Source organism: Streptomyces shenzhenensis, assembly GCF_003688995.1.
In the GTDB taxonomy this organism is placed as follows: domain Bacteria; phylum Actinomycetota; class Actinomycetes; order Streptomycetales; family Streptomycetaceae; genus Streptomyces; species Streptomyces shenzhenensis_A.
Window position 1 is genome coordinate 113,577 of sequence record NZ_PENI01000007.1, and the last position, 113,068, is coordinate 226,644.

The 113,068-nt window shown below is 73.4% G+C and carries 98 protein-coding genes and 4 pseudogenes (2 of these 102 only partly in view); 53 read left to right on the forward strand and 49 right to left on the reverse strand.

All coding sequences use genetic code 11. The features are described 5' to 3' along the window. Together CTZ28_RS14025 and CTZ28_RS14030 are read left to right on the forward strand one after the other, a co-directional pair. Positions 1-1,003: the 3' portion of a dipeptidase gene (locus CTZ28_RS14025; protein WP_183154394.1), read on the forward strand. 38 nt of this gene lie to the left of the window's left edge; 1,003 of the gene's 1,041 nt are visible here — the last part of the coding sequence; the start codon falls outside the window, past its left edge; the stop codon is at positions 1,001-1,003. Beyond that, on the forward strand, positions 1,000-2,964 hold the full coding sequence (locus tag CTZ28_RS14030; RefSeq protein ID WP_183154395.1) for an FAD/NAD(P)-binding protein: 1,965 nt from the start codon (positions 1,000-1,002) through the stop codon (positions 2,962-2,964). Before CTZ28_RS14025 ends, CTZ28_RS14030 begins: the two co-directional genes overlap by 4 nt. Positions 2,965-3,064: 100 nt before the next feature. Here the strand turns inward: CTZ28_RS14030 and htpG are convergent, their stop codons facing one another. From htpG to CTZ28_RS14050, 4 genes are all read right to left on the reverse strand, one after another. Then, on the reverse strand, positions 3,065-4,963 hold the full coding sequence (htpG, locus tag CTZ28_RS14035) for a molecular chaperone HtpG (RefSeq protein ID WP_121889690.1): 1,899 nt from the start codon (positions 4,961-4,963) through the stop codon (positions 3,065-3,067). Between the two features lie 366 nt (positions 4,964-5,329). Further along, complete coding sequence (locus CTZ28_RS14040; protein ID WP_121889691.1) at positions 5,330-6,463, reverse strand: PP2C family protein-serine/threonine phosphatase; 1,134 nt, start codon at positions 6,461-6,463, stop codon at positions 5,330-5,332. Positions 6,464-6,603: 140 nt separating this feature from the next. Further along, entirely contained in the window at positions 6,604-7,941 is a 1,338-nt protein-coding gene (gene lysA / locus CTZ28_RS14045) for a diaminopimelate decarboxylase (protein ID WP_121889692.1), read from the reverse strand. 14 nt (positions 7,942-7,955) lie between these two features. Beyond that, a complete protein-coding gene (locus CTZ28_RS14050; protein ID WP_121889693.1) occupies positions 7,956-8,297 on the reverse strand; it encodes an SAV_915 family protein in 342 nt (113 codons plus the stop codon). A 273-nt stretch (positions 8,298-8,570) separates the two neighbouring features. Between CTZ28_RS14050 and CTZ28_RS14055 the strand changes: the two genes are divergently transcribed. Both CTZ28_RS14055 and CTZ28_RS14060 read left to right on the forward strand, forming a co-directional pair. Further along, positions 8,571-8,993 carry a hypothetical protein gene (locus tag CTZ28_RS14055; RefSeq protein WP_121889694.1) on the forward strand — a complete coding sequence of 141 codons (423 nt, stop codon included), beginning with the start codon at positions 8,571-8,573 and terminating at the stop codon, positions 8,991-8,993. A gap of 150 nt (positions 8,994-9,143) precedes the next feature. Next, a complete protein-coding gene (locus CTZ28_RS14060; RefSeq protein ID WP_183154396.1) occupies positions 9,144-9,791 on the forward strand; it encodes a DUF3105 domain-containing protein in 648 nt (215 codons plus the stop codon). A gap of 84 nt (positions 9,792-9,875) precedes the next feature. Here CTZ28_RS14060 and CTZ28_RS14065 read toward each other — a convergent pair whose 3' ends face one another. After that, on the reverse strand, positions 9,876-10,892 hold the full coding sequence (locus tag CTZ28_RS14065; protein WP_121889695.1) for a cation diffusion facilitator family transporter: 1,017 nt from the start codon (positions 10,890-10,892) through the stop codon (positions 9,876-9,878). A gap of 284 nt (positions 10,893-11,176) precedes the next feature. On the opposite strand from CTZ28_RS14065, the gene CTZ28_RS14070 reads away from it, so the two are divergent. Continuing rightward, positions 11,177-11,680, forward strand: coding sequence for a DUF6174 domain-containing protein (locus tag CTZ28_RS14070; protein ID WP_121889696.1), 504 nt, complete (start codon positions 11,177-11,179; stop codon positions 11,678-11,680). A gap of 27 nt (positions 11,681-11,707) precedes the next feature. On the opposite strand, the gene CTZ28_RS14075 is transcribed toward CTZ28_RS14070, so the two are convergent. After that, on the reverse strand, positions 11,708-12,214 hold the full coding sequence (locus CTZ28_RS14075; RefSeq protein WP_121889697.1) for a hypothetical protein: 507 nt from the start codon (positions 12,212-12,214) through the stop codon (positions 11,708-11,710). A gap of 292 nt (positions 12,215-12,506) precedes the next feature. On the opposite strand from CTZ28_RS14075, the gene CTZ28_RS14080 reads away from it, so the two are divergent. The 3 genes from CTZ28_RS14080 (at position 12,507) to CTZ28_RS14090 (ending at position 15,484) form a co-directional block, all read left to right on the forward strand. Beyond that, positions 12,507-12,905: a hypothetical protein gene (locus tag CTZ28_RS14080; protein WP_147481149.1), complete on the forward strand. Its 399-nt coding sequence runs from the start codon at positions 12,507-12,509 to the stop codon at positions 12,903-12,905. Positions 12,906-13,040: 135 nt separating this feature from the next. Beyond that, positions 13,041-14,231 (forward strand): PLP-dependent cysteine synthase family protein, encoded by a 1,191-nt coding sequence (locus tag CTZ28_RS14085; RefSeq protein ID WP_121889699.1) that lies wholly within the window; start codon positions 13,041-13,043, stop codon positions 14,229-14,231. Next, positions 14,228-15,484: an MFS transporter gene (locus tag CTZ28_RS14090; protein WP_121889700.1), complete on the forward strand. Its 1,257-nt coding sequence runs from the start codon at positions 14,228-14,230 to the stop codon at positions 15,482-15,484. The genes CTZ28_RS14085 and CTZ28_RS14090 overlap by 4 nt, the downstream gene beginning before the upstream one ends. A gap of 190 nt (positions 15,485-15,674) precedes the next feature. Here CTZ28_RS14090 and CTZ28_RS14095 read toward each other — a convergent pair whose 3' ends face one another. The 7 genes from CTZ28_RS14095 to CTZ28_RS14125 form a co-directional block, all read right to left on the reverse strand. Beyond that, positions 15,675-16,907, reverse strand: a complete 1,233-nt coding sequence (locus CTZ28_RS14095; protein ID WP_121889701.1) for an FAD-dependent oxidoreductase — start codon at positions 16,905-16,907, stop codon at positions 15,675-15,677. 139 nt (positions 16,908-17,046) lie between these two features. After that, positions 17,047-17,712 (reverse strand): TetR/AcrR family transcriptional regulator, encoded by a 666-nt coding sequence (locus CTZ28_RS14100; RefSeq protein WP_259471603.1) that lies wholly within the window; start codon positions 17,710-17,712, stop codon positions 17,047-17,049. Beyond that, on the reverse strand, positions 17,709-19,715 hold the full coding sequence (locus tag CTZ28_RS14105) for a CocE/NonD family hydrolase (protein WP_121889702.1): 2,007 nt from the start codon (positions 19,713-19,715) through the stop codon (positions 17,709-17,711). Before CTZ28_RS14105 ends, CTZ28_RS14100 begins: the two co-directional genes overlap by 4 nt. Beyond that, positions 19,712-21,523: a dipeptide ABC transporter ATP-binding protein gene (locus CTZ28_RS14110; protein WP_259471604.1), complete on the reverse strand. Its 1,812-nt coding sequence runs from the start codon at positions 21,521-21,523 to the stop codon at positions 19,712-19,714. Before CTZ28_RS14110 ends, CTZ28_RS14105 begins: the two co-directional genes overlap by 4 nt. After that, positions 21,520-22,416, reverse strand: a complete 897-nt coding sequence (locus CTZ28_RS14115; RefSeq protein WP_121889704.1) for an ABC transporter permease — start codon at positions 22,414-22,416, stop codon at positions 21,520-21,522. Before CTZ28_RS14115 ends, CTZ28_RS14110 begins: the two co-directional genes overlap by 4 nt. Then, entirely contained in the window at positions 22,413-23,369 is a 957-nt protein-coding gene (locus CTZ28_RS14120; RefSeq protein ID WP_121889705.1) for an ABC transporter permease, read from the reverse strand. Before CTZ28_RS14120 ends, CTZ28_RS14115 begins: the two co-directional genes overlap by 4 nt. Before the next feature lie 2 nt (positions 23,370-23,371). Next, positions 23,372-24,943 carry an ABC transporter substrate-binding protein gene (locus CTZ28_RS14125; protein WP_121889706.1) on the reverse strand — a complete coding sequence of 524 codons (1,572 nt, stop codon included), beginning with the start codon at positions 24,941-24,943 and terminating at the stop codon, positions 23,372-23,374. Between the two features lie 885 nt (positions 24,944-25,828). On the opposite strand from CTZ28_RS14125, the gene CTZ28_RS14130 reads away from it, so the two are divergent. Then, entirely contained in the window at positions 25,829-26,476 is a 648-nt protein-coding gene (locus tag CTZ28_RS14130; protein WP_398655906.1) for a GntR family transcriptional regulator, read from the forward strand. A 719-nt stretch (positions 26,477-27,195) separates the two neighbouring features. On the opposite strand, the gene CTZ28_RS14145 is transcribed toward CTZ28_RS14130, so the two are convergent. Further along, positions 27,196-27,987, reverse strand: coding sequence for a carbon-nitrogen hydrolase family protein (locus CTZ28_RS14145; RefSeq protein WP_121889707.1), 792 nt, complete (start codon positions 27,985-27,987; stop codon positions 27,196-27,198). Positions 27,988-28,040: 53 nt separating this feature from the next. Further along, positions 28,041-29,393 carry an MFS transporter gene (locus CTZ28_RS14150; RefSeq protein WP_121889708.1) on the reverse strand — a complete coding sequence of 451 codons (1,353 nt, stop codon included), beginning with the start codon at positions 29,391-29,393 and terminating at the stop codon, positions 28,041-28,043. A gap of 141 nt (positions 29,394-29,534) precedes the next feature. On the opposite strand from CTZ28_RS14150, the gene CTZ28_RS14155 reads away from it, so the two are divergent. Beyond that, on the forward strand, positions 29,535-30,221 hold the full coding sequence (locus CTZ28_RS14155) for a DUF2848 domain-containing protein (protein WP_121889709.1): 687 nt from the start codon (positions 29,535-29,537) through the stop codon (positions 30,219-30,221). Between the two features lie 284 nt (positions 30,222-30,505). On the opposite strand, the gene CTZ28_RS14160 is transcribed toward CTZ28_RS14155, so the two are convergent. Genes CTZ28_RS14160 through CTZ28_RS14170 form a run of 3 tightly spaced genes read right to left on the reverse strand, consistent with a single transcriptional unit; the run spans position 30,506 to position 33,515 of the window. After that, positions 30,506-31,168 carry a DAK2 domain-containing protein gene (locus CTZ28_RS14160; RefSeq protein WP_121889710.1) on the reverse strand — a complete coding sequence of 221 codons (663 nt, stop codon included), beginning with the start codon at positions 31,166-31,168 and terminating at the stop codon, positions 30,506-30,508. Beyond that, positions 31,165-32,172: a dihydroxyacetone kinase subunit DhaK gene (locus CTZ28_RS14165; protein WP_121889711.1), complete on the reverse strand. Its 1,008-nt coding sequence runs from the start codon at positions 32,170-32,172 to the stop codon at positions 31,165-31,167. Before CTZ28_RS14165 ends, CTZ28_RS14160 begins: the two co-directional genes overlap by 4 nt. Continuing rightward, positions 32,169-33,515 carry an MFS transporter gene (locus CTZ28_RS14170; protein ID WP_121889712.1) on the reverse strand — a complete coding sequence of 449 codons (1,347 nt, stop codon included), beginning with the start codon at positions 33,513-33,515 and terminating at the stop codon, positions 32,169-32,171. Before CTZ28_RS14170 ends, CTZ28_RS14165 begins: the two co-directional genes overlap by 4 nt. Before the next feature lie 176 nt (positions 33,516-33,691). Here CTZ28_RS14170 and CTZ28_RS14175 point away from each other — a divergent pair, with 176 nt between their 5' ends. The 3 genes from CTZ28_RS14175 to CTZ28_RS14185 all read left to right on the forward strand — a co-directional run bounded on the left by CTZ28_RS14175 (position 33,692) and on the right by CTZ28_RS14185 (position 36,813). Further along, positions 33,692-34,579 carry a dihydrodipicolinate synthase family protein gene (locus CTZ28_RS14175; RefSeq protein ID WP_121889713.1) on the forward strand — a complete coding sequence of 296 codons (888 nt, stop codon included), beginning with the start codon at positions 33,692-33,694 and terminating at the stop codon, positions 34,577-34,579. A 74-nt stretch (positions 34,580-34,653) separates the two neighbouring features. Continuing rightward, complete coding sequence (locus tag CTZ28_RS14180; protein WP_259471605.1) at positions 34,654-35,352, forward strand: GntR family transcriptional regulator; 699 nt, start codon at positions 34,654-34,656, stop codon at positions 35,350-35,352. An 18-nt stretch (positions 35,353-35,370) separates the two neighbouring features. Continuing rightward, positions 35,371-36,813, forward strand: a complete 1,443-nt coding sequence (locus CTZ28_RS14185; RefSeq protein ID WP_121889714.1) for an aldehyde dehydrogenase (NADP(+)) — start codon at positions 35,371-35,373, stop codon at positions 36,811-36,813. Positions 36,814-36,945: 132 nt separating this feature from the next. Here CTZ28_RS14185 and CTZ28_RS14190 read toward each other — a convergent pair whose 3' ends face one another. Continuing rightward, positions 36,946-37,746 carry an aminoglycoside adenylyltransferase domain-containing protein gene (locus tag CTZ28_RS14190; protein ID WP_121889715.1) on the reverse strand — a complete coding sequence of 267 codons (801 nt, stop codon included), beginning with the start codon at positions 37,744-37,746 and terminating at the stop codon, positions 36,946-36,948. A gap of 117 nt (positions 37,747-37,863) precedes the next feature. Between CTZ28_RS14190 and CTZ28_RS48230 the strand changes: the two genes are divergently transcribed. The 15 genes from CTZ28_RS48230 (at position 37,864) to CTZ28_RS14265 (ending at position 55,876) form a co-directional block, all read left to right on the forward strand. Further along, positions 37,864-38,439, forward strand: coding sequence for a hypothetical protein (locus tag CTZ28_RS48230; RefSeq protein WP_259471606.1), 576 nt, complete (start codon positions 37,864-37,866; stop codon positions 38,437-38,439). A 26-nt stretch (positions 38,440-38,465) separates the two neighbouring features. Then, a complete protein-coding gene (locus CTZ28_RS14200) occupies positions 38,466-42,755 on the forward strand; it encodes a cation-translocating P-type ATPase (protein WP_121889716.1) in 4,290 nt (1,429 codons plus the stop codon). Between the two features lie 441 nt (positions 42,756-43,196). After that, a complete protein-coding gene (locus CTZ28_RS14210) occupies positions 43,197-44,147 on the forward strand; it encodes a phosphate/phosphite/phosphonate ABC transporter substrate-binding protein (protein WP_121889718.1) in 951 nt (316 codons plus the stop codon). Beyond that, complete coding sequence (gene phnC / locus CTZ28_RS14215) at positions 44,129-45,004, forward strand: phosphonate ABC transporter ATP-binding protein (protein WP_259471607.1); 876 nt, start codon at positions 44,129-44,131, stop codon at positions 45,002-45,004. Before CTZ28_RS14210 ends, phnC begins: the two co-directional genes overlap by 19 nt. A gap of 2 nt (positions 45,005-45,006) precedes the next feature. Beyond that, a complete protein-coding gene (gene phnE, locus CTZ28_RS14220; RefSeq protein WP_121889719.1) occupies positions 45,007-46,800 on the forward strand; it encodes a phosphonate ABC transporter, permease protein PhnE in 1,794 nt (597 codons plus the stop codon). 253 nt (positions 46,801-47,053) lie between these two features. Beyond that, a complete protein-coding gene (locus tag CTZ28_RS14225; RefSeq protein WP_220795331.1) occupies positions 47,054-47,776 on the forward strand; it encodes a GntR family transcriptional regulator in 723 nt (240 codons plus the stop codon). Positions 47,777-47,823: 47 nt separating this feature from the next. Further along, positions 47,824-48,264: a phosphonate C-P lyase system protein PhnG gene (phnG, locus tag CTZ28_RS14230; protein WP_121889860.1), complete on the forward strand. Its 441-nt coding sequence runs from the start codon at positions 47,824-47,826 to the stop codon at positions 48,262-48,264. Next, positions 48,261-48,932 (forward strand): phosphonate C-P lyase system protein PhnH, encoded by a 672-nt coding sequence (gene phnH, locus CTZ28_RS14235; protein ID WP_121889721.1) that lies wholly within the window; start codon positions 48,261-48,263, stop codon positions 48,930-48,932. Before phnG ends, phnH begins: the two co-directional genes overlap by 4 nt. 1 nt (position 48,933) lies before the next feature. Beyond that, on the forward strand, positions 48,934-50,013 hold the full coding sequence (locus CTZ28_RS14240) for a carbon-phosphorus lyase complex subunit PhnI (protein ID WP_121889722.1): 1,080 nt from the start codon (positions 48,934-48,936) through the stop codon (positions 50,011-50,013). Next, positions 50,010-51,206 carry a carbon-phosphorus lyase complex subunit PhnI gene (locus CTZ28_RS14245; protein ID WP_121889723.1) on the forward strand — a complete coding sequence of 399 codons (1,197 nt, stop codon included), beginning with the start codon at positions 50,010-50,012 and terminating at the stop codon, positions 51,204-51,206. Before CTZ28_RS14240 ends, CTZ28_RS14245 begins: the two co-directional genes overlap by 4 nt. Further along, the gene (locus CTZ28_RS47685) at positions 51,203-52,105 is read left to right on the forward strand and encodes an alpha-D-ribose 1-methylphosphonate 5-phosphate C-P-lyase PhnJ (protein WP_220795332.1); all 903 of its coding nucleotides are present in this window, start codon (positions 51,203-51,205) and stop codon (positions 52,103-52,105) included. The genes CTZ28_RS14245 and CTZ28_RS47685 overlap by 4 nt, the downstream gene beginning before the upstream one ends. After that, a complete protein-coding gene (locus CTZ28_RS47690; protein ID WP_220795333.1) occupies positions 52,102-52,962 on the forward strand; it encodes an ATP-binding cassette domain-containing protein in 861 nt (286 codons plus the stop codon). Before CTZ28_RS47685 ends, CTZ28_RS47690 begins: the two co-directional genes overlap by 4 nt. Before the next feature lie 5 nt (positions 52,963-52,967). Continuing rightward, positions 52,968-53,768: an ATP-binding cassette domain-containing protein gene (locus CTZ28_RS14255; protein WP_121889724.1), complete on the forward strand. Its 801-nt coding sequence runs from the start codon at positions 52,968-52,970 to the stop codon at positions 53,766-53,768. Then, complete coding sequence (locus tag CTZ28_RS14260) at positions 53,765-54,985, forward strand: alpha-D-ribose 1-methylphosphonate 5-triphosphate diphosphatase (protein ID WP_121889725.1); 1,221 nt, start codon at positions 53,765-53,767, stop codon at positions 54,983-54,985. The genes CTZ28_RS14255 and CTZ28_RS14260 overlap by 4 nt, the downstream gene beginning before the upstream one ends. A 66-nt stretch (positions 54,986-55,051) precedes the next feature. Further along, on the forward strand, positions 55,052-55,876 hold the full coding sequence (locus CTZ28_RS14265; RefSeq protein ID WP_121889726.1) for an inositol monophosphatase family protein: 825 nt from the start codon (positions 55,052-55,054) through the stop codon (positions 55,874-55,876). A 94-nt stretch (positions 55,877-55,970) separates the two neighbouring features. Here CTZ28_RS14265 and CTZ28_RS14270 read toward each other — a convergent pair whose 3' ends face one another. The 7 genes from CTZ28_RS14270 to CTZ28_RS14300 all read right to left on the reverse strand — a co-directional run bounded on the left by CTZ28_RS14270 (position 55,971) and on the right by CTZ28_RS14300 (position 63,615). Then, positions 55,971-56,387, reverse strand: coding sequence for an SRPBCC family protein (locus CTZ28_RS14270; RefSeq protein ID WP_121889727.1), 417 nt, complete (start codon positions 56,385-56,387; stop codon positions 55,971-55,973). Between the two features lie 96 nt (positions 56,388-56,483). Next, positions 56,484-57,701, reverse strand: coding sequence for an MFS transporter (locus CTZ28_RS14275; RefSeq protein ID WP_121889728.1), 1,218 nt, complete (start codon positions 57,699-57,701; stop codon positions 56,484-56,486). After that, the gene (locus CTZ28_RS14280; protein ID WP_121889729.1) at positions 57,701-58,231 is read right to left on the reverse strand and encodes a GNAT family N-acetyltransferase; all 531 of its coding nucleotides are present in this window, start codon (positions 58,229-58,231) and stop codon (positions 57,701-57,703) included. Before CTZ28_RS14280 ends, CTZ28_RS14275 begins: the two co-directional genes overlap by 1 nt. Continuing rightward, positions 58,231-59,439 (reverse strand): alanine racemase, encoded by a 1,209-nt coding sequence (locus CTZ28_RS14285; protein WP_121889730.1) that lies wholly within the window; start codon positions 59,437-59,439, stop codon positions 58,231-58,233. Before CTZ28_RS14285 ends, CTZ28_RS14280 begins: the two co-directional genes overlap by 1 nt. Next, entirely contained in the window at positions 59,436-60,767 is a 1,332-nt protein-coding gene (locus CTZ28_RS14290; RefSeq protein ID WP_121889731.1) for a DUF6271 family protein, read from the reverse strand. The genes CTZ28_RS14285 and CTZ28_RS14290 overlap by 4 nt, the downstream gene beginning before the upstream one ends. Then, positions 60,764-61,795, reverse strand: coding sequence for a phytanoyl-CoA dioxygenase family protein (locus CTZ28_RS14295; RefSeq protein WP_121889732.1), 1,032 nt, complete (start codon positions 61,793-61,795; stop codon positions 60,764-60,766). Before CTZ28_RS14295 ends, CTZ28_RS14290 begins: the two co-directional genes overlap by 4 nt. A 329-nt stretch (positions 61,796-62,124) precedes the next feature. Next, entirely contained in the window at positions 62,125-63,615 is a 1,491-nt protein-coding gene (locus CTZ28_RS14300) for a glycoside hydrolase family 3 protein (RefSeq protein ID WP_121889733.1), read from the reverse strand. A 442-nt stretch (positions 63,616-64,057) separates the two neighbouring features. Here CTZ28_RS14300 and CTZ28_RS14305 point away from each other — a divergent pair, with 442 nt between their 5' ends. Together CTZ28_RS14305 and CTZ28_RS14310 are read left to right on the forward strand one after the other, a co-directional pair. Then, on the forward strand, positions 64,058-64,822 hold the full coding sequence (locus CTZ28_RS14305; protein ID WP_121889734.1) for a GntR family transcriptional regulator: 765 nt from the start codon (positions 64,058-64,060) through the stop codon (positions 64,820-64,822). A 266-nt stretch (positions 64,823-65,088) separates the two neighbouring features. Next, positions 65,089-66,453, forward strand: a complete 1,365-nt coding sequence (locus CTZ28_RS14310) for an AAA family ATPase (RefSeq protein ID WP_121889735.1) — start codon at positions 65,089-65,091, stop codon at positions 66,451-66,453. Positions 66,454-66,464: 11 nt separating this feature from the next. Here CTZ28_RS14310 and CTZ28_RS14315 read toward each other — a convergent pair whose 3' ends face one another. After that, positions 66,465-67,229 (reverse strand): class I SAM-dependent DNA methyltransferase, encoded by a 765-nt coding sequence (locus CTZ28_RS14315; protein ID WP_121889736.1) that lies wholly within the window; start codon positions 67,227-67,229, stop codon positions 66,465-66,467. A gap of 94 nt (positions 67,230-67,323) precedes the next feature. Here CTZ28_RS14315 and CTZ28_RS14320 point away from each other — a divergent pair, with 94 nt between their 5' ends. The 3 genes from CTZ28_RS14320 (at position 67,324) to CTZ28_RS14330 (ending at position 70,108) form a co-directional block, all read left to right on the forward strand. Beyond that, the gene (locus tag CTZ28_RS14320; protein ID WP_121889861.1) at positions 67,324-68,280 is read left to right on the forward strand and encodes a GlxA family transcriptional regulator; all 957 of its coding nucleotides are present in this window, start codon (positions 67,324-67,326) and stop codon (positions 68,278-68,280) included. Between the two features lie 129 nt (positions 68,281-68,409). Continuing rightward, positions 68,410-69,408: a type I glyceraldehyde-3-phosphate dehydrogenase gene (gene gap / locus CTZ28_RS14325; RefSeq protein WP_121889737.1), complete on the forward strand. Its 999-nt coding sequence runs from the start codon at positions 68,410-68,412 to the stop codon at positions 69,406-69,408. A 130-nt stretch (positions 69,409-69,538) separates the two neighbouring features. Continuing rightward, entirely contained in the window at positions 69,539-70,108 is a 570-nt protein-coding gene (locus tag CTZ28_RS14330; protein ID WP_121889738.1) for a histidine phosphatase family protein, read from the forward strand. Positions 70,109-70,740: 632 nt separating this feature from the next. On the opposite strand, the gene CTZ28_RS14335 is transcribed toward CTZ28_RS14330, so the two are convergent. Next, positions 70,741-71,307: a TetR/AcrR family transcriptional regulator gene (locus tag CTZ28_RS14335; protein WP_121889739.1), complete on the reverse strand. Its 567-nt coding sequence runs from the start codon at positions 71,305-71,307 to the stop codon at positions 70,741-70,743. 104 nt (positions 71,308-71,411) lie between these two features. Between CTZ28_RS14335 and CTZ28_RS14340 the strand changes: the two genes are divergently transcribed. Next, the gene (locus tag CTZ28_RS14340) at positions 71,412-72,329 is read left to right on the forward strand and encodes an NmrA family NAD(P)-binding protein (protein ID WP_121889740.1); all 918 of its coding nucleotides are present in this window, start codon (positions 71,412-71,414) and stop codon (positions 72,327-72,329) included. A gap of 108 nt (positions 72,330-72,437) precedes the next feature. Here CTZ28_RS14340 and CTZ28_RS14345 read toward each other — a convergent pair whose 3' ends face one another. The 3 genes from CTZ28_RS14345 to CTZ28_RS14355 all read right to left on the reverse strand — a co-directional run bounded on the left by CTZ28_RS14345 (position 72,438) and on the right by CTZ28_RS14355 (position 74,789). After that, positions 72,438-73,190, reverse strand: coding sequence for a CbtA family protein (locus CTZ28_RS14345; RefSeq protein ID WP_121889741.1), 753 nt, complete (start codon positions 73,188-73,190; stop codon positions 72,438-72,440). Between the two features lie 21 nt (positions 73,191-73,211). Then, positions 73,212-73,433: a CbtB domain-containing protein gene (locus CTZ28_RS14350; protein ID WP_121889742.1), complete on the reverse strand. Its 222-nt coding sequence runs from the start codon at positions 73,431-73,433 to the stop codon at positions 73,212-73,214. 282 nt (positions 73,434-73,715) lie between these two features. Continuing rightward, complete coding sequence (locus tag CTZ28_RS14355; RefSeq protein WP_121889743.1) at positions 73,716-74,789, reverse strand: enoyl-CoA hydratase/isomerase family protein; 1,074 nt, start codon at positions 74,787-74,789, stop codon at positions 73,716-73,718. 676 nt (positions 74,790-75,465) lie between these two features. Here CTZ28_RS14355 and CTZ28_RS14360 point away from each other — a divergent pair. Next, complete coding sequence (locus CTZ28_RS14360; RefSeq protein ID WP_121889744.1) at positions 75,466-76,941, forward strand: dihydrolipoyl dehydrogenase family protein; 1,476 nt, start codon at positions 75,466-75,468, stop codon at positions 76,939-76,941. Between the two features lie 39 nt (positions 76,942-76,980). Here CTZ28_RS14360 and CTZ28_RS48235 read toward each other — a convergent pair. The 3 genes and pseudogenes from CTZ28_RS48235 to CTZ28_RS14370 all read right to left on the reverse strand — a co-directional run. Beyond that, positions 76,981-77,383: pseudogene (locus CTZ28_RS48235) on the reverse strand (nucleoside/nucleotide kinase family protein); the annotation flags it as partial. Positions 77,384-77,457: 74 nt separating this feature from the next. Further along, positions 77,458-77,622 (reverse strand): annotated as a pseudogene (locus tag CTZ28_RS47010) (VOC family protein); the annotation flags it as partial. Between the two features lie 169 nt (positions 77,623-77,791). After that, on the reverse strand, positions 77,792-78,172 hold the full coding sequence (locus CTZ28_RS14370) for a winged helix-turn-helix transcriptional regulator (RefSeq protein WP_121889745.1): 381 nt from the start codon (positions 78,170-78,172) through the stop codon (positions 77,792-77,794). A 101-nt stretch (positions 78,173-78,273) separates the two neighbouring features. Between CTZ28_RS14370 and CTZ28_RS14375 the strand changes: the two genes are divergently transcribed. Further along, entirely contained in the window at positions 78,274-78,681 is a 408-nt protein-coding gene (locus CTZ28_RS14375) for a RidA family protein (RefSeq protein ID WP_121889746.1), read from the forward strand. Positions 78,682-78,691: 10 nt separating this feature from the next. On the opposite strand, the gene CTZ28_RS14380 is transcribed toward CTZ28_RS14375, so the two are convergent. From CTZ28_RS14380 to CTZ28_RS14395, 4 genes are all read right to left on the reverse strand, one after another. After that, positions 78,692-79,549 carry a dioxygenase family protein gene (locus CTZ28_RS14380; RefSeq protein WP_121889747.1) on the reverse strand — a complete coding sequence of 286 codons (858 nt, stop codon included), beginning with the start codon at positions 79,547-79,549 and terminating at the stop codon, positions 78,692-78,694. An 86-nt stretch (positions 79,550-79,635) separates the two neighbouring features. Beyond that, a complete protein-coding gene (locus CTZ28_RS14385; protein ID WP_121889748.1) occupies positions 79,636-80,478 on the reverse strand; it encodes a citryl-CoA lyase in 843 nt (280 codons plus the stop codon). Then, the gene (locus CTZ28_RS14390) at positions 80,471-81,697 is read right to left on the reverse strand and encodes a CaiB/BaiF CoA transferase family protein (RefSeq protein ID WP_121889749.1); all 1,227 of its coding nucleotides are present in this window, start codon (positions 81,695-81,697) and stop codon (positions 80,471-80,473) included. The genes CTZ28_RS14385 and CTZ28_RS14390 overlap by 8 nt, the downstream gene beginning before the upstream one ends. A gap of 72 nt (positions 81,698-81,769) precedes the next feature. Next, positions 81,770-82,591 carry an IclR family transcriptional regulator domain-containing protein gene (locus CTZ28_RS14395; RefSeq protein WP_121889750.1) on the reverse strand — a complete coding sequence of 274 codons (822 nt, stop codon included), beginning with the start codon at positions 82,589-82,591 and terminating at the stop codon, positions 81,770-81,772. Positions 82,592-82,887: 296 nt separating this feature from the next. Between CTZ28_RS14395 and CTZ28_RS14400 the strand changes: the two genes are divergently transcribed. Next, positions 82,888-84,336 carry an amidohydrolase family protein gene (locus CTZ28_RS14400; RefSeq protein WP_121889751.1) on the forward strand — a complete coding sequence of 483 codons (1,449 nt, stop codon included), beginning with the start codon at positions 82,888-82,890 and terminating at the stop codon, positions 84,334-84,336. Positions 84,337-84,364: 28 nt separating this feature from the next. Next, complete coding sequence (locus tag CTZ28_RS14405) at positions 84,365-84,880, forward strand: DoxX family protein (RefSeq protein WP_121889752.1); 516 nt, start codon at positions 84,365-84,367, stop codon at positions 84,878-84,880. A 192-nt stretch (positions 84,881-85,072) separates the two neighbouring features. Here the strand turns inward: CTZ28_RS14405 and CTZ28_RS14410 are convergent, their stop codons facing one another. Then, positions 85,073-85,987, reverse strand: coding sequence for a LysR family transcriptional regulator (locus tag CTZ28_RS14410; RefSeq protein WP_220795334.1), 915 nt, complete (start codon positions 85,985-85,987; stop codon positions 85,073-85,075). Between the two features lie 91 nt (positions 85,988-86,078). Here CTZ28_RS14410 and CTZ28_RS14415 point away from each other — a divergent pair, with 91 nt between their 5' ends. From CTZ28_RS14415 to CTZ28_RS14435, 5 genes are all read left to right on the forward strand, one after another. Beyond that, positions 86,079-87,896, forward strand: coding sequence for a gamma-glutamyltransferase family protein (locus CTZ28_RS14415; RefSeq protein ID WP_121889753.1), 1,818 nt, complete (start codon positions 86,079-86,081; stop codon positions 87,894-87,896). 194 nt (positions 87,897-88,090) lie between these two features. After that, a complete protein-coding gene (locus CTZ28_RS14420; protein ID WP_121889754.1) occupies positions 88,091-89,713 on the forward strand; it encodes an ABC transporter substrate-binding protein in 1,623 nt (540 codons plus the stop codon). A 3-nt stretch (positions 89,714-89,716) separates the two neighbouring features. Next, on the forward strand, positions 89,717-90,673 hold the full coding sequence (locus tag CTZ28_RS14425) for an ABC transporter permease (RefSeq protein ID WP_121889755.1): 957 nt from the start codon (positions 89,717-89,719) through the stop codon (positions 90,671-90,673). Continuing rightward, a complete protein-coding gene (locus CTZ28_RS14430; RefSeq protein ID WP_121889756.1) occupies positions 90,670-91,578 on the forward strand; it encodes an ABC transporter permease in 909 nt (302 codons plus the stop codon). Before CTZ28_RS14425 ends, CTZ28_RS14430 begins: the two co-directional genes overlap by 4 nt. Continuing rightward, positions 91,575-93,230: a dipeptide ABC transporter ATP-binding protein gene (locus tag CTZ28_RS14435; RefSeq protein WP_121889757.1), complete on the forward strand. Its 1,656-nt coding sequence runs from the start codon at positions 91,575-91,577 to the stop codon at positions 93,228-93,230. The genes CTZ28_RS14430 and CTZ28_RS14435 overlap by 4 nt, the downstream gene beginning before the upstream one ends. A gap of 101 nt (positions 93,231-93,331) precedes the next feature. Here the strand turns inward: CTZ28_RS14435 and CTZ28_RS14440 are convergent, their stop codons facing one another. From CTZ28_RS14440 to CTZ28_RS14450, 3 genes are read right to left on the reverse strand one after another with little or no spacing between them, the layout of a single operon-like run. Further along, positions 93,332-95,419, reverse strand: a complete 2,088-nt coding sequence (locus CTZ28_RS14440) for an iron ABC transporter permease (protein WP_121889758.1) — start codon at positions 95,417-95,419, stop codon at positions 93,332-93,334. 4 nt (positions 95,420-95,423) lie between these two features. Then, the gene (locus CTZ28_RS14445; protein WP_121889759.1) at positions 95,424-96,392 is read right to left on the reverse strand and encodes an iron-siderophore ABC transporter substrate-binding protein; all 969 of its coding nucleotides are present in this window, start codon (positions 96,390-96,392) and stop codon (positions 95,424-95,426) included. Continuing rightward, a complete protein-coding gene (locus tag CTZ28_RS14450) occupies positions 96,389-97,261 on the reverse strand; it encodes an ABC transporter ATP-binding protein (protein ID WP_121889760.1) in 873 nt (290 codons plus the stop codon). The genes CTZ28_RS14445 and CTZ28_RS14450 overlap by 4 nt, the downstream gene beginning before the upstream one ends. Positions 97,262-97,334: 73 nt before the next feature. Between CTZ28_RS14450 and CTZ28_RS14455 the strand changes: the two genes are divergently transcribed. After that, positions 97,335-98,153 (forward strand): siderophore-interacting protein, encoded by an 819-nt coding sequence (locus tag CTZ28_RS14455; RefSeq protein ID WP_183154398.1) that lies wholly within the window; start codon positions 97,335-97,337, stop codon positions 98,151-98,153. Between the two features lie 150 nt (positions 98,154-98,303). Here CTZ28_RS14455 and CTZ28_RS14460 read toward each other — a convergent pair whose 3' ends face one another. Both CTZ28_RS14460 and CTZ28_RS14465 read right to left on the reverse strand, forming a co-directional pair. Beyond that, positions 98,304-99,089 carry an SAM-dependent methyltransferase gene (locus CTZ28_RS14460; protein ID WP_121889761.1) on the reverse strand — a complete coding sequence of 262 codons (786 nt, stop codon included), beginning with the start codon at positions 99,087-99,089 and terminating at the stop codon, positions 98,304-98,306. Positions 99,090-99,386: 297 nt separating this feature from the next. Next, positions 99,387-99,872 (reverse strand): ATP-binding protein, encoded by a 486-nt coding sequence (locus tag CTZ28_RS14465; RefSeq protein ID WP_259471608.1) that lies wholly within the window; start codon positions 99,870-99,872, stop codon positions 99,387-99,389. 165 nt (positions 99,873-100,037) lie between these two features. Here CTZ28_RS14465 and CTZ28_RS14470 point away from each other — a divergent pair, with 165 nt between their 5' ends. Both CTZ28_RS14470 and CTZ28_RS14475 read left to right on the forward strand, forming a co-directional pair. Then, the gene (locus CTZ28_RS14470; RefSeq protein WP_121889762.1) at positions 100,038-100,913 is read left to right on the forward strand and encodes a helix-turn-helix domain-containing protein; all 876 of its coding nucleotides are present in this window, start codon (positions 100,038-100,040) and stop codon (positions 100,911-100,913) included. 66 nt (positions 100,914-100,979) lie between these two features. Next, positions 100,980-101,794: pseudogene (locus tag CTZ28_RS14475) on the forward strand (SAM-dependent methyltransferase). A 41-nt stretch (positions 101,795-101,835) separates the two neighbouring features. Here CTZ28_RS14475 and CTZ28_RS14480 read toward each other — a convergent pair. Next, on the reverse strand, positions 101,836-102,489 hold the full coding sequence (locus CTZ28_RS14480; RefSeq protein ID WP_121889763.1) for a TetR/AcrR family transcriptional regulator: 654 nt from the start codon (positions 102,487-102,489) through the stop codon (positions 101,836-101,838). Between the two features lie 332 nt (positions 102,490-102,821). Here CTZ28_RS14480 and CTZ28_RS14485 point away from each other — a divergent pair, with 332 nt between their 5' ends. Then, the gene (locus CTZ28_RS14485) at positions 102,822-103,730 is read left to right on the forward strand and encodes an endonuclease/exonuclease/phosphatase family protein (protein ID WP_121889764.1); all 909 of its coding nucleotides are present in this window, start codon (positions 102,822-102,824) and stop codon (positions 103,728-103,730) included. Between the two features lie 147 nt (positions 103,731-103,877). On the opposite strand, the gene CTZ28_RS14490 is transcribed toward CTZ28_RS14485, so the two are convergent. Together CTZ28_RS14490 and CTZ28_RS14495 are read right to left on the reverse strand one after the other, a co-directional pair. Continuing rightward, on the reverse strand, positions 103,878-104,321 hold the full coding sequence (locus tag CTZ28_RS14490; protein ID WP_259471609.1) for a resolvase: 444 nt from the start codon (positions 104,319-104,321) through the stop codon (positions 103,878-103,880). A 190-nt stretch (positions 104,322-104,511) separates the two neighbouring features. Then, positions 104,512-105,147 (reverse strand): TetR/AcrR family transcriptional regulator, encoded by a 636-nt coding sequence (locus CTZ28_RS14495; RefSeq protein WP_121889765.1) that lies wholly within the window; start codon positions 105,145-105,147, stop codon positions 104,512-104,514. A gap of 147 nt (positions 105,148-105,294) precedes the next feature. Here CTZ28_RS14495 and CTZ28_RS14500 point away from each other — a divergent pair, with 147 nt between their 5' ends. Further along, a complete protein-coding gene (locus tag CTZ28_RS14500; RefSeq protein ID WP_121889766.1) occupies positions 105,295-106,053 on the forward strand; it encodes an SDR family NAD(P)-dependent oxidoreductase in 759 nt (252 codons plus the stop codon). Positions 106,054-106,113: 60 nt separating this feature from the next. Here the strand turns inward: CTZ28_RS14500 and CTZ28_RS49525 are convergent. Beyond that, positions 106,114-106,497: pseudogene (locus tag CTZ28_RS49525) on the reverse strand (Tn3 family transposase); the annotation flags it as partial. Positions 106,498-106,790: 293 nt separating this feature from the next. Beyond that, positions 106,791-107,135, reverse strand: a complete 345-nt coding sequence (locus CTZ28_RS14510; RefSeq protein WP_121889767.1) for a VOC family protein — start codon at positions 107,133-107,135, stop codon at positions 106,791-106,793. 219 nt (positions 107,136-107,354) lie between these two features. On the opposite strand from CTZ28_RS14510, the gene CTZ28_RS14515 reads away from it, so the two are divergent. The 5 genes from CTZ28_RS14515 to CTZ28_RS14535 form a co-directional block, all read left to right on the forward strand. Further along, positions 107,355-108,641 carry an ABC transporter substrate-binding protein gene (locus CTZ28_RS14515; RefSeq protein WP_121889768.1) on the forward strand — a complete coding sequence of 429 codons (1,287 nt, stop codon included), beginning with the start codon at positions 107,355-107,357 and terminating at the stop codon, positions 108,639-108,641. Positions 108,642-108,693: 52 nt separating this feature from the next. Then, positions 108,694-109,632 (forward strand): carbohydrate ABC transporter permease, encoded by a 939-nt coding sequence (locus tag CTZ28_RS14520; RefSeq protein WP_121889769.1) that lies wholly within the window; start codon positions 108,694-108,696, stop codon positions 109,630-109,632. A 13-nt stretch (positions 109,633-109,645) separates the two neighbouring features. Further along, entirely contained in the window at positions 109,646-110,473 is an 828-nt protein-coding gene (locus tag CTZ28_RS14525) for a carbohydrate ABC transporter permease (protein WP_121889770.1), read from the forward strand. Further along, positions 110,470-111,519, forward strand: a complete 1,050-nt coding sequence (locus tag CTZ28_RS14530; protein WP_121889771.1) for a LacI family DNA-binding transcriptional regulator — start codon at positions 110,470-110,472, stop codon at positions 111,517-111,519. The genes CTZ28_RS14525 and CTZ28_RS14530 overlap by 4 nt, the downstream gene beginning before the upstream one ends. 74 nt (positions 111,520-111,593) lie before the next feature. Further along, on the forward strand, positions 111,594-113,068 hold the 5' portion of the coding sequence (locus CTZ28_RS14535) for a glycoside hydrolase 5 family protein (protein ID WP_121889772.1). Its footprint extends 460 nt past the window's final position; the window shows 1,475 of its 1,935 coding nt (coding positions 1-1,475); the start codon lies at positions 111,594-111,596; its stop codon lies beyond the right edge, outside the window.

Sequence of the window (113,068 nt, forward strand, 5' to 3'; positions counted from 1 at the left end):
GCTGCACCGCGAGAGCATCGTCTTCAACGCCCTCGACTGCACCCCGCTGTCGTGGGCGGACGAGACGTATCTCGGCAAGCTGGCCGCCTCCGGGGTGACCGCGTTCAACCACGCCACGATCGTCTCCCAGGGCTACGACGCCGCCGTCGCCTCGATCGTCGGCTGGCAGCGCCGGCTGACGGAGACGGACGGGCGGATCTTCCAGGGCCGCGGGCTCGCCGACGTACGCCGGGCCAAGGAGGAGGGTTCGGTCGCCTGGTTCGTGGGCTTCGAGGACAGCAAGCCGATAGGCGACGAGCTGTGGCGGCTGGAGGCGCTGCACCAGCTCGGGCTGCGTTTCCTCGGGCTGACGTACCAGAACCGCAACTTCGCGGGGGACGGCAGCGGTGAGACGGCCAACGGCGGGCTCAGCCGGTTCGGGCGGTCGCTGGTGCGCGAGTGCAACCGGCTCGGCATCGCGCTCGACCTGTCCCACACCGGTGAGCGGTCCACCCTGGAGACCATCGAACTCTCCGAGAAGCCGGTGCTGGTCACGCACGCGGGACTGACCCGCTTCGTGGCCAGCCCCCGCAACAAGAGCGACCAGGTCGTACGGGAACTCGCCGCGCGGGGCGGGGCGTTCGGCCTCGCGGCGAAGTCCGGGTTCCTCAGCCCGGACGGGCTGAAGGGCCCGACAGGACCGGAGGTGTTCGCCGACAACATCGACCATCTGGTCGATCTGGTGGGCATCGACCATGTGATCGTCGGCACCGACGTCGGCGACGAGCGCAAGTACTCCAAGGAGGGCATGGCCCGGGTGCGCCGGCTCTACCCGGAGATCCCGATCGTCGACGACCGCCTCGACCTCGATCTGATCCACCCGGTCGGCATGGGCACCCCGGCCGACCTGCCCGTCATCACGGATGTGCTGGCCCGGCGCGGATACGGCGCCGACGACATCCGCAAGGTGCTCGGCGGCAACCTCATGCGCGTGCTGGGCGAGATCTGGGGCGAGGCGGCGTGACCTCCCCGCACCCCGGGCCGGCCGCGTCGCCGGACGCCGTCCGCCCGGCCGTCGCCGTGGTCGGCGCGGGACCGCGCGGCACGGCCGTGCTGGAACGGCTGCTGGCCCGCCTCCGCGCCGACGCGGGCGACGGCGGGGCGGACGGCACCGGCCCGCTCGGCGTCGACCTCCATGTGATCGAGCCGTACGTACCGGGAGCCGGCCGGGTCTGGGCGCCCGGCCAGCCGGACCCGCTGCTGATGAACACCCTCGCCGGGCACGCCACCGCGTTCCCCGACGCGTCCGTGCGCATGGCGGGCCCGCCGTCGTCGGGCCCCTCGCTGCTGGAGTGGTCCGAGGAGCACGCCCCCGGCCTGGCCCCGCACGCCTATCCCGCCCGCGCCCTGATGGGCCGTTATCTGGCCTGGGCGTACCACCGGATCGTCGCCGACCCGCCGCCCGGAGTACGCGTGATCCACCACCCGGACCGGGCCGTGGCGCTGGCCGCGGAGCCCGGCGGACGGCTGCGGCTCACGCTGGCCGGGGGCGGCGGTGTCGCCGCCGACGCGGTGGTGCTCGCCACCGGGCACACGGAGGTGCTGCCCGGCGACGAGGAGACCGTCCTCGCCGCCCACGCGGCGGCCCACGGCCTGGCCTATGTGCCGCCCGGTCAGGCGCACGAGCGCGAACTGGACGCCGTGCCCGCCGGGGAACCGGTCCTGGTGCGCGGGCTCGCCCTGAACTTCTTCGACCAGATCACCCTGCTCACGACGGGCCGCGGCGGACGGTTCGTACCGCTGGAGCACGGCCTGCTGCGCTATCTGCCGTCCGGCCGGGAGCCCCGGGTGTACGCGGGTTCCGGCCGCGGCGTGCCCTATCTGGCGCGCGGCCACGCGCCCGGCACCATGCCTGCCGGACACCGCAGGCGGGTCCTCGACGACGGTGCGGTGCAGCGGCTGCTCGACCGGGGGCCCGGCTCGGTCTCCTTCGCGGACGACGTGTGGCCGCTGATCGCCAAGGAGGCGGGCCTCGCCTGGTACGAGGTGCTGCTGCGGCGCTCCCTGGGCGAGTGCGCGCTGCCGCCCCAGGAGTTCCTGGACCGCTACACGGCGGCCCCGTACCGGTCGGTGGCCGAGGCTGAGCTGCTGGCCGGGGCCTTCGCCGATCCCGGCGCCAGGTTCGACCTGCGCGATCTGGACCGGCCGCTGTCCGCGCGGCAGTTCGCGGCGCGGGAGGAGTTCGACGCCTGGATGCGCGAGCACCTGCGGGACGACCTGGCCCAGGCCCTGGATCCGGCTGACAGCCCGCTGAAGGCCGCGGCGTCCGCCGTGGCCGCGGTCAAGGGCGCGGTACGGCGGCTGGTCGCGGCGGGCGCGCTGACGGGTGACACCCGCGCGGCCCTGTCCTGGTTCCGGGCGTTCGGCGCGCATCTGTCCAGCGGGCCGCCGCCGTCCCGGATCGCCGAACTGCTCGCGCTGAGCGAGGCAGGGGTGGTCTCCTTCCTGGGTGCCCGGCCGGAGGTCCGCGCGGACGCCGGACGCGGGGTGTTCACGGCGGTCTCGGCGACCGTGCCCGGCGCGCAGGTCGAGGCCCGGGCGCTGATCGACGCCTGGCTGCCCGGCGCCGACGTGTCCCGCACGGCCGACCCGCTGCTGCGCTCGCTGCTGGACTCCGGGCTGGCCAGGCCGCATCGCACGGACGACGGCCGCGGCGGGCCCAGCGGCGCCCTCGACGTGGAGCCGTCGGGGCTGCGGGTCCGGGACGCCGACGGGGTCGCCTCCGACCGGCTGTTCGCGTGCGGCATCCCGCTGGAGGGCGTCGAGTGGAACAACGCGATCGGCGCCCGCGCCCGGTCCGACGCCGCGCTGTTCCGGCAGGCCGACATCATCGCCGCCCGGGCGCTGACGGCGGCCCGCACCACCGGAGCGGACCGAACGACGCCTGCCGCGACGGCACTTCTGTCGTCGGGCGGAGATACGTGACCGGTCCCGGGTCCGGCCCGTTCATCGGCCGTCCGGCCGTCCGGAAGCGCTCCCGCACGGGGTGGACGCGGAGTGTGTGCTCCGCGTCCACCCGTGCTCGCTACAGCGTCCGCTCCAGCGCGTCCGCGACCAGTTTCACGAAGCGGCCCGGCTCCTTGGGCCGGCCGCCCTCGGCCAGCACCGCCAGCCCGTAGAGCAGTTCGGCGCTCGCCACCAGGCCCGAGCGGTCCTCGCGTGCCGTGTACGCCTGGTTGAGGCCCCGCACCAGCAGGTGGTCGGGGTTGAGTTCGAGGATCCGCTTGGTCGCGGGCACCTCCTGCCCCATGGCGCGGTACATGTTCTCCAGCGCCGGCGTGAGGTCGCCGGTGTCGGAGACGACACAGGCCGGGGAGACGGTGAGCCGCGACGACAGACGTACGTCCTTGACGTCCTCGTCCAGGTGCTCCTTCATCCAGCCGAGCAGACCGGCGTACTCCTCGGTCTGCTTCTCCTTCTCCCCGTCGCTCTTCCCGGCGTCGGTCCCGAGGTCGATCTCGCCCTTGGCGACGGAGCGCAGCCGCTTGCCCTGGAACTCGCCGACGGCGTCCACCCACACCTCGTCGACGGGGTCGGTGAGCAGCAGGACCTCGATGTCCTTGGCGCGGAACGCCTCCATGTGCGGGGAGTTCTCGATGCTCTGCCGGGACTCGCCGGTGATGAAGTAGATGTCGTCCTGGCCGTCCTTCATCCGCTCCACGTACTCCTGGAGCGTGGTGGGCCGGTCGTCGCCGTGGGTGCCGGCGAAGGTCGCGACGGCGCAGATGGCCTCCCGGTTCTCGGTGTCGGTGATCAGCCCCTCCTTCAGGACCGCCCCGAACTCCCGCCAGAAGGTGGCGTACCGCTCCGCGTCGTTCGCCTTCATGTCCTTGACGGCGGACAGGATCTTCTTCGTCAGCCGCCGCTGGATCATCCGGATGTGCCGGTCCTGCTGGAGGATCTCGCGGGAGACGTTGAGCGAGAGGTCCTGGGCGTCGACCACGCCCTTGACGAACCGCAGGTAGGGCGGCAGCAGCGCCTCGCAGTCGTCCATGATCAGGACGCGTTTGACGTAGAGCTGGAGGCCGCGCTGGTGGCCCTGGGTGAACAGGTCGTGCGATGCGTGTTCCGGCAGGAAGAGCAGCGCCTGGTACTCGAAGGTGCCCTCGGCCTGGAACCGGACGGTCTCCAGCGGGGCGCGCCAGTCGTGGCTGATGTGCTTGTACAGCTCGTGGTACTCGTCGTCGGAGACCTCGTCGCGCGAGCGCGCCCACAGCGCCTTCATCGAGTTCAGCGTCTCCGGCTCGGGCGTGGTGTCGTCGCCCTCGCGCTGCTCCGGGACCATCCGGATGGGCCAGGTGATGAAGTCGGAGTAGCGCTTCACGATCTCCCTGATCTTCCAGGGAGCGGTGTAGTCGTGGAGCTGGTTCTCGGGGTCGGCCGGCTTGAGGTGGAGCGTGACGGCGGTGCCCTGCGGGGCCTCGTCGACGGTCTCCAGGGTGTAGGTGCCCTCGCCGTGGGAGCTCCAGCGGGTGCCCTGGGTCTCGCCGGCCCTGCGGGTCACCAGGGTCATCTCGTCGGCGGCCATGAAGCCGGAGTAGAAGCCGACGCCGAACTGGCCGATGAGCCCCTCGGCGCCGCCCGCGTCCTTGGCCTCCCGCAGCTCCCGGAGGAACTCGGCGGTCCCCGAGTTGGCGATGGTGCCGATGAGCCGCCCGACCTCGTCGTACGACATCCCGATGCCGTTGTCCCGCACGGTGAGCGTACGGGCGTCCTTGTCGACGTCGATCTCGATGTGCAGGTCGGAGGTGTCGGCGTCCGGCGCGTCGTCGCGCAGCGCCGCGAGGCGCAGCTTGTCCAGCGCGTCGGAGGCGTTGGAGACGAGTTCACGCAGGAAGACGTCCTTGTGCGAGTAGACCGAGTGGATCATCAGCTGGAGCAGCTGACGGGCCTCTACCTGGTACTCAAACGTTTCGGTCGGCATGTCCGGTGTTTACCTCACAGGTCCCACTGTCGCCGGATCGGGTGACAGTCACTCACTGTAAGGCACCAAGTAACCACACCCCCCCCCTGTTCCCCGAAGCCGACGACGGCGGGGCCCTGGGCACCGTTGAAGCGGTGTCCCGGCCCGGCACCCGGCCGTTCCTCGATCACCCGCAGCCCCGGCAGGGCTCCCAGGGCTGCCGCGATGTCGTCGTTCCCGGCCCGGCTTCGGCCGGTCGCCGTGGCCGCCGCGGCAGCGAGCGGCGCGCGGGCCTGAGTCGCTCCCAGCCGACACACCCGGGCCAGCGCATCCCGGGTCGGGACCAGGGCATCCACCGACGTGCGGTCCCCGAGCCACGCTGGGCGTTCAGAGACGTGTGGTCTCCCGACGTGCGACGATCAGGGCCATGTCGTCGTCGAGTCGCCCGTTCACGTGCTCCCTGAGATCGGCGGCGATCCGCCGGACCAGCGGCCCGGGCGCCTCGTCCGCCCAGGCCGTGAGGCGCGTACAGAGCGGGTAGAAGATCCCCCGCTCGTCGCGGGCCTCGCTGACCCCGTCCGTGTACAGCACCAGCCGGTCACCGTGTTCGAAGGGATAGGTGGCCGGCAGGTACGCCGCTGTGGACATGTCGCCGAGGCCGAGCGGCGGCGCGGGCTCGGGCACGGTCAGGGCCCACGCGGTGGAGCGGCGCAGCAGCACCGGCGGCGGGTGCCCGCAGCTGATCAGCCGCACGACCGGCTCGTCGTCCGGGATCTCCGCGATCACGGCGGTCACGAAGCGTTCGGAGATGTCCTCCTCGGCCTCCGAGAACTCCGCGAGCCCCCAGGAGACGGCGTCTTCCATGTAGGTGACCAGTTCAGGCAACGAGGTCGTGCGGTGGGCCGCGGCGCGAAAGGCTCCCAGCACGATCGCGGTGTCGCTGATCGAGGCCAGCCCCTTGCCGCGGACGTCCCCGATCAGCAGCCGGGTGGAGCCGACGCGGCGGGCCGCGGCGTACAGGTCGCCGCCGACGCGGGTGTCGGCCTCGGCGCTGCGGTACGCCGAGGCCAGCGAGACCGGGCCGGCCCGCTTCGGGAGCGGTCGCAGCACGACGCGCTGTGCCGCCTCCGACACCGAGCGCACCCGGAGCAGTTCCCGCTCCCGCCGGACCCGCAGGCGGGAGACGACGACGAGGAGGGCACAGAGCACGGCGAGCGCCGCGAGTTCGACGAGGACGCTCTCGGTGGTCAGGGTCTGCCGCTCCAGACCGGCGACGACCAGAGCCAGCAGGGCGAGACCGCAGATCACGGCCGTGGCGACCGGACCCGCGCCGATGGCGGTGACCGCGCAGGCGACGACCAGCAGATGCGCGATGTGGATGTCCGGCGCCAGGAACGCGTCGGCCACCGGGATGGCGACGATCGCCAGCGCCGGGCCGATCAGCCACCATGAGGCCACCGCCGTCCGGTTCCGGGGCCGGGGCACCCCGTTCACCGTGTTGCCGACGGTCCCAGCGCTCATGCCGTACTCCCGTGCCGGTTGCCCCTCCACCACAGCACATGGCCGTCCCCGGCGCCATCCCCCCTCGCTCCGGAGCAGTGACCGCCGGTCACCCATCGTGAGAGTCGGTGCTCTTCCGGCCGGGCGGTCGCCCGGCCCGGTCACAGGCCCACGTCCCGGCCTCGAACGTCGTCCAGGGACTCGCGCCGGACCAGCAGCCGTGCGCGGCCCGCGCGTACGGCCACCACCGGCGGGCGGCCCACCATGTTGTAGCCGGAGGCCATGGACAGGTGGTAGGCGCCCGACACCGGGACGGCCAGCAGGTCCCCGGCCCGCAGGTCGGCGGGCAGCTCCACGTCGGCGGCGAGGACGTCGCCGGCCTCGCAGTACCGGCCGACCACCGTCACCGGGGCCGTCGCGGACGTCGTGCGCCGGCCGGTCAGCCGGGGCGCGTACCGGGCACCGTAGAGGGCGGGCCGCGGGTTGTCGCCCATGCCGCCGTCGACGGCGGCGAACGTGCGCCCGGCCGTGTGTTTGACGGACAGCACCCGGTACACGGCGACGCCCGCCGGACCCACGACGGCCCGGCCCGGCTCGATGATCAGGCGGGGCACGGCGAGCCCCGCGGCCGCGCACGCCGCCGCCAGTTCGGTACGGACCGTGCGCGCCAGCGCGGTGAGGTCGAGGGCGCGTTCGCCGGGGCGGTAGGCGATCCCGTGCCCGCCGCCCAGGTCGAGTTCGGGCAGCACGAGGCCGTGCCGCTCGCGCAGCCGGGCCATCAGCCCCACCAGCCGCCGCACCGCTTCCGCATAGGGTGCGACCTCGGTGATCTGGGAACCCAGATGGCAGTGCAGGCCGGTCAGTTCGAGCTGTGGCTGATCGAGGATCCGGGCGATGGCCTGCTCGGCGCCGCCGTCCGCCAGGGACAGCCCGAACTTCTGGCCGTCGGTCCCGGTACGGATCTTCTCGTGGCCGCCGGCGCTGATGCCGGGCACCACCCGCACCATCACCCGCTGCCGGCCGCCGGGCCCGACGGCGGCGGCCAGCCGGGCGATCTCCGAGGGGCTGTCGATGACGATGCGGCCGACCCCGAGGCGCAGCGCGGCCCGCACGTCCGCCGGGGACTTGGCGTTGCCGTGCAGCACGATGCGGGCGGGCGGGAAGCCCGTGGTGACCGCGAGCTCCAGCTCGCCCGCCGAGCAGACGTCGAGGCCCAGGCCCTCCTCGTCCACCCAGTGGATCATGGCGCGGCACAGGAACGCCTTGGCCGCGTACAGGACTTCGGCGTCGGGGAAGGCATGCCGGTACATACGGCAGCGCTCGCGCACCTCGCTCTCGTCGAGCACATAGACGGGCGTGCCGAAGCGCTCGGCGATGTCGGCCAGCGGCACACCGCCCACGGCGGTCTCGCCCCGGTGCGGCTCGGTGCTCGACACGGGCCACACCGACAGGTCGGCGGCGGCCGGCGCGGTGGGCACGGGTTCGTTGACGACGCTCATGGTGTCACCGCCTCTCAGCCGACCCGCAGCGCCGCGGTCATGGGCGCCGGGGTGACGGGGACGACCGGTGCGGGTGCCGGCGCGGAGAGCTGCGGGTCCACCGTGACGCGGGTGACGCCGAGCGGGGCGACCAGCGAACGCAGCGCGGGCTCGGCCAGTCTGATCCACGCCTGCTCGCCGCCGAGCGTCGCGGTCAGCCGCCGCACCGAGGTGAATCCGACGGCCGTACGGCTGCCCAGGGGGGTGCGGAAGACACGTACGGCATCGCCCCACGGCCCCGGCCGGACCGGGACGAACAGGGGCCCGGCCGGGCGCCGATCAGCGGGCTCGGGGTCGTCGCCGAGGAGTTCCGTCATGGGATGCCTCCGAGAGGTTCCTTGTGTTCAGGTGGGTTTGCTCGATCGCCCCGGACGGCGGGGAGGCGGCCCGGGGCGCTGAATCGACGCTATGTCCGCCACCGCGCCTCTCCGGCGCCCCATGACGCGACGCTGACGGGCGGCGGCCCGACGCTGACGGACCCCTGACACCGGCGGCGACGGCCGCACCGGCACCGGCGGAAACCGGCCCACGGGCACACCCGTGAGCCTCCCTGCACCGGCCGCGCCACGGCTTGGCTACGATCTGCCCCGATGAACAACCGGCACGAGGGTTTGCGGGACGCCGCGGGACGGACGGTCCCGCTGTTCGTGCTGCGCTGTGCGGCACTGCTCGCCGTGCTGATGTGGGTGCTCCCGGTGTGCACCGACGCCTCCCCCGGCCGGTCTCCCGTCGCGGTCACCGCCTCCGGATCCGCCGTCACGGCGGTCGCCGGGGCGCACGCTCCCGCGGAGGCCGGCCAGGTCTGCCCGGACCTGCGGCACGGGCCGGGCGTCGCGCACTGCCGGCTGGCCACCGGGGCCGTCCCGAACTCCGCCTCCCCGGGGCCGGTGCCGCGTCCCCGGGCGGTGGACGTGTGCGCGGCCCGGGCGCCCGGTTCACCGCCGGCCCTCACACCTCCGACCGGTCTCACGCACACACCCGGCATCCATCAACTCCAGGTTCAGCGGACGTAAGCAGCGGCGCACCGCACGGCCGCGGACCCCCGGTCCCGCGCCCGTGCGCACCAGCCCTGTCCGCCGCGGCCCTGCCGGTCGCGCGACCGTTCCGCCACTCGAACCGCACCGCCGTGCCCTGATCCGGTACGGCGGGGACAAGGACTTGCCATGGGATCGTCCCGAGCCAAAGCACAGCGCGTCGAGCGCCGCGCGAAGATAGCGGAGATGCGCCGCGCCCAGGCCGCGCGCGAGCGCCGCAACCGCATCATCACCTGGGCCTGCAGCGGGGTCATCGTCGTCGGCGTGGCGGCCGGCGGCTGGTATCTCGTGGACCGGTCGCAGGCACGGAACGAGGCGGCGGAGGCTGCCGCCGCCGCGCCGGTGGAGGGCGAGAAGACCTTCAAGGACCTGAGCCGGAACCACGTCAGCACGCCGGTGAACTACAAGACGTCGCCGGGCGTCGGCGGGGACCACAACCAGGTCTGGATGAACTGCAACGGCGACGTCTACGACCAGGAGATCGACGAGACCAACGCCGTCCACTCGCTCGAACACGGCGCGGTCTGGGTCACCTACACCGACAAGGCGGCGGACGGCGACGTCAGCGACCTGGCGGAGAAGGTGCGGCAGACCCCGTACACGCTGATGAGCCCCTACGCCGCCCAGTCCGCCCCGATCATGCTGTCGGCCTGGGGGAGGCAGCTGTCCGTGGACTCCGCCGCGGATCCGCGTGTCGAGCAGTTCTTCACCAAGTACGTGCAGGGCGAACAGACCCCGGAACCGGGCGCCGCCTGCACGGGTGGTAGGTCGGCCTGATACCGCGCGCCGCCCGGCCGGGTGCCCTGTGCCCCGGCCGGGCGGTGCGGATCGGCGGTCCGGTCACACGTGTGCGGTCGGGGGTCAGTGGGGGTGGGGTTCGTCGCGATGGGCGGGGCCGTGGGGTTCCTCGCAGTGGCCGGGACCGTCGGTCCGCTCGCCGGGACGGGTGACCTGGAGCATGGACTCGGCGACGTGGTCGACCTGGAGGGTGGTGTGGGTGATGCCGTAGTCGCGCCGCAGGAGTGCCTCCAGGTCCCGGCGGACGGCGTGGCAGTCGCCGTCCGGGTCGACCAGGACGTGCGCGGACAGGGCCGGCTGGCCCGAGGTGATCTCCCAGACGTGCAGGTCGTGGACCTCGATCACGGCCGGCCTGCCGACGAGTGTGTCGCCCAGCAGGTCCGGGTCGACGTCGGCGGGGGCGGCTTCCAGGAAGATCCGGCCGGAGTCGCGCAGCAGCCCGTACCCGGCCTTCGCCATCAGGGCGACGACGACGAGCGTGGCGATGGCGTCGGCCCGTGCGAAGCCGGTGAGCACCACGATCAGGGCGGCGATCGCCGTACCGATGAAGGCGAACAGGTCGTTCAGGATGTGCTGGTAGGCGCCCTCGACATTGAGCGAGGCCCGGTTGGCCCGGGAGATGCACCAGGTCGCGGCCACGTTCACGGCGATACCGGCGAGCGCGGTGACCAGCATCAGGCCGCCCTGCACCTCCGGTGGCTCGATCAGCCGGCGTACCGCCTCGTACGCCAGCCACACACCGAGCAGCAGCAGCGTCAGCCCGTTGGCCTGGGCGGAGAGGATCTCGGCCCGCTTGAGGCCGTAGGTGAAGCCGCCGCGCGCGGGCCGGGCGGCGAGCCGCATGGCGATGAGTGCGAGCACGATGGAGACCGCGTCGGTGAGCATGTGCGCCGCGTCCGAGATCAGCGCCAGGGAACTGGCGACGACGCCGACGACGACCTCGGCGGCCATGAACACGGTGATCAGCGTGAGGGCGATGGCCAGCCAGCGGCGGTCGGCGTCCGCCGCCACGCCGTGCGCGTGGCCCGAGTGTCCGCCCGCGCCGTGGCCGTGCCCCGCGCCATGGCCGTGCTCGCTCATCTCGTGTGCCTCCCCGCTCGTGACGGATGCCCGACTCGCAGTGAAACGCATGCCAGGGGGAAACGCCAAAGGCTGCACCGGTGACCGTTGTCATGTCCGTTAATACTCCGCTGACCTGCGAAAACGCCAACCGGACCAAGCCACTCCGGAAGGGCGCGCCGACCCGCCACCCGGGGCCGTCGACCGCCCGGGCCCCCTGAACACGGCACACGGCTCCGCACTCCCGAACCTTCGCGGGGGCAGCCGCGTCGTAGGGAGGACCGTCCGCCGAAGGGAGCGCCGCCATGTCCGCCGTTCGCCGTGCCGCTCGTTGCGCGCTGCCCCGCCTCGTGCTCACCGGAGCGGTGGTGTGGGCGGCGACCGCGTGCGGCGGTGCGGCCGGGGCCGGATCGGCGGGGACGACGGCCGCCGAACCGGGCGGAACCGGCTGGGAAGAGCCCGCCGCGTACACGTACACGCTGACGTCGAGCCAGGGGGAACGGGCGCTGATCGGCACCTTCCGGGTGACCGTCCGCGACGGCGAGGTGGTGGCCGCGGTCGGGCTCGACGCGAGCGGCCGGCGCGTGGTGCGGCAGTCGCCCGCCGCCGTGCCCACGCTGGGTGACCTCCTGGCGGAACTCGACCGGGCACGGCGCGCGGACGCCGCGACGGCCGAGGCGGACTACGCGGCCGACGGGCACCCGACACGTATCGCGCTGGACCGGGAGGAGAACGCGGTCGACGACGAGGCGCTGTACGTCGTCAGCGCGTTTCGGCCCGCCCGGCCGCAGCCGCAGCCACAGACATAGAAAGGCCGTACCCGGAGGAGGCCCGTATCAGGAGGAGCTCGGCGCCGGGCTCGGGCCCATCCCGGACATGTGGACGATCGTGCCGCCGGTCTTGGTCCGGAACCGTTCGAGCGAGTCCAGCTCGGCGCTGATCACCCAGCGCGATCCCACCAGGAAGTCGCCCTGGTACATGCCGGCGGTGTCCAGCCAGGTCTGCTGGAACCGCTCCTCGGGGAAGGTGGTGATGAGATAGTCGGCGCGCTTGGTGTGACAGACGCCCTGCCGCAGTTCGTCCGCCTCGATCCGGATCTTGGCCTCGCAGCCCGTCAGACGTGCGATGACCTCGACCTTCGCGGGCGCCACGACCTGGGCCTGCACGGCGGAGATCTCGGGGGTCTTCGACCCCTTGGGCTCGCGGGCCGCGTCGCCCCCGTCCCCGCCGCAGCCCGCGGCCAGGGGCAGCAGGACCAGACTTCCGGCGACGGCGGCTCCGCGGACCAGACGGGCGGGAGAAGAGGTGCGGCCGGGGTGTGATCGCGGTTGCTGCTGGGGCACGTCGCTCGCTCCGTTGTCGGGCCTGCGCCGTCCGCACGGCGGACGGACTGTCGAGGGGAGATACGGACGGACACCGGTGCGCGTTCACCCGATGCGGTGATCGCACACATGTCTCCCTGCGCACGCCGTGGTCCGCCGCCCGGCGGCCTTCCCGGCAGTTCGACGACGCCGGCCCGGCGTCCGGCCGGTGCGTCGCGAGCGCGCCCAGCACGCCTGATCGGAACTTTACGCACATGATCGACTACCGTGTGTGTCCATGGTGGCTTGGTCGGTACGTCGCGAGCACCGGCCCATGTCACGGGCCGGAGCGGCACTGGTGGTGCTGCTCGCCGCGCTGATCCACCTGCTCGGCTGCGCCCACGGTCCGGTGTCCGCGGGGGCCGCCCGGGCCGACACTCCCCTGCCGGCCGTATCGGCGTGCGGCCCGGTGCCGCCGCCCCCGGCCGTTGCGGTCACCCAACCGGCGCCGCCCTCCGGGGGCGACCTGGCGCACTGCCGGGACGGGGACGGGCCGACGGTGCAGCCGCCCCGGGACATCGCCTCGCCCGTCCCCGCCGTGGACGACGCCGCACCGGCCGTCGCCGCCGACGACAAGCTCCCTGCCCCGAAGACGGGCCCGCCCGCGGGTCCGTCCCCCGGTCCGGCCACGGCCGGCCGGTCGAGAGCCCGGCTGGGCGTGTGGAGGTCCTGACCGGCCGCTGAGCCGTACGACGGGCGAGGGCTTCGTGCCCGCCGCCGCGCCGTGCGCCGACCGGTCAACCCCCCGTTCCTTCCACCACGGCGGCCGACACATGCTCGTGTTCCTCGGCCGCGGGAGAAGCACGCCATGAACCAGCACGACAGCACCCCGGTGCCGCAATCCCCCGTCCCGCACTCGCCCGTCCCTCATGCCCCGTCACCCGCCCCGTTCTCCCCCGCCCGGTTGACGGCCGACGCCAAACATCCGCTGCACACCCCCGCCGGACTCGTCGGCGACACCCCCGTCCTGTGGATCGGCGAACCCTTCACCGCCGCCGGGCGCGGCTTCTGGGCCAAGCTCGAGGGGCACAACCCCGGCGGCATCAAGGACCGGACCGCCCTGTACATGGTCCGCGCCGCCCGTGAGCGCGGTCGGCTGCTGCCCGGCGCCCGTATCGTCGAGTCGACCTCCGGCACCCTCGGCCTCGGTCTGGCCCTGGCCGGCGCCGTGTACGGCCATCCGGTCACCGTGGTCTCCGACCCGGGCATGGAGCCCCTGATGACGGGCCTGCTCACCGCCTACGGCGCCGAGGTCGACCTGGTCACCGACCCGCATCCGGACGGCGGCTGGCAGCAGGCCCGCCGTGACCGCGTCACCGAGATCCTCGCCTCCGTCCCCGGCGCCTGGTGTCCGGACCAGTACCACAACCCGGACAACGTGGCCGCCTACGCCCCGCTCGCCCATGAGCTCGTCGCCCAACTCGGCCGTATCGACGCCCTGGTGGTCTCCGTCGGCACCGGTGGCCACTCCGCGGGCGTCGCCTCCGTCCTGCGCGGCTTCTTCCCCCGGCTGCGCGTGGTCGGCGTGGACACCACCGGCTCCACCATCTTCGGCCAGCCCGCGGCGCCCCGTCTGATGCGCGGCCTGGGCAGCAGCATCTACCCGCGCAATGTCGCCTACGACCTCTTCGACGAGGTGCACTGGGTGGCCGCTCCCGAGGCGGTGTGGGCCGCCCGTCAACTGGCCCGGCACCACTACGCCACCGGCGGCTGGAGCGTGGGCGCGGTCGCGCTGGTCGCCCGCCGGCTGGCCCGCACCCTGCCCGCCGAGGACCGCATCGCTGCCGTCTTCCCCGACGGGCCGCAGCGCTACGTCGGCACCGTCTTCGACGACGCCTACTGTCGGCAGCACGGTCTGCTCGGGCATCCGCCGGCCGACGAACCGGACGAGATCGGCGACCCCGGCGAGCGGGTCGTCACCCGCTGGACCCGCTGCACCCGGGTCACCGACCCGCTCGCGGGCGGCCGCGCACCCCGGCTCTCGGGGGCAGCGCGATGAGGAACCTCTGGCGGCAGACGCGCTCCTTCCCGCCCGCCGTACGGCTGTTGATGGCCAATCAGTTCGCCATCAACCTCGCCTTCTACATGCTCATGCCCTACCTGGCCGTCCATCTCGCGGGTGCGCTCGGCCTCGCCGCCTGGGCGGTCGGACTGGTGCTGGGCGTGCGGAACTTCTCCCAGCAGGGCATGTTCCTCATCGGCGGCACGCTCGCCGACCGCTACGGCTACAAGGCCCCGATCATGGCGGGCTGTCTGCTGCGCACGCTCGGTTTCGGGCTGCTCGGCTGGGCGGACACCCTGCCCGCCCTGGTCGTCGCCTCCGCGGCGACGGGTTTCGCGGGCGCGCTGTTCAATCCCGCCGTGCGCGCCTACCTCGCCGTGGCGGCGGGCGAGCGCCGGGTGGACGCCTTCGCCGTCTTCAACGTCCACTACCAGGCGGGCATGTTGCTCGGCCCGCTCGTCGGACTCGCCCTGCTGGCCGCCGACTTCAGGGTGGTCGGCACGACGGCGGCGGGCGTCTTCGCCGCGCTGACCCTGCTGCAGTGGCGCGCGCTGCCGGCCCGGCACGACGCGGCGGCCGACACCGGCGCCGGCCGGGAGGGGGTGCTGGCGCAGTGGCGCAGCGTGGTGGCCAACCGGCCGTTCCTGCTCTTCGCGATCGCCATGATCGGGTCGTACGTCCTGACGTTCCAGGTCTATCTCGCCCTTCCGCTGGCCGCCGCCGACGCCCTGGGCGCGGACGGCACGGCGGTCACCAGCGGTCTGTTCGTGGTGTCGGCGGCCGTCGCCGTCCTGGGCCAGCTCCGGCTCACCGGCTGGGCCAGGCAGCGCTGGAGCGGCCATGAGGCACTGGTGCGCGGCCTCGCGGCGATGGGGCTGGCCTTCGTGCCGCTGGCGCTCACCCCGCACGACGCGGGCGCGCCGGTCGTCGTCGCTCTGCTGACCGCGGTCGTGCTGCTGGCGGCGGGCAGCGCGGTGGTCTACCCCTTCGAGATGGACACCGTCGTCTCGCTCGCCGGTGACCGTCTGGTCGCCACCCATTACGGCCTCTACAACACCGTCTCCGGCCTAGGCATCACCCTCGGCAACCTCGCCACCGGGGCGCTGTGGGACGTCGCCGTGCGGCACGACGCCCTCTGGCTCCCCTGGAGCATCCTGGCCGCGACGGGCCTCGGGTGCGCCGCGTCGATCGCCGCGCTCGCACGCACCGGGCGGCTCACCGTGCGACAGCCGCAGCGGGTGACCGCCTGAACCGAAGGTCCCGGACCACCGGCCCGGGACCGCGGCAGAACCTGGACGGCCGGCCCACCCTGTGTCTCCAGCGGGGCGAACCCCGGGTCGCGGACGCGTCATGTCCTCGGCCGGCGGTGACGCCCATCACCAGGATCCGCCGCACGCACGCGGACTGCTGCGCCCGGGCGGCGGGCGCTCCCGGGCGGGGCTAGCGGACGGCGCTGCGTGGGGGTCGCTCACGCAGTGCCCCGTAGCCGATGAAGTACGCGGGCAGCCGGCGCAGCAGCCGGGACGAGGCGAGCAGGCCGGCCGCGTGCCGTGCCCTGCGTACGTCGCCCAGGGGCGGGCGTCCCCGCAGGACGGGGGCGATGAGGCAGGCGTGGGCCAGGCGTTGCAGCCCCTGGGTGGCGACGGTGGTGGGACGGCGGCGGCGCTGGACGCCGCGCACGTCGTGCAGGCCGACGCTGCCGTGGCGCAGCGGCCCGACCAGATGGCGCGCGGCGGCCACGGCGTCCTCGACGGCGAGGTTGATGCCGATGCCGAAGACCGGGGACATCGCGTGCGCGGCGTCGCCGATGCACAGCAGTCCTGGGCGGTGCCAGCGGCGCAGCCGGTCCAGGCGGACGTCGAGGAGCTTGACCTCGTCCCAGTCGCTCAGCCGGTCGACACGGTCCGCGATCCAGGGGACGGCGGCGGCGTACTGGGCGCGGAAGCGGTCGAGCCCGGCGGCGCGGCGGCGGGCGTCGGAGCCCTTGGGGATGAGGGCGGCGCACTGCCAGTAGTCCCCGCGGTCGATCATCGCGGTCAGGAAGCGGTCGCCCGCGGCGCCGACGAGTCCGCGCGGGTCCCCGGCGTGCCGCGGCAGCCGGAACCACCAGGCGTCCATCGGGCAGCGGTAGCGGCGCAGTCCCAGCTCCGGCCGGGAGCGGGCGAGGGATCCGCGGCCGTCGCAGGCGACGGTGAGCAGGGCGCGCAGCTCTCCCCGGCGGCCGTCCCGGGTGCGGTAGCGCACGCCTGTCACCCGGCCGCGCTCGACCAGGAAGTCGGTGGCCTCGGTGCCCATCCGCAGCTGGAAGGAGGGTTCGCGCCGGGCCTCGTCGGCGAGGAGGTCCAGGAGGTCCCACTGGGGCACCATCGCCACGTAGTTGTACGGGCCGCGCAGCACCGTGAGGTCGGCGACGGTGACCTGTGACCGGCCGGCCCCCACGGGCAGTTGGACGGTGTGCACCCGGCGCTGCGGCAGCCGGGCGAACTTCTCGGCCAGGCCCAGGTCGTCCAGCAGGGCCAGGGTCGAGGGGTGCACGGTGTCGCCGCGGAAGTCGCGCAGGAAGTCGTCGTGCTGCTCCAGGACCGTCACCTCGACACCGGACCGGGCGAGCAGCAGGGCGAGCACCATGCCCGCGGGACCACCGCCGACGACACAACACGCGGTCCGTTCCATCACTGCCCTGCCTTCCGGAGAGCGGTAATTCATCACCCAGTGAATAGTGTACTCGCCGGGCCGCCCCCACGGCATCCCGAGCCGCCGGGCTCCTGCGGCCCGACGGCGTGCGCGGGCCGCGTGTCGTGGGTGGTGCGGGTCAGTCACGGGGCGTGGCCGGGCGGGGGCGACGCGGTATCAGCTCCGTCTCGATCAGCCGGTTCAGATGCCGGCGCGCGTCCCGCGTGGTCAACGACGGCGCCTGCCGCAGCCGCTGGAGCGCGAGCCCGTCGGCGAGCGCGGCGAAGCGGACCGTGAAGCCGTCGGGGTCGGCGCAGTCGGCGTCGCCGTCGGTGACGGCGCGTACGGCCAGGGCGCGGATCTGGTCGTGCCAGTCCCGGTAGCGGTCCGCCTGCCCGCGGGCGAACGGCTGGTCCGGGTCCTGCTCGCCGGCGTTCCAGTACTCGAACCACATCCGCCAGTGGCGGTCGGTGTCCTCGGTGAACAGGGCGTCCACCAGCAGCCGCAGCGCCTCGACCCCGCTCGTCGCGGCCTCCGCGGCCCGGCTGAGGGCGGCGTAGTAGCCCTCGATGTGCAGGACCATCGCCTCGGAGAGGATCTCCTGGACGCTGCCGAAGTGGTAGGTGACGGTGCCGACGGACACCCCGGCCGCGGCCGCCACGTCCCGGACGCCCACCGACCCGTAGCCGCGTTCGGCGATCAGCGGGACGGCCGCCTCGGCGATGAGGCGGCGGCGCACCTCGGTGGGCTGCCGGGTGCGGTCGGCGGCGGCGACGGCGCGGCGCGGGGGCCTGGACGCCTTCATCCGGACGTCCTCGGGGTGGTGTGCCGCCAGGCGCGCTTGGCCACTGTCTCTCCGTTCGCCCGTGCCTCGATGTGGCTGTCCATGATGAACTCCGTTGCCGTGGCCCGCAGTCCGGTGCGCGCGACGACCTCGGCCTGCCAATCCTGGCCGCGGGTGAGCCGGATCGTCCACTCGGACGCGGCGGACGCGGTGAGCGGGTCCGTCTCGCGGATCCGGTAGGTCTCGCGGGCGCTCTCCTCGTACTTGAGGCCGTCCGGATACGTCCGCGATCCGCCGTAGTCGGGGTCGACCTCCAGGGTCCACTCCCCCGCCGCCACGTCCCGGGTGACGAGCCGTTCGGGGCGCCGCTCGGCCGGCCGGTCGTGGGTCACGGGGAGGGGCGGCGCCTGCTCGGGTTCCTCGAACCGGATCGGCGGCTCCTGCCCCACGGCCCGCACCGGCAGCAGCAGGGTGCTGTGCGCGGGGAGCACGGTCAGCTCACCGCGTTCGCCGTGCGGCCACACCCAGGGCCAGTACGCGTCGGAGACGGCGACCCGGATCCGGTGGCCGGGCGGGAACGCGTAGCCGATGCCGGTGAGTTCGAGCTCGACGTCCTCGTACGTCCCCGGGGTCCACTCGTCGGCCCGGTCCCGGCCGTTCCTGCTGAGCAGGTTGAGCACGCCGCGGGTGACGAGGGTGGAGGAGCCGTCGGGGGCGACGTCGCAGAGCCGGGCGACGACATGGGCGCGCGGGGTGGCGCTGTCGAGGCGGAGCCGGAGCCGCGGGCGGCCGAGGATCTCCGTCCGCTCGTCCAGTGGCGCCGAGTCGAAGCAGACCGAACGCCCGTCCTCCTCGCGCTGGTCGGGCGGCAGATCGCCGGCGTTGCCGAACGGGAAGAACCGGCCGGCGTCCACCCCGGTGTGGAGCGGGGAGCGGACGGTGACGGGCGCGGGGTCCGGGCCGAGCGGGCGGGCGTCCCAGGTGGTCCTCGGCGACGGCCAGGCGTCGTCGCCCACCCAGCGGCCGGGCATCACGTCGTAGGTCGTGGCGGGCGGCACCGGGTCGTGGATCCAGGTCCGCAGCAGCGGTTCGGCCATCACCCCGGTGTCCCGGTCCTTCAGGTGCCGGTCCCACCAGCGCAGGGTCTCCTGGAGGAAGCCGATGGCGGGGCCGGGCGGCAGTTCGCGGTCCGGGTACTGGTGTGACCAGGGGCCGATCAGTCCGCGGACCCGGTCGTGCGGCAGCCGCTCCACCAGCCGCAGCACCGTGTCCCGGTAGGGGTCGTGCCAGCCGCCGACGGCGAGGACGGCGGCGTCGATGGCGCCGTAGTCCTCGCAGACGCTGCCGTGCCGCCAGTAGGCGTCGCGCTCCTGGTGGGCGAGCCAGGTGTGCAGCAGCGGTTCGAGGGCGTCGAGGCGCCGGCGCCACATCGGCAGCCAGCGGTCGGCGCCGACCACGGCCGGGTCCGGCGGCCGGGACGCGAAGGCGAGCATGGTGCCGGCCCAGGCGAGCATGTCGATGCCGAGGACGGCGCCGCCGGTGTAGTGCACGTCGTTGTCGTAGCGGTCGTCGGTGGAGCAGACGGTGACGATCGCCTTCAGCGGCTCGGGGGCCAGGGCCGCGATCTGGAGGGCGTTGAAGCCGCCCCAGGAGATGCCGAACATGCCGACGCGGCCGGTGCACCAGGGTTGCGCGGCGAGCCAGTTGACGACGTCGACGCCGTCGGCGAGTTCCCGGGCGTCGTACTCGTCGCCGGGTGTCCCCTCGCTGTCGCCGTGGCCGCGGATGTCGACGCGTACGGAGGCGTAGCCGTGGCCCGCGTACCAGGGGTGGCGCTGGGCGTCCCGGGGCGCGGTCCAGTCGCTCTTGCGGTAGGGCAGGTATTCGAGGAGCGCGGGCACGGGGTCGTGCTCCGCGTCGGCGGGCCGCCAGACGCGGGCGTGCAGCCGGGTGCTGCCGTCCCGGGTGGGGATCCACAGGTCCTCGCGGACGACCCGCCGCTCGAACTGCTCGCGGTACTTCACGCGGCTCCTTCCGTTTCCTCGGCCGTCGCCGCGGCCGTCTCGTGGGGTGCTTCGGTCTCCGGGTGCCAGCGGCGCACCCGGTGCCCGTCGCCGTGGTCGGTCCACACGTCGTCCGGGGTGGCGGCGTCCCGCCAGCCGGGGACGGAATCCGGTGTGCCGCCGGCGCGGGGCCGGGCGTCCGGGTCGGGTTCGAGGGCGGCGGCCATCAGCTGACGTGTGTAGGGGTGGCCCGGCGCGGCGAACACAGCCTCGGTGGGCCCCTCTTCGACCACCACGCCGTGCCGCAGCACGACGACCCGGTCGGCGATGCCCCGTACGACGGCCAGGTCGTGGCTGATGAACAGGCAGGCCAGATCGCGTTCCCGGCGCAGGTCGTCCAGCAGGCGCAGCACATCGGCCTGGACGGAGACGTCGAGGGCGGTGGTGATCTCGTCGGCGATCAGCACATCGGGCCGGCCGGCCAGGGCGCGTGCGATGCCGATGCGCTGGCGCTGGCCGCCGGAGAGCTGCGCGGGCAGCCGGTCGGCCAGGGCCGGGTCGAGCCGTACGTCGCCGATGAGGATCCTGGCTCGGTCCGCGGCCTCGGCGCGGGTGGCGGCCGTGCCGAACAGGCGCAGCGGGTGGCGGATCGCGTCGCCGACCGAGCGGCGCGGGTTGAGGGAGGTGTCGGCGTTCTGGAAGACGAGCTGGACCCGGCTGCGCAGGGCGCGTGGGCGGCTGCGGGCGGGGCGGGCGAGGTCGCCGGCCGGGTGGGTCAGGGTGCCGCCCGACGGGGTGCGCAGTCCGGCGAGCGTCCAGGCGAGGGTGGACTTGCCGCTGCCGGACTCGCCGACCAGGGCGAGGACTTCGCCGCGCCGCACGTCGAAGGAGACACCGTGCACGGCGCGGGTCGTGCCGTAGTCGATGGTGACGTCCCGCGCGGTGACGGCGACCGGGGCGTCGGCGGGCACGGCGCTCCTCGGCCGCACCTCCCGTTCGCCGTCCTCGCCGACCCGCGCGAGCCCGGTGTCGTCGAGGCGCGGCACGCTCGCCAGCAGTCGGCGGGTGTACGGGTCCCGGGGCGCGGCGAACAGCCGGCGGGTGGGCGCCGACTCGACGACGCGGCCGGCGCGCAGCACGGTCACCTCGTCGGCGGTGTGGGCGACGACGCCGAGGTCGTGGCTGACCAGCACGGCGGCCAGGCCGAGTTCGTCGCGCAGGGCGCCGACGAGGTCGAGGACGCTGCGCTGGGTGACGACGTCGAGGCCGGTGGTGGGTTCGTCGAGGACGAGGACCTTGGGGCGGGCGGCGATGGCCATGGCGATGGCGACGCGTTGCTGCTGACCGCCGGAGAGCTCGTGCGGGTAGCGGCGGGCGAGTTCGGCGGGGCGGGGCAGCCGCACCTGGTCGAGCAGTTCGGTGACGGGGACGTCGCCGCCGGCCTCGGCGATCTGCCGGCCGATGCGCATGGTCGGGGTCAGGGCGTGCCCGGCGTTCTGTGCGACCAGGGCGACGGTGCTGCCGCGCAGCCGCCGCAACTGACGGGCGGTGAGGGCGAAGACGTCCGAGCCGGCCACGGTCACCGAACCGCCGGTGATCCGTGAACCGTGCCGCAGATGCCCCAGCAGGGTGGCGGCCACGGTCGACTTGCCGCTGCCGGACTCGCCGACCAGGGCGAGGGTCCGCCCGGGGGCGACCTCGAAGGACACCTCGTGGGCGACGGGTATGTCCCGGCCGCCCGCGCGGTAGGCGACCGACAGGGCGCGGACGGCGACGACCGGGGCCGTGGCCCGGTCGGCGGGCGGTGCTGCGGGGACGGTCGAGGTCATCGGGAGCCCTTCCTGATCCGGTCGACGCCCCATGCCTTGGACAGGCCGTCGGCGGCGAGGTTGAGCCCGACGACGAGCGTGGCCAGGGCGATGATCGGCGCCAGGCTCGCCATCGGGACGACGGTGATGGCGGTGCGGTTCTCGGCGACCATGAGCCCCCAGTCGGGGGTCGGTGGCGCGGCGCCGAAGCCGAGGAAGGACAGCGAGGAGATCAGCAGCACCACCCAGGAGGCCCGCATGGCGAACTCCACGCACACCACGTCGACGATGTTGGGCAGCACCTCGCGGCGCAGGATGGACCAGGTGCCCTCGCCGCGGGCGCGGGCCGCGGTGACGTAGTCGGCGGGTACGACGGCGAGCGCGGCGCCGCGGATCACCCGGACGACCTGCGGTACGTACACGACGGCGACGGCGAGGACGATGACCGCGGGTCCGGTGCCCAGCGCGGTGACGACGACGAGCAGGGCGAGGATCGACGGCACGGACAGGACGGCGTCCAGCACCCGGCCGAGCAGGTCGTCGAACCAGCCGCCGCGCAGTGCCGCCGTACAGCCGATGACCGTGCCGAGAGCGATGGTGAGCACGGTCGCGGCAGCCGACACCCCGAGCGCGTACCGGCCGCCGTACAGCACCCGGGTCAGCACGTCGCGCCCGTACTGGTCGGTGCCCGCCCAGTGGTGCCGTCCGGGGCCGAGCAGCGCCTGCCCGGCATCGTTGGCGACCGGGTCGTAGGAGGTCAGCAGCGGGGCGAGCAGGGCGATCAGGACATGCACGGCGACGACGGCGAGGCCGATCACGGCCGTGCGTGAGGAGCGCAGGGTGTGCCAGGCGCGGACCGCGCGGGCGGCGGGTGTCACGGGCACCGCCGGCGCCGGCGTGTCGAGGGTGGTCATCGGGTCCTCCCGCGGGTGCGCAGCTTGGGGTTGAGGGCCATGGCGCCGAGGTCGGCGGCGAGGTTGCAGACGGTGTAGACGACGGCGCTGACGAGCGCGACCGCCTGGATGACGGGCAGGTCGCGGTTCTGCACGGAGGACAGCATCAGCTTGCCGATACCGGGGTAGTTGAAGACGTTCTCGACGACGGCGACCCCGCCGACCAGCCAGGCCACATTGAGCGCGATGACATGCAGGGTGGGCAGCAGGGCGCTGGGCAGGGCGTGCCGGGTGACCACCCGCCAGGACGACAGGCCCTTGAGGCGGGCCGTGGTCACGTACTCGCCGGCCATCACGTCGATCACGGAGGTGCGGGCCATCCGGACGATGTACGCGGCCATCACCACGGCGAGCGCGAGCGCGGGCAGCCAGACGGCGGGCAGGAGTTGGCCGACGCTCGCGTCGGGGCCGTAGAGGACCACGGCGGGGAACCAGGGCAGGGCGATGGAGAAGCAGAGCACCAGCACGGTGGCGACGACGAACTCGGGGACGCTCATGCCGACGAGGCTGACGGTGGAGATGAGGTGGTCGGGCCAGCGGTCGCGGTACAGGCCGGCGATGACGCCGAGCACGATCGAGCCGGTGACCGCGAACAGCACGGTGACGCCCGCGATCAGCGCGGAGTTGGCGAGGTGGGCGGCCACCTCGCCGCCGACCGGCCGCTGGGAGACGAGCGAGGTGCCGAAGTCGCCGTGCAGGGCGCCCCCCATCCAGTCGGCGTAGCGTTCCCAGGCGGGCCGGTCGAGGCCGAGCCTGCCGCGCAGGGCGGCCACGGCGTCCGGGGTGGCGTCCTTGCCGAGGATCTGCCCGGCGACATCGCCGGGCAGGGCCTGGACGGCGAGGAAGACGAGCACGGAGGAGAGGAACAGGGTGCCCACGGCGGCCGAGACGCGCCGGGCGAGGAACGCGAGCATGCTCAGGCTCCCTTCAGGCCGATGCCCAGGTAGTCGAACTCGAAGCCGTGTTCGGCGTAGCCGCGCACCGCGCGGGAGATGCCGACGAGGCGGTCGGCGAACATCGGGGTCATCGCCCCGCCCCGGTCCATCACGATGGTCTGCGCCTCGCCGTACAGGTCGCGGCGCCTCGTGTCGTCGGTCTCGGCGCGGGCCCGGTCGAGCAGGGCGTCGAACGCGGCGTCGGACCACGCGGTCTCGTTGTAGGAGGAGCCGCCGCGGAAGATCTGGGTGAAGAGCTGGTCGACGGGCCGGCCGGTGAACCAGTAGGTGGCCATGAGCGGCTTCTTCATCCAGATCTGTGTGTAGTACGAGTCCGCGGCCGCCGTCCTCACCTTGACGCGGATGCCGGCCCGTCGGGCCGAGTCCTGGTAGGCGAGGGCCATGGGGGTGAACAGCGGGTCGTAGGCGGAGGTATACAGCTCGACGGCGAGCCCCTCGTGCCCGGCCCGCTTCAGCAGATGGCGGGCCTGCTCCGGGTCGTGCGCGGGGTGTGCGGAGATGTGCGCCGGGTCGCTGGGCGGCACCGGGTTGTCCCAGCCCGCCGTGCCCGCGCCCTGCAGCGCCACCTTCACCACGTGTTCGGGGTCGTAGGCCAGTTTCATCGCCTGCCGGACGCGGACGTCGGTGAACGGCTTCTCGGTGGTGAGCATCGGCAGCACGTACCACTGGGCGTCCTTGACGCGGGTGACGGTGGCCCGGTCGGAGGCGGCGACGACCCGCGCCGTGGCGAAGTCCAGGTTGGTCTGGGACAGCAGGTCGACCTGGCCGGCCAGCAGGGCGTTGGAGCGGGCCGACATGTCGGCGACGGAGTAGAAGGAGATGGCGTCGAGGACCGGGCGGCCCGCCCAGTGGTCCGCGAAGGCGACGACGCGGCCGGGTCCCGCGGGGGTGAACGACTCCAGCTTGAAGGGGCCGGTGCCGATGCCGGTGCGCCCGGCGGCGCGGGCGCCGCCGTCCGGGATGACGTAGCAGTTGTAGTGCGTGAGCAGGCTCGGGAACTCGGCATTGGGTGTCTTCAGCGGTACCACGAGGGTGTGCGCGTCGGGTGTGCGCAGCGCGCCCGGGTCGAGGAGCGGGGCGAGGACCGCCGCCTGCGGGGACGCGGTCGCCTTGTCCAGGATGTGCCGCAGCGTGTAGGCGGCGTCGGCCGAGGTGAAGGCGCGCCCGTCGTGGAAGGTGACGCCCTTGCGCAGCCGGAACGTCCAGGTGCGGGCCTTGGCGTCGGGCTCCCACGACTCGGCGAGGTCGGCGGCGAGTGAGCCGTCGGCGCCGACCCTGACCAGCCGGTTGTAGAGCGCGCCCAGGTATTCGTACGCCGACAGGGCACTGGCCGGGTCCAGCGTCTCGGCATCGGAGGCCGGGGGCCGTGCGATGCGCAGGGTGCCGCCGCTGTCGGGGGCTTCGTGCGTCTCGCCGCCGGGCTGCACCGGGGCGGCCGAGGCCCCCGTGCAGCCGGACAGCAGCCACGACGCGCCGAGCGCGGCGGCGCCGGCGAGGACGGATCGCCGTCGTGGGTCATGGATGTCGGGCATGGACCGACCGCCCCTTCCGACTATTCGTTCAAAGGAACGATTGAGTGAGGTGGCCGAACGATAACGAGGGGGACATCGCCCGGCCAACCCGTCGGACAGGGAAATTAACCTCGGAAACCAAGCCGTTACGCTCGCCGCTCGGGGTGATCATGGCCGGCCGGTCGGGGCCGATGCAGCCGGACCCTGCGGCAGCCGACCGACAGCAGGACCGCCGCGCCGCGGTAGTTCACACAGGTGGATTCCACCCCGCGCCCGGCCCGCATCACCGGCGACCCGCAAGCCCGCCAGCCCGGGACTCGTCGCGGAAACCCCGGTCCGACGACAGCGGCAGCAGGCGGCGCCGGGGTGATCACGGGCGACCGATCAGGGCCGAGGCAGCCAGACCCTGCGGTAGCCGACCGACAGCAGGACCGCCACGCCACGGGAGTTCACACAGGTGAATTCCACCCCGCGCCCGGCCCGCATCACCGGCGACCCGCAAGCCCGCCAGCTCGGGACTCGCCGCCGAGACCCGGCCCGGCGACAGCGGGAACAGGCGGCGCTCACGGGCGGCCGATCGGGGCCGATGCAGCCGGACCCGGCAGGGGCCGAGCGGCAGCAGGATCGCCGCGCCGCGGGAGTTCACACAGGTGAATTCCGGCCCGCATCACCGGCGACCCGCAAGCCCGCCAGCCCGGGACTTGCCGCGGAGACCCGGTCCGGCAGCGGCAGCAGGCGGCGCTCACCGTCGCCCGGCCGGGCGCCTGCGCCACAGATCGGCGGCGGCTCGGCAAGTCACCCGGCCCCGCCCCCCGTTCACGCTCTGCGCCCGGTGGGCGTGGCTGATCTTGTGGCCGGGGTACGTGGTGGGCGCCGCCAGGGTGGTAGCGTCCGTATACAAGGTGTATGCGAGGTCTGGGGGTGGCGGTGGCGTCCGGTCGGGAGAAGGCGTACTCGTATCTCAAGGACACGGTACTCACGGACCCGGAGATGCAGGGGACGTTCCTGTCCGAACAGGAGATCGCCGACCGGATCGGGGTCTCCCGCACCCCCATCCGCGAGGCCCTGCTGCTGCTCGCGGCCGAGGATCTGGTCGAGCTCGTCCCCAAGCGAGGCGCCCGGGTGGCGCCGCTGACGGGGCGGGAGATCAGGGAGCTGATGGAGCTGCGGGGCATCGTCGAGCGGTACGCCACCGAGGAACTCGTCGCCCGCGGCAACGCGCCGGTCCAGGAACTGCTCTCGCTGCTGGACCGGCAGCGCGAACTCACCGGGCCCGACCAGGCCAGGGAGTTCATCGCGGTCGACCACCACTTCCACTCGACCCTGGTGTCGGCCGTGGGCAACACACTCCTGGACCGGCACTACGACGGACTGCGCAGCCGCCAGGTCCGGGCCGGCGTGGTCGCCCTGTACAACCAGCAGGGCCGCCAGGAGGCGGTGCTGACCGAGCACCGGGCCATCGTGGACGCCCTCGCCGCGGGCGACGCCCGGGCCGCATGTGCCGCGATCGACCACCACCTGGAGTCGACACTCAAGGTACTGCTCGCGGGCTAGGGCCTCTTGTTTGGATCAGGCCGGGCTCGCGGGCCCTGGCACCGCGCCTCGCGGCGTTGTCGTCGGTTGTCAGGGCTCCGCCCTGCCGCCCTCCTCCGCCTTGCGATCCACGGCACCAGACCCCGCTCCCTGATCCGGCCTGATCCAAACAAAAGACCCTAGATGTATTGACCCGCCGAGTGTCGGCGGCGGGTGGTCGACCCGGGTGACTTCCGCGTCCGGCGTTCGCCGGTGGCCGGCGGCCGGTCGTCAGGTGTGCGCTCTCGGTGTGCCGGGCGCGGGCCCTCGTGCTGGACGTACTCGGGCCCGTGTCCGGTGCGGCGAGAACGTATGCACGGGCGTCGCGGGGCTGGGGCACCTCCCGGCCGGAGGTCGGGGAGGGAATGTGACGACAGGGCCTAAGCAGGTCCGGTGAAGTCCGCTGCGGTTCGGCAGCGCCCTGAAGGGGCGCGGGGAACTGCGCGACCAGCCACGATGGCGCCGCAGCCGACCGACGGCACATCGCGGCATTTCCAGCGGAGTGCTTAGAGCTGGTCCGGGTAGGTGAACACCAGCATGGTGACGCCGTTCTGTGACGTCCACGGGCCGTGTGGCATTCCGGGTGGGCGGCACGCGTACATGCCCGTCGTGAAGCCGGCTCACCCCTGGGCCGAGCTGTCGGTGCCCGGCGCCCAGCGCACCAGCGCGGTGCGGCAGCTGGAACTGCAGCTCGGGCTTGGTCACCGCCACAGCTCCGGGCGGCGGTTGGCCAGAACGGAGGTCTTCTCCCGGACGGCGGCGACCTCGTCGGTGTCCAGGTCGGCCACCAGCAGCTCCGGTGCCGCGCCCAGCGCGTGCCGCACGGTCCCGTCGGGGCCGACGACCCGGCTGTGCCCGATGCCCGTGGGCGCTGGCCCCGGCGGCGTGCCGGGGTCGGCCTGGCCCACGGCGGCGAGCCACACCGTGGCGTCCAGCGCCCGGGCCCGCACCAGCAGCTCCCACTGGTCGGCCTTTCCGGGCCCGGCGCCCCAGGACGCCGACAGCAGGACCGCGGCCGCCCCGGCGTCGGCGTGCGCCCGGAACAGCTCGGGGAAGCGGACGTCGTAGCAGGTGGCGAGCCCCAGACGGACGCCGTCCACGTCGACGGCGGCGGTCCGCGAACCCGCGGCGACGGTGTCGGACTCGCGGTAGCCGAAGGCGTCGTAGAGATGGATCTTGTCGTACGACGCCTCCACACCCGGACCGGTGGCCAGCAGCGTGTTCGCCACTCGTCCGTCCGGTGCCGGGGTGAACATGCCGGCCACGACGACCGTGCCGGTGGCCCGGGCGATCTCCCGCACCCCGTCGGCCCACCGGCCGTCCAGGGGCTCGGCGAGCGGTGCCAGCGGGGTGCCGAAACAGGCCATCGTCGCCTCGGGGAACACGACGACCCGGGCGCCCGCGTCCGCGGCACGCCGCGTCCACTCCTCGACGAGACGCAGGTTCTTGTCGGGATCGGGTCCGGTGGTGAGCTGACTCAGGGCGATGCGCATAGGGGCCTCTCCTTCGCGGATTCAGCAGGATCGGGGCGGCGGGACGAGCGGGGTCAGCCGGTGGGGACGGTGCCCGCGGCGGCCGGCTCGGCGAGCCGGGCGTCCTCCTCGACGGCGGCGTCGGGGTCGCGGCCCAGGAACACCCCGGCGACGGAGACGGTGGCCGCGACCGCGATGTACAGGGCCAGCGGCAGCCAGCTGCCGTAGGCGCTCAGCAGCGTGGTGAACAGCAGGGGCGCGATGGCGCCGCCGATGATCCCGGCCAGCGTGTACGCGAGCGAGGAACCCGTGTAGCGCAGCCGGGGCGAGAACTGCTCGGCGATGAAGGCGGCCTGCGGACCGTACAGGAAGGAGTGGATCGCGAGGCCGACGACGACTCCGGCGGCCAGCGCCGGCCATCCGGTGCCCGCGAGGGGGAAGAACACGAACGGCCACACACCCGCGGCGACGGCGGAGACCCCGTACAGCAGACGGCGGTTGATCCCGTCGGAGACGGCGCCGGCCAGCGGGATCAGGAAGACCTGGAGCGAGGAGCCGATGAGGACGGCCGCCAGGGCGGAGCCGCGCGACATGTCGAGTTCCTGGGTGGCGTAGGTCAGCACGAAGACCGTGAACATCGCGTAGAGGACATCGGGCCCGACCCGGCAGAGCATCGCGGCGATCAGGGCGCGGGGCTGAGTGGTGAAGACCTCGCGGACCGGGGCCTCGGGCCGGGTCTTCTCGGCCTCCATCGCCTTGAACACCGGGGTCTCCTCCAGCTTCGCCCGGATCCACAGGCCGAAGCCGACGAGGACGCCGGAGAGCAGGAAGGCGACCCGCCAGCCCCACGACTCGAACTGCGCCTCGGTCAGCAGCGCGCCGAGCGCGGCGAGGACACCGTTGGCGAGGAGGTTGCCCGCGGGCGGGCCCACCTGGGCGGCCGAGGCGTAGAAGCCCCGGCGGCGCGGGTCGCCGAACTCGCTGGACAGCAGCACGGCGCCGCCCCATTCGCCGCCGACGCCGACGCCCTGTGCGAACCGCAGTACGACCAGGGCGATCGGGGCGGCCACCCCGATCGTGGAGTACGTGGGCAGGACGCCGATGAGGAAGGTGGCCACGCCGATCAGGATCAGGGTGGCGATCAGCACCTTCTTCCGGCCGATGACGTCGCCGAGGCGGCCGAAGACGAGCCCGCCGAGGGGGCGCGAGACATAGCCGACCGCGTACGTGGAGAACGCGAGGAGAGTGCCGGTGAGCGGGTCCTCGGACGGGAAGAACAGGTCGCCGAAGACCAGGGCCGCGGCGGCGGAGTAGACCGCGAAGTCGTACCACTCGAGGGCCGTGCCGGTCAGGCTGGCGGCGAAGGCCCGGCGGACGCCGGAGCGCCGCCCGGGCAGCGTCCGGCCGCCCTGTGGAGTGTCGTGCATGGTTCCCATCCTTGCGTAGGGGGACATCGACCTTCCGGCATACTTCTTGTATACAGGTGGTATGCGCAAGCCCTGCGCGAGAAGTTAACCGTGGAGAAATCCGGATCCGCGGACCGCACAGTGATCTCTGGGAGTGCCCTCATGGCCGTGCTGACCTTCGAACTGCCCGACGGATCGACCCGCGAAGTGGACGTCGTGCAGGTCCTCAACGCGGGCTACGCCGGTCGCAGCCAGGAGGACGTCGCCGCACACGTCGCCGAACTCGCCGAGCTGGGCGTGCCCGGCCCCTCCGTGACGCCGGCCCTCTACCCCGTCTCCTCCTACCTCGCCCGGCAGACCGACCGGGTCGAGGCGCAGCACGCGCGCACCTCCGGCGAGGCGGAGTGGGCGCTGGTCGTGGCGCCCGGCGGGGAGCTGCTGCTCACGGCCGCCTGCGACCACACGGACCGGGATCTCGAAGTGTACGGCGTCGCCTGGAGCAAGAACGCCGGTCCTGACGTCCTGGCCCGGCGCGCCTGGCTCCTCGCCGACGTCGCCTCCCGCCTCGACGAGCTGACGCTGCGCGCCTGGGTCACCCACGGCGACGAGGAGAGCGAGATCCAGAACGGCACCCTCGCCGAGCTCCTCCCCCCGTCGTACTGGGTGGACGTCCTGCGCTCCCGCGACGCCCTCGTGCCGGGCACCGTCCTCATCTCCGGCACGATTCCGATGACGCCGGACGTGGACCAGTTCGCCGACGCCTGGCGGGTGGAACTGGCCGATCCCGCCACCGGCGACGCCATCGGTCTCGCCTACCGCGTCCTGCGCATGAGCGAGCCCATCGGCTGACCTACGCCGTGCGGCGCTCAGCCCAGGACGGGGGGGGCGGGGGGGTGTCCTCGTCGTGGGCGTCCGCGGCAGCGTCGTGGCCGTTCGCGCAGTTCCCCGCGCCCCTCATAGCGCACCGCCATCAGGCAGCGAACCTCGCGGGACCAGCTCATGCGCAGGAGCACGGGGGGCGTCCTCGTCGTAGGCGGCCGCGGCGACGTCGTGGCCGTTCGCGCAGTTCCCCGCGCCCCTGTAGGGGGCGAAGCCGCCCCGTGTTTCCGGCGGGGCGGCTTCGGATTGTGGGGTCAGATCTGCTGTGCGGGGGTCTCCTCACGGGACGCCGGCTCGTGGGGGTCTCCGAGGAAGTCCGCCAGTTCGCCCGGGGACCGGTCCTGCGCCCGGGCCAGGGACCAGAACAGCAGGGCGACCCCCAGGGCGCCGGGGTCGGCGAAGCCGACGGCCCGCTCACCGACGTAGGAGGCACGTCCGCGCCGGGCCCGCAACGCGGCCGTGGCCCGGGCCCCGGCGAGGGCGGCGAGGGCGACGTCCCGCAGATCCTCCCCCGCCTCCAGCGCGTCCCGGGCCGGGACCAGGGCGTCCACCATCGTGCGGTCCCCGGGCTCCGCCTCGCCCACCCGCTGGATCGCGGCAAGCCCCTCGCGCACCCCGGCGGCCCAGGCCGCACGGTCGTCCCCGGCGGCGAGGGCGCCCGCGATCTCCTGGAACAGCAGTCCCAGCAGCGGGCCGCTGGTGCCGCCGACCTCGTCCAGGAAGACCTCCGCGGCCACGGCGAACGGCGGTTCGGCGGGCCGGGCCGCCAGCGCCGAGACGACCAGGTCGAGCCCCTCGCGGAGGTTGTCGCCGAAGTCGCCGTCGCCGGAGAGCTGGTCGAGGGAGGTGAGGGTGTCGTATGCGGTGTGGGCCGCCTGCGCATAGGTGCGCAGGACGAGATGCCGGTCGATGGTCAACGGATCGACTCCAGTGCGGGGAGGGCGAGGGTGCGGGCCGGCGCGTGCCAGAAGGCGGCCCAGTCCTCGCGCAGGGCGGTCAGGGTGAGGGAGAAGCCGCTCATGTCCAGGGCCGGGACGAGGGTCCCGACGAGCCGGCCGGCCACGTTCACCCCGCGCTTGTCCAGCAGTTCGGCCACCCGTGCGTGGACGGCGTACAGCTCCAGCAGGGTGGTCGCGCCGAGGCCGTTGACCAGGAGGAGGACGGACCCGGTGGTCGTGGGCAGCGCGTCGAGGACCTGCTCGGTCATGCGGTCGACGAGCTGGTCGAAGCCGGGGTGCTCCAGGGTGGCGGCGGCGCGCTCGCCGTGGATGCCGACCCCGTACTCGAGCGTTCCGTCGGGCAGCGCGAACGCCTCGCCGCCCCGGGACGGGGAGGTCTGGGCCCGGGCGGCGACCGCGAGACTGCGCGACGCCGCGGCGAACTCGGCGCCGAGGCCCGCGAGTTCGTCGAGCCCGAGACCGGAGTCGGCGGCGCCGCCGAGGAGCTTCTCCACGATGACGGTGGCGCCGGTGCCCCGGCGGCCGGTGGCGGTCTCGGTGCTCTCGGTCGCGAGGTCGTCGTCGACGAGGACGCGGCGCACGGGGATGCCGTCGGCGCGCAGGCGTTCGGCGGCGATGCCGAAGTTGATGCGGTCCCCGGTGTAGTTCTTCACCACGTGCAGCACGCCGTCCCGGCCGGCGACGGCCCGGGACGCCTCGTAGACCTGGCGGTTGTGCGGCGAGGCGAAGATCCGGCCGGGGACGGCGGCGTCCAGCATGCCGCGCCCGACGAATCCGGTGTGCAGGGGCTCATGGCCGGAGCCGCCGCCGGAGACGATGCCCACGCGCCGGCCGGGGTGCCGGTCGCGGGCGGTGACGTACAGCGGGTCCTCGGTGAGGTGCAGCAGGCCCGGGTGGGCCAGGGCCAGGCCGCGCAGGGCCTGCTCCACGGGGTGCTGTTCGGGCAGGAACAGGCTGTTCACGAGACCTGGGTCCTTTCGGGGAGGTGCGGGGCCGGTGCGCCGGCCGCGACGGCGGGCGCCTCGCCGGCTCCGAGCCGGGTGGTGGCCAGGGCGGAGACCACGGCGACGCCGACGCAGTAGGCGATCAGCCAGGACCAGTGGCCGCCGGCCGCGGACAGCAGGGCGGTGCCGATGAGCGGGGAGAGACCGCCGCCGAGGGTGGCGCCGACCTGCTGGGTGACCGACAGCCCCGTGTAGCGGACGTTGACCGGGTAGAGGTTGGAGAAGAGGGCACCTTGAGCGCCGTACATGGCGCCGTGCCCGATGCCGAGTCCGAGGGTCATACCCAACACGTAGGCCCAGAACTGGCCGGTCTGGAGCAGCAGGAAGAACGGCACGGCGAGGATCGCCTGGAAGAGGGCACCGGCGATGTACACCTTGCGCCGGCCGATGCGGTCGGAGAGGGCGCCGAAGTACGGCAGGGTGCAGCACTCGACGGCGCAGGCGATCAGCACCGCGAGCAGCACGGGGCTCTTCGGCAGATCGAGTTCGGTGGTGACATAGGTGATCGCCACCACGTAGTAGATGTTGAACAGGCCGCTCTCGGCGATCTTGGCGAGCACGGAGAACAGGACCGTCGTGGGCTGCCGGGTCAGCACCTGGCGCACGGGCAGGCTGTGCACCTCGCGGTCCTCGCGCATCTTCACGAACTCGGGGCTCTCGGTGATGTTCAGGCGCATCCAGATGCCGACGCCGACCAGCAGGATGCTCGCCAGGAAGGGCAGCCGCCAGGCCCAGGAGTCGTACGAGCCGGACGGCAGCGCGTTGTCGAGGATGGTGACCAGGCCCACCGGGATGAGCACACCGGCCGGGGTGCCGATGTGCACGAGTGAGGTGAAGAAGCCCTGGCGGGAGCGCGGGCTGTACTCCAGTGCCATGAGCACCCCGCCGCCGTACTCGCCGCCCATGCCGAGGCCCTGGAGCAGCCGGATGGCGACGAGCAGGATCGGGGCGGCGATGCCGATGCTGTCGTAGGAGGGCAGCAGGCCGATCGCGAAGGTGCCCAGCCCCATCATGAGCATGGTGATGATGAGGACGTTCTTGCGTCCGAGGCGGTCGCCGAAGTGACCGAAGAGGATGCCGCCGAGCGGGCGGGCGGCATAGCCGACGAAGTAGGTGGCGAACGCGGCGAGGGTGCCCACCAGGGGCGAGGCGTCGGGGAAGAACACCTTGTCGAAGACCAGTGCCGCGGTGGTCGCGTAGAGGGTGAAGTCGTAGTACTCGACGGTGGTGCCCAGGGCGCTGGCGGTGACGACTTTGCGCAGCGACGCCCGGGAATCGGGCGTGGCGGGCGATTCGGACATGCTCGCTCCATTGCGATGGCGGCTCGGACGACACGGTCGGTTCGGCCCCTACATGCTGCATGGGCGCCGACCGTGTCCTGAAAGCGACGGTTCTCCTGACAGGGACCGCGTGCTAACATCTGATGCATCAGACATTACATCCGTGCCCAGGGCGCGGCAATACCCGGGAGACCAACGTGAAGGACATCCGGCTCGGCGGCATGATCTCGACCGTCGTCACGCCGTTCGACGCGAACGACGAGGTCGATCTCGACCTGCTGCGCGGCGAGGTGAAGTACCTCCTGGACCAGGGCGTCACGGCGATCTGCGCCTGCGGCAGCACCGGCGAGGGCCAGACCCTGTCCCTGGAGGAGAGCGCGGCGATCTGCGCGACCGTCGTCGACGAGGTCGCCGGCCGTGTTCCGGTCATCGGCGGCGTCATCCAGAACAGCACGGCACAGGCCAAGCGCTACGCGCTCGCGCTGAAGGCGGCCGGGGTCGACGCCCTCCAGATCACCCCCGTGCACTATGTGTTCGCGCCCTCAGCCGAGGAGACGGTCGCGCACTACCGCGAGCTCGGCGAGGCCACCGACCTGCCGATCGTCCTCTACAACGTGGTGCCGTGGGCGCTGGTGCCCGTGGACACCATCGAGCTGCTGCGCGACGTCCCGCAGGTCGTGGCGATCAAGCAGTCGGGCGGCGACATCCACCTGCTCGCCGACCTCCTGCACCGCATGCGCGACCGGTTCACCGTGCTCGCCGCGCTGGACGACCTGCACTACCCCGCGTTCGTCATGGGTGCCCACGGCGCCCTCGCCGCGATCCCCACCGTCACCCCCCGGCTGAGCGTCGAGCTGTGGGACGCGGTGCAGGCCGGCGACCACGCCAAGGCGTTCGAACTGCACGAGCGGATCCTCACCGTCTGGCGGGCCATCGACGCGCCCAACCTGCCCGCCACGCTCAAGGCCGCGCTCGAACTGCTGGGCCGCAACCCCGGTCTGCCGCGCCGTCCGTTCCAGCCGGCCACCGAGGCCGAGCGGGATCGCATCAGGACCGCCCTGCGAGCGGCTAATCTGATCGATTAGATGCTGTATCCACGGCGCCGGGCCCTTGCCACGGGAACCGGCGCCGCAGCGACCGTTGGAGAAGAAGGGCGATCATGGCCACCCCGTCCGTCCGCAGCCGCCGCGGCACCACCCCCCTGGTCGTGGAGTCGATCTCCGAGCAGCTCTACTCGATCCTGTGCGAGCGGATCACCACCGGCGGCTACGCCCCGGGGTCCCGGCTCGACCCGCAGGCCATCGCGTCCGAGTTCGGCGTCTCCCGCACCCCGGTGCGCGACACCCTGCAACGCCTGGAGCACGACCGGCTCGTGGAGACCCGTCCGCGCTCCGGCACGTTCGTCACCCGGCCGACCCGCAACGACGTGCACGAGGTGTGCCAACTGCGCAAGGGGCTGGAGTGGCTCGCCACCGGAGTGGCCGCCGAGGCCATGCCGCTCGAGCAGATCGCCGACCTGCGGGACGAGGCCGTCGCCGCCATCCGCGCGGCCGAGCAGGGCGACTACGAACCGTTCTTCGTCAGCGACACCCGCATCCACCGCGAGATCATCGCGAGCACCGGCAACAGCCGGCTGGTCGCGGCCCGCGAGTCGGTCGAACCCTTCGTCTACTGGCTGCGCGTCCTCGGCGCCACCGGCCCGCACCGCCTCGCCGGATCCACCCGGCGGCACCTGGAGATCCTGGACGCCATGGCGGCCCGTGACGTCGGTGCCGCCCAGGAGGCCGCCGCGATCCACCTCACCGAGGTCGAGGAGTGGACGCTGGCCGACATGGCCTCCCACGACATCGTCACCTGACCCTTACCGAGGTCCACCGTGAGCACCACTGCACCCCGTACCAGCCCCGCCGACCCCGCCTCTCCCGTCTCCCCCACCGCCGAACCGCTCGACACCGTGCTGGCCAGGGCCGCGGCCGCCGCCGGTACGGCCCGCACCGCCCGCCCCGCCGACCGCGCGCGCTGGCTGACCGCCGCGGCCGACGCGCTCGACGCCGCCGCCGAGCGCCTGGTCCCCGTCGCACAACGCGAGTCGCGTCTGCCCGAGGCCCGCCTGTCGGGAGAGCTGCGCCGCACCACCTTCCAGTGCCGTCTCTTCGCGGAGCGGCTGGCCTCCGGCGCCCTGGACGACGTACGCGTCGATCACGCGGACGCCGACTGGCCGATGGGCGCGCGCCCGGACATCCGCCGCACCATGGTCGCGCTGGGCCCCGTGCTGGTCTTCGCCGCGAGCAACTTCCCCTTCGCCTTCAGCGTCATGGGCGGGGACACCGTCAGCGCCCTGGCGGCCGGCTGCCCCGTCGTCGTCAAGGCGCACCCCGGGCATCCCGAACTGTCCCGGCTCACCGCGGCGGTCGCCGCCGACGCGCTGGCGTCCGCGGGCGCCCCGGCCGGCCTGCTCCAGCTCATCGAGGGCGAGCGGACGGGCGCGGACGCCGTGCGGGACCACCGCATCAAGGCGGTCGGCTTCACCGGTTCCACGCGCGGCGGCCGTCAGCTCTTCGACCTGGCCGCGGGCCGGCCCGACCCGATCCCCTTCTACGGCGAACTCGGCTCCACCAACCCGGTCGTCGTCACACCGGCGGGCTGGGCCGAGCGGACCGCGGACATCGCCGCCGGGTTCGCCGCGTCCTGCACCCTCGGGTCCGGCCAGTTCTGTACGCAGCCGGGTGTCGTGTTCGTCCCCGACGCCGACGCCTTCGTCGCGGCGCTGCCGCCGCTCGGCGCGGGCCCGATGCTGAACGAGGTCATCGGCGCCAGCTATGCGACCGCGCTCGACGCCCTCGCCGCCCGCGACGGGGTCGAGGTCGCGCTGCGCACGGCCGGATCCGACGGGCACCCGGACGTCGTCGTGCTGCGCACCACCACCGACGCCGTTCGCGCCGACCCCTCGCTCATCTCCACGGAGGTGTTCGGCCCGGCCTCGCTGCTCGTCGAGTACGGCAGCCTGGCCGACGTGGCGGCGGCGCTCGCCGGGTTCGAGGGCACCCTGACCGGCACGGTCCAGGGTGGCGCCGCCCTGGACGACGACGGGCGGCGGATGCTGGAGCTGCTCGCCGGGCACGCCGGACGCGTCATCTGGAACGAGTGGCCGACCGGGGTGACCGTCAGCGACGCCCAGCAGCACGGCGGCCCCTGGCCGGCCTCGACCGCACCCACCACGACCTCCGTCGGCACGGCGGCGATCGACCGCTTCCGCCGCCCCGTGGCCTTCCAGAACGTCCCCACCCCCGCCCTGCCCCCCGAACTCCGCGACCGGTAAACCCGGTTGGGGGTCGCGCAACGGACGCAGAGCGAGGTCCGCGGCCCGACCCCCACCGGCCGGCCACCCGACGGAGTCATACGACACCGGTCCGGGCCCGCCCAGGGTGCGGCGCCCGCTGACGCGGGTCGCTCAGTTCCCAGCCGCCCGGGCGGTCCCGTCGACGCGTTCGCGTGCCCAGCCCAGGAAGGCTCGCACCGCCGCGCCCGGAAGGGGCTCCGCGGATGCGCGCGGGCGCTCGAAACTGCGTACCGCGGCCTCGACCAGTGGCCGGAAGTCCGCCTCGGCCGCGGCGATCTCGTGTGCCGCCGCGCGCTTGGCCGACCAGCGGCCCGTACGGCAGAACACCACCGAGCGACAGCCGTTGAGGACGCGGTTGTCCGCGAGGTGGCCCTCGCCGTCGCTGTGCTCACGCAGGGAGGCGCGGATCGCGGTGAGCAGCTCCGCGGGCGGCGGCGCGGCGATCGCCTCCCGTGCGGGGCGGCCGAACAGCGGGATCCCGCACTGGTGGGCGACGGAGCGGTCGATGACGTACCAGAACGAGGGGGAGCCCGTGGTGTCGAAGGCGGCTCGGTCCGGCAGCAGCGCGCCGGTGTTGAGGTCCAGCAGATAGCCCGCCGCGCCGGACGGCCGGGCGGCGGCATCCGCCGCGTACACCACCAGTTCAAGACCGGCCGCGGGGCAGGGCAGCCGCGGGTGGGCGAGCGTCTCCGCGAGGTCGTGCAGCGCCGGCCGCGGCAGCGCCGGGTCGACCACGACGGTGATGTCGAGGTCGCTGCGTCCGTGCCGGTAGTCGCCCAGCGCCAGGGAGCCGACGCCGACGACGCTCACCAGCCGGGGTCCGCACACCGCGCTCGTGCGCCGGACGAGTTCCTCCAGATAGCCGCGCACCTCGGCGGGGACGGCCCGCGGTTCTCCGAGCGTGTGGATCACCCGGCCAGTATCCCCGTCGGCACCCGGAGAAAACGACCTTCGTCCGAAGTGGGACGGCCGCGTGTTTCGGGGCACTCGGGGGGACGCAAGCGATACCAGCGCAGGCAAGGAGCGGTCATGGCCGAGCAGAAGTCGTCCTCGTCCCCTGTCGCACCCCTGCGCGCCGCGGCCTCGGCGGTGCGCAGAGTCCCCGGCGCCGAGGCGCTGAGCAGGGCCGGCGAAGGAATACTGGACAAGGTCGAGTCCGTGTCGCCCAGGAGACGGCGGCTCGTCGTCTACGCCGGCGCCGGCGTGCTCGGGGCGGTGGGCGTGGTCGAATGGCCCATCGCCCTCACCGGCGCGGCGGTCGCCTGGCTCACCCAGGCGGGCGGCGGGCAGCCGGAGGGCGCACCACCCGCGGCGGGCACGGCGCGGAGGACGGGCGCGGGCACGGCCCGGACGGCGGGCACGGGTACGTCCCGGGCGGCGAAGGCCCCCGCCGCCGCGTCGAAGCGCGCGAGCACCGGCCGCAGGACGTCGGCATCGGCGCCGGCTTCCGCGCCGGCGCCGGCGTCGGCGTCGGCGCGGAAGAAGACCGCGCCCGCGGCCCGGCGGAGCACGACCGCGAAGAGCGGCACGAGCACGCGTACGGCTACGGCGAAGAAGGGCACGAGCACCCGTACGACGGCGAAGCAAGGCCGCACCACCCGTTGAGCCGCGCCCAGGGAGAGTGATGCGTCATGGTGCTCGGGTTGCTCACCGCCCCGTCGGCCACCGTCCGGGCGCTGCCCGCGGCGCCACGGCTGCTGGCGCGGGCAGCCGCGCCGGCGGCCGGAATCGCCGCCGGGGCCGTCGCGGGAACGGCCCGGGCCGGGGTGCGCGGCGTGGACGGCGTGGTCCGGCTGGCCCGGGTCGCGCGCACCGTCCTGCCCGGCTCCGCGGCACAGTGGCGCGCCGGCGCGCGGGCCCATCTCGCGCTGCGGCCCGCAGACCCGGACCAGCCGCCCGACCGGACGCGCCGCCTGGCCCGCCGGCTGGCCGAGGAGGTGAGCGAGCACCCGGATGTGCTCTTCGCCTACTGGGACGACGGCCTGGACCGCCTGGTGGTGGCCGGCTGCGCGGACATGGTCGGCGACGACGTCATCGAGTACGCGCTGCGGCTGGCGGACCGCTACGGGCTCACCCCCGCCGACGGCGGCCCCGAGGAGACCACGCATCCCGGCGACCCCGCCGGGGTACGCGCGGCGGCGGCCCCGCTCGCGGTCGACGCGGTGGGCACCGGCGCGGCGATCACGGCGTACTTCCTGCGTCTGCCGCCGTCGCCCCGCGTGATCACCGCCGTCGTGACGCTGCTGCGGGAGAATCCCCGGTTCCGCGCGCTGCTGCGCACCCGCATCGGTCACTTCGGCATGGACATGACGCTGACCTGTGCGAACGCCCTCGCCCACGGAGCCGGGCAGACGCCCGCCTCGCTGCTGCTCGACGGAGCGCTGCGGGCCTGCCAGCTCGCGGACACGGTGTCCCGGGCGGCGTTCTTCGGCACGTACCACGACAGCCTCAGCGGACCCGACCGCATCGCCATCGCGGACCGCGGCCCGGCACGCCCCGCGCTGCGGGTCTCCCCCGCCCAGGAGTACGCCGGCCACGCCTCGCTCGGCAGCGTGCTCGGAGCCGCGGTGACCCTGCTGGTCAAACAGGATGTCGCCGAGGCGGCCGAGGCGGTGCTCTCGGGGTCGCCCAAGGCTGCGCGCTACGGGCCGGCCGCGTTCCACGCCCTGCTCGGTGCCGCACTCGCCCGGTCGGGCGTCCTCGCCCGCGAGCCGGAGCGGCTGCGGCAGCTGGAGATGGCGGGCACCCTCGTCCTGCATCCGAGCGCGCTGCGCACCGAACAGGGCGAGGCCGACCCGTGGGCGGAACCCGTACTGGACGCGGCGCGCCGGGCCGGACTGCACGTCGTCCTCGTGGACGACCCCGCGCTGGAGGACTTCACCGGCCTCGCCGACCAGGTCGTGGACGCGCGGCGACCGCTGGACGACGTCGTCCACGGGCTCGGCGACGACGCGGGCGCCGTCATCACCGTCGCCCGGGTCCGCTCCCGCGACGACCACGTCGTGCTGGACGGGCTGCTCGCCGGCGACATCGCCTGCGCCCTCACCGACGCGGGCGGCGCCGTCGTCTGGGCCGCCGATGTGCTCGCCCTGCACGGGCTGTCCGACGTATGGCGGGTGTTGAGCGCGGTACCGGCGGCCCGTCGCGTCGGCGGCCGATCGCAGACCCTGGCCCGGTCGGGCGCCGCGCTGTCCGGGCTGCTGGTGGCCATCGGCGGGTCGCGGGGCGGCCGGGGACGCCTGGCCGCGCTGCCCGGGCTGCGGCACGCCCCCGTCGACCTCGCGGCGGCCACCGCGCTGCTGATCGCCGCCCGCGCGGCGCTCGGCGTCGCCACGTCCCACCCGCCGAGTCCGCGGCCGCGGGTGCACTGGCACGAGCTGGAGGCGGACGAGGCCCTGGACCGGCTGGAGCACCGCCCTGCCGCGCGGCAGGGCGTGTTGGAGCAGGCATCCGGGCAGGCCCACCGAGCGGCGCAGACCGCGTCGCACACCGCCGTCCTCACCCCCGTGCGGTGGACGGTGCGCCTCGCCAAGGCCGTACGCGACGAACTGGACGACCCACTGACCCCCGTGCTGGCCGTCGGCTCGGCCGCCTCCGCGATCCTCGGTTCGGCCGTGGACGCCCTGCTCGTCCTCGGCGCCCTCGACCTCAACGCGCTCGTCGGCGGCGTCCAGCGGCTGCGCGCCGAGAGTGCCGTGTCCGGGCTGCTCGCCATGCAGAAACGGACCGCCCGGGTAGCCCCGGACGTCCGGGCCGAACCGCACACCGTGGACGCCGCCGACCTGGAACCGGGCGACGTCATCGAGTTGCGGACCGACGACGTCGTGCCCGCCGACGCCCGGCTGCTGTGGGAGGACGGCCTGGAGGTCGACGAGTCCGCGCTGACCGGGGAGTCCCTGCCGGTGGAGAAGCAGACCGAGCCGACCCCGCACGCCGCGGTCGCCGAGCGGCGCTCCATGGTGTTCGAGGGCACGACCGTGACCGTCGGGCACGCCCGCGCCGTCGTGGTGGACACCGGCGACCGCACCGAGGCCTCCCGCGCCGTCCGGCTCGCCGCCCGCACCCCGCCGGCCGCCGGTGTCCAGGGCAGGCTGCGCGAACTCACCAGCCGGGCACTGCCGTTGACGTTCGCCGGCGGAGCCGCGATCACCGGTCTCGCGCTGTTGAGGGGCACCTCCGTCCGGGAGGCGGTCAGCGGCGGGGTCGCCGTCGCGGTGGCGGCCGTGCCCGAGGGACTGCCGCTGGTGGCCACGGTGGCGCAGTTGGCGGCGGCCCGGCGGCTGAGCCGCGACGGAGTCCTGGTACGGACGACACGGGCCCTGGAGGCGCTCGGCCGCATGGACACCATCTGCTTCGACAAGACCGGCACCCTCACCGAGAACCGGCTGCGCCTTGCGAAGGCGAGCGACCGGCGCGGCACGGTCCACCCGGTGGGCGACCCGGCCGCGGCCGACACCCTGCGGGTCGCAGCGCGGGCCTGCCCCCGGCTGAACGGCGGCCCGGACCGGCCGGTGCACGCCACGGACGAGGCGGTGCTCGACGCCACCGGACCCGACCCGGACTGGGCGCAGTCGGAGGGGCTGCCGTTCGAGGCCGCCCGCGGCTACGCCGCCGCGGTCGGCCGGGCCGGGCACGGCCCGCGCCTGCTGGTGGTGAAGGGCGCCCCGGAGACCGTCCTGCCCGCCTGCACCGGGCTTCCCCGGCGGGTCTCCGGGGCGGCACGGACCCTCGCCCGGGACGGGCTGCGGATCCTGGCGGTGGCCCAGCGGCGGCTGAGCGCGGCCGAGGACCCCGAGGACGTACTCGAACAGGACCTGAAGGGGCTGGAGTTCACCGGACTGCTCGGGCTGGCGGACACCCCGCGCGACACGTCGCAGACCCTCGTACGCGGGCTGCGCGCGGCGGGCGTACGGCCGGTGATGCTCACCGGCGACCACCCGCAGACCGCGCAGTCGATCGCCCTCGCGCTGGGCTGGCCCGAGGACACGGCCGTCATCACCGGGAGCGAGCTGGCGGCCGCGGACCGCTCGGCCAGGGCCCGCATGCTGCGCGACACGACGGTGGTGGCGCGGGTCGCCCCCGAGCAGAAACTCAAGGTCGTCGAGGCGCTGCGGGACGCGGGCCGCGTGGTGGGCATGGTCGGGGACGGCGCGAACGACGCGGCGGCGATCCGCGCGGCCGACGTCGGCGTGGGCATCAACGCCCGGGGTTCGTCGGCCGCGCGCAACGCCGCCGACCTGGTCCTCACCGACGACGACCTGACCGTGCTGATCGACGCGGTGGGGGAGGGCCGCGCCCTGTGGCGCAGCGTCGCCGACGCGATCGCGATCCTGATCGGCGGCAACGCGGGGGAGATCGGATTCGGGCTGCTCGGCACGCTGCTGTCGGGGAAGGCGCCGCTGTCCACCCGTCAGATGCTGCTGGTGAACCTGTTCACGGACCTGTTCCCGGCGATGGCGGTCGCGGTCACCCAGAAGGAGGCCGAAGAGCCGCCGGACGCGGCGGCCGCGGACTCCCCCGAAGTCGCGTCGGCCGTGCTCGGCGCGCCGCTGCTCACCCAGATCCGCCACCGCGCGCTCACCACATGTCTGGGCGCCGTCACGGCCTGGCTGATCGGCCGCTGGACACCCGGCACGGTCCGCCGCTCCAGCACGATGGCCCTGTGCGGCGTCGTCGGCGCCCAGCTCGCCCAGACCCTGCTGGACCGGCGCGACAGCCGCCTGGTCCGCTTCACCTCCCTGGGCTCCGCCGTCGTGCTCGCCGCGCTGGTGCAGACCCCCGGCGTCAGCGGCTTCTTCGGCTGCACCCCGCTCGGGCCCGTCGCCTGGCTCGGCGTCACGGCGTCGATCGCGCTGGCCCTGATGGGACAGCGCGCCCTGCCCCGCCTGGAACAGACCGTCGGACGACTGCTGCCCGCCTAGGGTCTTTCGTTTGGATCAGGCCGGATCAGGGAGCGGGGTCTGGTGCCGTGGATCGCAAGGCGGAGGAGGGCGGCAGGGCGGAGCCCTGACAACCGACGACAACGCCGCGAGGCGCGGTGCCAGGGCCCGCGAGCCCGGCATGATCCAAACGAGAGGCCCTAGCTCCTGTCGGCGCCCTCGCCGCGGCGGTGGCGAGCCGTGCGGCACCGGCCGTCCCGAACCGCCGCGGCGACCGCGGGCAGCAGCGCGGTGGACGCCTCCGGGGCGGGAGCCGCTCACCGCATGAACACGGGCCGGTGCTTGTCATGGCAAATCCCTGATGGGCTCTCACACCGTTCAGCGAGCCGTAACCCCCCGGCGTTCGCCCTCACACCTGACCTGCCGATGTTGGAGACCTCATCGGCGCCCTTGCGCGGTCCGTACCGAAGGATGTACTCCCCCATGCCCAGCAGATTCCGCACCCCCGCGGCCGTTGCCTCCGTCCTGCTGCCCCTCGCCGCCGTCACCGCCTGCGGATCCGGCGCCGCCTCCGACGGCGGCAGCGCCGCGGGCGGTCGCGACCCCGAGAAGCTGGTCGTCGCGGTGATCCCCGCGGAGGACTCCACCTCCCTCGCCCAGCGCTACGCGGCCGTCACCAAACTGCTGGAGGACGAGACCGGCAAGAAGGTCGAGCTGCAGAAGGCCACCAACTACGCCGCGGTCATCGAGGCCCAGCGCGCCCACAAGGCCGACATCGCCTTCTACGGTCCGCTGTCCTACGTCGTCGCCAAGGACAGCGGTGTCGACCTGAAGATCGTCGCCGCGCCGGTGACGGAGAAGGGCGGCGACCCCGGCTACCGCTCGGTCGCCTTCACCAGGACCGGCTCCGGCATCAAGAGCCTGAAGGACTTCGCCGGGCACAAGGTGTGCTTCGTCGACGAGAACTCCACCTCCGGCTACCTCTACCCCCAGGCCGCCCTCATCAAGGCCGGGCCGGCCGAGAGCGACTACACCAAGGTCATGGCCGGCGGGCACGACGCCTCGGTGCTCTCCGTGGCCAAGGGCCAGTGCGACGCCGGGTTCGCCTCCGAGGACATGGCCACGCGCCAGCTGATCGAGGAAGGCAAGATCGGCAAGAACGATCTGGAGATCCTCTGGAAGTCCGCGATGATCCCCGGCTCGCCGGTCGCCGTCAGCACCGATCTGACCAGCGGCCTCCAGCAGAAGATCACCGACGCCTTCACCGAGAAGACGAACGCCGACTATCTGAAGTCGAAGGGATACTGCTCGGGCGGTGACGACTGTCTGGTCGAGGCCAACTGGGGCTATGTGCCGGTCAGCGACGCGGACTACGCCAGCGTGCGCGACGTGTGCGCCGCGACGAAGAACGAGCAGTGCGAGGCCGGATCGTGACGGCCGGCACCACCGCCGTGGCGCGGCCCGCGGTCGCGGCCCCCGCGGCGGACGACACTGTCGTCATCCGCGTCGACTCCCTCACCAAGCGGTTCGGCAGGGGCGACACGGCGCTCACCGCCCTGGACGACGTGTCCTTCGAGGTGCGGCGCGGCGAGGTGGTGGCGCTGCTCGGGCTGTCCGGCTCGGGCAAGTCGACGCTGCTGCGGCACCTCGACGGCCTGCAGGCGCCCACCTCCGGCGGCGGCACCGTCCTGGGCACCGACCTGGCCACCGCGGTCCCCGCCGAGCTGCGCGCCCTGCGCCGCCGGATCGGCTTCGTGTTCCAGCAGTTCCATCTGGTGGGCCGGCTCACCGTGCTGGAGAACGTGTGCACCGGCGCCCTCGGCTCGCTGCGCGGCCCCCGGCTCGGCCTGTTCAGCTACCCGCGGGCCGTGCGCGAGGCGGCGCTCGGCCGGCTGGAGCGGGTCGGGCTCGCCGACTGGGCGTTCCAGCGCGCCGACACGCTGTCCGGCGGCCAGCAGCAGCGGGTCGCGGTCGCCCGCGCGCTGATGCAGGAGCCGAGCATTCTGCTGGCCGACGAGCCGGTCGCCTCGCTCGACCCCGAGTCCTCGGGCCAGATCATGCGGCTGCTCAAGGAGGTCGCCGAGCAGGGCCGGCTCACCGTGCTGTGCAGCCTGCACCAGGTCGACCTGGCGCTGTCCTGGGCCGACCGGATCGTGGGCCTGCGGCACGGCCGGGTGGTGCTGGACATCCCGGCCCGGGGGATCGACCGCGCGACGGTGATGCGGCTGTACGCGTCCGTCGGTGCGGACGCGGCGGTCGGCGCCCCGGGTCCGGCCGCGGGAGCGGGGTGACGATGTCCGTTCCCCTCGACCAGCGGCCGGCTGCCCCCGCCCGCACGACCGGGGCGCCGTCCGGACCCGGCGGCGGCCCGGGGCGCCCGCGGCGCACCCTGTCCCGGCCCACCCCGGCCGGGCTGCTGGCCGCACTGACCCTGCTGGTCCTCGCCGGCGGCGGCGTCTGGTCGGCCGTACGGCTCCAGCTCAACGTCGCCACCGTGGTGGACAGCGCCGGCAACGCGGCGGACTTTGTCGGCCGGATGCTGCCGCTGAGCTTCCCGCCCGCCGCCGAACTCGCCCGGCTCACCTGGCAGACCCTGGCGATCGTGATCGCCGCCACCGCGCTGTCGGTGGTGCTCAGCCTGCCGCTCGCGCTGCTGGCCGCGCGCAACACCACCGTGGGCGGGCCGGCCCGTGCGGCCGCCCGGACGCTGATCGTGCTCGCCCGGGCCGTCCCCGACGTGGTGTTCGCCATCGCCGCCTTCCGGGTCTTCGGACTCGGCGGCATGACCGGCGTCATCGCCATGGGCCTGCACTCGGTCGGCATGGTCGGCAAGCTGTACGCGGACGCCGTGGAGGAGATCGACGAAGGGCCCCGCGACGCGCTGCGCGCGGCCGGTGCCGGCCGGCTCCAGCAGATCGTCGGCGCGGTGCTGCCGCAGGTGCTGCCCTCGCTGGTGGCCACCGCGCTGCACCGGCTCGACATCAATCTGCGGGTGTCCGTGGTGCTCGGCTTCGTCGGCGTCGGAGGGCTCGGCCATGCGCTGTCCAACGCCATCAGCCGGCTCGACTACCAGGAGGCCATGGCGCTCGCCCTGGTGGTCCTGCTGCTGTGCTTCGCCGCCGAGGCGGTCTCCGGTGCCATCCGGCGTGCCCTGCTGCGCGAGGTGACCGACCGGAGCCGTCCGCGCGAGCCGCGCCGCCTCCGCGTACGGCGGGGCGGCGCCCCGAAGGCCGTCGGCGCGCGGACGGCTGCCGTCCGCACCCGGCCGACGGCACCGGCCGAGGCCACGGCGCGGGGGCCCGCACGCCGGATCAGCCCCCGCTGGGACGCCTCGCGGGTCCGCCGGCTGGGCTGGACGGCGCTCGCCGTCGCGCTGGTGGCAGCCTCGGTGGTGGGCGCCGACGTGTCGCCGAGCGGGCTGCTGGACGGGGTGCGGGCGCTCGGCCCGACGCTGGGCGAGTTCCTGCCGCCGTCCACCGGGGGCATGGCCGACGTCCTGCTCGCCGACCTGTGGACCACGCTGCAGATCGCGCTGGCCGGCACCCTGATCGGCCTGGTCCTCGCGCTGCCGCTGGGCGCCCTGGCCGCGCGCAACGTGGTCCGCTCGCCGGCCGTCGCCCGGTCCTTCCGTACCGTGATCCTGTGCGTCCGCGGGGTGCCGGAACTGATCCTCGCCATCGTCTTCGTGGTCGTCACCGGCCTGGGACCGGTGGCCGGAGCGTTCGCCCTCGGGATCGGCTCGGTCGGGCTGCTGGGCAAGCTGGTGGCGGACTCCCTGGAGGAGGTCGATCCCGGCCCCGCGCAGGCCGTCCTGGCCGGCGGGGCGAGCCGCGTCCAGGTGTTCTTCTCGGCGATCCTGCCGCGCGCCTGGCCCACGACGCTCGGGCACCTGCTGTACACGCTCGACGTGAACATCCGCTCCGCGACGCTGCTCGGCGTGGTCGGCGCGGGCGGCATCGGCTACGACCTGCTCAACGCGGCGCGCGTGCTCCGGTTCGACGTGGTCACCACGGTGGTCCTCATGGTCCTCGCCCTGGTCCTGTGTGTGGAGGGACTCGCCGTGTGGCTGCGGAAGGTGTACGCCTGACACCTCTTCACGTCCGCACCCGCGCCGCCCCACCCGGGCGTCCGCCGCGCCCGCCGAACAGGGTCCGGCGGGCGCGGCGTCGTAGGTGAACCGGACCCCACCACGCCGCCGCGATTGCCCGGCCCGGCCCCGCCGACGGCGCTGACGTGGAAGAACTGAGGGGAAACAACTGTCTGGTGCATTCACCGGCGGTCGGTGAACTGTTCGCACACGGGCGCTTGTACGGACAGGTTGCGCTCGCAGGATGCGTGCCGTGGCCAACAAAAGCCGGTACGCAGAGATAGCCGATGTGCTCGCCGCCGAGATCGCCGGCCAGCCGGCCGGGACCCGGATCGCCAGCGAGCACGAGATCGCCGCCCGGTTCGCCGTGAGCCGGGCCGCCGCCCGGGCGGCCGTCCAGGAACTGGAGGGCCGGCTGCTGGTGCGCCGGGTCCGTGGGGCCGGGACCTTCGTCAACCGCCGCATCGACTACGTCCTCTCCCAGCGCAAGGCGCCCTCGCTGCACCAGACCGTCCGGGAGGCGGGCGGCGACCCGCGCACCGTGGTGCGCGACGTGCGCCGGCTGGCCCTGCCGGGCGAGATGGCGGACCGGCTGGAACGGCCCGAGGGCAGCCCGGCCCATCTGCTCACCCGGCAGTCGTACATCGACGGCCTGCTCAGCGGCTGGTCGCAGGAGTGGATCCCCGTCGATCTGCTGCCCGAACTGGACGCGGCCGTCCACGCCGTGGAGTCGCTCGACGCCATCCTGCGCCAGATGTGCGGGGTGAGCCCGGTACGGGCCTGGTGCCGGGTCAGCTACTCCGTGCCGGGACCGGAGGTCGCCGCCGGTCTGGAGACCGACCACACCCGTCCGGTGTGGCTGGTCGAGAGCCTGAGCCGGGACCGGGACACCGGACGGACGGTGATGTGCAGCAACACCTGGAGCCGTCCCGACTGCACCCGGATCATCGTCGAGCTCGATGGGCCGTGGACATGACCGGCCGGGAGACCGGACCGGTGCACAACCGACTGGAAGGAGCCGGCGTGCCCGACACGCTGACCCGTGAGCGGCGCTGCGAACTCCTCGCCGCCGCCGAGCACGACGAGATCGTGCCCCTCGCCGAACGGCTGCTCGCCGACGGCGCCACTCCCCCGCCCACCGTGGTGAAGGCCCCCGAGGTCGGCATGGTCGTCCTCCAGGTGCGCGAGCCCGTCGAGGAGACCCGGTTCTACCTCGGTGAGGTCCTGGTGACCGAGTGCTCCGTCGAGGTCGACGGGGTGCCCGGCTGGTGCATGCGCGCCGACGACGACCGGGTGGCCGCCCTGGCCGGCGCGCTGCTGGACGCGGTCGCCGCCGCCTCGCCCGCCGCCCGCGCCGAGGTCGACGCCCTGTGCGCCGCCGTCGCCGAGCGCCGCGCGGCCGAGGACGCCGCCGAGTGGGCCGACATCACGGCGACCACCGTCGCCTTCGAGGAGCTGACATGACCGAGTCCCTGCTGCGTCCCGCCCGGACGTCCGCGGCGCACACCGGAACCCTGGTCCGCGCGCTGCGGCGCGGCCCGCGGGAGTCCCAGCGCGACTTCACCGTGCTGCTGGACGTGCTCGCCCGGCCCGGCCGCATCGGCCGGCTCGACGTGCCGGACGGTGCTCCGGCCGCCGCGGTCGCCGCCTGCGGACTGGCCGACGTAGAGGTGCCGCTGCACGTTCTGACCGGCGGCGACCCGGAGTACGACGCCTGGGCCGAGGCGGCGCACACCGCCACCCGGGCACCCCGGGCCGCCCTGTCCGCGGCCCGCTGTGTCGTCGCGCTGCGCCCGCTCACCGCACCGGACGTCGCCGCGCTGCACCGCGGCCGCCCGCTCGACCCCGAACGGGGCGCCCGGGTCTTCGCCCAGGTGGACACCCTCGCCGACGCCTCTGACGGGGCGCCGGACACGGTGGCGGCCGACGTCCTGGTGCTGGCCCTGACCGGGCCGGGCGTTCCCGGCGAACGCCGCGTCGCCGTACGCGGCCTGGCCGCCGACGTCGTGGACGCGCTCGGCCGGGCGAACGCCGGCTTCCCCTGCGGGGTCGACGTGTTCCTGCTCGCCCGGGACGCCTCCGTGACCGGGCTGCCCCGCACCACCCGCGTCCGCCTCGTCCGGGGCGTGTGACATGGGCTATTCCGGAGTGCGCGGCGGCCAGGAGGCCATCGAGGCGGCCGAGCGGCTGGTGGAGCGGGCCCGGTTCGGCGGCCACAGCCGCTGGCTGGAACTGGACCAGATCACCGAACGGCTGGGCCCGGCCGTGGACCGGGTGATGGGCGAGGGCGGCCTGTGGGCCCCCCACCTCGCCGCCCGCGCCGTCCGCCAGTCCCAGGGCGATCTGCTGGAGGCCGCGCAGTTGCTGCGCGCGCACCGCTCCACGCTGCCCCGGCTCGGCTACAGCCTGCCCGCCGACACCGCGGAACTCCCTGCCGTACGCCGGGTCGCGCCCGCCCACCGCAATCCGCCCGGCGGCCAACTCCTCGGCCGCAGCGCCGACTTCACCCCGCGGCTGCTGGATCTCGGCCCCGAAGGACCGGCCGGGGCGCACACCTGCGAGGTGCCGAACGGACCGGATCTGCCGCACGACCGGCTCCCCGAATCCGCCGGATCCGATCCCGAGGCCGTGCTCCGCGACGCGGGTCTGCTGCCCGACCGCCGGAACACCGACGACCCCGAACCGTACGACATCACCCGGGCGCCGGCCCGGCCGGGCACCCCCCGCTCGGCCCGGCTCAGCGCCATGGCCCGCGCCGAGACCGGCTCGCTCACCCACCTCTGGTACACCTGCGGGCGCTCGCCCCGCCACCAGAGCCCGGAGATCCCCCTCGAACTGCGGCGCGGACGGCTGCCGTTGCGGGTCACCCACCCGCACACCGGCCGTCCCGTCACGGTGGCGGCCGTCCAGGTCACCGAGGCCCGCACGGTGCGGCCCATCGCCCGGCCGCGGCCCGACGGCACCCGTTTCGACCTCGGGTACGGCCTGTGCTTCGGCGAGAACGAACCGAAGGCGCTGGCCATGGCGGGTCTGGACCTGCTGGTGCACCGGGACCCGCACACCGACCGACTGGAGCAGAAAGTGCTGATCGCCCTGGACGGCCCGGAGGCGTCCGGCTTCCTCGAACACCTCAAGCTGCCGCACTATGTGGACTTCCGCTCGACGATGGAGCGGGTCCAGGCGGTCCGCGCCGCGGCGGGAGGCCGGGCGTGACCGCCGTGGACGACACCGGAGGGCGGGCCGCCCGGGCGGCCGCGCGGCTGGTGGAGCGGGCGCGCTCCGGCGGCCGGAGCGCGCCGCTGGACACGGAGCAGATCACCGAGCGGCTCGGACTGGCCGTGGACCGGGTGATGGGCGAGGGCGGCCTGTGGGCCCCCCGCCTCGCCGCCCGCGCCATCCGCCAGTCCGGGGGCGATCTGCCGGAGGCCGCGCACCTGCTGCGCGCGCACCGCACCGCCCTGCCCCGGCTCGGCGTCACCCCGCCGGTGCCCACCGGGGAGTTGCGGGTCGTACGCCGGATCAGCTCCGCCTTCCGCAATCCGCCCGGCGGGCAGGTGCTCGGCCGCACCCTGGACTATGTGGGGCGGCTGCTCGACCTGCTGCCCGAGGACGAGGGCCGGGCCCGCTCCACGGCCCCCGGCCCCGACGGCAACGGCCCGGCGGCCGGCCCCCGGCCGCACGCCCACGAACACCCGACCGGAACACCCCACACCCACGAACACCCGACCGGGACACCGCACCCGGGGACGCCGCACACGCACGAGGCGCCGCCCCCGGCGGCCGACGGCGTGGAGCGCACGCCCGCGCATGTCCTGTCCGTCTTCCGGGAGATGGGTGTCGTGGCCCCGCCGAGCGGCGCGGCCGACCCGGAGCCGTACGACGTGACCCGGCACCCGGTGCGCCCCGGCGCCCCCCGTTCGGCGTGGCTGCAGACCATGGCCCGGGCCGACACCGGTTCGCTGCTGCACCTGTGGTACGGCTCCGACTGGCGCCCGGCCGGGCACGAGGTGCCGGGCGAACTGCGCCACGGCGCGCTGCCCGTGCGGATGACCCACCCGGTCACCGGCCGCCCGGTCACGGTCGGCCAGGTGCGGGTGAGCGAGGTGCAGACCTTCCACAGCCTGCCGCGCGCCGGCGAGCTGCCCATGACCCTGGACGTCGGCTACGGCATCTGCTTCGGCCACAACGAGCGCAAGGCGATCTCCATGGCCGGCCTCGATCTGCTGCTCAGCCATCACGAGGGCGCCGCCGACCTCCAGCACGACGTCCTGCTCACGCTGGACGGCCTGGACTCCACGGGCTATGTGCAGCGCCTGAAGCTGCCCCGCCACGTCGAGTTCACGTCGGTCCTCGAACGCGCCCGTGCCGCGCGCGGGGACGCCCCACACACCGGAGACACCGCATGAACGACCAGTTGACCGCCCGACTCGCCGGCCCGCCGCCGCAGCCCGGCATCTTCGACGAACTCTCCAAGCGGGAGATCCGCCGGGCCATGCTCAGCGGCATCGCCATCCCCGGCTACCAAGTGCCCTTCGGTTCCCGGGAGATGCCGGTGGCCCGCGGCTGGGGCTCGGGTGGCCTGCAGGCCACCCTCTCGCTGGTCGGCGAGGACTCCCGGCTCAAGGTCATCGACCAGGGAGAGGACGCCGGGGTCAACGCGTCCAATCTGCGCCGGCTCGTGGTGAGCCACGTCGGCTGCGAGGAGGAGACCGACACCCGCCACGCCGACATCATCCAGTCCCGCCACCGCATCCCCGAACAGCCGCTGCGCGACGGGCAGGTGCTCGTCCTCCAGGTGCCCGGCGCCGAGCCCCTGGCCGGGATCGTCAGGGACATGGACGAGCAGCGGCGGATGCACGCCGAGGCCGACTACGCCAAGATGTGGGTCCGGCTGTACGAGGACGTGGTGCACAACGGCCTGATCACCGCCGCCGCCGGATACCCGGTGCTGGTCGAGGGCCGGTACATCATGACGCCCAGCCCCATCCCGCGCTGGGACGTGCCCAAGCTCGACAGGTCCGAGGCGATCACCGTGCTCTCGGCCGGCCGGGAGAAGCGGATCTTCGCCGTTCCCCCGCACACCTCCGTCGTCCCGCTGACCTTCGAGGACCGCCCGTTCGAGGTGGAGCACACGCCCGGCGCCGCCTGCCGGCTGTGCGGGTCGGCCGACACCTACATCGTCCAGGAGCCCGCCGCCGACGGGCGGTTCACCACCTGGGTCTGCTCCGACACCGACTTCTGCCGCCGTCGCCGTACCGGCGACGCACCGGCGCCCGCCCAGCCCGTCCAGGGAGAAACCGCATGAGCACCGCCACCGTGGCCCCGCCCGCCTGGGCCCTGAAGGTAGAGGGGCTGGGCCGGATCTACGGCGACCCGTCCCCCGAGTCCGTCCCCGGCACCGGTCCGGAGTCCGGCACCGTGATCTCACCCGCCACCGGAGCGGTGGTCGCCGCCTGGGACGTCGGTTTCGAGGTCGCGCCCGGCGAGGCACTCGGCATCATCGGGGAGTCCGGCTCCGGCAAGTCCACCGTGATGCGGTGCATCGCCGGCGACGAGGACGCCACCACCGGCACCATCAACCTGCGGGGCGTCGGCGACGGCACCGTCGACGTCCGCACGCTCGATCCGTCCGCCCGGCGGGGGCTCCGGCTGCACCAGCTCTCCGCCGTCTATCAGGACCCCGCCGCGGGACTCAATCTGGACGTCACCGCGGGCGGCAACATCGCGGACCCGCTGACCGCGGTCGGCTGGCGCCACTACGGCCGGATCCGGGAACGCGCCGCCTCGCTGCTGCGCCGCGTCGAGGTGCCGCTGGACCGCATGGACGACCTGGTGCGCACGTTCTCCGGCGGGATGCGGCAGCGGGTGCAGATCGCCAAGGCGCTCGCCAACGACCCGCCGGTGCTGCTCCTTGACGAGCCGACCACGGGGCTCGACGCCTCCGTCGCCGCGGGCGTGCTCGATCTGCTGCGGGAGCTGCTGGAGGAGACCGGGGTGGCCGCCGTGGTCGTCTCGCACGACTTCGCCGTGATCGACCTGCTCACCCGCCGGGTCCTGGTGATGCAGCACGGCCGGGTCGTGGAGTCGGGGCTGACCGACCAGCTCCTGGAGGACCCCCAGCACCCCTACAGCCAGCAGCTCGTCGCGGCGGCCCGAGGATGAGGACGATGACCACACTCCAGCCGAGCGCACCGCCGGCCGACCTGCCCGCCGGGAGCGTGCTGTCGGTGCGCGGCCTGCGCAAGGACTTCACCCTGCACACCATCGACGGCCGGGTCGTGGAGGCGTTGCACGGCGTCGACCTCGACGTGGCACCGGGCGAGCACGTCGCGCTGGCCGGCACCTCGGGGGCCGGCAAGTCCACCCTGCTGCGCTGCGTGTACCGCACCTATCTGGCGGGCGGCGGGCACATCTGGTTCCGTACCGCGGCGGGCGACCTGGTGGACGTGGCCGCGCTGCCGGACGCCACGGTGGCCGATCTGCGCGGCCACGAGATCGGCTATGTCTCCCAGTTCCTCAAGGCCCAGCCGCGCCGGTCGGTGCTGACCACCGTGGCCTCGGCGGGCACCGCGCGCGGGATGGCGCGGGACGCGGCCCGGGAGGCGGCCGCCGCCGCGCTGCGGCAGGTGGGCATCGCCGAGCACCTGTGGGACATGCACGCCACCGTGCTCTCCGGTGGCCAGAAGCAGCGGGTCAACATCGCCGCGGGCACCATCGCACCGCCCCGGCTGCTGCTGCTCGACGAGCCGGTCTCCGCCCTCGACCCGGCCAACCGGTCCGCCGTGCTTGACCTGATCGCCCGGCTGGAGCGGACCGGCACCGCGGTCCTGTCCGTCTTCCACGATCTCGACGCCATCGAACGCCTGGCCACGCGCGTGGTGGTGCTCGGTGGCGGCCGGGTGCTGGCCTCCGGCCCGCCCGAGCAGATTCTGCGTGACTCTTCCCTGCCGCTGGAGGTGGCCCGATGAGCCGTTACGTCTTCGCCCACGCCCGAGCCGTCCTGCCGGACACCGTCGTGGACGACGCCCTCGTCGTCGTCGAGGACGGGCTGATCACCGAGGTCGGTCCGGCCGTCCCGGGCGCGGTGCCGGCCGAGGCCAGGGACCTGCGCGGGGCGCTGCTGATGCCGGGGATCGTGGACACCCACAGCGACGCCCTGGAGAAGGAGCAGCGTCCGCGGCCCACCGTGGAGTTCCCGCCCGACTTCGCCGTGGTCAGCTTCGAGGGCCGGGTCCGGGCGGCGGGCGTCACGACCATGCACCACGCCGTCAGCTATCAGACCCACGTCCTCAAGGACCGTACGATCGAACGGTCCCTGGCCCTCAGCCGCGCCGTGCAGGAGCGGGCCGCCGGCGGTCTCGGCCTGGTCGACCACCGGCTGCTGCACCGCCTGGACGCGCGCGACCCCGACGCCCTCGACGTGCTCCGGCGGGCCCTGGCCGAGCTGTCGGACACCGGGGTCCGGCCGCTGGTGTCGTACGAGGACCACACGCCCGGCCAGGGGCAGTACCGGGACCTGGAGTCCTACCGCCGGACGATCCAGACCCAGGAGCGGATCAGCGCCGCCGAGGCGGAGGCGTACATCGAGCAGCGGATCGCCGCGCGGGCCGACGGCATCCGGCAGCGGGCGCTGTCCCTCGCCTATCTCAGCGAGCAGGCGGGCGCCGGCCGCATCCGGCTGCTCGCCCATGACGTGGAGAGCGTCGAGGAGATCGCCCAGGTGCGGGCGGCCGGGGCCGCCGTCGCCGAGTTCCCCACCACCGTGGCCGCCGCCCGGGCGGCCAGGGACGCGGGGATGCCGGTGGTCGCCGGTGCGCCGAACGTGCTGCGCGGCGGTTCGCACAGCGGCAACGTGAGCGCCACCGAGCTGATCGCGGCGGGTCTCGTCGACAACCTGTCCAGCGACTACATGCCGACCACGCTGCTCGCCGCCGCGCTGTGGCTGGCGCGGCACGGGGTGGTGCCGCTGCACCGGGCGGTGGCCCTGGTCACGTCGGGTGCCGCCGGGACCGCGGGGCTGCCGGACCGGGGTGCCCTGGTGCCGGGGCTGCGGGCCGACCTGACCGTCGTCACGGCGGACGGCGGCCAGCAGACCGTGCGCATGGCCCTGCTCGCCGAGGAGTCCGCGGACGGCGCGGACGCGCCGGTGTCCGTGGCCCGGCTCCTCGGCGCCGCGGCCCGCTGAGCCCCGTCCCCCGTCACCCGCGGCGGCCGGTCCCGGCCGCCGTCCGACACAGAACAGGACCGTTGTATGAATCCGACACCCGGCTCCCCCGACGCGGCGCTCACCGCGGCCGCCGAAGCCGCGCGCACCGCCTATGCCAGGGCGCGCGCCGCCCATGACCGTGCCACGCTGGCCGAGGCCGTCGCCGAGGGTGCGGACGGCACCCCGACGATGCGCATCGACCGCATCGTGGAGGACGCCGTGCTGCGCGCGCTGGAGCCCCACCACGTCAACATCCTCTCCGAGGAGAGCGGTTGGATCGACAAGGGCAGTGAGGTCTCCCTGGTCATCGACCCGCTGGACGGCTCGGCGAACGGCGCGGCGGGGGTTCCGCTGACGGCGTTCGCGGGGGCCGTCGCGATCGCGGGCGAGTTCACCGAGGCGTACACGGTCTGGCTGGACACCGGCCGGTCCTGGTGGGCCCATCGTGAGGTGCCGACGCCGTACCGCACCTCGGGCCGCACGGAGCTGGCCGGTGCGGCGCTGTCGCTGCTGCGTCCGCACACCTCCGTGCCTGGCCCGGCCGCGGCCTGGTGGGCGGCGGCCTCGCGCGCCGCCCGGGTACGCATCCTGTCCACCACATGTCTGGAGGCGGCGCTGGTGGCGGAGGGCGCCATCGACGCCTTCGCGGACGCCTGTTCGGACACGCACCGGCTCGTCGACCTGGCCGCCGCGGCGGTGATGGTCACCCGGGCGGGTGGCGCGGTGCTGGACGTGCGGGGCAGACCGCTGGAGTTCGACACCGATCTGACCCGGCGCTGGTCCGGTGTGGTGGCGGCGACCCCGCAGCTGGGCCGGGAACTGGCGGAGACCCTCCGCACGGCGGCGGACACGGCGACGGCCGGCTCCTGACCCATCGCCGCCACGGCGGACGGCGTTCCCTCGCCACGGCCGGCGGCCGGGACGGCGTGATCACCGGCATCGGCCTCGCCGCCGGCCCGGCCCGTCACCCGGCGGAGCCCTCCAGCACCTCCTTGAGCCGGGCCAGGTCGGCGGCGACCATGTCGGCGTCCCGCTGGAACTCGGCGTCGGCCGTCCCCGGCCTGCGGCGCAGGGTGAACACCACCTCGCTGCCCGCGCCGTCGGCGATCACGCGGAGCGGGTTGTGCACGGTCTCGCCCGAGGGCAGCGTGACGTCGTGGTCGAGGACGCCCAGGTCGTTCGCGGGCACGAACGCCACCACGACGCGCCCCATCGGTGCGGACTGCGCGACCCACTGGCCGTCGATCCGCTCGATGGAGCCGCCCAGCCCGAGCGCCCACGCCGGCAGGTTGGCCGGGTCGGACGCATAGGCGTAGACGTCCGCCACGGAACGGTCGACATACGTGCTGAGGTGGCGGGATTCCTTGCGGGTGTTCTCCATGGCGGCGACCCTAGTCGACCGCCGGGGCCGTTCTCTTGAACGAATCGGACACCGCCGGGCCGCAGCGCTGTCGTGTCCCGGGTCCCCGCCCGGCGGTCATTCGGCGGCCGCCGGGACGAGGGAGCCCCAGCGGATCCGGGTCGCCGACAGGCAGACGATCAGCGCCGAGACCGCCACCGCGGCCATGCCCGGGACCAGGCCGGCCGCGCCCGCGATGAAGCCGATCAGGGCCGGCCCGACCAGCAGCCCGGTGGTGCCCATCGCGGCCACCAGCGCCAGGGCGTCGGACCCCTTCGCCGCCGCGGCCACGTACACGCACGGTGTGACGGCCGCCGCGCCGAGGCCCACGCAGGCGAAGCCGGCCAGCGTGGGTACCACCCCGCCGGCCAGGAGGGCGAGCGCGAGGCCGATGCCGGCCACCGCGCTGCCGACGCGTACGACACGTCCGTCGCCCCAGCGGGTGCGCCAGCGGTCGGCGAAGACCCGGGCCACCAGCATCATCACCGAGACGACGGCGATGCCCATCGGCGCCACCGCCTCCGACGCCTTGGCGACGTCCTTCATGTACAGCGCGGACCAGTCGTTCATGGCGCCCTCGGTCACGGTGCCGAACGCCATGGCGCACCCCATCCACAGCGTCATGCGCGACGGCACGGTCAGCGCCGAGCGGCGCTTCTCCGCCTCCTCGGGCGGCTGCGCACCGGTGTCCTGCTCCGCCGCCGCCTGAGCGGGCTGCGGACCCGCGTCGGTGAGCAGCCCCGGCCGGGCGTAGGCCAGCAGCAGCATCAGCAGGACGACGGCCGCGGCGAAGTGCGCCGTCATCGCCGACGTCACCAGGTTCACCCCGGAGGCCAGCAGCGCGGCGCCGAGCAGCCCGGCGCTGAACGTGGCGTGCAGCTGGGACATGGCGGTGCGGCGGAACCTCGTCTCCAGTTCGGCGCCCTGCGCGTTCATGGCGACGTTCAGCGCGCCGACGCCGACCCCGTCACAGCAGATGATCAGCAGGGCGACCGGGTAGTCCGGCGCCACGGACAGGAGCACCAGCAAGGCCGCGAGGACGAGGGCAGAGACGAGGGCGAGCCACCGGGAGCCGAAGCGCCGCATGAGGAACGCGACCAGCGGAAAGGAGGCCGCGGCCCCGGCACCGCAGGCCATCAGGAGCAGCCCCAGTTCCGTCTCGGACAGCCCGAGTTCCGTCTTGAGCGTGGGCAGCCGCGAGGCCCAGGTGGCGTACTGGAATCCGAGGAAGCAGAACAGGGCGGCGATGGCCCACTTGGCGCGGCGCGACTCGTCATGGACGCGGAACCCGTTCATCAACCCGCTTCCTCCTCTTCGAGGGGCCGGCGCGCGGGCACCCCTGTCGACATGTAGACGGCGCTCCCGCCGTAGCCGGGCGGGACATGGACGCCGGGATGCGTGCGGTAGCCCTGGGCCTGCCAGAAGCTCTCCATTCCGTCGATCGCGACGAGGGAGATCCGCTCGTACCTCCGGGCGGCGGCGACGGCCGTGAGATGGCGCAGGAGCCGGCGTCCCAGTCCCCTGCCGCGCAGCGGTTCGGCGACGACGAGGTCGTGCAGATGGAGGTTGCGCGAGTGGTGGGTCAGCTCCTCCGGCCGGGTCAGGTCCGGGTAGCGGAACATCGGGTAGGGCAGGGCGAGCACATAGCCCGCGAGCCGGCCGTCCAGGTGGAGGACGAAGCAGGTGCCGGGCGAGGCCCGCCCCCGGGACTCCAGCGCGGCCTGGCCCTCGGTGAGCGAACTGCCCGCGTAGGTGTCGGCCTCCAGGGCGGCGACGTGCGGCCAGTCGGCGTCGGCGATGGCACGGATGCGCAGCGGCTGGCCCATCAGCGCGTCCCCTCCACGGTTCTGACGGGACCGGTGTGTCCGTCGCGTGTGCAGCTGTAGGGCAGCGGGCGGAAGCCGTTGAATCCCAGGGTGGTGTAGCTGGTGGCGTAGGCGCCGGCGGACAGGATCCAGACGGGGTCGCCCGAGGCGACGGCGGCCGGCACACGTGTCCCGGGCCCGGCCCCGTAGGCGTCGTCGCTGTCGCAGGTGGGTCCCGCGATCACCGCCGGCACGCTGTCCCCGGACCGGTGGCCCGGGAAGACGAGCCGGTAGCGGAGCTGGTCCAGTTCGTAGAGCCCGTTGAACTTGCCGCAGCTCAGATACAGCCAGTGTGCCCGGTCCCCGCCGGGCTGCTCGCGCGTGGTGAGCCGGTACACGTGCGCGCGGACGGCGCCGTGGTCGGCCACCAGATGGCGGCCCGGCTCCACGACGAAGTCGAGGGGTGCGGGGCTGATGTGCCGCAGCTGCTCCATGCCGTCGCGGATGACGGCGAACATCTTGTCCAGCGGCGGGTCGAGCGGGCGGCCCTGCCGGTCGAGATAGCCGAGGGCGGGCAGGCCGCCGCCGAGGTTGACGTGGTCGAGCCGGATGCCCCGCTCGTCCAGCGCGGCGATCGTGTCGCCGAGCGCGTCGCACGCCTGCCGCCAGGCGTCCGCGGTCAGCTGCTGCGAGCCGACGTGCACCGACAGTCCCGCCGGGGTCAGGCCGGCCGCCGCTGCCGCGGCCAGCACCCGCACCGCGTCGTCCCGGGTGCAGCCGAACTTGCGGCTCAGGCCCCACAGAGCGCCTTCGCCGCTGGTGGCGAGCCGGCAGAACACCCGGGCGCCCGGGGCGTGGGCGGCGATCGCCGCGACGTCCTGCACGCTGTCGGTAGCGAAGGTGCGGATCCCGAGCCGGTGTGCCTCGGCGATGTCCGCGTCGGACTTCACGGTGTTTCCGTAGTGGATCCGGTCGGCGGGCACCCCGGTGCGCAGGGCCTGGGCGATCTCGGCCGGGCTCGCCGCGTCGAAGCCGGCGCCCTGCTCCGCGAGGCAGCTCAGCACCTCGTCGACGGGGCATGCCTTCAGCGCGAAGCGCACGGCGGTCTGCGGCAGTTCACGCAGCAGCTGCGCGTACCGGCCCTCGATCCCGGTGAGGTCGAAGACGATGCGGTCCGAGGTGGCGGCGGCGAGGGCGGCCGACAGCCGCGCGGGCAGGTCCACGCTCACCCGCCCGCGCTCCCGAGCCCCTGGGCCACGGCCGCGTGCACGAGCCGCGCCCAGGCACCGGTCAGCAGGGCGAACTCCTCGATGTCCCGCTCGGCCTCGTCGAGCAGCTGCTCGCGGCGCGTGGCCAGCAGCTCGGCGAACGCCTCGTAGCGGCCGCCCAGTTTGCGGTACGAGGTGTCGACGCGGTCCAGCCGCCACACGTTCTCGGAGCGGTCCTGGCCGGTGCTCGCCCGCAGCAGTTCCACGACGGTGTCGGCCCGGACGTGTCCGCGCCGGTCGAGCAGCGCGTCGCCGGCCGCCGCCATCGCGGCGTACACGTGGTTGAAGTAGAGCATGGACAGCAGGAACTTCACGAACCGCGTCTGGTAGGCGGTGAACCCGGCGTCGGTGCGCCGTTCCGGGGTGTAGAAGTTCTCGATGGTGCGGTTGTGCAGCACGCCGGGGAGCGCGGCGTCGTGGACCAGGTGGATGAGGAAGTAGTCGCTGCCGATGGTGCTGGTCGCCGGGGGCAGCGGTACGCGCTCGTACACCTCGTGGTCGAAGCTGATGTTGCACATGTCCACCCGCATGGGGTCGACGACGGTGAGCGTCGAGTGGTCCCCGGTGAACCGGGCGGAGCCGGCGCCGGTGAACGACTCCTCGACCAGCTGCCGCTTGTTCTCGTCCGGCCAGTCGACGGGCGCCCACAGGCTCACGACGTCGTGGTAGACGCCCGCGTCCAGGCGGGCGATCTCGCCGATGTCCACGGAGAGTTCACCGATGAACGAGGAACCCACCAGGGACACGGTCCGGTGGGTGTGGGCCGGGTCGAGGAGTGTTTCGGTCACACCCGCGGACGCCTCGGCGGCGGGCTTGCCCAGTGACCGCAGCTCGTGGTGGATCGGGAAGACCGGGGCGCCGTCCAGGACTTGATAGGTGCTGTCCGAGTCCCTGCGGTGCACGGACCGGCAGCCGAGCGCGGCGGCGATCAGGAAGGCACGGTTCGTGCAGGCGCCGTAGGAGACGTCGGCGGGCAGCAGGAGCCGGAGCATCGTGTCGGGTTCGGCGACGCCGGACCGCTGGATCACGCCGCGCAGGAAGTCCCGCTGCGCCGCCTCGTCGAGGTGGTGCACGCTCACGCCGGGCTCGGCCGGAAGCTCCGCCACGGCGCGGGCGTGCGCCGACCGGGTGGCGTCGTCGCAGGAGTCGAGGATCAGCAGGCGCACCTCGACGCCGAAGTGGCGGGCCGCGTACGCCGCCTCCGCGCCGACGGCGGCGATGGTGGCGGCGCACGCCCGATTCGTGGGCAGGGCCAGACAGATCCGGTCGGCGCCGGTCCCGTGGTTCACTCGGCGCACGCCCGTCCGCTCCAGGGTTCCTGTCCCAGCAGCTTGCGGCCCAGGTCGTCGAGGGTGGCCGGGCCGTACCGGAGCGCCTCGGGCCTGGTCGCGTCGCCGAGCAGCGTCGCGTTCCAGTCCGGGGTGCTCAGCGTCCGCCACGACTCGACGCGGGAGTTCCGCAGGGTCGCGTGTTCCTCCAGCGCCGGCATCATCGAGAGGTACTGGACGGCCCGGACACCGTTGTCAGAGGCGTTGGGTGCCACGCCGTGCGCCAGCAGACCGTTGAAGATCAGCAGGTCGCCGGCCTGGAGATCGGGCCGGACCACGGGGAACTCGGAGCGGTCGATCGCGGGCCTGATCGGGTCGCGGTCCGCCGGCTGGGCGATCCGCCACTCCTCGAACCGGCGGAACAGCTCGGGCGCGCACTGGAAGCCGCCCAGCTCGGGCTGGGTGTCGTTGAGGGCGATGATGCCCTGCACCCGCTGCGGCAGCACGCCGAGGGTGCTGTCGACGTCCCAGTGCAGCTCGATGTCGAAGCCCTCGTCGGTGGGCGCGATGAGGGACCGGGAACGGTTGCCCCGGTTGGGCGGATTGAGGTTGAGCCGGTCGAGCGTGACCCACAGCTCCTCGCAGTCCCATACGTCGACGAAGGCGTCGTAGACGCGCTGGGTCTGCCGGCTGTCCCAGATGAACTGGTGGTGGTACGCCTCGACGAATCCGTAGACGTGCAGGTCGCGTTCCAGCTCCGAGCGGAACTCGCGCTCCGCGTACCAGGTTTCGGGCCGGTCGGGGTCAAGGCCCTGGAACTCCCAGGCGAATTCGAGCAGGCTCTTCGCGGCGCCGGGCGTCAGGGCGTTCCGGACGACGACGTATCCGTACGTCTGCCAGAAGGCGAAGTCCTCCTCCGACAGCACGCGCAGCGGGCGGGACTTGTCGAGGTGTCGCAGCGGTGTCTGTGCGAGATAGGTCTCGCCGTCCGCACTGAAGTAGGGGCGCTCCGAAGCGGCGCGGTACAGAAAGGGGGCAGGCGTCGGCATGCAATCACTCCAGGGATCGAGTTCTTCAGCGGCCGAGTGGCTGAATCCCAGATCGCCACGATGATCGAACTGAGGTTCCTTCAACTTGGACTAGACCACTTGCGGTGTCAACGCGCTCCGGCCGAAGCTGCCCGCCAAGTGCCTGCGAACTGCCGGTGGTTGAGGTCCCGGGGTGCCCTGGCCGGTGCGCCGCGGGGGCGGGGGCGGGCACGGGCACGTCGCGGGCCCCCGCCGCTCCGCAGCACTCGGCCCCGCCGAGCCGAAGCTCAGCGGGGCCGAGAAGAGCTTGCCTCCGGAATTGGCGGCGGCAGGCCGTGCGGGTCCCGGGGTCAGTCCGCGACGATGCGTTCCGCCGCGGCCAGGCCGCAGACCCGGGCGGCTCCGTGCGTGGCGAGGTGCACGGCGCCCCGCGCAGGGGACTGCGGTATGCCCATCTCGACCACGATCGTGTCGGGGCGGGCGGCGAGCAGCACGTCCAGGCCCGCGCGCATCCACGGGTGCCGGTGCTCGTCGCGGACCACCGCGACGATGCGGCGGTCGCCCGCCGCGGCCAGGGCCGCGGTGCCCGCGTCGGCGCCGCTGAAGGAGCCGCTCGTGGTGCCCGGCAGCAGCCGCTCCAGCTCGCCGGCGACCCCCCACGGGGTCACGTCCCCGACAGCGATGTTCGGCACGGGGTTGAACGTGGCGACGTACACGGGCCCGTCGACCGGCGCCGCCGCCGCGCCGCGCCGCTCACGGAGCGCGCGGCGGGCCGCCACGAGTCCGATCTCCTCGTCCGGTGCCGCCTCGGCCTGCGCGATCCGTCGCGTCGTGGCGGTCCAGTGGGCCAGCCGCCGCACCCGGGCCGCGGCGTCGGCGAGCCGCTCCTCGGGGAGCTCGCCCCGGTGGACGGCCGTGACCAGGGCGTCCCGCAGCTTCAGCACCGTACCCTCGTCGCTCAGCCCGCCGCCCACGCAGATCGCGTCAGCGCCGGCCGCGATCGCCATGACCACCCCGTGCTCCAGGCCGTAGGCCCCGGCGATGGCCCGCATCTCCATGCCGTCGGTGACGATCAGCCCGTCGTAGCCGAGTTCGCCCCGCAGCAGTTCGGTGAGGATGCGGCGGGACAGGGTCCCGGGGCGCTCCGGGTCGAGCGCCGGGACGAGGATGTGCGCGCTCATGACGGCCTGGGTGCCGGCCTCGATGGCGGCGCGGAACGGCACCAGTTCGCGGCTGCGCAGTATGTCCTCGTCGACGTCGATGCGCGGCACGGCGTGGTGGGAGTCCACGTTGGTGTCGCCGTGCCCGGGGAAGTGCTTGGTGCACGCGGCGACGCCGCTGGACTGCATGCCCCGGACGTACGCCGCCGTGTGCCGCGCCACCAGGTCGGTGTCCGCGCCGAAGGCACGCACGCCGATCACCGGGTTGTCGGGGTTGGCGTTGACGTCCGCGGACGGCGCCCAGTTGAGGTTGACACCGCAGTCGGCGAGCCGCCGGCCCAGTTCGCGGGCGACGCGCCGGGTGAGGTCCGGGTCGTCGACGGCGCCGAGCGCGTGATTGCCGGGGAACGCGGAACCGGTGTGCACGTCGAGGCGGGTGACATCGCCGCTCTCCTCGTCGATGGCCACCAGCAGATCGTTCCGTTCCGCTCTCAACTGGTCGGTGAGAGCCGTGACTTGCTCCTGGCTGACCACATTGCGGCCGAACAGGGCCACGGAGGCGAGGCCTTCACCGACCCGGCGGCGCACCCAGTCCGGTGCGGCGGTGCCGGCGAACCCCGGCTGCAGAACCGCAAGTGCGTCGCGGGTGAGGGTGTCGTTGCCGGTGGCGATAGTGGTCATCGAAGGCGTCATCCCTTCGCGGCGCCGTCGGCCGGGGCGCGCGCCGCCGCGTGCTGGAGAGGTGGAAAAGGAAGGAGAAGAGAGGCGGAAAAGGAGTGGATGGGCAACCGGGGACAGCGGCAGGGCACACCACCACGGCGGCCGGACCGCGCAGCGCCTCCTCCTCCCTCAGGGACTGCCGCCGGCCGACGCCCGGCGGTTCTCCGCGCACGCCGACACCACGCGCTCGGACGGAGCCCGGCACGCTAATGGTGTAGACCTGCACGAGGGAGCTTGGCCTAGACTTTTATGCAGCGTCAAGGTCGTCAGGGGGGTGATCTCGACCCTTTGGCGAAGAACGTCGTACCGGACACGGCCACGGAACGCATTCTTCATCTGGACTAGACCATAGCTCGGTTGCGGGCTATAACGGGGTCCGGCGACCGAGTCGGGAAGGCAGCCCATGACCACGCATGTCAGCAGCACCCCGCACCGCCGGGCCGCGCCCGGCCGCGCGGCACGCGTCCCGAAGTACTACCAGGTCAAGCAGCAGGTCCTCGCGATGACGGAGGCGCTGGCGCCCGGCTCCCGGATGCCCGCCGAGCGATTACTCGCCGTCCGGCTCGACACCTCGCGCACCACGGTCCGGCAGGCGTTGCAGGAACTCGTGGGCGAGGGCCGGCTGGACCGCATCCAGGGCAAGGGCACGTTCGTCGCCCGGCCCAAGCTCTCCCGCACCCTCCTGCTCACCTCCCACACCGAGGACATGCATGCCCAGGGCCTCCGACCCGCCTCGCGGGTGCTGGACATCCGTCATGTCGAAGCGGACGAGAAGCTGTCGGCCGTGCTCGGCGTCGCGGTCGGCGACGGCGTGCTGCGCGTCGAGCGGCTGCGGCTGGCCAGCGGCGAGCCCATGGCCATCGAGACGACCCACCTGTCCGCCCGGCGCTTTCCCGGACTGCACCGGTCCCTGGCCACCTACCGGTCGCTGTACACGGCGCTCGCCGAGGCGTACGGGGTGCGTCCGGCGGAGGCCGAGGAGGCCATCGAGACCTCGCTCGCCACTCCCCGCGAGGCCGCGCTGCTCGCCACCGAGGTGGGCCTGCCGATGCTGCTCCTGTCCCGCCATTCCCGCGACGCGCACGGCACACCGGTGGAATGGGTCCGCTCGGTGTACCGCGGCTCCCGCTACAAGTTCACGGTGACGCTGATGCGCCCGGCGGACTGAACCCGCGGCCCGGCAACGGGTCCGGCACCGCTCACCGCCCCGGCCGCCGCGCCGCGCGCCACCCCGCCTCCCCCTCGGTTCCCCCGGCCCCGCACGGGCTTCCCGTCCCCCTCCCCGACCTCGCTCTGGCGACGGCCGTGCCCGGCCCGGCCCCAGACCCCGACGCATCTCCCCTCGCGGCGAGCGCCACGCTGTCGGCTCCCCGCGGGCTCACCACGCCCCGGCGCCCGGACGCCGGGGCGGCCGAACGACGAAATGGGCGTGAAGTGAGCGATACATCCCCGGTGGACGCGCTTGCGGCGGCGCTGGTCCACGCACGCGAGGCGGCCTGCCTCACCCAGGAGGACCTCGCGGAGAAGTCCGGGCTCAGCGTGCGGGCCATCCGCAACCTCGAAACCGGCCACACCGCACGGCCCCGTAAACAGTCCGTGCTCCTGCTCGCCGAGGCCCTCGGCCTCTCACCCGCCGAGGTGGCGCGGCTCCTGCGCGGGTCCCGCGCCGAGAGCCACACCGAGCCACGCCCCGAGCGGCCGCCGGAGCCGCCGCCCGCGGAACTGCCCGCGGCGCCCCGCAACCGCCTCGTGGGGCGGGAGCGGATCGTCACCTCCCTGCGCGCCCGCCTCTCGTCGCGGCAGGCCCGCGACCCCGGACGGCCCGTGGTCGTCGTCGGGCCGCCGGGCGCGGGCAAGACGTCGCTGGTCCTCCAGGTCGCGCACGGTGTACGGGACCGATTCCCGGACGGGCAGGTCTTCGTCGATCTGCATCCGGCCTCCGCCGAGCCGTTCACACCCGACATGCTGGTGCGCCGCGTGCTCCGCTCGCTCGGCGCGGCGCCCGCCGCGGAGAACCCGGAGGAGGCCGGCGCCCGGCTGCGGGACGCGCTCAGCCGCAGACAGGTCCTGGTGGTCCTCGACAACGTGGACAGCGAGGCACAGGTACGGCCGCTGCTCGTGGACGCCGCGCGCAGCGCGGTCCTGGTCGCCGCGCACCGTGAACTCTCCGCGCTGCCGGGACAGTTGACGCACCGGATCGGCGCGCTCGACCCGCGGAACGCCCACCGGATGCTCGCGGACCTGGCGGGGACCGCGCGCACCCGCGCGGAGCCGTCGGCCGCGCTGAGCATCGTGCGCTCCTGCGGGCGGCTGCCGCTGGCCCTGCACATCGCCGGGCTGTGGCTGTCGGCGCGCCCGCACCGGTCGCTGCGCGACCTGGCGGACCGTCTGGTGGACGAGCGGGACCGCCTGCCGTTCCTGCGGGTCGGGGATCTGTCGTTGCAGGCGAGCGTGGCGGCCCGCCACCGGGCCTTACCCGTCCCGATCGCCGCGTCGCTGCGCCGGCTCGGCGCGGTGCGCGGCGACTTCGGCGTGGACGACGTGGTCGGACGCGCGGCGCCGTCCCGGCAGCTCGCGGGGGACCTGCTCGACGAGCTGCTGAGCCGCCAGCTCACCTATGTCAGCGAGTTCGGCAGGAACGGTCAGAACCGCTACCGGCTGTACGACTCGGTACGTCTGTACGTCGCGTACGGCGGCGAGCGCCCGCCGGGCGACGGCGGTCCGGCCGACCGGGTCTGGCTCCCCCACCAGACCGGACGCACCCACCACCGGCTCCGCCGCCTCCGCCCCGCCACCTGACGAGTTGCGGGCTACATCGGTGGGAGGCGGTAGACGGAGACGTGGGAGCGTGAGTCGGCGGTGAACTCGGCGCCGGTCCAGTCCGCGTGTCTGGCCTCCAGGGCGAACCCGGCGAGCTGGGCCATGAGGTCGAGTTCGGCCGGCCAGATGTAGCGGTGGGGGCTGCGGAAGAGCCGCGCCTGATCGGTCTCGTCGAAGTCGAAATGATGCGACACGACCCGCTGGTGCAGGACGTCGTAGGTGTCCAGACCGATGTATCCGGCTTCCGAGTGCCAGACCGTGGCCGACTGGCCCGGCGGCAGCTTGCGCAGCTCCGGTACCCACAGCTCGATCACGAACCGGCCACCGGGCCCGAGATGGCGGGCGGCGTTGCGGAAGCACTCGACCTGCTCGGCCTGTGTCAGCAGATTGGAGATCGTGTTGAAGACGAGGTACACGAGGGTGTAGTCGCCGGGGGCCGCGGCGGTCGCCATGTCCCCGATGACCACCGGGATACTCGCCTCGTCCGCCTTGGTCCGCAGCCGCTCCACCATCGGCGGTGACAGCTCGATACCGGTGACGGGGACTCCGCGCGCCGCGAGCGGGACCGCCACCCGGCCGGTCCCGATGGCGAACTCGAGGGCCGCGCCGTCGCCCGCGAGTTCCGCGAGCCGTGCCACGGTCGGCACCAGCACCTCAGGCGCGAACATGCCGGTACCGGGGGTATCGTACCGCTGAGCGGCGCCGGCGTCCCAGATCTGCAGTTGCTGCTGCGTTCCGCTCTTCTCCGCCTGCATGCCACCAGCGTTCGCGATCCGCCGCCGCGCTGTCCAGCGAATATCGAGCGAGGGTACGGGCCTCGGCCGCCGCCCGTCCACGTACCCTGTGCGGGTGCCGCCCTCCCGTTTGCAGCGCGTCGCCGTCCTGGTGCTCGACGGCGCGAAACCGCTCGACGTGGGCATTCCCGCGCAGGTGTTCACGACCCGCGCGAGCATGCCGTACGAGGTACGGGTGTGCGGCGCCGCCCCCGGGCTCGTGACCGGCGGCGACGGACTGTCGTACCACGTCGCCCACGGCCTCGACGCGCTCGCGTGGGCGGACATCGCGTTCGTCCCCGGCTACCGCTTCCCGGACCGGGACGACCCGCCGCGGGCCGTCGTGGACGCGCTGATCGCCGCCCACGACCGCGGGGCACGGCTCGCCGCGATCTCCACCGGCGCCTTCGCGCTCGCCGCCACCGGTCTGCTCGACGGCAAACGCGCCACGACGCACTGGCACTACACCCGGGCGCTGGCGGCGCGGCATCCGCTCGTCCGGGTCGACGAGAACGTGCTCTTCGTCGACGAGGGCGACGTGCTGACGTCGGCGGGCGCCGCCTCCGGCATCGATCTGTGCCTGCACATCCTGCGCCGCGAACTCGGGGTGGCCGCGTCCCATCACGCGGCCCGGCGGCTGGTCGCGGCCCCCTATCGCAGCGGCGGTCAGGCGCAGTACGTGCCGCGCAGCGTGCCCGAGCCGCTCGGCGAGCGGTTCGCCGCGACCCGCGAGTGGGCGCTGCACCGGCTGGGCGAGCCCCTCACCCTCGGTGTGCTCGCCCGGCACGCGGCGGTGTCGCCGCGCACCTTCTCGCGGCGCTTCGTCGAGGACACCGGGTACACGCCGATGCAGTGGGTCATGCGCGCCCGTATCGACCTGGCCCGTGAACTGCTCGAACGCTCGCAGCGGAGCGTCGAGCAGATCGCCGCCGACGTCGGTCTGGGCACCGGCGCCAATCTGCGGCTGCATTTCCAGCACATCCTCGGGACCACGCCGAGCGAGTACCGGCGCACCTTCACCCAGGGTGAATAGTCCCCGCCGGACGGTCCCGTCCAGTCCCCGTCGGCGGATGGCGCGATCCTTTCGAACCATGGCACTCACGCCGCTGCCGACGGCGGAAGCCGCACGCGAGGCTGAGGGCGAACCGAAGGGACACCATTCATGACTCGCATCGCCGTCAACGGATTCGGCCGCATCGGACGCAATGTGCTGCGCGCACTGCTGGAGCGCGACAGCGAACTCGACGTGGTCGCCGTCAACGACCTCACCGAACCCGCGACCCTCGCGCGGCTGCTCGCCTACGACACGACCGCCGGCCGGCTCGGCCGGCCCGTGACCGTCGACGGGGACACTCTCGTCGTCGACGGCCGGCGCATCCGGGTGCTCGCGGAACGCGAACCCGAGCAACTGCCCTGGGCCGAACTCGGCGTGGACGTCGTGCTGGAGGCGACCGGCCGCTTCACCTCGGCCAAGGCGGCCGGCGCGCACCTCGCCGCGGGCGCGAAGAAGGTGCTCGTCAGTGCGCCGTCGGACGGCGCCGACGTGACGCTCGCGTTCGGCGTGAACACCGACGCATACGACCCGGCCGCGCACACCATCGTCTCGAACGCCTCGTGCACGACCAACGCGCTCGCGCCGCTGGCCGCTGTGCTCGACGAACTCGCCGGGATCGAGCACGGTTTCATGACGACCGTGCACGCCTATACGCAGGAGCAGAACCTCCAGGACGGCCCGCACCGCGACGCCCGCCGTGCCCGCGCCGCGGCCGTGAACATCGTGCCGACCACGACGGGTGCCGCCAAGGCGATCGGCCTGGTGCTGCCGAACCTCGACGGCAGGCTGTCGGGCGACTCGATCCGGGTGCCGGTGCCGGTGGGCTCGATCGTCGAGCTCAACACGACCGTCGCCCGCGATGTGACGCGCGACGACGTGCTGGCGGCGTACCGGGCCGCGGCGGAGGGGCCGCTCGCCGGCGTCCTCGAGTACTCGGAGGACGCGCTCGTCTCGTCCGACATCACGGGCAACCCGGCCTCGTCGATCTTCGACTCGGCTCTCACCCGCGTCGACGGCCGGCACATCAAGGTGGTCGCCTGGTACGACAACGAGTGGGGTTTCTCCAACCGGGTGATCGACACGCTCGAACTGCTCGCCGCCCGCTGACCGGCACGGCACCGCGGCTGTCGCTCAACGCCGCGTTGTGTGCCGCCGCCGGATCGTCCCGCGTCGTACGGATGCTATGTTCGCGGGCGCCGAAGGCGGCGGCCCCCTTCCCAGTGACAGGAGCGATGGCGTGACCAGCCGGGTGTTCCTCGTCTCCCCCGCCATGAGCGCGTCGCTGCGGCGGGCCCGCTTCGACGACGGCGGGCCGATCGACGACGGCGGCGCGCGGCGGGCCCGTGCCGCGGCCGGGTCACTGCCCCCGGCGGCCCGTGTGCTGACCTCGCCGAGCGTGCGCTGCCGGGAGACGGCCGCGGCGCTCGGCCTGAACGGTCCGGCGGCACCGGAGCTGGCCGGTCTCGACGTGGGGCGCTGGCGCGGTCGCACCCTGGACGAGGTGGGCGCCGCCGAGCCGGAGGCGGTGGCCCGCTGGCTCGGCGACCCGGACGCCGCACCGCACGGGGGCGAGTCGGTACGGGACCTGTGCGGGCGGATCGCGCGCTGGCTGACCGCCGCGGCGGGCCCGGACGGCCGTACGCTCGCCGTGGTCGAGCCGGAGGTCGTGCGGGCGGCCGTCGTCCATGCGCTGGACATGCCGGTGACGGCGTTCTGGCGCCTCGACGTTCCCCCGCTGACGGTGACCGCGCTGAGCGGACGGGCCGGCCGCTGGAACCTGCGGCTGGGCCACCCGCCGGACGCCTGAACGCTCCGCTGGGCTTGCCGCGCTGTGCCGTCGGCCGACTGCGGCACCGTCGTGGCCGATCGCGCAGTTCCCCGCGCCCCCGAAACGCAACGCAAAGCGCTCCGCTGGACGTGGCGCGCTGTGCCGTCGGCCGACTGCGGCACCATCGTGGCCGATCGCGCAGTTCCCCGCGCCCCCGAAACACGGCACAGAGCGCTCCGCTGGACATGCCGCCCCGTGCCGTCAGCCGACTGCGGCACCATCGTGGCCGATCGCGCAGTTCCCCGCGCCCCCGAAACGCGACGCAAAGCGCTCCGCTGGACATGCCGCCCCGTGCCGTCAGCCGACTGCGGCACCATCGTGGCCGATCGCGCAGTTCCCCGCGCCCCCGAAACGCGACGCAAAGCGCTCCGCTGGACGTGGCGCGCTGTGCCGTCGGCCGACTGCGGCACCATCGTGGCCGATCGCGCAGTTCCCCGCGCCCCCGAAACACGGCACAGAGCGCTCCGCTGGGCTTGCCGCGCTGTGCCGTCGGCCGACTGCGGCACCATCGTGGCCGATCGCGCAGTTCCCCGCGCCCCTTCGGGGCGCTGTCGCACCGCAGCCGGCAAACGCGGCGCGCAGCCGCTGCCGCACCCCTCTCCTACCCTTCGTCAGCGCTCTGGGCTGACTCCCGCCACGGTCAGCGCGAGCAGCCGGTTCGCCTCGCTCGCGGGGTCCGCGTGGTGCTCCGTGGCCAGGGCGATCCCGGTGACCAGCATGACCAGGTCGGCGACGGTCACGCCCGGTGCCACGGCGCCGTCCCTGACGGCGCGCCGCAGCAGCGGGTCGACCGACCCGGTGAGCTTCGCCGAGCAGGCGTCGACGTGCGCCGCGTCGGAGTCGCCCGCCGTCTCCTGGGTGAGGACGGCGGCCAGCCCCCGGGCGGATGCGGCGTACGCGGTGAGGGCGGCCAGCCACTCCAGCAGTGCGGCCCGGCTGTCGGCGGCGTCGGCCAGGTCACGGGCGCGGGCGCACAGGTTCTCGATCCGTTCGCGGAACACCGCCTGCAACAGGGCGCTGCGGCTGGGGAAGTGCCGGCGCACGGTGGCGGAGCCGACTCCCGCCGTGCGGGCGATCTGCTCCAGCGATGCGTCGGCGCCGTGCGCGGCGACCTCCTCCTCGGCCACCGCGAGGATGCGCGCGTAGTTGCGGCGGGCGTCCGCACGCTGGACGGGCATGGTGTCACCTCGGAGTTTGCTAACTGGCGGGGTCCTCCGTATCTTACCGGAGAGGAAACGGCGGTCCCCGCCGTTTAGCGTCCGGGCAGCATTGGAGAAGCATCGTGCCGACAGATCCCCGACCCGTCCTGGTCACCGGCGCCACCGGCCGGCAGGGCGGCGCCACCGCCCGCGCCCTGCTCGCGGCGGGCGTTCCCGTCCGCGCGCTGGTCCGCGACCCCGCAACCGACCGGGCGAAGGCCGTCGAAGCGCTCGGCGCCGAACTGGTCACCGGCGACCTCGACGACCGCGACTCCGTGACCCGGGCCGCCGAAGGAACGCGCGCCGTCTTCTCGGTGCAGATGCCCGACCTCAACGGCCGTGGCTTCGAGGGCGAGTTCGCGCAGGCCGTCCACCTGATCGAGGGCGCACTGGCCGCGGGGGTGCCGCAGTTCGTGCACACCTCCGTGTCGGGCGCCGGGCAGCACACCCAGAGCCCCGGCTGGGCGGAGGGCCGCTGGGCCGCGATGGAGCCCTACTACTCCACCAAGACGGGCATCCAGGACCGGGTCCGCACAGCGGGTTTCGAGCACTGGACCCTCATCAAGCCGGGCTTCTTCATGGAGAACTTCCTGCCCTCCGAGGCGTTCCTGTTCCCCCGTGGTGTCGCGGGCGGCCTGGTGAGCCTGCTCAAGCCGGCGACCCACCTGTCTCTCGTGGCCGTCGACGACATCGGCACGACGGCCGCCGCCGCCGTCGCCGCGCCCGAGCGGTTCGACGGTGTCGAGCTGGAACTGGCAAGCGACTACCTGACGATGAGCGACATCGCCGGGATACTCTCCCGCGTCCTCGGAACGGAGCTGACCGCCCCCGACATGACCCTGGAGGAGGCCACCGCCGCCGGGATGCCCGCCATGGGCACCGGGCACGAACGGCTCAACGAGACCGGCCAGCCGGCTCGGCCGGAGTACGCACGGGCGCTCGGTCTCCCGCTCACCGGCTTCGAGGAGTGGGCACGGCAGCACCTGAGCGCGTCGGCCTGACGCCGTCCGCTGCCGGGTGCCGCCGCCGGAGGGCCCCTGGAATCCGCCGGTTCCGAAGGGCCCTCCCCCGTCCTGAAGGACCGAGCGCCCCGGTTCGGGCGCCGGTCCTCAGCGCGCGGCCGGAACCGCCTCCGCCGACGCGGTCGCCCCGGGCCTCGGGTTCAGCAGCCGCTCGGCCAGCTCTCCGAAGAGCAGGCCGAATCCGCCCCACAGGACGGCCTGAACGGCCAGGGCGGACAGCCGGAACCGCCACAGCAGGGCGGCCGGGAAGCCCGCCGGCACCTCGTCGACGACCGGCAGGAACGCGTACGCCAGGCCGATCACCAGGGCGAACGCGGCGACCGCCACGACGGTGGCGTACCACGTGCCCAGCCGGGGTGCGAGCCGCCGGCCCAGGACGGTGGCGGCGAGCGCGAGGAGCACGCTGAGCAGCATCATCAGGAAGTACAGGGCGGTCCGCCTGCCGATCGTGTCGGAGTCGCCGACCGACGGCGGGTTGGCCGGGTACTTCAGGAACGGCACGACATACACGGCGACCAGCGCGCAGCCGGACAGCAGCAGCGCGGTCGCCCGGGGGCCGAACCGGCCCACGCGCCCGAGGGCGAAACAGCAGGCGAGCGCGGCGATGCCGCCGAAGGCGACCCCGTAGACGAGGACACCGGTGGCAAGGCCGGCGGTGGACTGCAGGGAGCGGGAGACGACCTCCGTCTCGTGCTCGTGGGCGTGGACGTCCTCGAAGCCGATCGCCTTGTCGACGCTCGGCTCACCGAGGAAGTAGGCCACGATCAGGGCGAGCACGCCGGCCGCGAGACCGGCGAGCATGCCCCGTACCAGAAGGCCGCGTACGGTTGCGGAGTTCATGGTGTGCGGTGTCCCCTCGCGTCAGTGGCAGGGGAAGCCGAGCAGGTGACGGGCGTCGTGCACCCATTCATGGACGTCCGTGCCGCTGAACACGGAGGTGGCGCCCTGCTCGGCGCCGACGAAGTAGAGCAGGACCAGCATCAGGATGCCGAAGAAGACCGCCCAGGGGGCTATCGCCCTCAGCGGCAACGTGGCGGGAACGACGGGGGTGGTGGCTGTCGGCCGGGCGACATGCTGCGCCATGGCAGGACCTCCTCTGGGAGTTCGCGTCCCATCTCGGTGGTGCACAGGACGACAGTCACGGGTCTGACTCACGAGCGGCCCGGGGGCTCTCGCACACAGTGGCGCGACCGTGCCGGATTTCCACCGGCTTCCGTCGTACCGTCGTCGATATCGCAGAGACCGTACCGCGTGGCGCGTACACGGCCAAGACCGCGCCCGCCTCGGGTGATCTTCCACGCGCGACCGAGTCGGTGGTACGGCCGGGCCGGGAACCCGCGGCGACGGGCCCCCGGCCGGCTCGGCTCAGCGGGTCCGCGTGCCGCTGCCGGGTCCGCGGAGCCCCAGTTCACGGTCGCCGAGCGGGGCGAAGAAGCGCTCCACATCGGCGTCGGTGACCTCGGCGAGGGTCGCCGGGGACCAGCGCGGCCTGCGGTCCTTGTCGATGATCTGGGCGCGGATGCCCTCCACCAGGTCCGGGGTGCTCAGGGCCGCGCAGGAGACGCGGTACTCCTGGTCGAGGACGCTCTCCAGCGAGCCCAGCCGCCGGGCGCGGCGCAGCGCGGTCAGGGTGACCTTGAGCGCGGTGGGCGACTTGGCGAGCAGGGTCTCGGCCGCCTCCTTCGCGGCCGGGTCGCCGTGGGCGAGCAGCCGCTCGACGATCTCCTCGACCGTGCCGGCGCCGTAGCAGCCGTCGATCCACCCCCGCCACCCGGCCAACTCTCCCAGCGGCGCCGGCTGTTCATGGCGGGCGAGGACGTCCCGCACGGGCGCGTGCGCGAGCTCGCCGACGAGACGGCGCAGGTCCCCGGAGGGTACGTAGTGGTCGGCGAGCCCGCACGACAGCGCGTCGGCGGCGCCGATCTGAGCGCCCGTCAGGGCGAGGTGGGTGCCCAGTTCGCCCGGGGCGCGGGCGAGCAGATGGGTGCCGCCGACGTCGGGGACGAATCCGATACCGGTCTCGGGCATGGCGATCCGGGACCGCTCGGTGACGATCCGGACCCCGCCGTGCGCGGACACACCCACGCCGCCGCCCATGACGATGCCGTCCATGACGGCGACGTACGGCTTGGGGTAGCGGGCGATGCGGGCGTTGAGGTGGTACTCGTCGCGCCAGAACGCGGCCGCTGCGGCGCCGTCCCCGTCCCGGGCGTCGTCGTGGACGGCGCGGATGTCGCCTCCGGCGCACAGGCCCCGCTCCCCCGCGCCGGTGAGGACGACGGTCGCCACGGCCGGGTCGTGCTCCCACGCGCCGAGCGCCGCGTCGATGCGCCGCACCATGGTGTGGTTCAGTGCGTTGAGGGCCCTGGGCCGGTTGAGGGTGATGTACGCGGCCCGCCCCTCGGTGTGCAGCAGGACGGGTTCCTCGGTGCCGCTCATCCGGACGCCTCCGGTACTTCACGGGCCACGATGACGCGCATGGTCTTGTCGGTTCCTTCCGGTGCTCGGCGGTACGCGGGGTCAGGGACGATCTTCTCCCACGGGGCGTTCGCCGAACAGACCGCATCCGCTGTGCGGCCGGGGCACCGCACGCGCCGGGTGAGGGCACGGGTGCAGGGAGTTGCGGGGGGATTTCGTTCCGCTCATGGGCGGATCCGATGGCCCGCATCGGCACGGGCCCGCCGCGCGGCCGGACCGTCCGGTCCTGGCGCAGGCCGGTGGCCTGCCGTGATGCGCCGCTCATGGCCTGCGGTCATGAAACCCACGGCCGGTGAGCGGAGATACGTGTCGACCCGCTGACGGCGTGACCCGGCCGGCGGAGGCGCTCGCCGAGGTGTGCAGATCCCCCGGCGCCGTCCTAACATGGCCAGGTCCGTTGCATACGGTCCCCGTCCGGTGGGAACGGGCCCCTCCCGGGTCGCGCGCCACGCCGCGATCACGGTCGTGCGGATGCGGCGCCGGAACACCTTCACCCGCCCCGCGCCGGACTCGCCGGGACCCATGACGCACCGCCGATCGCCACCCCCCACGCATACGTCGGCCCGTGCGCTCCCGCCCCGGCCGACGAGCCCGGAGAACAGCCCGGGACCCGCACCGATCGTGAGGTGAGGACAGCATGAGCGAACCGCACGGAACCCAGGAATCCGCCACCTACGACGTGGTCGTGCTGGGCGCCGGTCCGGTCGGCCAGAACGTCGCGGACCGCGCCCGCGCCGCCGGCCTCTCCGTGGCCGTCGTGGAACGCGAACTCGTCGGCGGTGAGTGCAGCTACTGGGCCTGCATCCCCAGCAAGGCGCTGCTGCGGCCGGTCATCGCGGTCGCCGACGCCCGCCGCGTGGACGGGGCCCGGCAGGCCGTCACGGGCCGGCTCGACACCGACGGCGTGTTCGCCCGCCGCAACCGGTACGTCGCCGACTGGGACGACTCCGGACAGGCCCGGCGGGTCAAGTCCATCGGCGCCGACCTGTACCGCGGCCAAGGCCGCCTCGACGGCCCCCGACGGGTCACCGTCACCCGGGACGACGGCGTGCGCCGGCATCTCACGGCGCGGCACGCGGTGGCCGTCGCCACCGGCAGCCGTCCGGTGCTGCCGGACATCCCGGGCATCGCGGAGGCCCGGCCCTGGACGAACCGGCACGGCACCGACTCCGGTACGGTGCCCGCCCGGCTCGCCATCGTCGGCGGCGGCGGAGTCGGCGTCGAGATGGCCACCCTCTGGCAGGGCCTCGGCTCCCAGGTCACCCTGCTCGTCCGCCGCCGGCTGCTGCCCCGCATGGAAGCCTTCGCCGGGGAGCTGGTCGCCCACGGTCTGGCCGAGGCCGGCGTGGATGTGCGGATCGGGGTGCGGGTGACCGCCCTGCGCCGGCCGGACCCGGCCGGACCGGTCACGCTCACCGTCGACGACGGCAGCGAACTGGAGGCCGACGAGGTCCTGTTCGCCACCGGCCGCACACCCGGCACCGACGACATCGGCCTGGACACGGTGGGCCTCACCCCGGGTTCCTGGCTGGACGTCGACACGACCTGCCTGGTCCGGGGCGTCAACGGGGACTGGCTGTACGCCCTCGGTGACGTCAACCACCGTGCCCTGCTGACCCATCAGGGCAAGTACCAGGCCAGGACCGCCGGTGACGCGATCGGCGCCCGCGCGGCCGGTCTGCCGCTGGACGACGGGCCCTGGGGCGATCACGCCACCACCGCCGACCAGCACGCGGTGCCGCAGGTCTTCTTCACCGACCCGGAGGCGGGCGCGGTGGGCCTGACCGCCGGGCAGGCGGAGCGCGCCGGGTACCGCGTCCGCGCCGTCGACCTCGACTTCGACGCCGCCCAGGGTGCCAACCTCTACGCCGACGGCTATCAGGGCCACGCCCGGCTGGTCGTCGACCTCGACCGGGAGATCCTGCTCGGCGTGACCTTCGTCGGCCCGGGGGTGAGTGAACTCCTGCATTCCGCGACCGTCGCCGTGGCGGGCGAGGTTCCGCTCAAGCGGCTGAGGCACGCCGTCGCGTGCTTCCCGACCGTGAGCGAGATCTGGCTGTTCCTGCTCGCCGCCTGCCGGCGCGAGCACGAACAGACGCGGACCGGCAGCTGACGCCGTGTGTCCGGTGCCGTTCGGCGCCGGTTCGCGGGACGGCGGGGAGAACACCAGGCCGGCCCGGTCCAGCGTGGCCGCGATGAGGTCGGCGTTGCGCTGGCCGGTACCGAGCGCCCATGCGCGGGCCTCCGCGGGGTACTTGCCGTACGCCACATGCCGCCGGATGAGCCGGTCCAGCCGTGTCTCCTCGCCGGTGGCGAGGTACCGGGTAGTTGCCCTCCATGATGACCAGCGGTGTCCCGACCGGAACCGGGATGCCCGTCGGCTCGCGCAGCCGGCGAAGCAGCGCCGTGTGTCCCGCGGCGTCGAAGGTGTCCGGTGCGCCCTTGCGCCGCCGCCGGCCGAGCCGTTCCAGTTCGCTGTTGGCCAGGTGGAAGGCCAGCGTGGACTTTCCGGAACCCGGCGCACCGACGATGCCCAGCAGCGCGCACCGCCGGGGCCCGTGCGCACAGGTCGGAGAAGGCCATCGCCCCGCGTTCCTCCAGCTGAGGGCTGACTGGCGTGCCGGTCACGCTAGGCCGGTGCGGCGGGCGTGTCCATCGCCACGGCCCCCACCACACAGAAGGGATGCCCGGCCGGGTCCGTGAAGACCCGCCAACGCTCCCCGCCCAACTGCTGCTCCGGCTTGGCTGCACCCGACTCCAGCAGCAGAGCCTCGGCCTCGGCGAGGTCGTCGACAGCCGTCATGTGCGGGCCCGAACTCGTGCGCTGTCACACCGTAATGACCCACGCCTCGCATTGCGGCGTCACCGCGAGCGCGCGGCGCACCGGCGCCCTTCGCCGAAGCGGCCCAGCCGGGCCGTGGGGCGCCGCACCGTGTCGTCCACCGCGATGCGGGATGTGGTCGTCACGTGGTGAAGCGGGCGCGGGAGGTTTCGATGTGGCTGAGGTATCGGTGGGTCCAGGCGCACATTCCGTCGACGGTCGCTCTGAGGCCCTGGCCCGGCTCGGTGAGGGTGTACTCGACCCGCGGCGGCACGGTGGGGTGCACCGTCCGCTCGACCAGGCCGTTGCGCTCCAGCATGCGCAGGTTCTGGGTGAGCATCTTGTGGCTGATGCCCTCGATCTCGTTCCGCAACTCGCTGAAGCGCAGGGTGCGTTCACCGAGGGACTCGATGATCAGGAACGCCCACTTGTTGGCGACGTCCGAGAAGATCTCCCGCGCCAGGGAGTCCGCACGGGTGAGATCCGCGTCGTCGACGGAGCCCTTGAGCCGCTTGGTCACCATGAGGTTCCCCAGTCACTGAAAAGTGCGTTCTTCCATGTCAGCGAACACTCTCCTACGGTTTCCGAGTAACTACAAGAGAGCACAGCAAGGAGACAGCCGACATGGCCATCGCCCTCGTCAACCCCGGCGGACTGCCGGTCATCGACGTCTACCGCCAGGTGTCGGTGGCGTCCGGCTCGAAGCTGGTCTTCGTCGCCGGGCAGGTCGCCTGGGACGCGGACGGCGTCACGGTCGGCAAGGACGACCTCGCCGCCCAGGTCGAGCAGTGCTACCTCAACGTCGGCACCGCCCTGTCCGAGGTCGGCGGCACCTTCGCCGACCTGGCCAAGCTGACCGTGCACGTCGTGGACTGGACCCCCGACAAGATGCCGCTGCTGCTGGCGGGGATCGACCGGGCGGCGGCACGCCTCGGCGTCACCCCCGCACCGCCCGCCACGCTCCTCGGCGTCGCGGCGCTCGACGTGCCCGAGCACCTGGTCGAGGTGGAGGCCGTCGCGGTCCTCGACTGAGCCCGGGGCGTCAGCCGGACTGGAGGACGAAGTCGTACTCGGCGTGCAGATACGGGGCGTCGAGCCGGCTTCCGTCGGGCGCGCCGCCCGCCGGGCGTGCGGTGAACGGCACGATCAGCGCGTCCTTCGTACCGAACACGACGTCGCTGTCCAGGTAGTCGCTGCCCGCCCGGAACAGATGGGTGATCAGCTTCCGGTAGCCGGGTTCGTCGATGAGGAAGTGGATGTGCGCGGGCCGGAAGTAGCTGATGTCGGTCGCGCGGATGAGGTCGCCGACGGGGCCGTCCATGGGGATGGCGTACCCGCGCGGGGCGATGGTGCGGATGCAGTAGCTGCCGTCCGCCGCGGTCCGGTACCTGGCCCGCAGCCGTGCCTCGTCGACCTCGGGGAGCTGGGCCTCGTACGCGCCGTCGGCGTCGGCCTGCCAGACGTCCAGCACGGCGTCCGCGACGGGCCGTCCCTCGGTGTCGGTGACCTTGCCGGTGACGAACAGCGGGGTTCCCGGGATGCCGTCGGACATGTCGAAGCCGCGCGGGACGGTCGGTGAGCCGTCGATGTGGAAGGGGCCCAGCACCGTGGCGGGCGTCGCCTCCGCCGTGAAACGGTTGTTCAACTGCACCACGAGCATGCTCAGTCCGAGCACGTCCGAGGTGAGGATCAGCTCCTGACGCTTGTCGTCGCAGGTCTGGCCGGCCGCGGTGAGCCACTGGATCGCGGCCGTCCACTCGTCCTCGGTGAGCCGCACCTCCCGGGCGAACGCGTGCAGATGGCGGACCAGTGCGCTCATCAGCTCCGCCATTCTCGGGGAGTGCGCGGTGGCCCAGCGCTCGGCGGCCAGCTCGGTGATGTTGTCCTCGTCGACGAACACGTTGCTGCTCCTTGGTCTGCGGTACGGAGTGCGGGGGCGGCGTGCGAAGGTGCGGCGCGGGCGGCGGACGGCGCGGTGCCGGCGGGTCAGCCGTCGCGCCGTGCCTCCGTGAGCGGTTCCGGTACGTAGGGGTCGGGCGGGACGGCGGTGTTGTTGCGGTCGACGGACAGGAAGACGTCCCGTGCGACCGGGTGGCGCAGCTCCTCGGCGAGCTGTCCGATCAGTCCGGCCGTGCGCGCCAGCAGGGCGAAGGCGCGCAGCAGTGGCAGCGGCAGCCCCAGGTCGGCGAGCGCGGCGCCGCAGACCCCTGCTCCGTTGAGCGGGAGCGTGCGTCCCAGCACGGCGGGGTGGACCCGGCCGATGGCGGCGAACAGCTGGAGGTGCGGTCCGAAGCGGCCTTCCTCCGTGGCGATCCGCATGAGCCGGGCGGTGCGGGGATCGCCCTCCTTGTGCACATGATGTCCGAGCCCGGGGACGAGCTCTCCGGCCGCGTGCCGCTCGCGCACCGTGCGCAGCGCGATCTCGTCCCAGCCCGCCTCGTCGGTGGGCAGCACGCCGGCCAGGGACTCCAGGACGTCGTGCAGCAGACGGCCGGTGTCCTCGGTGACGCCGAGGAAGCGCGAGCCGCCGCCGAGCAGTCCCGCGGCCAGCGCGCCCTGGACGGAGTCCGGCGCGGAGAGGTAGGTCAGGCGGGTGACGATGGCGGTGGGGGTGAACCCGTGGTCCGCCAGCGCGGCGAGCACCGCCTCGAAGACACGTGTCTCGCCGGGGGTGGGCCGCCGCTGGGTGGCCAGCCAGAACGCCAGCTCGCCGAAGCCGACCGAGCCCATGATGTCCTCGGCCAGGTCGTGTCCGAGCAGGGTGATGGTCGTCGGGTCGGAAGCGCCGAGGGCGGTGGGGTAGCCGGGGCGGGTCGTCGGGTCAGCCATGCGCGGTCTCCTCGGGTCCGGCCAGCCATGCGCGCAACCGCGCGCCGTGCTCGTCGAGTTCGGGGGGCGGCAGCCGGTAGGCGGCCGGGGTGGCGGAGAACCGGATCGGGTGCCGGGTGGTGGGCACCGCGCGGTCCCCCTCCCCGACGGTGACGACCGGGTCGAGTCCGAAGCGCTCGGCCATGGCGAAGCCGCCGTCGAGGGTGTTGATCGGCCCGCTCGGCACACCGGCCGCCACCAGCAGCTCGAACCACTCGTGGGCGCCGCGCGTCACGAGCCGCTCGGTGAGCAGCGGCCGGAGCTGTGCGCGGTGTGCGGTGCGGTCGGCGTTGCGCGCGAAGCGCGGATCGTCGGCGAGCGCGGGAGCGCCGAGGACCTCGCACAGCTTGCGGAACTGGCCGTCGTTGGCGGCGGTGACGATGAGGTCGTGGTCGGCGGTGGGGAACGGCTCGTAGGGGAAGACGCTGGGGTGGGCGTTGCCCATCCGGTACGGCACGGTGCCGCCGGCGATGTAGGCGGAGCTGTGGTTGACCAGGCCGGTCAGCGCCGAGGACAGCAGGTTCACCTCGACGAGCTGGCCCTCGCCTGTCGTGTCCCGGTGCCGCAGTGCGGCGAGGATGCCGATCACGGCGTGGTTGCCGGCCATCACGTCGAACACGGAGATCCCGGCCCGGTACGGCGGCCCGTCCGGGTCGCCCGTCAGGCTCATCAGCCCGGAGACGGCCTGGACCATGAGGTCGTAGCCGGGCACATGGCGGCCGGCTCCGGAGCCGAAACCGGTGATCGAGGTGTAGACGAGGCCGGGGTTGTCCCGCCGTACCGACGCGAAGTCCAGCCCGTACTTGGCCATGCCGCCTGGCTTCATGTTCTCGATCAGGACGTCGGCGCGGCGGACGAGTTCCCTGGCGAGCGCGGCATCGTCCTCGGTGCGCAGGTCGAGGGCGATCGAGCGCTTGCCCCGGTTGATCCCGAGGTAGTAGGTCGAGACCTCGCCGCGCACCGGGGGCGTCCAGGACCGGGTGTCGTCGCCGCCCGGACCTTCGACCTTGACGACGTCCGCGCCGAGGTCGGCGAGCAGCATCGTGGCGTACGGCCCGGCGAGGATCCGGGAGAAGTCCGCCACCAGCACCCCGGACAGCGGTCCCGCGGTGTCCGGGGTGGGGGAGGTGGTCGTGGTGTGTGTGCTGTCCGGCCGAGCGGGATGGGCGCTCTGCGACATCGACCCTGCCTCTCTGTCCGCCACACGGACAGATGTCCGTAGAGCGATTCTGTGGCGCACACCACGAGGGCGTCAAGGTGTGGCGACCGCGTCGGCCGGCCGGATGGTGTGCGGCGCGGACTCCAGGCGGGCGAAGTCCACGCTGATCTCGCCGGCGGTCTGCAGGAGGAGCGGCAGGTAGTCGTCGAGGAGCACGTCCACGGAGGTCTCGGCGGCATGCGCGTTGACGTTGACGCTCGCCACCACCCGGCCCGAGCCGTCCCGCAGCGGGGCGGCCACCGAGCGGATGCCGCGCGCCAGTTGCTCGTCGGTCAGCGCCCAGCCCCGGGCGCGCACCTCGCGCAGCTCGGCCTCCCACTCGGCCCGCTCCGGCCGCCACACGGGCCGCAGACCCGACCGGCTGGGCTCGGCGAGGATCCGGGCCGCCTCGTCCGGCGGCAGCGCGGCCAGCAGGACCTTGCCCAGCGAGGTGGGCAGCGCGGGGAAGCGGGTGCCGATCTGCACGGCGAGGGTGACGATCTTCGGCACGGAGACCCGGGCGACGTAGACGATGTCCGAGCCGTCGAGCTGCGCGATCGAGCACGACTCGCCGGTGCGCTCGACCAGCCGCTCCAGGTGCGGCCTGGCCACCTCCCACAGCCCCGTCGAGCGCACGTAGGCGACACCGAGGTCGAGGACGCGCGGGGTCAGCGCGAAACCGCCGGACTGCTGGCGCACATAGCCCAGTTCGGCCAGGGTGAGGAGGATCCGCCGCGCCGTCGGTCTGGCCAGCCCGGTGGCCGTCGCCACGTCGGTCAGCGACATCACGGGCTGCCGGGGCCGGAACGCGGTGATCACCTCCAGCCCTCGGGCCAGCGCCTCGATGAAGTCGGGCCCGGTTCCTTCGCGGGGCATGGGAACTCCTCCTGTCGGTGTCACGGCGGCGGCGACGCTCGTCCGCTCTGCGGACGAGCGTCGCCGGGGCACTCTACGCAGGCGGGACCGCCCCCCGCGCCGGGCTCGCGCACCGGAGCGGATCACGGCCGTCCGCAGAGCGGACCATCGGCGTCCGGGGACGGCTGGTACTCCCGTCGCACCCTGTATTGACAGCGAAGCATCCGCCCGAACACCATCGGTCAGCAAGCATGCAGCCGCCATACGGACAATCGTCCGTCGCCGAGAAGAGCGTGTGAAGAGCGGGAGATGCAGAGATGATCCAGTCCACCTCGTTCCGGCCGGGCCGCCCCATCGTCTTCCGCGGCGGCACGGTGCTGCCCATGGACCGGCAACGCCGGGTGCTCACCGACACCGACGTCCTCGTGACCGGCGACCGGATCGCCGCGGTCGGCCCGCGGCTCGCCGTCCCGGACGGCACCGCGGAGATCGACGCCACCGACGGCATCCTGATGCCCGGCATGATCGACACGCACCGGCACATGTGGCAGACGGCGATGCGCGGCTACGGCGCCGACTGGACCCTCACCCAGTACTTCGTCTGGTACTACCTCGAACACGGCAGGACGTTCCGCCCCGAGGACGTGCACGCCGGAAACCTCCTGGCCGCCGGGGAGGCGCTGGACGCGGGGGTGACCACGGTCGTCGACTGGTCCCACGGGCTGCAGACGGTCGACCACGCGGACGCCGCCGTCGACGCGCTGCGGGCGGTGCCCGGCCGGTTCGTGCTCGCCTACGGCAACATCCAGCAGGCCCCGGCGGAGTGGACCGCGGCACCGGAGTTCCGGGACTTCGTGCGCCGCCGGATCACCGGTGACGACCTGCTCGGCCTCCAGCTGGCCTTCGACGTCACGGGCGACCCCGCCTTCCCCGAGAAACCCGCCTTCGAAGTGGCACGCGACCTCGGTGTGGCCGTCACCACCCACGCCGGTGTCTGGGGCGCCACCGGCGACGACGGCATCCGGCTCATGCACGAGCACGGCTTCATGACACCCGAGACGGTCTATGTGCACGCCTCGACCCTGTCGGCGGACTCCTACCACCGCATCGCGGCGACGGGCGGCTCCGTGTCGGTGTCCACGGAGAGCGAGCAGAGCGCCGGGCAGGGCTATCCGACGACCTGGGCGCTCCGGGCGCACGGCATCCCCGTCTCGCTGTCGATGGACACCAGCGTCTGGTGGAGCGGGGACCTGTTCTCCGCCATGCGCACCACGCTCGGCGCCGACCGCGCCCGCGAGCACCTGGAGGCCCACGCCAAGGGCGAGACCGTCACCCACTGCGCCCTGCGCGCTGATCAGGTGGTGGCGTGGGCGACCCTCGGCGGGGCCCGGGCCCTCGGCCGGGAGCACGATCTGGGCAGCGTCGAGGCGGGCAAGAAGGCCGACCTGGTGCTGCTGAAGAACGACCACTCACCGGTCTCGTTCCCGGTGCTCAACCCCTATGGCCATGTGGCCTTCCAGGCCCAGCGCGGCGATGTGCACACGGTGGTCGTCGACGGACGCGTGGTCAAGCACGACCACCGTCTGCTCGGCATCGACCTGACCGCGGTACGGCGCGAGGTCGAGCGGACCGTCGAGCACCTGCGGTCGGCGCTGGGCGAGGCGGACTGGCGCAAGGGCATGAACCCGGACGTCCCCGAGACGAAGATCCTCGACAACCCGTACACCTACACCGACTACCGCAGCGCCACGACCCACGGCCGCTGAGCCGGCACGCGGACGGAGGGCCGCATCGATGACCACGGGACTGCTCCTCCTGCGAGTCCTGCTCGCCGGCCTGCTGTTCGGACACGCGTTGCAGAAGCTGCGCGGCTGGTTCGGCGGAGCCGGCCCGGCGGGCACGGGCGCCGTGTTCGAGCGATGGGGGTTCGTACCCGGCGCGCGGCTTGCCGTGACCGCCGGCCTGGCGGAGCTCGCGGGTGGCGCGTCGGTCGCCACCGGGCTGCTGACGCCCGCCGGGTGCGCGGTCGTCATCGGCACCATGACGGTGGCGGCCGTGGCGACCTCGCCCCAAGGTTTCTGGGCCCAACGCGGGGGCTGCGAGGTGCCGTTCTGGTACGGAGCCGTCGCGGCGGTGCTCGGCTTCACCGGGCCGGGCCCGTGGTCGCTCGATGCCGCCCTCGATCTCCCGTGGGCGTCCGGCACCGGCTGGGGCGCGGTCGCCCTGCCGGCCGGTCTGCTCGCCGCCGCCGTCCCCCTCACCGCCCGGGCCCGGACCCTGCGCGCAAGACGAACGGACACCGCACCGTAGACCGACAGGGACACAAAGACCTCAGCCCGCCATCGCACACCGGCAAGCGGCACGACTACCGGCCGGCGACCACCGGCTGGGGCGCGGTCGCCGTCCCCCTCACCGCCCAGGCCCAGGTCCTGCGCGCAAGACGGACGGACACCGCACCCCAGGCCGACAGGAACACAAAAGCCTGAGCCCGCCGTGGCGCGGCTACCGGCCGGCGGCGTCCGTGCCGGGCGTGGCCTGGACCCGGGCCAGGGTGGTGTCGATGAAGGCGCGGGTGGCGGAGGTGACCGGGCCGCCGCGGTGGACGAGCCACTGGGCGATGCGCTCCGCCGGCGCGAACCGGTACACCTCGGCCCCGGCCCGCCGGGCGAGGTCCGCCCAGCCGTCCGGCATCAGGGCCGCGCCGATGCCCTTGAGCACCATCGGCAGCACGACGCTCCGGTCGCTCACCTCGGCGGCGACGGTGAGCTCGCCCACGGTGGCCGAGAACCGGTCGAACAGAGCGCGTACGGCGGTCGTCTGGCCGGTCACGACGAACCGCATCCCGCGCAGTTCCCCGGGCCGCACCACAGGACCGTTCCCGGCCGGCCGGGTGCCCGGCGGCAGGACCAGCAGGAACTCCTCGTCGCGCAGATGGTGCGCCACCAGCCCCTGCCCGGTCGGCCGCTGCGCGCTCCCGCACACCCCGACCTCGCACCGCCCCTGCGACACCATCGCCACCACCTCGGCGGCGGCATCCGCGGACGAGACGCTGACCGTGACCCCGGGATGCCGCTCCCGCAGCTCGGCGACGATGCTCACGATCGGCTCGAGGCCGGAGGACGAGGTGGCCGCGACGTCGACCCGGCCGACGGCCCCCTCCCCCAGCGAACGCGCCGCCGCACGGAACGCCTCCAGGTCCCGCAGCACCAGTCGGGCGCGAGCGGCCAGCGCCTCCCCCGCATTGCTCAGCACGGCCTGCCGGCCCACCCGGTGGAAGAGCGTGACGCCGAGTTCGCGCTCCAGATTGCCGATCGCGCGGGAGAGGGAGGGCTGCGCCACGTGCAGGGCCCGCGCGGCATGGCTGAAGCCGCCGTGCTCCACGATCGCCACGAAGTACTCGAGCTGACGGCGTTCCACGATCCGTGCCCTCCACCCATAGCCTGTCGCTATCGGAATGGTGTCACGCATGTCTTGGACGCACCGGCGGCGCACCCGGTTTACTCGCGGTATGTTCACCACCCGTCCCACGCTCCAGGGCACCCACGGCATGGTGTCCTCCACCCACTGGCTGGCCTCCGCCGCCGCCATGGCGGTGCTGGAGGACGACGGCAACGCGTTCGACGCCGCCGTCGCGGCCGGCTTCGTACTGCATGTGGTGGAGCCCCATCTCAACGGCCCCGGCGGCGAGGTGCCCCTCGTGTTCGCCCCGGCGGGCCGCGCACCGCAGGTCCTGTGCGGGCAGGGTCCGGCGCCGGCCGGCGCCACCATCGACCACTACCGCTCCCTCGGCCTCGATCTGGTGCCCGGCACCGGGCCGCTCGCCGCCGCGGTGCCAGGGGCGTTCGACGCCTGGATGCTGCTGCTGCGCGACCACGGGACCAAGTCGCTCGCCGACGTCCTGAAGTACGCCATCGGCTACGCCGAGCACGGCCACCCGGCGGTGGAGCGCATCGGCGAGACGGTCGAGACGGTCCGCGCCCTGTTCGAGACCGAGTGGCCGACCTCCGCCGAGCTGTACCTGCCCGGCGGCAGGTCCCCGGCCGCGGGCGCCCTGCTGCGCAATCCCGCGCTGGCCGCGACCTGGCGGCGGCTGATCACGGAGGCACGGGCGGCGGCCGGTCCCGGTGCGGGCCGCAGGGACGCCGAGATCGAGGCGGCGCGCCGGGTGTGGCGGGAGGGCTTCGTCGCCGAGGCGCTCGCCGGCTTCGCCGCCCGCCCCGTCATGGACACCTCGGGCGAGCGGCACGCGGGCACCCTGTCCGGCGACGACCTGGCCGGCTATGCCGCCGCGTACGAGGAACCGGTCACCCACGACTGGCAGGGCTGGACGGTGGCCAAGGCCGGCCCGTGGAGCCAGGGCCCGGCCTTCCTCCAGCAACTCGCCCTGCTGCCGGAGGGGTTCGGCAGCGGAGCCGGACTGCCCCGGTACGGCACGGCGGAGTACGTCCACACCCTCGTCGAGGGCACCAAACTGGCGATGGCCGACCGGGAGGCGTGGTACGGCGACGCCACGGGCACCGCGGACGTGCCGCTGCGGACGCTGCTGTCCCCGGGCTACAACGCGGCCCGCCGGGCGCTGATCGACCCCGACCGGGCGTCGTACGAGCTGCGCCCCGGCAGCCCGGACGGCCGGCTGCCGCGCCTGCCGGAGCCGGCCGCCGGTCCCGGCGCCCCGGCCGGTGCGGGTGCGGGTGAGCCGACCGTGGGACGGGACGGCGCCACCCGCGGCGACACCTGCCATGTCGACGTGGTCGACCGCTGGGGCAACCTGATCTCCGCCACCCCGAGCGGTGGCTGGCTGCAGTCCAACCCGGTGGTGCCGGGCCTCGGCTTCCCGCTGGGCACCCGGCTGCAGATGACCTGGCTGACGCCCGGGCTGCCCAACTCGCTGGCGCCAGGGCGCCGGCCGCGGACCACGCTGACTCCCTCGCTCGCCCTGCGCGACGGCGTGCCGGTGCTCGCCTTCGGAACTCCGGGCGGCGATCAGCAGGACCAGTGGAGCCTGCATTTCTTTCTGTCCGTGGTGCTGCGTGAAAAAGTGCGCGGCGGCTATGACCTACAGGGTGCGATCGACGCACCGAATTGGCACACGGATGCCTTTCCGTCCTCTTTCTATCCGCGCGCGGTGGAGCCGGGGTCGCTCACGGTGGAATCCCGGATCGGCGACGCCGTACTGGCCGGGCTGCGCCGCCGCGGACACCGGGTCACGGTGGGTGACGCCTGGTCAGAGGGGCGTCTGTGCGCGGTGGCGCGGGATCCGGAGACCGGTGTCCTGTCGGCGGCCGCAAATCCGCGCATGATGCAGGGTTACGCGGCCGGAAGGTAGTGGGGAACGTGGAGATACCGCATTCTTAATGCGCGGGAAATAGACTTCCGGAAAACAGCGGCTACCGTGGTGGAAACCAAAGAGAAGCACCGCACTGAGTGCCCGGAGTTTCCATGGCTAACCGGTATTTCCGATGTCTGAAATTTCTGTGGTTTCGGCGATTTCTACGGTTTCTGCGGTTTCCGCGTTCCCGAATGGTCGGCGCGCCGGCCGCCGTGCTCGCGGCGGCCGTGCTCAGCGGATGCGTGCCCGTCCAGCCCGTCAGCACGTCCGCACGGCACGAGGACGCCTACGGCTCCCCGGTCGGCAGCCGGCCGGTGCGCGCCGGCGGCCATCTGACGATGGGGCTTTCGTCCGAACCCGACCGTCTCGACCCGACCACGTCCAGTTCGCTCTACACGCGCTATGTGATGAGCGCGATCTGCGAGAAGCTCTACGACCTCGACGCCGAGGGCCGGATCGTCCCCCAGCTCGCGGCCGGTCTGCCGGATGTCTCCGCGGACGGGCGCACCGTGACGATCCCGGTCCGTGACGGCATCGTCTTCGCCGACGGCACCCGGTTCGACGCGGCGGCCGTACGCACCAGCCTGCTTCGTCATCTGACCCTGCCGACCTCGCAGCGCACGCCCGAGATGGGACCGGTCCGCAGCATCGAGGCCCCCGACGCGCACCATGTGGTGCTCCGCTACAGGTCGCCGTTCGCGCCGATCACCGCCGCGCTCGCCGACCGGGCCGGCATGATCATGTCCCCGCGGGCGCTGGCCGCCGAGGGGGACGACTTCGGCGACCGGCCGGTGTGCGTGGGGCCGTTCACGTTCGTCGAGCGGGTGCCGCAGACCTCCATCACCGTGGCCCGCGATCCGCGCTACTACGGCGCCGCGGACGTCCGCCTCGACCGCATCACCTACCGGATCATGCCCGACGCCAACATCCGTGCGGCCAACCTGCGTTCGGGCGACATCCAGGTCGCCGACACCATCTCGCCGCAGGACGTGGACGCCCTGCTGCGGGAACCGGGTCTGAGGCTCCTGCAGTCCGGCTCGCTCGGCTACTCCGGCATCACCGTCAACACCGGAAACGTCGACGGGGTGGGCAGCCCGACCCGGCGGATCGACACCCCGATGGGGAGCGACGCCCGGGTGCGGGCCGCCTTCGCCGCCAGCATCGACCGCGCGACCCTGGTCAACACGGTCTTCAACAACTGGTTCGAACCAGCCTGTTCACCGATCGCCCCGCACAGCGCCTACGCGTCGGCCGCGAGCAGCGCCTGCCCCGCCTTCGATCCCGAGCGCTCGCGCCGTCTGCTCGCCCGGGCCGGCGTGCGCACCCCGTACCGGGTGACCCTCCAGGTCACCAACTCCCAGGACCAGGTGCGCTTCGCCCAGGCGTTGCAGGCCAGCGTCGCGGAAGGCGGATTCGACCTGCGGATCGTGCCCGTGGAGTACTCCACCCTCCTGGATGTGCAAAAACGCGGGAACTTCGAGCTGTTGATGCTCGGCTGGTCCGGGCGGATCGACCCGGACGCCAACACCGCCCGGTTCCTCGCCACCGGCTCCGCCGGAAACTACGGCGGCTTCTCCTCCGCGCGCCTGGATGACCTGCTGGACCGCGCGGCACGCACCACCGACACCGCGGACCGCACCGAGCTGTACGGGCGGGCGGTCGCCGTGCTGCAGAGCCAGAACCCGATCGTCTACACCTACCGGCAGCGGAACCTGACGGTCGTCTCGGACGCCGTCGCCGGTGTCCGGGTCTACTCCGACGGCGTGGTCCGGCTCGGCGGGGCCGCGTTCCGCGCCGACGGCAAGGAGGGCTGAGAGATGGCGCGTCATCTGCTCCACCGGCTGTGGCAGTCGGCGCTCACCCTGGTCCTCGCGTCGATCGTCGTCTTCGCCGGGATCCGCGCGCTGCCCGGCGACCCGGCGACCGCGATGGCCGGCGAGGAGGCCGACCCGGCCACGATCCAGGCCGTACGCGCCCGGCTCGGCCTGGACCAGCCGCTTCCGGTGCAGTACCTGAAGTTCGCCGGGCGCGCCCTCACCGGCGACCTCGGCGTGTCGACGCGTACCGGGACACCGGTCGGCGAGCTGATCCGAGCCACGCTCCCGGTGACCGTCCAGCTCGCCGTGTACGCGATGGCCGTCGCCGTGCTCGCCGGGACGACGGCCGGCGTGCTGGCCGCCGTCTTCCGCGGCCGGTGGCCGGAGTGGGCGGCCAACGCCCTGTCGCTGACGGCCCTTTCGGTCCCCACCTTCTGGCTGGGCATCCTCGCCGTGCTGTATCTCTCCGTACACCTCGGCTGGTTCCCCGCGTCCGGGTACGTCTCGCCCTTCGACCACCCGGTGCGCGGCCTGTACTACCTGACGCTGCCCGCGCTGATCCTCGGGCTGACGCACTCGGCGGTTCTCCAACGCCAGACGCGGGCCTCGATGACCGGCACGCTGTCCGCGGACTTCGTCCGCACCGCCCGCGCCAAGGGGCTCGGCGGCACCGCGGTGGTGTTCCGGTACGGGCTGCGCAACAGCCTGATCGTGGTGGTCACGGTCGTCGGCCTGCAACTGGGCGGGCTGATCGGCGGCGCGGTGGTCACCGAGCGGATCTTCACGCTGCCCGGCATCGGGAAGCTGACCCTCGACTCGGTGTTCACCCGGGACTACCCGGTCGTCCAGGCCGTGGTGCTGGTGATCACCGCCTCGTACATCGTGATCAATCTGCTGGTCGACGTGCTGTACACGGTCATCGATCCGCGGATACGAGTCTCCGGGAGGTCCCGATGACGACCGCTGCGGCGGCCACCGCCGCCCCGGACGGCGCGCTCCCCGGCCCCGGCCGGACCCACGGCCGGGCGCTGCGCACGCTGGTCCGCAACCCGATGGGCGTGGCCGGCGGCATCCTGCTGCTGATCGTGGTGCTGGCCGGGGTCCTCGCCCCGCTGCTCGCGCCCGGTCCGCCGACCGAGGTGCACTTCTCGACGCCGTTCCAGCAGCCCGCCACCGTCGGTTTCCCGCTGGGCACCGACGACCTGGGACGGGACATCCTCTCCCGGGTGCTGTACGGGACGCGGGCCTCGCTGGAGGTCGGTGTGCTGTCCGTGCTGCTCGCCGTGGTGGCCGGGGTACCGCTCGGGCTGCTCGCCGGCTACTGGCGGTGGCTGGACGCGCTCGTGTCACGGCTGGCCGACCTGATGCTCGCGTTCCCCTTCCTGATCCTCGCGGTGGGTCTCGCCGCCATCAACGGCGGCGGTCTCGGCAACGCGGCGATCGCGCTCGGCATCGCCAACGTCCCGGCGATGATCCGGGTGGTGCGGGCCGAGACGCTGCGGCTGGCCGAGGCCGACTTCGTCCTCGCCGCCCACGCCATGGACGCCGGGCCGCTGCGCGTCCTGGGCCGGCACATCCTGCCGAACGCCCTGTCCGCGATCATCGTGCAGGCCACGCTCGTGATGCCGGCCGCGGTCCTCGGCGAGGCGGTGCTGTCCTTCCTCGGCCTCGGCATCCAGCCGCCCGACCCCAGCCTGGGCATCATGCTCTCCGACGCCCAGAACTATCTGCTGCGCACGCCGTGGCCCGGCGTCTTCCCCGGGCTCGCGATCGCCCTGATCTGCCTGGGCTTCAATCTGTTCGGCGACGCCCTGCGGGACGCGCTGGACCCGCGGACGAGCGGTTCGGGAGAGCGGTCATGACACTTCTGGAAGTGGCGAACCTCAGCGTCTCCTTCGGCGCAACACCCGCCGTCCGTGGCGCGGAGCTGACCCTGATGCCGGGTGAACGGGTCGCCGTGGTCGGCGAGTCGGGCTCCGGCAAGTCGACGCTGGCACACGCCGTCATGGGCCTGCTGCCCGGCTCCGGACGGGTGACCGGGGGCACAATCCGGCTGCGCGGGGAGGACGTCGTACGGGCCCCGGAGAAGCGTCTGCGGCAGTTGCGCGGGCGGGCGGTCGGGCTGGTGCCGCAGGACCCGATGACCAATCTCAACCCGGTGACCCGGGTCGGCCGGCAGGTCGCCGAGACCCTGCTGGCCCACGGTCTGGCCGGCCGGCGCGAGGCCCCGGGCCGCGCCGTGGAACTCCTCGCCCAGGCCGGACTGCCCGAGCCCGGACGGCGGGCCCGCCAGTACCCGCACGAGCTGTCCGGCGGCCAGCGGCAGCGGGTGCTGATCGCGATCGGTCTGGCCTGCCGGCCCGACCTGCTCATCGCGGACGAGCCGACGTCCGCGCTGGACGTGACCGTGCAGCAGCAGATCCTCGACCATCTGGACGGGCTGACCCGGGAACTGGGCACGGCACTGCTGCTGATCACCCACGATCTGGGGCTGGCCGCGGACCGGGCAGACCGGGTCGTCGTCATGTCCCGGGGCGCCGTGGTGGAGACGGGTCCGGCCCGGCAGGTGCTCGGCTCACCCCGGCACGAGTACACCCGCCGACTGGTGGCGGCGGCCCCGTCCCTCGGTGCCACGGTCCGCGAGCGGACGCCGGGGCCCGGCGCCGCACCGGGCGCCGCCCGGCCGCCCGCGGCCGCCGCCCGGCCGCCCGCGGCCGCCGCCGGGCCGCTGCTCGCCGTCGAACACGTCACGAAGGAGTACCGGCTGCGCGGCGGCGCCCGCTTCCGTGCGGTGGACGACGTGTCGTTCACCGTGGGACACGGACGGACCACCGCGTTCGTCGGCGAGTCGGGCTCGGGGAAGACCACCACCGCGCGCATGGTGCTGGGGCTGCTGGAGCCGACCGGCGGCACCGTCCGCCTCGACGGCGCGCCGGTCTCCGGGGCCGCCACGGCGCGCGGGCCCGCGCGCCGGGCCGCCCGGCGGGCCATGCAGCCGGTCTTCCAGGATCCGTACGCCTCCCTCGACCCGATGTTCACCGTGGAACGCCTGATAGCCGAGCCGTTGACGGTGTTCGGCGTCGGCGACCGGGACGAGCGGCGGGCCCGGGTGGCCCGGCTCCTCGATCAGGTCGCGCTGCCCGCCGACGTCGCGCGGCGCTATCCCAACGAGCTGTCCGGCGGGCAGCGGCAGCGGGTGGCGATCGCCCGGGCCCTGGCCCTGGAACCCCGGCTCGTCGTCTGCGACGAGCCGGTGTCGGCGCTGGACGTCCTCGTGCAGGACCAGATCCTGCGCCTGCTCCGGTCCCTCCAGGACGAGTTGGGCATCGGCTATCTGTTCATCTCGCACGATCTGGCGGTGGTGCGCGCCCTCGCCCATGACGTCGTGGTCATGCGTGCGGGCCGGGTCGTCGAGCGGGGCCCGGTGGACGCGGTGCTCGGGGCACCGTCCGACCCGTACACCCGGCAGTTGCTGGCGGCGGTGCCCGGCGCCGGCCTGACGCACCGTCCTTAACACCCGGCCGGACACCCGGCACAGCGTCCGTGGCCCCGGCACGCCCCCTCGCGGGGCGGTGCCGAGGCCACGGATGGGGACGCGTGCCGTCGAGGGCCGCGTCAGCACCGCGCCTTCCCCGCGCCGCGCCGGGTGCGGACGAGCAGGTACAGGAAGTACGGCGTGCCGATGACCGCCGTCATCAGGCCTGCGCCGAGCTGGGCCGGTGCGATCACCGTGCGGCCGAGCAGGTCCGCGGCGCAGACCAGGGCGGCGCCGAGCAGAACCGCCACGGGTACGACCCGTACGTGCCGGCGTCCGACCAGGGCGCGTGCCGCGTGCGGGGCGACCAGCCCGACGAAGCCGATCGTGCCCGCGGCGGCGACGGCGGTGGCGCTCAGCAGCACCCCGACGGCCAGGAATCCGAGCCGGGCCGGTGCCAGGCGCAGGCCGAGCAGCCGGGGCGTGTCCTCGTCTAGGGACACCAGGTCGAGTTCGGTGCGCCGTACGACGGCGACCGCGACGCCCAGCAGCAGGGCGGCGCCGACGGGCAGCGCGTCGGGCAGGGTCCTGCCGTAGGTGGAGCCGGACAGCCAGGTGAGCGCCTTCGCCGCGTTGAACGGGTCGGTGAGCACGATGAGCAGGCTGATGAGGGAGGCAGCGGCGGCGGACACGCCGACGCCCACCAGGACCAGCCGGTGCTGCCCGAAGCCGCCGCGGGCGGCGAGCCCGAACACGAGGACGGCGGCGCCGGCCGCGCCCGCGAACGCGGCTGCGGCGATGCCCCAGGAACCGGCGAGCGGTGCCGTCGTCACGAGCAGGACGGCGCCGAGGGCGGCTCCGCCGGAGACACCGAGGACACCGGGTTCCGCGAGCGGGTTGCGGGTGACGGCCTGGACGAGGGCTCCGGCCAGGGCCAGCGCCGCGCCCGCGAGCAGCGCCGCGAGGACCCGTGGCACCCGGGTGTCGAGGACGAAGGCGACGGACCGGCCGGCCCTGCCCTGCGCCCAGTTGACCACGTCGCCCAGCAGCAGCCGGGTGTCGCCGAGCAGCACCGCGGCGACGGTCACCCCGGCCAGGGCGGCGGCGAGCAGTGCGAGGGTCACGAGGAAGGCCGCCCGGCCCGGAATGCGCAGCCGCTCCGGCGCGCTCACGGCGGCGCTGTCGCGCGCCCGCAGGGCCATGCCGACCAGGAAGACCGCGCCGAGGAGGCTGGTGACGACCCCGGTGGGCACGGCGACGGCGGTCCCGGCCGGTACGACGGCGCGCAGCAGGACGTCGGAGCCGAGCACCAGGCCGGCGCCGGCCAGCGCCGCGGTGGGCAGGCCGAGCCGGGTCCGGGTGAACGGCCGGATCCGGCGGGCGAGCGGGCGCACCAGGGCGGGTGCGCACAGGCCGACGAAGCCGAGCGGTCCGGCGAGGGTGACGGCCGCCGCGGAGAGCAGCGCGGCCAGCACCACCACGGTGATCCGGGTGCCGCGGACCGGGACGCCGAGGCCACGGGCCGCCTCGTCGCCGAGGGCCAGGGCGTCCACCCGGCGGGCCGTCAGCAGCAGTCCGAGCAGGCCGGCCGCGGCGACGGGCGCCATCTGGGCCACCCCGCCGAAGCCGTTCTGGCTGATGCTGCCCTGGCCCCATTGGTAGAGGCCGTCGGTCTGCTCGGGGAACAGCAGGAGCAGCCCCTGGGTAACGGAGGACAGCCCGAGGGTCAGGGCGCTTCCGGCCAGCACCAGGCGGACGGTGTCCGCTCCCGGTCCGGACAGGGCGACGACGACGGCCGCCGCGGCGAGCCCGCCGAGGAACGCCACGCCCGAGGAGGCCGCCAGGGGCAGCGCCACCCCGGTGACGGTGAGCAGGCCGAGGGCGAGGTAGGAGCCGGCGTTCACGGCCAGGGTGTCGGGTGCGGCGAGCACATTGCGGCTGACGGCCTGGAGTGCGGCGCCGGCCGCGCCGAGCGCGGCACCGACCAGCAGCCCGGCGGTCATCCGGGGCAGCCGCGAGGCGATCACGACGGACGCGTCGGCGGGATCGGCCCGGCCGGTGAGGGCCTGCCACACCTCGGCCGGGCCGACGGCCGCCGTGCCCTGGGTGATGTCGACGACGGCGAGGGCGGCGACCAGGAGCACGAGCGCGGCCGTCACCACGGCCGCGGCCGTCCGGGCCGCGACGGCCGGTGAGCCGGTGGCGGGAGCTGTTGCGGTGACGGCCATGGCGCTACTTCGTCAGGGCGGCGACGACGGCGTCGACGTACGCCTGCATGGACAGCGGGCCGCCGAACATCCAGATGCCGTCGGGCAGTCGGTGCACGGTGTCCTTCTTCACGAACGGCAGCGACTTCCACACCGCGTTGCGGGCGAGGTCGTCCTTGAAGGGGTCGCTGTCCTCGCTGCCGATGTAGGCGAACTCCACGTCGCCGAGGCCGGTCAGCCCCTCGACGTCGGTGGCGGCCAGGCCGTAGTCGGCGTCGCCCTTGACGGTCCAGGCGTTCTTCAGGCCGATCGCCTCGTTGACGGCCCCGATCAGTGAGCCGCTGGTGTAGGGGCGTATGGAGACCTGGTTGGCGGCGACGTAGCCGTCGGCGAAGGCGATCCTCCGGCCGGCGAGCCCGGCGTCGGCGAGCGCCTTCCTGCCCTCGGTGACCTTGGCGTCGAAGGACTGCTTGACCTTCTCGGCCCGCTCGGTGGTGCCGGTCGCCTCGGCGATCAGGTCGAGGTTCTCCTTCATCTGCCCGATCTGGTCGGACGCCTTGGCGGAGCGCACCTCGAGGACCGGGGCGATCTTCCGCAGCTGCTTGACGGCGGAGGCCGGCAGATCGGTGGTGGCGACGATCAGGTCGGGGGCGAGCGCGGCGACGGTGTCCATGCTGGGTTCGCCGCGGGTGCCGATGTCCTTGGGCGAGTTCGTCAGCGGGGCGGAGGTGTCCCAGGTTCCGTAGCCCTTGACGTCGGCGACGCCGACGGGGTCGACCCCGAGCGACACGAGGCTCTCGACGACGTTCCACTCGGTGCCGACGACCTTCTCGGCGGGCCCGTCGAGCTTCACCTTCTGACCGGTCGCGTCGGTCAGGGTGATGCTCCGTGCGCTGGAGTCGGCGCCGGTGGCGGCGGGCTCGGTGGTGCCGCACCCGGCGAGTGCGACGACGGCGGCTGACACGGCGCACAGGGCGATGAGATGACGTCTCATGGGGTGGTACTGAGCCTTTCGGTTCGTGCGTGGTGGCGGCCGACGGCGCGGGTGCGCAGCCGGCCCGTGAGCGGATCGGTGTCGACGTCGACGCGGATGCCGTAGGTCTCGGTCAGGCGGCCGGCGGTGAGCACGTCCTCGGGCCGGCCGTCGGCGACGATCCGTCCGGCGCCGAGCAGGGTGATCCGGTCGGCGACGGCGGCCGCCTGGTCCAGGTCGTGCAGGACGACGCCGACTGCGATGCCGTGCCGGTCCGCCAGGTCCCTGATCAGATCGAGCAGTTCGACCTGGTAGCGGAGGTCGAGATAGGTCGTGGGCTCGTCCAGGAGGAGCACTCCGGTCTCCTGGGCGAGGCAGCCGGCGAGCCAGACGCGCTGGAGCTGCCCGCCCGAGAGGTGTTCGGCTCCGCGGTCGGCGAGGTCCGTCACATCGGTCATGGCCAGCGCGCGCTGCACGGCCGCCGCGCCGTCCGGGTCCGCTCTCCCCCAGCGCCCCCGGTACGGGTGGCGGCCGAACTCCACGATGTCCCGCACGGTCAGTCCGCCGGGCGTGGGGCGCCCCTGGCCCAGCAGTGCCACGCGCCACGCGAACTCCCGGGCCGTCAGGGCGAGCCCGTCGGTCGCCGTGCCGTCCCCGGAGCCCAGGGTGAGCGTGGCGGTGCGGGCGCGTTGCAGGCGCGCCAGGGTGCGCAGCAGCGTCGACTTGCCGCTGCCGTTGGGCCCCACGAGTGCGGTCACCTCGCCGGGCCTGAGCGTGATCGCCGCGTCGTGCACGACGTCCGTGCCGTCGTACGACACGGTCACGTCCCGAGCGGTCAACTCGTGCCCGGCCACGGGGGATGCCGTGGTTGTCTCTTCACCAGAACTCACGAGGGAAGGTTAGCCTAACCTTACCAATGCCCCTCTGTGAGGCTTCTAACTAAAGTTAGGCTAACCTTCTTTCATGGCGAAGATTCCTCGACTCATGCCGCAGCACCCCCGGATGTTCCGCGCTGAGGTCGTGCGCACCGAGCGCGTCTCCCCGTCCATGCACCGCGTCACCGTCACGGGCGCCGACCTCGACGAGTTTCCCTGGCGGGGCTACGACCACTGGTTCCGGCTGTTCCTGCAACTGCCCCATCAACACCGGCTGCGGCTGCCGGAGTTCACCGGGTCACGCTGGTGGCAGCCGTATCTGGCCATCCCGGAGGAGGAGCGGCCGCACTGCGCGAACTACACCGTGGCCGACTTCCGCCCGGACGCCGCGGAGCTGGACATCGACTTCGTGGTGCACGTCGGCCCGACGGGCGAACTCGAGGGCGGGGCCGCGGTCTGGGCGTGCCGGGCCCGCCCGGGCGACGCGCTCGCCCTGCTGGACCAGGGCCTGCTGTTCGACTGTCCGCAGGACGCCTCCGAGGTCCTCGTCGTGGCCGACGAGACCGGGCTGCCCGCCAGCACGGGCATCCTGCGCTCCCTGCCGCGCGACACGGTGGGCCGGCTCATCCAGGAGGTGCCCACCGCCGGGGACGTACGCGCACTCGACGCACCGGCCGGAATGACCGTCACCTGGATCGTCCGCGAGGGCAACGGGTCCGTGCCCGGCACCGCCGCGCTCGGCGAACTCCTGCGGCACACCCCCGCCGACGCGGCCGGGTACGCCTTCGTGGTCGGCGAGTCGAGCCTGGCCACCCAGGGACGCAGGCATCTGCACCGGTCGGGGCTGCCGAAGGACCGCATCACGTTCTCGGGCTTCTGGCGGCACGAGGCGGCCAAAGCCGCCTGACCGGCGGGCCCCGGCCGACGGGCACGGGCGGGGCACCTTTCGATGCGGATGCGGATACGGACGCGGGGTCTGCGGACCGCCGGCGCATGACACCGGCGGTCCGCAGACCCCGCTCGATCGCTCACTGTGCCTCTCGGCGGGCCGCCCCGGTCAGGGGATGCGGGCCACGGCCGCGTAGATGCCGCTCTCCTCGGGCGCCGGCGTCGTCGACTTGAACCACTCCGGGGCCGTCACCACGCCCGGCTCCACGAGGTCCAGGCCGTCGAAGAAGCGGCCGACCTCCGCGCGGGTGCGGAAACCGAGCCGGATGCCGCCCTTGGCGTACTCGGCGGTCACCTTCCGGGACTGTTCCTCGAAGAGGTCCGAGGCGGCGTGCGAGAGGACGAGGTAGCTGCCCGAGGGGAGCGCGTCGAGCAGATTGCGCACGATGCCGTACGGGTCCTGGTCGTCGGGGACGAAATGCATCAGCGCGATCAGCGACATGGCGATGGGGCGCTCGAAGTCGAGCACGCCCCGCGCGTGCTCGACGATCTCCTCGGGCCTGCGGACATCCGCCTCGATGTAGTCGGTGACGCCCTCGGGACGGCTCACCAGCAACGCCTCCGCGTGCGCCAGCACGATCGGGTCGTTGTCCGTGTACACGATCTTCGCGGTCGGCAGGATCCGCTGGACGATCTGGTGCAGGTTCGGCTCCGTGGGGATGCCGGTGCCTATGTCGAGGAACTGGTCGATGCCCTGCTCGGCGAGCCAGCCCGCGGCGCGCTGCATGAATTCACGGTTCTGCCGGGCGGCGTCATGGGCCTCGGGCGGCAGTTTCTCCCCCACCGCCTCGTCCACGGGGTAGTTGTCCTTGCCGCCCAGGAGCCAGTCGTAGACCCTCGCGGGGTGCGCCTTGCTGGTGTCGATCTTGCGGGGGCCGGGGGTGCCGGTCGTCATGACGGACTCCGTCGCTCAGGTGGACCAGTGAGCACTGCGATCACCGAAGTCTGACACACCGTCGCACGTGCGGTGACGCGCGGGCCCGGCCGTTCCGCTCCCCGGACCGAGAGGGGAACACGGCACACCGGAGCCCGGCAACCCGATCCCGACGGCGCTCCGCGGTCGTACGGCTGCCGACCGGCGCGAGCGCTGACACGTGTCAGGTGTTCCCGGCGAGATTGCGTGGGGCACGCAGGTCCACGCCCGAGACCGGGCCGCAGTCTTCCCCGCTCCCCCGCGTACGTGACTCCGCACTCAGGCCCGGGCCCGGTTCCCTTCGTATTCCAGGTCCGCCCAGACGACGCGGCCCTTGCCGTCCGGCGCCTCGCCCACTCCCCAGGCGTCGCTGAGCCTGCTCACCAGCAGCAGCCCGCGCCCGCCCTGGTCGTCCATGTCCGGCTCACGCACCGCCGGGACGCTCGCGCCGCGCCGCTCGTCCTCCACCTCTATCCGCACCCGGGCACCGAGCACATGGACCCGGCAGGTGATCCGGCTGCCGCCGGAGTGGGCGATGGCGTTGGTGACGAGTTCCGACAGGACCAGGATCGCGTCATCGGCCGGCTCGTCCGCCAGACCCCACCCGGCCAGCAGCGTGCCGACCAGGCAGCGGGCCTGCGCGACGCAGGCCGCTCCGGCCGGCAGACCGAACTCCTCGGAACGGGGGACCGGCCCTTGAGAACGGGGGGCCGGCCCTTGAGCCGCAAACCCCATGGCCGGATGCGGGAGAGGGAGCAAGGCCATCGCGGTACGCCCTTCGCCTGGCTGCACTCATGTCTGACCACACCAGCCTCGCATCGGAGGATCATTTGTGCAACCAGCAATCTGCACATTTCAAAATGCCACGGCATGCTTTACTGGAGACAGATTGATCGAATTTGCTTGGAGTACGTCCCTGAGGGGAATCGCATGACCTCGGCAACCGACTGGGGCGGAGCGCCCTCCGTGCTGCGGATGATCCTCGGAAAGCAGTTGGAGCAGCTGCGCTGCCGGGCCGGTCTGAGCTTCGAGGAGGCCGGCACCGCGATCGGCGTGAGCCACTCGACGATTCGCCGCATGGAGGCGGCGAAGGTGGCCCGGCTGCGTCTCGCGGAGACCGAAAAGCTGCTGCGCACCTACGGCGTGACGGACCCGCAGGAAATCGACGAATTCCTGCGTTCGGTACGCCAGGCCAACGTGCCCGGCTGGTGGCACGAGTTCCGGGACGTCCTGCCGGAGTGGCTGCCCTCGTACTTGAGCCTGGAACAGGCGGCCCAGCAGATCCGCGGCTATGAAGCGCAGTTCGTCCATCCGCTGTTCCAGACCGCGGACTACGCCCGGGCGCTCGCCCGCTCCGACGCTCCGCACGCATCGGAGGAGACGAACGAGCGGAAGGTCGCCATGTGTCTGCGCCGGCAGGAGATCCTGTTGCGCGCGTCACCCCCGCGACTATGGGTGATCATGGACGAGACGGTCTTCCGCTGGCCGGTGGGCGGGCCGGCCGTCATGCGCGCCCAGGTCGACCACCTGATCGAGGTGAACCGGCTGCCGCAGGTGACCGTGCAGATCATGCCGTTCCAGAACGGGCCGCATCCCGCGATGCGCGCCGGCGCGTTTCATCTCTTCCGGTTCCGGGCCAGGGAGCTGCCGGACATCGTCTGGCGCTTCGGTCTGACCGGCTCCGCCAGCCTCGACAGGCCCGAGGACGTCGTCGCACACCGTGAGGCACTGGACCACCTCGGTGCACAGGCCACCTCCGCGCGCCGGACCGAGGCACTGCTCACGACCCTGCGAGAGACCCTCTGACCATGCGCCGCCGCGTGCCTGACGGCATGCTGGGGGTGAGGGGTGGACCTGTCGGGAGCTAGGGACGTGCCGGACAACGGATGGCCCGCCGAACGGATCGACACGAGCATCGCGCACTCCGCGCGCATCTATGACTACGTCATCGGCGGCAAGGACTTCTATCCCGCGGACAAGGAGGCGCCGGCGACGCCATGGTGCGGGAGTGGCCCGCACTGCCGGTCCATATGCGGGCCAACCGCGCGTTCATGAACCGGGCGGTGTCCTGGCTGTGCGAGGAGGCCGGGATACGGCAGTTCCTCGACATCGGCACCGGCATCCCCACCTCGCCGAACCTCCATGAGATCGCGCAGTCCGTGACACCCGACGCACGGATCGTGTACGTGGACAACGACCCGATCGTGCTGACCCTCTCCCAGGGGCTGCTGGCCAGCTCGCCCGAGGGCGGCACCGCGTATGTCGAGGCCGACATGCGCGAGCCGGACGCGATCCTGCGCGCGCCGGAGTTCCGGACGACGCTCGATCTGCGCCGGCCCGTGGGGCTGACCGTCATCGGCATCGTGCACTTCGTCCTGGACGAGGACGACGCCGTCGGCGTCGTCCGCCGCCTCCTCGAACCGCTGGCCTCGGGCAGCTATCTGGCGATGTCCGTCGGGACCGCCGATTTCGCGCCGGTGGAGGTGTACCGCGTCGCGCGGGAGTACGCGGCGCGCGGTATGCCCATGCGGCTGCGCACCCGCTCCGAGGCCGAGGAGTTCTTCGACGGTCTCGACCTGGTCGCGCCGGGCCTCATGCAGGTGCACCGATGGCATCCGGACGCGGCACACACCCTGGTCGCCGACCGCGACATCGCCATGTACGGGGCGGTGGCCCGCAAGCCGTAGCGGCTGCGGACGGGTGCCGGTGCCGCCGGGGTCCCGTGTGGTCAGGGCGCCAGCAGATCGTCCAGTTCCGCGGTGAACAGCTGCGCGGCGTCGAAGCCCATGCCGGTGAAGTGGCCGGCGAGTTCCAGGGACAGGATGCCGTGCATCCGGGTCCAGAACGACAGGGCCCGGTGCAGGGCCGCCGGCGGGGCGGGGTGGCCGTCCGCCCACCGGCGGTGCTCCTCGACATGGCGGTCGAACGCGCTCGGCGCAGCCGCGGCGGGCAGCTCGGCGCAGGCGTCGAGCAGGAACGTCATGATCTCGGACGCGATCGCGGTGGTGTCGTCGGGCGCGTGATAGCCGGGGACGGGTGTGCCGTAGATGAGGAAGTACCGCTGGGGGTCGGCCAGGGCCCAGTCGCGCAGGGCGTGCGCCAGGGCCGCCAGGTCGGCGCCGGATCCGGAGCGCACGACCGTGCCGAAGGTGTCGGCCAGGCTGCGGTACGCGTCCCTGATCAGCTCGGTGATCAGCTCGTCGCGGCCGGTGAAGTAGCGGTAGAGCGCCGGTCCGCTCATCCCCAGCTGCTTGGCGATCGCGTTGAGCGAGAGGGCGGAGGCGCCCGCCGTGGCGATCTGCTCCCGCGCCCGCTCCTTGATCTCCGCGCGCACCTGGGCGCGATAGCGCTCGCGCGGGGTCGTCGTGCCCGGTTCCGTCATGACCTGCCACCCCTCCACGCCGTAGCGCTATATGCCGAAGGTTCAGTTAGAGGCTATCACGACGAGGTGTCCGGCACCGCCTCCGGGCGGGTGGGCGGTTGCACGTCGAGCACGACCCGGCCGGCGCCGCCGAGCCGCCCGGACGTGGCGGGCTGCCGGGACCGCGGAGCCTAGCTGTCCGCGAACCGTCATCGGGCGGGAGCGCGGGGTTCACGGCCGCTGCCCTACGGTGACTGGTCGCCACGGGCTCCCATCCCGCGGGGGCGAGCATGCCCCGGACACCGCGCACCTCGTTCGATGCGGGCCCACCGCACTCTGATCCGGAGGTTTGTGTGTATCGCAGCACCCGACGGTCCACTCGTCGCGCCCTGCTCGCCGCCCTGCTCGGCGCCGCCGCCACGCTCGGCGCGGCATCGCCCGGCGCCGCCTCGGCGGACCGGCCGGCCGGCGCTGCGCCGGCCGCGCCGCTGCGCGTGGCCACGTACAACATTCACGCCGGAGCCGGGCAGGACGGGGTCTTCGACCTCGACCGCACCGCGGCGGCGCTGCGCGACCTGCACGCCGACGTGATCGGCCTCCAGGAGGTCGACGTGCACTGGGGCGCCCGCAGCGGCTTCGCCGACGAGGCGAGGGGACTCGCCGAACGACTGGACATGCGGGTCTTCTTCGCCCCGATCTACGACCTGCCGCCCGCCGCGGAGAACGCCGAGCGGCGGCAGTTCGGGGTGGCGGTGCTCAGCCGTCTCCCGCTGGCCGCCGCCGAGAACCACGAGATCACCCGGCTGTCCACCCAGGTCCCCGACCCCGTGCCCGCCCCGGCGCCCGGCTTCGCCGAGGTGACGGTCCGGGTCCACGGCACCCTCGTGCACCTCTACTCGACCCACCTGGACTACCGCGCCGACCCCTCGGTGCGGCGCGCCCAGGTGGACGACATGCTCGGCATCCTCGCCGAGGACCGCGGGCCGAAGATCCTCGTCGGTGACTTCAACGCCGAGGCGGGCGCGCCCGAGTTGGCGAAGCTGTGGGGCCCGCTGGCCGACGCGGCCCCGGACGGCGGCAGGACCTACCCGGCGATCGACCCGGTCTCCCGCATCGACCTGGTGGCGGTCTCGCCCGAGGTCACCGTCACCGGCGCGCACGAGGTCGCGACCGGGGCATCGGACCACCGCCCGGTGGTCACCGACCTCCTGATCCGGCGGCACGGTCACCGGTCCGACACCGCTGAGCGACGACAGCGGTGAACGCCACAGGGAGCACTGCTCCTCGCCGTCGACGCGAACCTTCGGTTCAGCCGGGACAGCGCGAGCCCCGCCGTGCGCCGGACGGCGCGCCCGGACAACGGGATCGGCCTCGGGGAACATCGGTACAGCGGTCATCGGTGAGAACGATCATGGTCCGATCGGCGCGAGGGTGCTGACGCGGTGCTCGTACTCGCGGCGGGCCTTGCGCTGGGCCGGGACTGCCGGGGCGCCCTGGGCGCCGTCGAGTGGCCGGCAGCGGGCGAGGAGTTGGCGGTGCACGGCGTAGACGGCGGTGACGCGCAGGGTGTAGCCCTGGCCGCGCCGTACGGTCACGCCCTGGTCGAGGGCGGCTCGCTCGGCGGGCTCCAGTTCGGTGACGCGGAGGAAGTCGGCGACCTTGCCCGGCACGTCGAGGGTGACCGGCAGTCCCGGAGCCGAGGACTCTTCCTCGGTGGCGATGTGGTCGGGCAGGAGGTCGGCGACGGCCGTGCGGATCGCGCCGCGGCTGACGCCGTGGTCGCGGGCGAGGGCCGCGATCGAGCGGCCCTCCAGGTACGCGGTGCGCACGTCGCCGGTCTTCGTGGTCGCCACGGCGGGGCGGCGCCCGCCCTTGCTGCGCTTGACCTCGGCGGCGCGCAGTCCGGCAGAGGTCTACGCTGACCTCCTGAACAGCAGTGATGCGCTGACCGCTTGAGCTCGCCATCGTTTGCCGACGGGTGTCGCGGGTGAAGGCGTCGCGGTCTTTGGCATGGCGCGTCGGTGTCGAAGTTCCGGCTTCGGGTCAGGCCGGCGGGGCGGGGGTGTATCTGGCGAGCATCGTCCGGACGGCCTCTTCGACGGCGTTGTGGATGTCGGAGGCCGCGGGGTTCCAGCCGGTCAGCAGCATGCGGGGCCACAGGACGTAGTTGGCGATCATGCCGAGGAACTGGTTCGCGGCGCTCTCGGCGTCGGGCACATCAGCGTTGCCCGCCTCATGCTCGGATTCCAAGTAGTGCTGGACGGAGGCGAAGTAGGGCAGTTTGCCGAGCTGAAACTGCACCCGCCCCAGCTCGGGGAAACGAGGCAGTTCGGCGATGACGATCCGGAACAGGCCTGCCATGCGGGGCTGGCCGATCAGGTCGGCGTAGCGGTGGCCGATGGCTGTCAGCCCGGAGCGCAGATCTCCCGTCTGTGGCCGCGCGGCGGTATCGCCGGCGTCGCGCTGCCAGGACTCGGTGACGATGGCCTCGAAGAGGGCCGCCTTGGTGGGGAACTGCTTGAACAGGGTGGACTTCGAGACCCCGGCCGCTTCGGCGATCCGTGCGAGGGAGGTGCCGTCGTAGCCACGGTCCAAGAACAGTTCTGTGGCCGCGGAGGTGATCGCCTCACGCTTCTGCTGGGCGAGCCTGCGGTGATGCGCCGTGAGTTCTGCTGCCATGCGGCGAGTATGCCGTAGCCCCGAGGCGAGTCACTTGACTCGCCTCCGGGGGCCCGCTTACGGTGCACCAGCAAGGCGAGTCGAGTGACTCGCATCTGATCTGTGACACCTGGGCGCATCCTGGTTGTCGCACGGCGGAGGAAGTTCATGACGATCGACAAGATCGCTTTGGTGACCGGTGCGAATCGCGGCCTCGGGCGCAGCGCGGCCATCGCCCTGGCCACACGCGGGGTGCGGGTCGTGGTCACCCACCGCGGCGATGCGGCCGGGGCCGAGAAGACGGTGGAACAGGTGCGGGCCGTGGGTGGGACTGCCGCTGTTCTCCGGCTCGACATCAGCGACGTGTCCTCCTTCGCGTCCTTCACCTCCGAACTGGGCGCGCAGCTGGAGCGCTGGGGTACGTCGCGGCTCGACATCCTGGTCAACAACGCGGGAGTGGGAGTCTTCGGGCCGCTGGAGACCGTCACGATCGACGACTTCGACACGGTGATGGGCACCAACGTCCGGGGCACGTTCTTCCTCATCCAGTCACTCGTGCCGCTGCTGGCCCAGGGCGGCCAGGTCATCAACGTCTCGACGTCGCTGACCCGCCACACCAGCCCCGCCACCTCGGCCTACTCCGCCTCGAAGGCCGCCGTCGAAGCCCTGAGCCGCACCCTCGCCGCAGAACTCGGACCTCGCGGCATCCGGGTCAACTCCATCGCCCCGGGGCCGACCGCCACCGACTTCAACGGCGGAGCGATGCGGGACGACGCCGGAATGCGCCAGGTTCTGGCCGGACAGACCGCGCTCGGCCGCGTCGGCGAACCTGAGGAGATCGGCGACGCCATCGCTACGCTGGCCTCCGAGGGACTGCGCTGGGTCACCGCCCAGCGCATCGAGGTCTCCGGCGGCGCCCTCCCGTGACGCCGGGCGACGGCCGGTAGGGAAGCAGGCAGTGACGGCCCCGACTCACTCCGAGCCGACCGCGGCTGTGAAGCCGTAGCGGCCGAGCAGGTTCAGGTGGCGGTGCTTGAGCGGGGAGAGCCGGGCGATGTCTTCGTCCCGGGTCTCGTGGCCCTCGGCCTGGAGCTGGGCGACGGCGGCGTCGATGTACTTCCTCGTCCGGAGCACGATGGCGTTGAGGACCAGCCCGAGCGCGCCGAGCTGGTCCCCGCCGCGGTACGCCTGGTGGATGGTGCCGCGCTTGCCGTGGCACACGTCGCGGGCGAGCTTGTGGCGGGACTCCTCCACGGTGAGCTGCCGGTTCATCTGACGCCGGCAGGTGTCGTCCACCAGGTCGACCACGCGCAGCAGGTGCTCGGTCTTCGCGACCCGACCGTACTCCGCGAACGCCGCAACCGGCGGAGTTCCTGCGGGCGACCGCCGCCGGGTCGGCCGCCCAGGCGTCCACGGACACCGGCGTCGTGGACTCCCGCGGTGTGGAGCGGCGTCGCGGCCGAGGGCCGCTATCGGCAGGGACCGGCGCGCGCCGTCACCGCCGCACACCCATCCCTCGGCGCCTTCGTGCTGGTCACGCACCCGCGGCTCCGGGGGCGCGCACCGCGCCCGTGACATCCGCCGCGGAGCGCCCGCGCACCGCCCGCCGGCCTCCGCCGGGACGCCCGCGCCCCCCGCGGGGCATCGCCCACGACGACGCCGGCTCACTCCGGCGGCGCGCCGCCGATCCCGATCTCGTTTCCGTCCGGATCGCGGTACACGGCCTTGCGTACACCGTTGGCGTAGGTCGTGCGCTGTGCGGGCCGCAGTCCGCGTGCGGCGATCCCGGCGACCCGGGCCTCGAAATCGTCCACGAAGACGGTGTGCATGGCGTGGCCCGCGTGGCCGGGCCGCAGCTCGACGTACACGTACCGGTGCTCGGCGAGTTCCCACACCGACTCGGTGTCGCTCGCCACGAACGCCGGCGGGGAGCCGAGCAGCCGCTCGTACCAATCCAGTGCCGCCGCATAGTCCTTGACCGGGATGCCGGCGAACAGGTCGAGAGCCATGCCGTCATCGTAGGGCGGCCCACGACGGCACGTCCGCACACGGACGCGCGCACAGCGGCGGGTGCGGGCCGGCCTCGCCGCGGCCGGAGCCCGCCCCGGAACCCGGAAATTCCTCACGCCGAAGGGTTGACCTGGGGCGGCGCGCCTCCTACTGTCCTCCCACCTCCTGAGGTACATCGATTAACCAATCATTAACCGTCTGGTTGGAGACCTCCCGCTGTGCGCTCCTCGCTGACTCGGCGCGGCCTACTCGCCGCCGGTTCCGGCCTCGCCGCGGCCGCCCTGCCCGCCCTCTCCGGCTGCTCGTCGCTGGCCGCGGCGGACTCCGATCCGGACACCCTGGTCGTCCACACCCAGCTGGGTACGACGGCCCCGGGCTCCCCTACCTATCTGGCCGCCCTGGACCGGTTCCGCAAGGAGAATCCGGGCCTGAAGGTGAAGAACCTGATCAACGGCGACGACCTCGGCCAGGTCTACGAGACCTCGCGGCTGGCCCGCAAGGAGGCCGACGTCGTCATGGTCAACCTCTACGACAAGACGCTGGCCTGGACGGACGTGGACGCCACGGTCGACGTCGGCCCGTATCTCGACCGATGGGGGCTGCGCGACCGCGTGCTGCCCACCGCGCTCCAGGCGTGGACCGACGCCCGTGGGCGGGTGCGGGCCTTCCCGTACTTCGCCACCAACTGGCCGGTCGCCTACAACCGGGCGCTGCTGGACCGGGCCGGTGTCGACGCCGTACCCACCACGGGCGACCAGCTCATCGCCGCCGCCCGCAAGCTCCGCGCCAAGGGCATCGCCCCCGTCACGGTGGGCGGCAACGACTGGACCGGGCAGAAGCTGCTCGCGCAGATCATCCAGACGTACCTCACCGCGGACGAGGCCCGGCACGCCTACTCGACCGGGGACTTCGGCGGCCGTGGGGTGCGCGACGGCATCGACTACTTCGTGGCCCTGCGCGACGCCGGCGTGTTCGCGGACAAGGCGCAGGGCCTGACCTCCGACTTGATGACGACGCAGTTCAACACGCAGACCGCGGCGATCCAGTCGGCGATGTCGTCCGCGCTGGCCAAGGTGCCCGAGGAGGTGGCCCGCCACACCGAGGTGGGCGGCTGGCCGCTGGGCCCCGGCGCCGCGCACGAGAGGCCGACCATCATCCGGGCCTTCACCCTCATCGGGTTCTGGATCAGCCCGAACGGCGTGCGCAAGATCGAGCACGTCGAGAAGTTCCTGCGCTTCATGTACCGCCCGGACACCGTCTCCCGGTTCATCAGGGAGAGCGGCCGGGACATGGCCCTGCGCACGGACACGGTCAGCACGGACTTCCCGCTGGTGGCCGCGGCGCAGCGGCTGGGCGGGGACGTCAGTCAGGTCCTGCTGCCCGACGTGTATGTGCCGCCCGCCGCGACCCAGCCGCTGATCACCGCCACCAGCACCTCCTTCACGCGGGGCACCGGCGCGGCCAAGGTCCGCGCCCTGCTCGAAGCCGCGTACCGGTCCGCATGAGCCACCGGTCCGCTCCCCCGTTCCCCAAGCCCCCGTCCACGGGAGTCCTCGTATGACGACGCTGACGTCTCCACCGGGCGCCGCCGCGACCCGCCGCACCGCCCCGTCCTCCCCCGTCACCGGCCGCGGCGGCCCGCGGCAGGGCGGCACGATCCTCGCCGTGCCGGCCCTGGTCTGGTACCTGGTGTTCATGGTCGGGCCGATGCTCGCCATCTTCGTGATCGCGGCCCTGCACTGGCCGGGCATGCTGCAGCCGGTGTCGTTCGCGGGCCTCGGCAATGTGCGCACGGTCCTGGACGACCCGGTGTTCTGGGACGCGGTGCGCAACACCGCGGTACAACTGGCCGTCGCCCTGCCGGTGATGATCCTGTGCGCGTACATGCTCGGCTACTACGTGGCGCAGCGCCCGCCGGGCCATCGGATCATCCGGTATCTGCTGTTCATCCCGGGGCTGATCTCGACCCCCGCGAAGGCGATGGTGTTCTACGCCGCGCTGTCGCCCGACGGGCTGCTCAACGGCGCCCTGAACGGGCTGGGGCTGGGGTCGCTCACGGACGCCTGGCTGGCCTCCCCCTCGACGGCGCTGGCGTGTCTGATCGCGCTGGACGTGTGGAGCGGGATCGGCTTCACGGCGGTGCTGTTCGCGGCGCGGCTGAACAGCGTGCCGGACGAGCTGGGCGAGGCGGCGCAGCTGGACGGGGCCGGGCACTGGCGGACCATGTGGGCGATCCACTTCCCGGTGATCCGGGACTATGTCGGTGTGGTGACGATGCTTCAGTTCCTGTGGACGCTGTTCGGCTCCGCCCAGCATGTGCTGCTGCTGACGCAGGGCGGTCCCGGCACCTCCTCGACCACCCTGTCGTTCCTCGTCTACCAGAAGGCGTTCATCGCCGCGGACCTCGGCTACAGCCAGACCGTCGGCGTCATCCTCTTCCTCGCCGGACTCGTCGGACTCCTCGGCATCCGCCGCGCCTTCCGGCAGACCTACTGATCGGAGCAGCCCCATGAAGCTCGGCAAACGCTGGCTCCCGGCCCATCTGCTGGTCTGGACGTACGCGGTGCTGCTCGTCGTACCGCTGTACTACTTCATCGTCTCCGCGTTCAAGACCAACGACGAGATCTTCGGCCGCCCCTTCGCGCTGCCCTCGTCGTTCTCCTTCGGGAACTTCAGCACGGCGTTCAGCAGCGCCGACCTCGGGCTCGCCGTCGGCAACTCGGCCCTGGTGACGGTGGTTTCGCTGGTGCTGACCCTGCTGCTCGCCGTGCCCGCCGCCTTCGCGCTGGCCCGGTCGACGGGGCGGACCGCCGTGGTGATCGAGAAGGTGTTCTCGCTGGGGTTCCTCATCCCGACCTTCGCCGCCCTGTTCCCCACCTTCCTGCTGGCGGCGGCGACCGGTCTCTTCCACACCCGCACCTTCATGGTGCTGTTCCTGCCGGCGACCGCGATGCCGCTCTCCGTGGTGATCCTCGTCCAGTTCATGCGGACCGTCCCGCGGGAGATGGAGGAGGCCGCGCGGATGGACGGGGCGTCGACCTACGCGGTGCTGCGGCATGTGTACACGCCGATGTGCCTGCCCGGCATCGCGACCGTGCTGCTGCTGAACTTCCTGACCTTCTGGAACGAGTACCTGTACTCGCTGGTCATCATCGGCCCGGACCCGTCGCAGCGCACCGTGCAGGTCGCCCTGCCCACGCTGAAGTCGATCACCGGCACGGACTACGGCGTGCTGACCGCGGGCACCGTCCTCACCCTCGTACCGGTGTGGGTGGTGTACACGGTTCTCCAGAAGCGGATGCAGCAGGCCCTGGTCAGCGGGGCGGTGAAGCTGTGAGCGAGGCCGCGCGGAAGGCGGGCCGGCGGCCCACCATCAAGGCGGTGGCCGCGGCGGCGGGCGTGTCGACCGCCGCGGTCTCGCAGGCCTTCAACGACAAGGGCCGGCTGTCGGAGGCCACCCGGCGGCGCATCCTGGACACGGCCGTCGAGCTCGGCTGGTCCCCCAGCGCCTCCGCGGCGGCGCTGCGCAGCGCCCGCACCCGGTCGCTCGCGCTGGTCGTGCGGCGGCCCACCGACGTGCTGGGAGCCGACCCGCACTTCAGTGAGCTGATCACCGGCATAGAGGGCGAACTGGCGCCGCGCGGCTACGGCCTGGTGCTGCACCTGGTCACCGATCCGCGTGAGGAGAACGCCCTGTACGAGCGGTTCGCCGCCGAGGGGCGGGTCGACGGCGCCGTGCTGACCGACGCGCGCGCCGACGACTCCCGGCCCGCGCTGCTGGCCCGGCTCGGCCTGCCCGCGGTGCTGCTCGGCTCGCCGGACGGCTCCACCGCCGTGCCGCGGGTCGGTCTGGGGCAGCAGGGCGCCGGGGTCCAGGAGGTCGTGGAGCACCTGGTCGGCCTCGGCCACCGGCGGATCGCCTATGTGGCAGGTCCGCCGGAGCTGCACCACACCCAGCTGCGCCGGCAGTCGTTCGAGTCGGCCCTGAAGGCGGCGGGGCTGCGGCCGTTCGCCGTGCTGCACACCGATTTCACCGAGCCGTCGGCGGTCGGCGCGACCGAGGCGCTCCTCGACGCCGCGGGCCGTCCCACCGCGATCGTGTACGCGAACGACTCCATGGCCGTGTGCGGCATCGGCACCGCGCAGCGCGCCGGGCTCGACGTGCCGCGGGACCTGTCGGTGGTCGGCTACGACAATCTGCCGCTCGGCCGCTGGCTGCACCCCCGGCTCACCACCGTCGACCAGCAGGTGCAGCGCGTCGGCGCCGCCGCGGCCCGGCTGCTGCTCGCCCTGTGCGGCGAGGAGGTCGCGGAGCTGCCGCTGGGCGACCGGCCGCGCCTGGTGGTCCGCGAGTCCACCGGACCGGCCCCGGACGTCACCTAGCCCCTGCCGTTCCCCTTTTCTGTACGACCCGAAAGTCCCTCACCCCCCGCACCCGCACCGACCCGAGAAGGATCATGCGACGCCACAGCGCCCAGCTCTCCCACCATCCCGCCGTGCTGCCCTGGCTCGGCGCCAACTTCTGGTCGCGCACCGGCGGCCCCCTGATGTGGCGGGACTACGACCCGAAGACCGTCCGCGAGGAACTGCGGGTCCTGCACGACCACGGTCTGACGATGACCCGGTCCTTCTTCTACTGGCCCGACTTCCACCCCGAGCCGCACCGGATCGACGAGGCGCTGTGCGCGCACTTCCGGGACTTCCTGGACGCGCACCAGGAGACCGGCATGGGCACGGTGCCCACGTTCATCGTCGGCCACATGTCCGGCGAGAACTGGGACCCGGCCTGGCGTGGCGGCCGGGACCTGTACGAGGACGTGTGGATGGTGGGCCGGCAGGCCTGGTTCGTGTCGCAGATGACCCGCCGTTTCAAGGACCACCCGGCGGTCACCGGCTGGCTGATCACCAACGAGATGCCCGGATACGGCCGGGTCTACCAGGTGGATCCGCCGTCCTCCGACGTGGTCACGGCGTGGGCCCAGGCGATGTGCAACGCGGTGCGCGCCGCGGGCGGCACCCAGCCGGTGTCGCTCGGGGACGGGGCCTGGGGCATCGAGGTGACCGGCAACGACAACGGCTTCTCGCTGCGTGACACCGCCGAGTACGTCGACTTCGTCGGCCCGCACGTCTACCGCTCCGACACCGACCGGACCCGGCAGCACTACCGGGCCGCCTTCGAGTGCGAACTCGCGTCCGTCACCGGACAGCCCGTCGTGCTGGAGGAGTTCGGGCTTTCCACCGACACCGTCTCGGCGCGCAACGCCGGGATCTACTACCGCCAGACCCTGCACAACTCGCTGCTCGGCGGCGCCACCGGCTGGATCGCCTGGAACAACACCGACTACGACGATCTGTGGGACCGGCCCCCGTACGACCACCACCCCTTCGAGATGCACTTCGGGATCACCGACGGCACGGGCGCGCCGAAGGAGCCGCTGCGCGAGATCGCCGCCTTCGCCGAGGTGCTGCGGACCGTCGACTTCGCCCGCTGCGCCCGGGCGGACGCCGACGCCGCGCTGGTGGTGCCGGCCTTCCTGGAGCGCGGCTACCCCTACAGCAGGCCCGCCGACCGGCCGCTCATCTTCACGTCGCTGCACCAGAGTTACGTCAGCGCGCGGGCGGCCGACCTGCCGGTGGGCCTGACCCGGGAGGCCGACGGGCTGCCCGGCGAGGCCGCGCTCTATCTGCTGCCGGCCACCCGCCAGTTCACCGCCCGCACCCGCCGGGAGCTGCGGCGCAGGGCCGAGGCGGGCGCCACCGTCTATCTGTCGTTCTGCTCGGGCGAGCACCCCGTCACCCGCGGCCCGTGGTTCGACGACCTGGACGGCCTGTTCGGGGTGGAGCTGCAGCTGTCGTACGGCGTCGCCGAGCCGATCGAGGACGACGTGCTGGAGATGACGTTCACGGAGGACTTCGGCTCTCTGCGCGCGGG

What these genes read in the sequence shown, in the direction of transcription:
- htpG (WP_121889690.1), bottom strand. Translation starts at nt 4,963, where the DNA reads ATGCCGACCGAAACGTTTGAGTACCAGGTAGAGGCCCGTCAGCTGCTC.
- CTZ28_RS14040 (WP_121889691.1), bottom strand. Translation starts at nt 6,463, where the DNA reads ATGAGCGCTGGGACCGTCGGCAACACGGTGAACGGGGTGCCCCGGCCC.
- lysA (WP_121889692.1), bottom strand. Translation starts at nt 7,941, where the DNA reads ATGAGCGTCGTCAACGAACCCGTGCCCACCGCGCCGGCCGCCGCCGAC.
- CTZ28_RS14050 (WP_121889693.1), bottom strand. Translation starts at nt 8,297, where the DNA reads ATGACGGAACTCCTCGGCGACGACCCCGAGCCCGCTGATCGGCGCCCG.
- CTZ28_RS14055 (WP_121889694.1), top strand. Translation starts at nt 8,571, where the DNA reads ATGAACAACCGGCACGAGGGTTTGCGGGACGCCGCGGGACGGACGGTC.
- CTZ28_RS14060 (WP_183154396.1), top strand. Translation starts at nt 9,144, where the DNA reads ATGGGATCGTCCCGAGCCAAAGCACAGCGCGTCGAGCGCCGCGCGAAG.
- CTZ28_RS14065 (WP_121889695.1), bottom strand. Translation starts at nt 10,892, where the DNA reads ATGAGCGAGCACGGCCATGGCGCGGGGCACGGCCACGGCGCGGGCGGA.
- CTZ28_RS14070 (WP_121889696.1), top strand. Translation starts at nt 11,177, where the DNA reads ATGTCCGCCGTTCGCCGTGCCGCTCGTTGCGCGCTGCCCCGCCTCGTG.
- CTZ28_RS14080 (WP_147481149.1), top strand. Translation starts at nt 12,507, where the DNA reads ATGTCACGGGCCGGAGCGGCACTGGTGGTGCTGCTCGCCGCGCTGATC.
- CTZ28_RS14085 (WP_121889699.1), top strand. Translation starts at nt 13,041, where the DNA reads ATGAACCAGCACGACAGCACCCCGGTGCCGCAATCCCCCGTCCCGCAC.
- CTZ28_RS14090 (WP_121889700.1), top strand. Translation starts at nt 14,228, where the DNA reads ATGAGGAACCTCTGGCGGCAGACGCGCTCCTTCCCGCCCGCCGTACGG.
- CTZ28_RS14095 (WP_121889701.1), bottom strand. Translation starts at nt 16,907, where the DNA reads ATGGAACGGACCGCGTGTTGTGTCGTCGGCGGTGGTCCCGCGGGCATG.
- CTZ28_RS14100 (WP_259471603.1), bottom strand. Translation starts at nt 17,712, where the DNA reads ATGAAGGCGTCCAGGCCCCCGCGCCGCGCCGTCGCCGCCGCCGACCGC.
- CTZ28_RS14110 (WP_259471604.1), bottom strand. Translation starts at nt 21,523, where the DNA reads ATGACCTCGACCGTCCCCGCAGCACCGCCCGCCGACCGGGCCACGGCC.
- CTZ28_RS14115 (WP_121889704.1), bottom strand. Translation starts at nt 22,416, where the DNA reads ATGACCACCCTCGACACGCCGGCGCCGGCGGTGCCCGTGACACCCGCC.
- CTZ28_RS14120 (WP_121889705.1), bottom strand. Translation starts at nt 23,369, where the DNA reads ATGCTCGCGTTCCTCGCCCGGCGCGTCTCGGCCGCCGTGGGCACCCTG.
- CTZ28_RS14125 (WP_121889706.1), bottom strand. Translation starts at nt 24,943, where the DNA reads ATGCCCGACATCCATGACCCACGACGGCGATCCGTCCTCGCCGGCGCC.
- CTZ28_RS14130 (WP_398655906.1), top strand. Translation starts at nt 25,829, where the DNA reads ATGCGAGGTCTGGGGGTGGCGGTGGCGTCCGGTCGGGAGAAGGCGTAC.
- CTZ28_RS14145 (WP_121889707.1), bottom strand. Translation starts at nt 27,987, where the DNA reads ATGCGCATCGCCCTGAGTCAGCTCACCACCGGACCCGATCCCGACAAG.
- CTZ28_RS14150 (WP_121889708.1), bottom strand. Translation starts at nt 29,393, where the DNA reads ATGCACGACACTCCACAGGGCGGCCGGACGCTGCCCGGGCGGCGCTCC.
- CTZ28_RS14155 (WP_121889709.1), top strand. Translation starts at nt 29,535, where the DNA reads ATGGCCGTGCTGACCTTCGAACTGCCCGACGGATCGACCCGCGAAGTG.
- CTZ28_RS14170 (WP_121889712.1), bottom strand. Translation starts at nt 33,515, where the DNA reads ATGTCCGAATCGCCCGCCACGCCCGATTCCCGGGCGTCGCTGCGCAAA.
- CTZ28_RS14180 (WP_259471605.1), top strand. Translation starts at nt 34,654, where the DNA reads ATGGCCACCCCGTCCGTCCGCAGCCGCCGCGGCACCACCCCCCTGGTC.
- CTZ28_RS48230 (WP_259471606.1), top strand. Translation starts at nt 37,864, where the DNA reads ATGGCCGAGCAGAAGTCGTCCTCGTCCCCTGTCGCACCCCTGCGCGCC.
- CTZ28_RS14200 (WP_121889716.1), top strand. Translation starts at nt 38,466, where the DNA reads ATGGTGCTCGGGTTGCTCACCGCCCCGTCGGCCACCGTCCGGGCGCTG.
- CTZ28_RS14210 (WP_121889718.1), top strand. Translation starts at nt 43,197, where the DNA reads ATGCCCAGCAGATTCCGCACCCCCGCGGCCGTTGCCTCCGTCCTGCTG.
- phnE (WP_121889719.1), top strand. Translation starts at nt 45,007, where the DNA reads ATGTCCGTTCCCCTCGACCAGCGGCCGGCTGCCCCCGCCCGCACGACC.
- phnH (WP_121889721.1), top strand. Translation starts at nt 48,261, where the DNA reads ATGACCGAGTCCCTGCTGCGTCCCGCCCGGACGTCCGCGGCGCACACC.
- CTZ28_RS14240 (WP_121889722.1), top strand. Translation starts at nt 48,934, where the DNA reads ATGGGCTATTCCGGAGTGCGCGGCGGCCAGGAGGCCATCGAGGCGGCC.
- CTZ28_RS47685 (WP_220795332.1), top strand. Translation starts at nt 51,203, where the DNA reads ATGAACGACCAGTTGACCGCCCGACTCGCCGGCCCGCCGCCGCAGCCC.
- CTZ28_RS47690 (WP_220795333.1), top strand. Translation starts at nt 52,102, where the DNA reads ATGAGCACCGCCACCGTGGCCCCGCCCGCCTGGGCCCTGAAGGTAGAG.
- CTZ28_RS14255 (WP_121889724.1), top strand. Translation starts at nt 52,968, where the DNA reads ATGACCACACTCCAGCCGAGCGCACCGCCGGCCGACCTGCCCGCCGGG.
- CTZ28_RS14260 (WP_121889725.1), top strand. Translation starts at nt 53,765, where the DNA reads ATGAGCCGTTACGTCTTCGCCCACGCCCGAGCCGTCCTGCCGGACACC.
- CTZ28_RS14265 (WP_121889726.1), top strand. Translation starts at nt 55,052, where the DNA reads ATGAATCCGACACCCGGCTCCCCCGACGCGGCGCTCACCGCGGCCGCC.
- CTZ28_RS14270 (WP_121889727.1), bottom strand. Translation starts at nt 56,387, where the DNA reads ATGGAGAACACCCGCAAGGAATCCCGCCACCTCAGCACGTATGTCGAC.
- CTZ28_RS14275 (WP_121889728.1), bottom strand. Translation starts at nt 57,701, where the DNA reads ATGAACGGGTTCCGCGTCCATGACGAGTCGCGCCGCGCCAAGTGGGCC.
- CTZ28_RS14280 (WP_121889729.1), bottom strand. Translation starts at nt 58,231, where the DNA reads ATGGGCCAGCCGCTGCGCATCCGTGCCATCGCCGACGCCGACTGGCCG.
- CTZ28_RS14295 (WP_121889732.1), bottom strand. Translation starts at nt 61,795, where the DNA reads ATGCCGACGCCTGCCCCCTTTCTGTACCGCGCCGCTTCGGAGCGCCCC.
- CTZ28_RS14300 (WP_121889733.1), bottom strand. Translation starts at nt 63,615, where the DNA reads ATGACCACTATCGCCACCGGCAACGACACCCTCACCCGCGACGCACTT.
- CTZ28_RS14305 (WP_121889734.1), top strand. Translation starts at nt 64,058, where the DNA reads ATGACCACGCATGTCAGCAGCACCCCGCACCGCCGGGCCGCGCCCGGC.
- CTZ28_RS14315 (WP_121889736.1), bottom strand. Translation starts at nt 67,229, where the DNA reads ATGCAGGCGGAGAAGAGCGGAACGCAGCAGCAACTGCAGATCTGGGAC.
- gap (WP_121889737.1), top strand. Translation starts at nt 68,410, where the DNA reads ATGACTCGCATCGCCGTCAACGGATTCGGCCGCATCGGACGCAATGTG.
- CTZ28_RS14335 (WP_121889739.1), bottom strand. Translation starts at nt 71,307, where the DNA reads ATGCCCGTCCAGCGTGCGGACGCCCGCCGCAACTACGCGCGCATCCTC.
- CTZ28_RS14345 (WP_121889741.1), bottom strand. Translation starts at nt 73,190, where the DNA reads ATGAACTCCGCAACCGTACGCGGCCTTCTGGTACGGGGCATGCTCGCC.
- CTZ28_RS14350 (WP_121889742.1), bottom strand. Translation starts at nt 73,433, where the DNA reads ATGGCGCAGCATGTCGCCCGGCCGACAGCCACCACCCCCGTCGTTCCC.
- CTZ28_RS14355 (WP_121889743.1), bottom strand. Translation starts at nt 74,789, where the DNA reads ATGAGCGGCACCGAGGAACCCGTCCTGCTGCACACCGAGGGGCGGGCC.
- CTZ28_RS14360 (WP_121889744.1), top strand. Translation starts at nt 75,466, where the DNA reads ATGAGCGAACCGCACGGAACCCAGGAATCCGCCACCTACGACGTGGTC.
- CTZ28_RS14370 (WP_121889745.1), bottom strand. Translation starts at nt 78,172, where the DNA reads ATGGTGACCAAGCGGCTCAAGGGCTCCGTCGACGACGCGGATCTCACC.
- CTZ28_RS14375 (WP_121889746.1), top strand. Translation starts at nt 78,274, where the DNA reads ATGGCCATCGCCCTCGTCAACCCCGGCGGACTGCCGGTCATCGACGTC.
- CTZ28_RS14385 (WP_121889748.1), bottom strand. Translation starts at nt 80,478, where the DNA reads ATGGCTGACCCGACGACCCGCCCCGGCTACCCCACCGCCCTCGGCGCT.
- CTZ28_RS14390 (WP_121889749.1), bottom strand. Translation starts at nt 81,697, where the DNA reads ATGTCGCAGAGCGCCCATCCCGCTCGGCCGGACAGCACACACACCACG.
- CTZ28_RS14395 (WP_121889750.1), bottom strand. Translation starts at nt 82,591, where the DNA reads ATGCCCCGCGAAGGAACCGGGCCCGACTTCATCGAGGCGCTGGCCCGA.
- CTZ28_RS14400 (WP_121889751.1), top strand. Translation starts at nt 82,888, where the DNA reads ATGATCCAGTCCACCTCGTTCCGGCCGGGCCGCCCCATCGTCTTCCGC.
- CTZ28_RS14405 (WP_121889752.1), top strand. Translation starts at nt 84,365, where the DNA reads ATGACCACGGGACTGCTCCTCCTGCGAGTCCTGCTCGCCGGCCTGCTG.
- CTZ28_RS14415 (WP_121889753.1), top strand. Translation starts at nt 86,079, where the DNA reads ATGTTCACCACCCGTCCCACGCTCCAGGGCACCCACGGCATGGTGTCC.
- CTZ28_RS14420 (WP_121889754.1), top strand. Translation starts at nt 88,091, where the DNA reads ATGGTCGGCGCGCCGGCCGCCGTGCTCGCGGCGGCCGTGCTCAGCGGA.
- CTZ28_RS14425 (WP_121889755.1), top strand. Translation starts at nt 89,717, where the DNA reads ATGGCGCGTCATCTGCTCCACCGGCTGTGGCAGTCGGCGCTCACCCTG.
- CTZ28_RS14430 (WP_121889756.1), top strand. Translation starts at nt 90,670, where the DNA reads ATGACGACCGCTGCGGCGGCCACCGCCGCCCCGGACGGCGCGCTCCCC.
- CTZ28_RS14435 (WP_121889757.1), top strand. Translation starts at nt 91,575, where the DNA reads ATGACACTTCTGGAAGTGGCGAACCTCAGCGTCTCCTTCGGCGCAACA.
- CTZ28_RS14440 (WP_121889758.1), bottom strand. Translation starts at nt 95,419, where the DNA reads ATGGCCGTCACCGCAACAGCTCCCGCCACCGGCTCACCGGCCGTCGCG.
- CTZ28_RS14445 (WP_121889759.1), bottom strand. Translation starts at nt 96,392, where the DNA reads ATGAGACGTCATCTCATCGCCCTGTGCGCCGTGTCAGCCGCCGTCGTC.
- CTZ28_RS14455 (WP_183154398.1), top strand. Translation starts at nt 97,335, where the DNA reads ATGGCGAAGATTCCTCGACTCATGCCGCAGCACCCCCGGATGTTCCGC.
- CTZ28_RS14460 (WP_121889761.1), bottom strand. Translation starts at nt 99,089, where the DNA reads ATGACGACCGGCACCCCCGGCCCCCGCAAGATCGACACCAGCAAGGCG.
- CTZ28_RS14465 (WP_259471608.1), bottom strand. Translation starts at nt 99,872, where the DNA reads ATGGCCTTGCTCCCTCTCCCGCATCCGGCCATGGGGTTTGCGGCTCAA.
- CTZ28_RS14470 (WP_121889762.1), top strand. Translation starts at nt 100,038, where the DNA reads ATGACCTCGGCAACCGACTGGGGCGGAGCGCCCTCCGTGCTGCGGATG.
- CTZ28_RS14480 (WP_121889763.1), bottom strand. Translation starts at nt 102,489, where the DNA reads ATGACGGAACCGGGCACGACGACCCCGCGCGAGCGCTATCGCGCCCAG.
- CTZ28_RS14495 (WP_121889765.1), bottom strand. Translation starts at nt 105,147, where the DNA reads ATGGCAGCAGAACTCACGGCGCATCACCGCAGGCTCGCCCAGCAGAAG.
- CTZ28_RS14500 (WP_121889766.1), top strand. Translation starts at nt 105,295, where the DNA reads ATGACGATCGACAAGATCGCTTTGGTGACCGGTGCGAATCGCGGCCTC.
- CTZ28_RS14510 (WP_121889767.1), bottom strand. Translation starts at nt 107,135, where the DNA reads ATGGCTCTCGACCTGTTCGCCGGCATCCCGGTCAAGGACTATGCGGCG.
- CTZ28_RS14520 (WP_121889769.1), top strand. Translation starts at nt 108,694, where the DNA reads ATGACGACGCTGACGTCTCCACCGGGCGCCGCCGCGACCCGCCGCACC.
- CTZ28_RS14525 (WP_121889770.1), top strand. Translation starts at nt 109,646, where the DNA reads ATGAAGCTCGGCAAACGCTGGCTCCCGGCCCATCTGCTGGTCTGGACG.